The organism is Streptomyces sp. NPDC058240, from assembly GCF_042882135.1.
GTDB lineage: Bacteria > Actinomycetota > Actinomycetes > Streptomycetales > Streptomycetaceae > Streptomyces.
Genome location: NZ_JBHVWT010000001.1, coordinates 592,447 through 707,789, shown reverse-complemented (window position 1 = coordinate 707,789; position 115,343 = coordinate 592,447). Strand labels below are relative to the sequence as shown.

At 70.5% G+C, this 115,343-nt stretch carries 93 protein-coding genes and 4 tRNA genes (1 of these 97 running past the window's edge); 79 read left to right on the top strand and 18 right to left on the bottom strand.

What is annotated here, in order from left to right:
- A protein-coding gene (locus ACFVX4_RS03185; protein ID WP_389971365.1) for an ABC transporter substrate-binding protein crosses the window boundary here: on the bottom strand, positions 1-265 show its 5' end (the start). Its footprint begins 1,163 nt before the window's first position; the window shows 265 of its 1,428 coding nt (coding positions 1-265); the start codon lies at positions 263-265; its stop codon lies off the left edge, out of view.
- A 156-nt stretch (positions 266-421) separates the two neighbouring features.
- Between ACFVX4_RS03185 and ACFVX4_RS03180 the strand changes: the two genes are divergently transcribed.
- Together ACFVX4_RS03180 and ACFVX4_RS03175 are read left to right on the top strand one after the other, a co-directional pair.
- Positions 422-1,849 (top strand): FGGY-family carbohydrate kinase, encoded by a 1,428-nt coding sequence (locus ACFVX4_RS03180; RefSeq protein ID WP_389972091.1) that lies wholly within the window; start codon positions 422-424, stop codon positions 1,847-1,849.
- A gap of 64 nt (positions 1,850-1,913) precedes the next feature.
- Positions 1,914-2,582, top strand: a complete 669-nt coding sequence (locus ACFVX4_RS03175) for a histidine phosphatase family protein (protein ID WP_389971363.1) — start codon at positions 1,914-1,916, stop codon at positions 2,580-2,582.
- Here ACFVX4_RS03175 and ACFVX4_RS03170 read toward each other — a convergent pair.
- Positions 2,572-3,990 carry an amino acid permease gene (locus tag ACFVX4_RS03170; protein WP_389971361.1) on the bottom strand — a complete coding sequence of 473 codons (1,419 nt, stop codon included), beginning with the start codon at positions 3,988-3,990 and terminating at the stop codon, positions 2,572-2,574. The two genes, ACFVX4_RS03175 and ACFVX4_RS03170, sit on opposite strands and share 11 nt — an antisense overlap.
- Positions 3,991-4,430: 440 nt before the next feature.
- Between ACFVX4_RS03170 and ACFVX4_RS03165 the strand changes: the two genes are divergently transcribed.
- Positions 4,431-5,027 carry a biotin transporter BioY gene (locus tag ACFVX4_RS03165; protein ID WP_389971359.1) on the top strand — a complete coding sequence of 199 codons (597 nt, stop codon included), beginning with the start codon at positions 4,431-4,433 and terminating at the stop codon, positions 5,025-5,027.
- Here ACFVX4_RS03165 and ACFVX4_RS03160 read toward each other — a convergent pair.
- Positions 5,008-6,315: an FAD-binding oxidoreductase gene (locus ACFVX4_RS03160; RefSeq protein ID WP_389971357.1), complete on the bottom strand. Its 1,308-nt coding sequence runs from the start codon at positions 6,313-6,315 to the stop codon at positions 5,008-5,010. The two genes, ACFVX4_RS03165 and ACFVX4_RS03160, sit on opposite strands and share 20 nt — an antisense overlap.
- Before the next feature lie 72 nt (positions 6,316-6,387).
- Positions 6,388-7,887 carry an amino acid permease gene (locus tag ACFVX4_RS03155; RefSeq protein WP_389971355.1) on the bottom strand — a complete coding sequence of 500 codons (1,500 nt, stop codon included), beginning with the start codon at positions 7,885-7,887 and terminating at the stop codon, positions 6,388-6,390.
- Between the two features lie 281 nt (positions 7,888-8,168).
- On the opposite strand from ACFVX4_RS03155, the gene ACFVX4_RS03150 reads away from it, so the two are divergent.
- Together ACFVX4_RS03150 and ACFVX4_RS03145 are read left to right on the top strand one after the other, a co-directional pair.
- Positions 8,169-8,657: a ribose-5-phosphate isomerase gene (locus ACFVX4_RS03150; RefSeq protein ID WP_072483643.1), complete on the top strand. Its 489-nt coding sequence runs from the start codon at positions 8,169-8,171 to the stop codon at positions 8,655-8,657.
- Positions 8,658-8,756: 99 nt separating this feature from the next.
- Positions 8,757-9,566 carry an Fpg/Nei family DNA glycosylase gene (locus ACFVX4_RS03145; protein ID WP_389971353.1) on the top strand — a complete coding sequence of 270 codons (810 nt, stop codon included), beginning with the start codon at positions 8,757-8,759 and terminating at the stop codon, positions 9,564-9,566.
- A gap of 30 nt (positions 9,567-9,596) precedes the next feature.
- Here the strand turns inward: ACFVX4_RS03145 and ACFVX4_RS03140 are convergent, their stop codons facing one another.
- Positions 9,597-10,829 carry a GNAT family N-acetyltransferase gene (locus ACFVX4_RS03140; protein ID WP_389971351.1) on the bottom strand — a complete coding sequence of 411 codons (1,233 nt, stop codon included), beginning with the start codon at positions 10,827-10,829 and terminating at the stop codon, positions 9,597-9,599.
- A gap of 105 nt (positions 10,830-10,934) precedes the next feature.
- Between ACFVX4_RS03140 and ACFVX4_RS03135 the strand changes: the two genes are divergently transcribed.
- A complete protein-coding gene (locus ACFVX4_RS03135) occupies positions 10,935-12,080 on the top strand; it encodes a PP2C family protein-serine/threonine phosphatase (protein ID WP_389971349.1) in 1,146 nt (381 codons plus the stop codon).
- A gap of 177 nt (positions 12,081-12,257) precedes the next feature.
- Here the strand turns inward: ACFVX4_RS03135 and ACFVX4_RS03130 are convergent, their stop codons facing one another.
- The gene (locus tag ACFVX4_RS03130) at positions 12,258-13,454 is read right to left on the bottom strand and encodes a cation:proton antiporter (RefSeq protein ID WP_389971347.1); all 1,197 of its coding nucleotides are present in this window, start codon (positions 13,452-13,454) and stop codon (positions 12,258-12,260) included.
- A 328-nt stretch (positions 13,455-13,782) separates the two neighbouring features.
- Here ACFVX4_RS03130 and ACFVX4_RS03125 point away from each other — a divergent pair, with 328 nt between their 5' ends.
- The 3 genes from ACFVX4_RS03125 to ACFVX4_RS03115 are packed head-to-tail and all read left to right on the top strand — an operon-like array spanning position 13,783 to position 17,618.
- Positions 13,783-14,628 (top strand): ABC transporter ATP-binding protein, encoded by an 846-nt coding sequence (locus ACFVX4_RS03125; RefSeq protein ID WP_389972089.1) that lies wholly within the window; start codon positions 13,783-13,785, stop codon positions 14,626-14,628.
- On the top strand, positions 14,628-17,102 hold the full coding sequence (locus ACFVX4_RS03120) for an FtsX-like permease family protein (protein WP_389971345.1): 2,475 nt from the start codon (positions 14,628-14,630) through the stop codon (positions 17,100-17,102). Before ACFVX4_RS03125 ends, ACFVX4_RS03120 begins: the two co-directional genes overlap by 1 nt.
- A 9-nt stretch (positions 17,103-17,111) precedes the next feature.
- Positions 17,112-17,618, top strand: a complete 507-nt coding sequence (locus ACFVX4_RS03115; protein ID WP_389971343.1) for an HD domain-containing protein — start codon at positions 17,112-17,114, stop codon at positions 17,616-17,618.
- Positions 17,619-17,657: 39 nt separating this feature from the next.
- On the opposite strand, the gene ACFVX4_RS03110 is transcribed toward ACFVX4_RS03115, so the two are convergent.
- Entirely contained in the window at positions 17,658-18,809 is a 1,152-nt protein-coding gene (locus tag ACFVX4_RS03110) for an acyltransferase family protein (protein ID WP_389971341.1), read from the bottom strand.
- 478 nt (positions 18,810-19,287) lie between these two features.
- Between ACFVX4_RS03110 and ACFVX4_RS03105 the strand changes: the two genes are divergently transcribed.
- The gene (locus ACFVX4_RS03105; RefSeq protein ID WP_266419258.1) at positions 19,288-19,482 is read left to right on the top strand and encodes a hypothetical protein; all 195 of its coding nucleotides are present in this window, start codon (positions 19,288-19,290) and stop codon (positions 19,480-19,482) included.
- A 125-nt stretch (positions 19,483-19,607) separates the two neighbouring features.
- Here ACFVX4_RS03105 and ACFVX4_RS03100 read toward each other — a convergent pair.
- Positions 19,608-19,681, bottom strand: a tRNA-Gly gene (locus ACFVX4_RS03100).
- A 166-nt stretch (positions 19,682-19,847) separates the two neighbouring features.
- Here ACFVX4_RS03100 and ACFVX4_RS03095 point away from each other — a divergent pair.
- The 5 genes from ACFVX4_RS03095 to clpX all read left to right on the top strand — a co-directional run bounded on the left by ACFVX4_RS03095 (position 19,848) and on the right by clpX (position 24,628).
- Positions 19,848-19,924: transfer RNA gene (locus ACFVX4_RS03095), tRNA-Pro, on the top strand.
- Positions 19,925-20,133: 209 nt separating this feature from the next.
- Complete coding sequence (tig, locus tag ACFVX4_RS03090) at positions 20,134-21,540, top strand: trigger factor (RefSeq protein ID WP_389971339.1); 1,407 nt, start codon at positions 20,134-20,136, stop codon at positions 21,538-21,540.
- Between the two features lie 265 nt (positions 21,541-21,805).
- Positions 21,806-22,411, top strand: coding sequence for an ATP-dependent Clp protease proteolytic subunit (locus ACFVX4_RS03085; protein ID WP_329202714.1), 606 nt, complete (start codon positions 21,806-21,808; stop codon positions 22,409-22,411).
- An 80-nt stretch (positions 22,412-22,491) separates the two neighbouring features.
- Complete coding sequence (locus ACFVX4_RS03080; protein WP_093898221.1) at positions 22,492-23,172, top strand: ATP-dependent Clp protease proteolytic subunit; 681 nt, start codon at positions 22,492-22,494, stop codon at positions 23,170-23,172.
- A 157-nt stretch (positions 23,173-23,329) separates the two neighbouring features.
- Complete coding sequence (gene clpX, locus ACFVX4_RS03075) at positions 23,330-24,628, top strand: ATP-dependent Clp protease ATP-binding subunit ClpX (protein WP_072483632.1); 1,299 nt, start codon at positions 23,330-23,332, stop codon at positions 24,626-24,628.
- A gap of 70 nt (positions 24,629-24,698) precedes the next feature.
- On the opposite strand, the gene ACFVX4_RS03070 is transcribed toward clpX, so the two are convergent.
- The gene (locus ACFVX4_RS03070; RefSeq protein ID WP_389971335.1) at positions 24,699-25,742 is read right to left on the bottom strand and encodes a hypothetical protein; all 1,044 of its coding nucleotides are present in this window, start codon (positions 25,740-25,742) and stop codon (positions 24,699-24,701) included.
- Positions 25,743-25,882: 140 nt separating this feature from the next.
- Between ACFVX4_RS03070 and ACFVX4_RS03065 the strand changes: the two genes are divergently transcribed.
- The 24 genes from ACFVX4_RS03065 to ACFVX4_RS02950 all read left to right on the top strand — a co-directional run bounded on the left by ACFVX4_RS03065 (position 25,883) and on the right by ACFVX4_RS02950 (position 59,334).
- Positions 25,883-28,504 carry a valine--tRNA ligase gene (locus tag ACFVX4_RS03065; RefSeq protein ID WP_389971333.1) on the top strand — a complete coding sequence of 874 codons (2,622 nt, stop codon included), beginning with the start codon at positions 25,883-25,885 and terminating at the stop codon, positions 28,502-28,504.
- Between the two features lie 128 nt (positions 28,505-28,632).
- The gene (locus tag ACFVX4_RS03060; RefSeq protein ID WP_389971331.1) at positions 28,633-30,165 is read left to right on the top strand and encodes a bifunctional folylpolyglutamate synthase/dihydrofolate synthase; all 1,533 of its coding nucleotides are present in this window, start codon (positions 28,633-28,635) and stop codon (positions 30,163-30,165) included.
- A 3-nt stretch (positions 30,166-30,168) separates the two neighbouring features.
- Positions 30,169-30,516 carry a DUF4233 domain-containing protein gene (locus tag ACFVX4_RS03055; RefSeq protein WP_266419278.1) on the top strand — a complete coding sequence of 116 codons (348 nt, stop codon included), beginning with the start codon at positions 30,169-30,171 and terminating at the stop codon, positions 30,514-30,516.
- A gap of 96 nt (positions 30,517-30,612) precedes the next feature.
- Entirely contained in the window at positions 30,613-31,026 is a 414-nt protein-coding gene (ndk, locus tag ACFVX4_RS03050; protein WP_266419280.1) for a nucleoside-diphosphate kinase, read from the top strand.
- A 288-nt stretch (positions 31,027-31,314) separates the two neighbouring features.
- A complete protein-coding gene (locus ACFVX4_RS03045; protein WP_072483626.1) occupies positions 31,315-32,334 on the top strand; it encodes a rod shape-determining protein in 1,020 nt (339 codons plus the stop codon).
- Positions 32,335-32,433: 99 nt separating this feature from the next.
- Positions 32,434-33,486 carry a rod shape-determining protein MreC gene (gene mreC / locus ACFVX4_RS03040; protein WP_389971328.1) on the top strand — a complete coding sequence of 351 codons (1,053 nt, stop codon included), beginning with the start codon at positions 32,434-32,436 and terminating at the stop codon, positions 33,484-33,486.
- Positions 33,487-33,497: 11 nt separating this feature from the next.
- Positions 33,498-34,160 carry a rod shape-determining protein MreD gene (gene mreD, locus ACFVX4_RS03035; protein WP_389971326.1) on the top strand — a complete coding sequence of 221 codons (663 nt, stop codon included), beginning with the start codon at positions 33,498-33,500 and terminating at the stop codon, positions 34,158-34,160.
- 61 nt (positions 34,161-34,221) lie between these two features.
- Positions 34,222-36,387, top strand: a complete 2,166-nt coding sequence (mrdA, locus tag ACFVX4_RS03030; protein ID WP_389971324.1) for a penicillin-binding protein 2 — start codon at positions 34,222-34,224, stop codon at positions 36,385-36,387.
- Complete coding sequence (rodA, locus tag ACFVX4_RS03025) at positions 36,387-37,577, top strand: rod shape-determining protein RodA (protein WP_389971322.1); 1,191 nt, start codon at positions 36,387-36,389, stop codon at positions 37,575-37,577. The genes mrdA and rodA overlap by 1 nt, the downstream gene beginning before the upstream one ends.
- Positions 37,578-37,628: 51 nt before the next feature.
- Complete coding sequence (locus ACFVX4_RS03020; RefSeq protein WP_389971320.1) at positions 37,629-39,149, top strand: CHAD domain-containing protein; 1,521 nt, start codon at positions 37,629-37,631, stop codon at positions 39,147-39,149.
- 50 nt (positions 39,150-39,199) lie between these two features.
- The gene (locus ACFVX4_RS03015; protein WP_389971318.1) at positions 39,200-41,125 is read left to right on the top strand and encodes a TIGR03960 family B12-binding radical SAM protein; all 1,926 of its coding nucleotides are present in this window, start codon (positions 39,200-39,202) and stop codon (positions 41,123-41,125) included.
- Positions 41,126-41,213: 88 nt separating this feature from the next.
- Positions 41,214-42,404, top strand: a complete 1,191-nt coding sequence (locus ACFVX4_RS03010; RefSeq protein WP_389972087.1) for a hypothetical protein — start codon at positions 41,214-41,216, stop codon at positions 42,402-42,404.
- A 122-nt stretch (positions 42,405-42,526) separates the two neighbouring features.
- The gene (locus ACFVX4_RS03005; protein ID WP_389971316.1) at positions 42,527-43,309 is read left to right on the top strand and encodes a TIGR03936 family radical SAM-associated protein; all 783 of its coding nucleotides are present in this window, start codon (positions 42,527-42,529) and stop codon (positions 43,307-43,309) included.
- A 231-nt stretch (positions 43,310-43,540) separates the two neighbouring features.
- Positions 43,541-47,419: a ribonuclease E/G gene (locus ACFVX4_RS03000; protein WP_389971314.1), complete on the top strand. Its 3,879-nt coding sequence runs from the start codon at positions 43,541-43,543 to the stop codon at positions 47,417-47,419.
- Between the two features lie 361 nt (positions 47,420-47,780).
- Positions 47,781-48,101, top strand: coding sequence for a 50S ribosomal protein L21 (gene rplU, locus ACFVX4_RS02995; protein ID WP_030921216.1), 321 nt, complete (start codon positions 47,781-47,783; stop codon positions 48,099-48,101).
- Between the two features lie 14 nt (positions 48,102-48,115).
- Entirely contained in the window at positions 48,116-48,373 is a 258-nt protein-coding gene (gene rpmA / locus ACFVX4_RS02990) for a 50S ribosomal protein L27 (protein WP_018103204.1), read from the top strand.
- A 178-nt stretch (positions 48,374-48,551) separates the two neighbouring features.
- On the top strand, positions 48,552-49,988 hold the full coding sequence (gene obgE, locus ACFVX4_RS02985) for a GTPase ObgE (RefSeq protein ID WP_389971312.1): 1,437 nt from the start codon (positions 48,552-48,554) through the stop codon (positions 49,986-49,988).
- Positions 49,989-50,264: 276 nt separating this feature from the next.
- Positions 50,265-51,764 (top strand): D-ribitol-5-phosphate cytidylyltransferase, encoded by a 1,500-nt coding sequence (locus ACFVX4_RS02980; protein WP_389971310.1) that lies wholly within the window; start codon positions 50,265-50,267, stop codon positions 51,762-51,764.
- Positions 51,765-51,896: 132 nt separating this feature from the next.
- Entirely contained in the window at positions 51,897-53,942 is a 2,046-nt protein-coding gene (locus tag ACFVX4_RS02975; protein ID WP_389971309.1) for a hypothetical protein, read from the top strand.
- A 142-nt stretch (positions 53,943-54,084) separates the two neighbouring features.
- A complete protein-coding gene (locus ACFVX4_RS02970; RefSeq protein WP_389971307.1) occupies positions 54,085-55,311 on the top strand; it encodes a glycosyltransferase family 2 protein in 1,227 nt (408 codons plus the stop codon).
- Positions 55,312-55,448: 137 nt separating this feature from the next.
- On the top strand, positions 55,449-56,519 hold the full coding sequence (locus ACFVX4_RS02965) for a glucose-1-phosphate thymidylyltransferase (protein WP_072483610.1): 1,071 nt from the start codon (positions 55,449-55,451) through the stop codon (positions 56,517-56,519).
- Positions 56,516-57,502 carry a dTDP-glucose 4,6-dehydratase gene (gene rfbB, locus ACFVX4_RS02960; protein ID WP_266419312.1) on the top strand — a complete coding sequence of 329 codons (987 nt, stop codon included), beginning with the start codon at positions 56,516-56,518 and terminating at the stop codon, positions 57,500-57,502. Before ACFVX4_RS02965 ends, rfbB begins: the two co-directional genes overlap by 4 nt.
- Positions 57,499-58,383, top strand: coding sequence for a dTDP-4-dehydrorhamnose reductase (rfbD, locus tag ACFVX4_RS02955; RefSeq protein WP_389971304.1), 885 nt, complete (start codon positions 57,499-57,501; stop codon positions 58,381-58,383). The genes rfbB and rfbD overlap by 4 nt, the downstream gene beginning before the upstream one ends.
- Positions 58,384-58,539: 156 nt before the next feature.
- Positions 58,540-59,334, top strand: a complete 795-nt coding sequence (locus tag ACFVX4_RS02950) for a class I SAM-dependent methyltransferase (RefSeq protein ID WP_389971302.1) — start codon at positions 58,540-58,542, stop codon at positions 59,332-59,334.
- Positions 59,335-59,401: 67 nt separating this feature from the next.
- On the opposite strand, the gene rfbC is transcribed toward ACFVX4_RS02950, so the two are convergent.
- On the bottom strand, positions 59,402-60,001 hold the full coding sequence (gene rfbC, locus ACFVX4_RS02945) for a dTDP-4-dehydrorhamnose 3,5-epimerase (protein ID WP_389971300.1): 600 nt from the start codon (positions 59,999-60,001) through the stop codon (positions 59,402-59,404).
- An 87-nt stretch (positions 60,002-60,088) separates the two neighbouring features.
- The gene (locus ACFVX4_RS02940; RefSeq protein ID WP_389971298.1) at positions 60,089-62,128 is read right to left on the bottom strand and encodes a glycosyltransferase family 2 protein; all 2,040 of its coding nucleotides are present in this window, start codon (positions 62,126-62,128) and stop codon (positions 60,089-60,091) included.
- A 442-nt stretch (positions 62,129-62,570) separates the two neighbouring features.
- Between ACFVX4_RS02940 and proB the strand changes: the two genes are divergently transcribed.
- From proB to ACFVX4_RS02915, 5 genes are all read left to right on the top strand, one after another.
- On the top strand, positions 62,571-63,656 hold the full coding sequence (gene proB, locus ACFVX4_RS02935; RefSeq protein WP_385324782.1) for a glutamate 5-kinase: 1,086 nt from the start codon (positions 62,571-62,573) through the stop codon (positions 63,654-63,656).
- A gap of 143 nt (positions 63,657-63,799) precedes the next feature.
- Positions 63,800-64,300: a hypothetical protein gene (locus ACFVX4_RS02930; RefSeq protein WP_389971296.1), complete on the top strand. Its 501-nt coding sequence runs from the start codon at positions 63,800-63,802 to the stop codon at positions 64,298-64,300.
- A gap of 147 nt (positions 64,301-64,447) precedes the next feature.
- A complete protein-coding gene (locus ACFVX4_RS02925; RefSeq protein ID WP_389971294.1) occupies positions 64,448-65,731 on the top strand; it encodes a glutamate-5-semialdehyde dehydrogenase in 1,284 nt (427 codons plus the stop codon).
- Positions 65,732-65,799: 68 nt separating this feature from the next.
- Positions 65,800-66,405, top strand: a complete 606-nt coding sequence (locus ACFVX4_RS02920; protein WP_389971292.1) for a hypothetical protein — start codon at positions 65,800-65,802, stop codon at positions 66,403-66,405.
- A gap of 399 nt (positions 66,406-66,804) precedes the next feature.
- Entirely contained in the window at positions 66,805-67,947 is a 1,143-nt protein-coding gene (locus ACFVX4_RS02915) for a hypothetical protein (RefSeq protein ID WP_389971290.1), read from the top strand.
- Here ACFVX4_RS02915 and ACFVX4_RS02910 read toward each other — a convergent pair.
- Complete coding sequence (locus tag ACFVX4_RS02910) at positions 67,859-69,004, bottom strand: M48 family metallopeptidase (protein WP_389971288.1); 1,146 nt, start codon at positions 69,002-69,004, stop codon at positions 67,859-67,861. The genes ACFVX4_RS02915 and ACFVX4_RS02910 overlap by 89 nt on opposite strands.
- A 111-nt stretch (positions 69,005-69,115) precedes the next feature.
- Between ACFVX4_RS02910 and ACFVX4_RS02905 the strand changes: the two genes are divergently transcribed.
- The 7 genes from ACFVX4_RS02905 to ACFVX4_RS02875 all read left to right on the top strand — a co-directional run bounded on the left by ACFVX4_RS02905 (position 69,116) and on the right by ACFVX4_RS02875 (position 73,344).
- A complete protein-coding gene (locus ACFVX4_RS02905; RefSeq protein WP_177328010.1) occupies positions 69,116-69,268 on the top strand; it encodes a hypothetical protein in 153 nt (50 codons plus the stop codon).
- An 84-nt stretch (positions 69,269-69,352) separates the two neighbouring features.
- Positions 69,353-69,517: a hypothetical protein gene (locus ACFVX4_RS02900; protein WP_177328009.1), complete on the top strand. Its 165-nt coding sequence runs from the start codon at positions 69,353-69,355 to the stop codon at positions 69,515-69,517.
- A 38-nt stretch (positions 69,518-69,555) separates the two neighbouring features.
- The gene (nadD, locus tag ACFVX4_RS02895; protein ID WP_389971285.1) at positions 69,556-70,173 is read left to right on the top strand and encodes a nicotinate-nucleotide adenylyltransferase; all 618 of its coding nucleotides are present in this window, start codon (positions 69,556-69,558) and stop codon (positions 70,171-70,173) included.
- Between the two features lie 19 nt (positions 70,174-70,192).
- The gene (locus ACFVX4_RS02890) at positions 70,193-71,971 is read left to right on the top strand and encodes an LCP family protein (protein WP_389971283.1); all 1,779 of its coding nucleotides are present in this window, start codon (positions 70,193-70,195) and stop codon (positions 71,969-71,971) included.
- Between the two features lie 114 nt (positions 71,972-72,085).
- On the top strand, positions 72,086-72,517 hold the full coding sequence (gene rsfS / locus ACFVX4_RS02885; RefSeq protein ID WP_093542624.1) for a ribosome silencing factor: 432 nt from the start codon (positions 72,086-72,088) through the stop codon (positions 72,515-72,517).
- Positions 72,514-73,167, top strand: coding sequence for a histidine phosphatase family protein (locus ACFVX4_RS02880; RefSeq protein ID WP_389972084.1), 654 nt, complete (start codon positions 72,514-72,516; stop codon positions 73,165-73,167). The genes rsfS and ACFVX4_RS02880 overlap by 4 nt, the downstream gene beginning before the upstream one ends.
- A gap of 104 nt (positions 73,168-73,271) precedes the next feature.
- Positions 73,272-73,344: transfer RNA gene (locus tag ACFVX4_RS02875), tRNA-Ala, on the top strand.
- A gap of 42 nt (positions 73,345-73,386) precedes the next feature.
- Here ACFVX4_RS02875 and ACFVX4_RS02870 read toward each other — a convergent pair.
- Complete coding sequence (locus ACFVX4_RS02870; protein WP_389971281.1) at positions 73,387-74,262, bottom strand: helix-turn-helix transcriptional regulator; 876 nt, start codon at positions 74,260-74,262, stop codon at positions 73,387-73,389.
- A 102-nt stretch (positions 74,263-74,364) separates the two neighbouring features.
- Between ACFVX4_RS02870 and ACFVX4_RS02865 the strand changes: the two genes are divergently transcribed.
- The 9 genes from ACFVX4_RS02865 (at position 74,365) to ACFVX4_RS02825 (ending at position 86,749) form a co-directional block, all read left to right on the top strand.
- Positions 74,365-75,816, top strand: coding sequence for an MFS transporter (locus ACFVX4_RS02865; RefSeq protein ID WP_389971279.1), 1,452 nt, complete (start codon positions 74,365-74,367; stop codon positions 75,814-75,816).
- A gap of 292 nt (positions 75,817-76,108) precedes the next feature.
- Positions 76,109-76,342 (top strand): hypothetical protein, encoded by a 234-nt coding sequence (locus tag ACFVX4_RS02860; protein ID WP_015608461.1) that lies wholly within the window; start codon positions 76,109-76,111, stop codon positions 76,340-76,342.
- 141 nt (positions 76,343-76,483) lie between these two features.
- Positions 76,484-76,556: transfer RNA gene (locus ACFVX4_RS02855), tRNA-Ala, on the top strand.
- Positions 76,557-76,937: 381 nt separating this feature from the next.
- On the top strand, positions 76,938-79,811 hold the full coding sequence (gene leuS / locus ACFVX4_RS02850) for a leucine--tRNA ligase (RefSeq protein WP_389971277.1): 2,874 nt from the start codon (positions 76,938-76,940) through the stop codon (positions 79,809-79,811).
- 162 nt (positions 79,812-79,973) lie between these two features.
- Positions 79,974-80,699: a hypothetical protein gene (locus tag ACFVX4_RS02845; protein WP_389971275.1), complete on the top strand. Its 726-nt coding sequence runs from the start codon at positions 79,974-79,976 to the stop codon at positions 80,697-80,699.
- A 108-nt stretch (positions 80,700-80,807) separates the two neighbouring features.
- Complete coding sequence (locus tag ACFVX4_RS02840) at positions 80,808-81,653, top strand: DegV family protein (protein ID WP_385324560.1); 846 nt, start codon at positions 80,808-80,810, stop codon at positions 81,651-81,653.
- 845 nt (positions 81,654-82,498) lie between these two features.
- Positions 82,499-82,954, top strand: coding sequence for a helix-hairpin-helix domain-containing protein (locus ACFVX4_RS02835; protein WP_389971272.1), 456 nt, complete (start codon positions 82,499-82,501; stop codon positions 82,952-82,954).
- Positions 82,951-85,569, top strand: coding sequence for a ComEC/Rec2 family competence protein (locus tag ACFVX4_RS02830; RefSeq protein WP_389971270.1), 2,619 nt, complete (start codon positions 82,951-82,953; stop codon positions 85,567-85,569). Before ACFVX4_RS02835 ends, ACFVX4_RS02830 begins: the two co-directional genes overlap by 4 nt.
- A 295-nt stretch (positions 85,570-85,864) precedes the next feature.
- Positions 85,865-86,749: a YceI family protein gene (locus ACFVX4_RS02825; RefSeq protein ID WP_385324569.1), complete on the top strand. Its 885-nt coding sequence runs from the start codon at positions 85,865-85,867 to the stop codon at positions 86,747-86,749.
- Positions 86,750-86,859: 110 nt separating this feature from the next.
- Here the strand turns inward: ACFVX4_RS02825 and ACFVX4_RS02820 are convergent, their stop codons facing one another.
- Positions 86,860-87,105 (bottom strand): hypothetical protein, encoded by a 246-nt coding sequence (locus ACFVX4_RS02820; protein WP_385324572.1) that lies wholly within the window; start codon positions 87,103-87,105, stop codon positions 86,860-86,862.
- Positions 87,106-87,242: 137 nt separating this feature from the next.
- Here ACFVX4_RS02820 and holA point away from each other — a divergent pair, with 137 nt between their 5' ends.
- Entirely contained in the window at positions 87,243-88,229 is a 987-nt protein-coding gene (gene holA / locus ACFVX4_RS02815) for a DNA polymerase III subunit delta (protein ID WP_266419375.1), read from the top strand.
- A 332-nt stretch (positions 88,230-88,561) separates the two neighbouring features.
- Here holA and rpsT read toward each other — a convergent pair whose 3' ends face one another.
- Positions 88,562-88,828 carry a 30S ribosomal protein S20 gene (gene rpsT, locus ACFVX4_RS02810; protein ID WP_389971267.1) on the bottom strand — a complete coding sequence of 89 codons (267 nt, stop codon included), beginning with the start codon at positions 88,826-88,828 and terminating at the stop codon, positions 88,562-88,564.
- A 215-nt stretch (positions 88,829-89,043) separates the two neighbouring features.
- Between rpsT and lepA the strand changes: the two genes are divergently transcribed.
- The 4 genes from lepA to hemW all read left to right on the top strand — a co-directional run bounded on the left by lepA (position 89,044) and on the right by hemW (position 96,597).
- Complete coding sequence (gene lepA / locus ACFVX4_RS02805; RefSeq protein ID WP_389971265.1) at positions 89,044-90,918, top strand: translation elongation factor 4; 1,875 nt, start codon at positions 89,044-89,046, stop codon at positions 90,916-90,918.
- Positions 90,919-91,257: 339 nt separating this feature from the next.
- Positions 91,258-93,147 carry an AMP-dependent synthetase/ligase gene (locus ACFVX4_RS02800; RefSeq protein ID WP_389971263.1) on the top strand — a complete coding sequence of 630 codons (1,890 nt, stop codon included), beginning with the start codon at positions 91,258-91,260 and terminating at the stop codon, positions 93,145-93,147.
- A gap of 210 nt (positions 93,148-93,357) precedes the next feature.
- Positions 93,358-95,283 carry a SpoIIE family protein phosphatase gene (locus tag ACFVX4_RS02795; protein WP_389972082.1) on the top strand — a complete coding sequence of 642 codons (1,926 nt, stop codon included), beginning with the start codon at positions 93,358-93,360 and terminating at the stop codon, positions 95,281-95,283.
- Positions 95,284-95,355: 72 nt separating this feature from the next.
- Positions 95,356-96,597, top strand: a complete 1,242-nt coding sequence (hemW, locus tag ACFVX4_RS02790) for a radical SAM family heme chaperone HemW (protein WP_389971261.1) — start codon at positions 95,356-95,358, stop codon at positions 96,595-96,597.
- A 178-nt stretch (positions 96,598-96,775) separates the two neighbouring features.
- Here the strand turns inward: hemW and ACFVX4_RS02785 are convergent, their stop codons facing one another.
- Positions 96,776-97,594 carry a DUF3097 domain-containing protein gene (locus ACFVX4_RS02785; protein ID WP_389971259.1) on the bottom strand — a complete coding sequence of 273 codons (819 nt, stop codon included), beginning with the start codon at positions 97,592-97,594 and terminating at the stop codon, positions 96,776-96,778.
- 25 nt (positions 97,595-97,619) lie between these two features.
- Entirely contained in the window at positions 97,620-98,342 is a 723-nt protein-coding gene (locus ACFVX4_RS02780) for an MBL fold metallo-hydrolase (RefSeq protein ID WP_389971257.1), read from the bottom strand.
- A 198-nt stretch (positions 98,343-98,540) separates the two neighbouring features.
- Between ACFVX4_RS02780 and hrcA the strand changes: the two genes are divergently transcribed.
- From hrcA to ACFVX4_RS02735, 9 genes are all read left to right on the top strand, one after another.
- Positions 98,541-99,557 carry a heat-inducible transcriptional repressor HrcA gene (hrcA, locus tag ACFVX4_RS02775; protein ID WP_266419393.1) on the top strand — a complete coding sequence of 339 codons (1,017 nt, stop codon included), beginning with the start codon at positions 98,541-98,543 and terminating at the stop codon, positions 99,555-99,557.
- A complete protein-coding gene (dnaJ, locus tag ACFVX4_RS02770) occupies positions 99,558-100,694 on the top strand; it encodes a molecular chaperone DnaJ (protein ID WP_385324592.1) in 1,137 nt (378 codons plus the stop codon).
- A gap of 124 nt (positions 100,695-100,818) precedes the next feature.
- Entirely contained in the window at positions 100,819-101,895 is a 1,077-nt protein-coding gene (locus tag ACFVX4_RS02765; RefSeq protein ID WP_389971254.1) for a nitronate monooxygenase, read from the top strand.
- Positions 101,892-102,638: a 16S rRNA (uracil(1498)-N(3))-methyltransferase gene (locus ACFVX4_RS02760; RefSeq protein ID WP_389971252.1), complete on the top strand. Its 747-nt coding sequence runs from the start codon at positions 101,892-101,894 to the stop codon at positions 102,636-102,638. The genes ACFVX4_RS02765 and ACFVX4_RS02760 overlap by 4 nt, the downstream gene beginning before the upstream one ends.
- 164 nt (positions 102,639-102,802) lie before the next feature.
- Complete coding sequence (locus ACFVX4_RS02755) at positions 102,803-103,288, top strand: hypothetical protein (protein ID WP_389971250.1); 486 nt, start codon at positions 102,803-102,805, stop codon at positions 103,286-103,288.
- Positions 103,289-103,368: 80 nt separating this feature from the next.
- Complete coding sequence (locus tag ACFVX4_RS02750; RefSeq protein ID WP_389971248.1) at positions 103,369-106,605, top strand: S41 family peptidase; 3,237 nt, start codon at positions 103,369-103,371, stop codon at positions 106,603-106,605.
- 222 nt (positions 106,606-106,827) lie between these two features.
- Positions 106,828-107,187, top strand: coding sequence for a histidine triad nucleotide-binding protein (locus tag ACFVX4_RS02745; RefSeq protein ID WP_389971246.1), 360 nt, complete (start codon positions 106,828-106,830; stop codon positions 107,185-107,187).
- Between the two features lie 18 nt (positions 107,188-107,205).
- A complete protein-coding gene (locus tag ACFVX4_RS02740; protein ID WP_389971244.1) occupies positions 107,206-108,114 on the top strand; it encodes a ribonuclease Z in 909 nt (302 codons plus the stop codon).
- 48 nt (positions 108,115-108,162) lie between these two features.
- Positions 108,163-109,155, top strand: a complete 993-nt coding sequence (locus ACFVX4_RS02735) for an adenosine deaminase (RefSeq protein ID WP_389971242.1) — start codon at positions 108,163-108,165, stop codon at positions 109,153-109,155.
- On the opposite strand, the gene ACFVX4_RS02730 is transcribed toward ACFVX4_RS02735, so the two are convergent.
- Positions 109,119-110,474 (bottom strand): MFS transporter, encoded by a 1,356-nt coding sequence (locus ACFVX4_RS02730; protein WP_389971240.1) that lies wholly within the window; start codon positions 110,472-110,474, stop codon positions 109,119-109,121. The two genes, ACFVX4_RS02735 and ACFVX4_RS02730, sit on opposite strands and share 37 nt — an antisense overlap.
- Positions 110,475-110,812: 338 nt before the next feature.
- Between ACFVX4_RS02730 and ACFVX4_RS02725 the strand changes: the two genes are divergently transcribed.
- From ACFVX4_RS02725 to ACFVX4_RS02705, 5 genes are all read left to right on the top strand, one after another.
- Positions 110,813-111,937 (top strand): carbohydrate kinase family protein, encoded by a 1,125-nt coding sequence (locus tag ACFVX4_RS02725; protein ID WP_389971238.1) that lies wholly within the window; start codon positions 110,813-110,815, stop codon positions 111,935-111,937.
- Positions 111,938-112,079: 142 nt separating this feature from the next.
- Positions 112,080-113,111 (top strand): PhoH family protein, encoded by a 1,032-nt coding sequence (locus ACFVX4_RS02720; protein WP_389971236.1) that lies wholly within the window; start codon positions 112,080-112,082, stop codon positions 113,109-113,111.
- A gap of 9 nt (positions 113,112-113,120) precedes the next feature.
- The gene (gene ybeY / locus ACFVX4_RS02715; protein ID WP_072483570.1) at positions 113,121-113,618 is read left to right on the top strand and encodes an rRNA maturation RNase YbeY; all 498 of its coding nucleotides are present in this window, start codon (positions 113,121-113,123) and stop codon (positions 113,616-113,618) included.
- Entirely contained in the window at positions 113,615-114,907 is a 1,293-nt protein-coding gene (locus ACFVX4_RS02710; RefSeq protein ID WP_389971234.1) for a hemolysin family protein, read from the top strand. The genes ybeY and ACFVX4_RS02710 overlap by 4 nt, the downstream gene beginning before the upstream one ends.
- Complete coding sequence (locus ACFVX4_RS02705) at positions 114,904-115,257, top strand: MmcQ/YjbR family DNA-binding protein (RefSeq protein ID WP_389971232.1); 354 nt, start codon at positions 114,904-114,906, stop codon at positions 115,255-115,257. The genes ACFVX4_RS02710 and ACFVX4_RS02705 overlap by 4 nt, the downstream gene beginning before the upstream one ends.
- Positions 115,258-115,343: the final 86 nt, after the last annotated feature.

Below are 115,343 nucleotides of genomic sequence, written 5' to 3'. Positions count from 1 at the left end.
CGATCCCGGTCTTCTCGGTGAACGCCTTCAGATCGGCGATCAGCGCATCGGTGTACGGATGCTTGTTGAGCAGCGCCTTGACGGTCCTGCCCTTGGCCCGCTTCCAGTCGAAGGAGCCGGTGATGTCGTCGGCCGCGGAGCCGTCGCTCCTGGCCCTGCCGTCGCCGAAGCCCGCGCCGCAGGCGGTCAGCAGCGGGGTGGCGGACGCGGCCGTGGCCGCGCCGATGGCGAGGAACCGTCGCCGGTCGTGCGCGTGCATGTCCATCCGTGACCTCCACGGTCCGGCCGGAGATGGGTGGGGGGCCCGTTCACACGTTGAATCGACTGGTTAACAGAGCTTGGAACAACGGAAGTTGGCCGTCAATCCCTCGCGCAACGGAAATTCTCGGTGCAGAGTGAGAAGTTCACAGAGGGGACCGATATGTGGATGGGCATCGATCTCGGCACGCAGAGCGTCCGGGCGGTGGTGGCAGGAGACCGCGGTGAGATCCTCGGCAGCGGCTCGGCCCCGCTCACGGGCAGACGTGACGGCGTACGGCATGAGCAGCGGCCCCTCGACTGGTGGACGGCCGTGTGCGCGGCGGCCCGTCAGGCGCTGCGCGACTGCCCCGCCCCGCGTGCGCTCGCCGTCTGCGCCACCTCCGGCACCGTGCTGCTCGCCGACCGGGAGGGCCGGCCGCTGACCCCCGGGGTGATGTACGACGACGGGCGGGCCACCGCGGAGGCGGCCAGGGCCAAGGCCCCGCCGAGCTGGGCCCTGCCCAAGGTGATGTGGCTGCTGCGGGAGTACGGGGGAGGGGCGGACGGTGCCGTACGGGTCATGCACCAGGCCGATCTGGTCCTGGCGCGGCTCGCCGGAACGCCGCTGCCCACCGACTCCAGCCACGCCCTGAAGACCGGTTACGACCTGGAACGGGACGACTGGCCGCGGCGGAGATTCGGCAAGCTGGGCCTGCCCGACGGGCTGTTCCCGGACGTGGTGCGGCCGGGCACGAGGATCGGTGAAGTGGGGCGGGCGGCGGCCGAGGAGACCGGGATTCCGGCGGGCACGCCCCTCGTGGCCGGGATGACGGACGGGTGCGCGGCGCAGCTCGCCTCCGGTTCGCTCACCGTCGGCTCCTGGAACTCGGTGCTCGGCACGACGCTGGTCCTCAAGGGGGTCACCTCGTCACCGGTCGAGGACCGGGCCGGAGTCGTCTACAACCACCGCGCGCCGGACGGGAGCTGGCTGCCGGGCGGCGCCTCGGGGGTCGGCGGCGGGGTGCTGACGGCCGCCTTCCCGGCCGTGGACCCGATCCGCATGGACGCGCTGGCCCGCGCTCACGAACCGGCGCGGGTGGTGGCGTATCCGCTGGTGGCGACGGGGGAGCGGTTCCCCTTCGTGGCGCCGGAGGCCACCGGGTTCCTGCTCGGCGAGCCCGCCTCCGACGCCGAGCACTGGGCGGCCCTGCTGACCGGGGTGGGCCTGGTCGAACGGCTCTGCCTCGACTACCTCGACCTGCTCGGCGCCCAGCAGTACGGCCGGCTCACGTTCACCGGCGGCGCGGCCCGCAGCGGCTACTGGAGCCGGCTGCGCGCCGACATCCTGGGCCGGCCCGTGTACATCCCGCAGTACAGCGAGCCCGCCCTCGGCATGGCCGTCCTCGCCGCATATGGGGCGGGGGAGGCGGACACCCTGCAACGGGCCGCGGGCCGGATGGTGCGGTTGCGGCACGTGCTGCGCCCGCACCCGGTGCGCACGGCGTGGTACACCGAGCCGTACCTCACGCTGGTGGACGAACTGGAGCGACGCGGCTGGCTCCCCGGCCCGGTCGCTGCCCACGCCCGCACCCGAACAGAGCAGCTGTGACCACCCGCGACCACCGGAACCCGAACGGAGCAGCCATGAGCGCCCGTACCCGAACGGAGAAGGCATGACCAGGAGCCCGGCCACTCTGCTGCTCGCCCGCCACGGTCAGACCGTCTGGCACGCGGAGAACCGCTACGCCGGGGTCAGCGACATCGCCCTGACCGACGAGGGCCGCCGCCAGGCACGGCAGCTGGGCGAGTGGGCCGCCCGGAACCGGGTCGACGCGATCTGGACGTCCACGGTCAGCCGCGCGATCGAGACCGCGCAGCCCGCGTGCGAGGCGCTCGGCCTCGCGCCCCGGCGCGAACCCGAGCTGCGCGAATGCGACTTCGGCGAGGTGGAGGGGCGCACCCTGGCGGAATTCGCGGCCGAGCACCCGGAGCGGGCCCGGGAGTACCGCGCCGACCCGGTGGCCCACCCCTTTCCCGGGGCCGAGGACCCGCGGGCCGCGGCGGCCCGCGGGACGGCGGCGCTGCGCCGGATCGCGGACGGGCACCCGGGGCAGCGGGTGCTCGTCGTCGCGCACAACACCCTGCTGCGGCTGGTGCTGTGCGAACTGCTGTCGATTCCGCTGGGCGCCTACCGCCGGGTCTTCCCGCAGCTGCGGAACACGGCGGTGAGCGAGGTGCGGATCGGGGCGGAGGGCGGTGCACTGCTCTCCCTCAACGTGCCCTGCGCACCGGACGTCCTCGGCGCGCAGGGCGTACCGGACGTACCGGGCGTCAGCCCTTGACGGCCGCCGCCCGCCGCTGCCGTACGAGACCGATGACGCTCAGCACGAGGGTCAGGGCGCCGGACGCCACCAGCTGGTCACGGGTGCCCGGCTGGCGCAGCATCAGGACGAAGATGCCGACCATGGCCAGGAGCGCCAGCACCGTCAGGACCGGGAAGAGCCACATCCGTACGACGAGCTTCTCCGGGGCCTCGCGCTCCAGCCGGTCGCGCAGGATCAGCTGGGAGACGGCGATGAAGATCCAGACGACCAGGATCACCGCGCCGATCATGTTGAGCAGCCACGGGAAGACGTCGTCGGGACGCCAGTAGCTGAGCAGCACGCACAGGAAGCCGAACACGGACGAGACCAGGACCGCGGTGCGCGGAACACCCGAGGAGACCTTGCCGAGCCGCTTGGGGCCCTGGCCCCGGGCGACCAGCGAGCAGGCCATCCGCGAGGCGCCGTAGATGTTGGCGTTCATCGCGGAGAGCAGGGCGACCAGGATGACCACGTTCATGATCTCGGCCGCGCCGCTGATGCCGAGGTGGTCGAGGGCGGCGTAGAACGGACCGACCTTCACGACCTTCGGGTCGTCCCACGGGACGAGCGTGACGACGACCGCCATCGAGCCGACGTAGAAGAGCGCGATCCGCCACATCGCCGTCCGCACGGCCTTGGCGACGCCCCGCACCGGGTCCTCGGACTCCGCTGCGGCGATGGTGACGGTCTCCAGACCGCCGTACGCGAAGACGGAGGCGAGCAGTCCGATCACCAGTCCCTCGGCGCCGTTCGGCATGAAGCCGCCCTCACCGCTGAGGTTGGCGGTGCCGGGGGCGTCCGTACCGGGCAGCACGCCCAGGATCGCGAGCACGCCCAGGACCAGGAAAAGTGTGATCGCCACGACCTTGAGGGTGGCGAACCAGAACTCGAACTCGCCGAACTTCGTCACCGAGGCCAGGTTGGTGCCCAGGAAGACCACCATGAACAGCGCGACCCAGGCCCACTCCGGGGTACCGGGCAGCCAGCCGGTGACGATCTTCGCGGCGCCGATGCCCTCCAGGCCGACGGCGACACAGAGCAGCACCCAGAACGCCCAGCCCGCGGTGAACCCCGCCCACGGCCCGATCGCCCGCTCCGCGTGGACGGAGAAGGAACCGGAGGCCGGGTTCGCGGCCGACATCTCGCCGAGCATCCGCATCACGAGCATCACCAGCAGCCCGGAGACGGCGTACGCGATGATGATCGACGGTCCCGCGGCGGCGATGCCCGCGCCCGAGCCGACGAAGAGTCCGGCGCCGATGACACCGCCGAGGGCGATCATCGACAGGTGGCGCTGCTTGAGCCCGTGGGTGAGAGCCGAATCGGCCCCGGTGTCGGAGACGGCGACCGGGGACCCGGTGGGGGGAGACACGGAATTCCGAGACATGGACAAGCTCTGTTCGGTAGGCGAGACGTGTGGGGACGTGGGGGGACGTGCGCGGACAGTCTGGGCACGCACCCTGCCGACGGGGAACCAGTGTCCGCTATACGGGCACGATGCTCACACAAGGTGCACACCCGGACACAGCGGGACGATGGCCGGGTCGCGGGCGGCTCGGCGCCCGGTCGGCCGCCGGTCGATCCCGGGTGGAATTGGCGGGAACCTACAGTCCCTCCCGGTGGCCGCTTCCGGCTGGAGCCGAGCCACTCCGCCCCCACCTCAGTGACGAGCATCACGCCCCCGTGTGATTGCGTACCGCCCTTTGTGTGAACCCCACCAATGCCTCGGGCATCGCTTTGTGGGCCACTGATGGTGATCGGGCGTTAACCCGTGGGCTAACGTCGGGCTCAGTCTGTCCCCTACTGCCCTCACCCCGCGGAGTCCCGATGAGCACTGCTGCCGCCGCCCCTGCCCGCACCGGAGCGGTCCTCGCCGACCTGCTGCCCGCCGCCAGGCACCGTTACGCCGTCGACACGGCCCTGGTCCTCGGCGGCGCCGCGCTCACCGGCATCGCCGCCCAGATCGCCGTGCCGGTCCCCGGCTCCCCGGTCCCGGTCACCGGCCAGACCTTCGCCGCGCTCCTCGTCGGCACCGCGCTCGGCGCCCGCCGCGGCTTCCTCTCCCTCGCGGTGTACGCGCTGGTGGGCATGGCGGGCATGCCGTGGTTCTCCGAGGGCGCCTCCGGCATGGGCTTCCCCTCGTTCGGCTACGTCCTCGGCATGCTGCTCGCCGCCTCCGTGGTCGGCGGCCTCGCCCGCCGCGGCGGCGACCGCTCCGTGCTGCGCACCGCGGGCACGATGGTGCTGGGCTCCGCGATCATCTACGCGGTCGGCGTCCCGTACCTGGCGCTGGCCACCGGCATGTCGGCGAGCGCCGCGATCGCGGCCGGCCTGGTGCCGTTCCTGCTCGGCGACGCGCTGAAGGCGGCACTGGCCATGGGCGCGCTGCCCGCGGCCTGGAAGCTCATCGGCCGCCGGGGCTGATGCCGTAACTCCCCCCGAAGAGGCTCGCCGGGTCGTGACGCGACACCAGACCGGCGAGCCTCTGCTGTGTCCGCGTGTCGTGGAAGCCCTCGGTCCGGTCCCCGCCGCCGAAGGAGAAGTTCAGCGAACGGCCCAGGGCGACCGGGGCGAGCACCTCGGCCACCTCCGCGTACAGGGCCCGTACCGAGGCCACGTCCGTACCGTCGAGCGGTGAGAGCAGCCGCACCAGGAACCCGGCCTCGCGGTACGGCACCGCGTTGTCGACGGCGGGCCGCGCGGCGAGCGCGCCGCCCAGGTGGTTGATCTGGACCACGGTCATCATCGGGGCCTTCGGCCCGGTCAGCTCCAGCACGCGCCCGGCGCGGTCCTCGTCCAGCCCGCCGAGCACCACGCTGTCGCCGTAGTAGGCATGCGGGAACGGCGGGTCGCTGTGGATGGTGTGGCTGTCGGTGTACGGCATCTCCCGCAGCGAATCCGCGAGCGCGGGCCCGATCGCCCGCAGCGGCGCGACCAGCCGCTCACCCTCGGCCGCACTGCCGGTGTACGCGACCCGTACCGAGACCACGTACCGCCCCCGCAGCGGCTCCGGCAGCTGCGGGACGTCGGGGTACCGGATCGCCGCCAGCGAGGACGTCAGCGTGTCGGGCACGGCCCCGGCCCACTCCAGATAGCGGCCGACCACCTCGGTGGCGCTCGTCCCGGCCGCCTCCCCGTCGAAGGCGACCGAGCCGCCGTACAGCCGCCCGGCCCGGACCAGGCCGATCTCCATGCCGGTCACCACGCCGAGCCGGTGGCCGCCGCCGCGCAGCGCCCAGAAGAGATCGGGCTCGCTGTCCGGGGAGACATGGCGCACCGCCCCGTCGGCCGTCACCACGTCGAGCGCGTACACATGGTCGGCCGCGTAGCCGAACTCCCTGGCCAGCACGCCCAGCCCGCCCCCGAGGGTGTAGGAGACCGCGCCGACCGACGGGGACGAACCGTTCAGCGGGGCGAGCCCGTGCGGTGCGGCGGCCTCGATCACCTGTCCCCAGGTGGCGCCCGCGCCGATCCGCGCGGTGCGGCGGACCGGGTCGATCTCTACGGAGTCCATCCGGCGGGTGCTGATCAGGACCCCGCCCTCGACGGCCCCGGGCAGCCCGTGACCGGTGGCGTGGACGCGGACCGGGAGTCCGCGCGCGGCGGCGCCGGCCACGGCGGTGCGTACGTCGTCGGCGTGGGCGGCCTCGACGACGAGGTCGGGCCGGACCGCGAAACCGGTCTGGAAGCCGGCGGGGGCGGTGGTGGTCATGGAAAGGCTCTCCGATCGCTCGCTCGGTGGCGTTGCGAGGGAGAGCCTTTCCGGTAAACCTGACAAGATCCGTCAGGTATTGGCGGGCGTTTCCACGGCCGTGCGGTTCTTGCGGTTCCTCGCCTCACGGACCAGCGAGATCGCCACCACCAGCGCCGCGACCAGCAGCGAGAGCAGTACCTGCTGACGTCCGTCGTCGTCGGTCAGCATGTAGACCAGGACGAACGAGATCATCGCGATGGTCGCCCAGGTCAGATACGGGAAGAGCCACATCCGTACGACCAGCTTCTCCGGCGACTCGCGCAGGATGATGCCGCGCATCCGCAGCTGGGTGAAGCAGATGACCAGCCAGACGAACAGGGCGACCGCACCGGAGGAGTTCAGCAGGAACTGGAAGACGGTGTCGGGCCACTGGTAGTTGAAGAACACGGCGACGAAGCCGAAGACGACCGAGGACAGGATGGCGGCCTGCGGCACGCCCCGCTTGTTCGTCCGGGCGAACGCCTTCGGCGCGTCCCCGCGCCCGCCGAGCGAGAAGGCCATCCGCGAGGCGGTGTAGAGACCGGAGTTCAGGCAGGACAGCACGGCGGTGAGGACGATGACGTTCATGACCTGGCCGGCGTGCGGGATGCCGATGGAGTTGAGGGCGGCGACATAGCTGCCGTCCTTCACGATCGACTTGTCGTTCCACGGCAGCAGGGTGAGCACGATGAAGATCGAGCCCAGGTAGAAGACTGCGATCCGCCAGATCACGCTGTTGGTGGCCTTCTGGACGGCGCGCTGCGGGTTCTCGGACTCACCGGCGGCGAGGGTGACGATCTCGCTGCCCATGAAGGAGAAGACGACCATCAGCACACCGGTGAGGATCGCGCCCGGCCCCTCGGGGAAGAACCCGCCGGTGTCGGTGAGGTGCGCGAAGCCCGCACCGGGGTTGTCCGAGCCGGGCAGCACCCCGAAGACGGCGAGCAGTCCGACGACCACGAAGGCGCCGATCGCCACGACCTTGATCCCGGCGAACCAGAACTCGAACTCACCGTACGACCCGACCGAGACCAGGTTCGTCGCGGTCAGCACCACCATCACGATCAGCGCCCACGCCCACTGCGGGACGCCCGGCACCCAGCCCTCCAGGATCTTGGCACCCGCCGTGGCCTCGACGGCGAGCACCACGACCCAGAAGAACCAGTACAGCCAGCCGATCGAGAAACCGGCCCAGCGGCCCAGCGCCTGGTCGGCGTAGGCGGAGAAGGAGCCCGAGCTGGGGCGGGCCGCGGCCATCTCGCCGAGCATCCGCATCACGAAGACGACCATCAGGCCGACCAGGGCGTACGACAGCAGGATGGCCGGTCCCGCGGCGGCGATACCGGCGCCGGAGCCCACGAAGAGGCCCGCGCCGATCACCCCTCCGATGGCGATCATCGAGAGATGCCGGTTCTTGAGTCCTGCCTGGAGTCCGTCCGAGGAGCCCGAGGAGCCCGAGGAGCCCGGGGAGTCCGGGGCGTCCGGCCCGTTCGACCGGTCCGGCTCGTGGGGGTGGTGGCCCGGCCCGGCCGTAGTCGTCTGCGACGTCATGGATCGAATCCTTACGTTCTCGGATCACGCGATGCGTGCCCGGCCGCCGCAGTGGGGGCGGCAGCGAGTGATGCATTGAAGCCCGGCGAACCAGAAAAGCGGAACCCTTTCCTCCGAATCGTTGACCAAATCGTTGCCCGGATCGTTGCCCGGGTGGCCTTGCTCACACAGGGCCCGCACATCGCGATCACACGAGGTCCGCCGCAGGCCCCCGGCGGACCGGTCGGAACGTTCCGACCCCGATGGCGGCTACCCGGCGTCGCACGTGCCACACTCGGCACATGCGCGTGTACCTCGGCTCGGACCATGCCGGCTATGAACTCAAGAACCACCTCGTCGAGTGGCTCACGGCCCAGGGCCACGAGGCCGTGGACTGCGGTCCCCACATCTACGACGCCCAGGACGACTACCCGCCGTTCTGCCTGCGTGCCGCCGAGCGGACCGCCGCGGACCCGGACAGCCTCGGCATCGTGATCGGCGGCTCCGGCAACGGCGAGCAGATCGCCGCCAACAAGGTCAAGGGCGTCCGCGCCGCACTGGCCTGGAGCGAGCAGACCGCCGCCCTGGGCCGCGAGCACAACAACGCCAACGTGGTCGCCATCGGCGGCCGGATGCACTCGGTGGAGGAGTCCACCAAGTTCGTCGAGATCTTCCTCGCCACCCCGTACTCCAACGAGGAGCGTCACACCCGTCGCATCGAGATGCTGACGGCGTACGAGACGACCGGCGAGCTCCCCCCGATCCCGGCCCACCACCCGCAGCAGGGCTGACCCGCCCCACCCCTGTGCCGCCGGTGCTCCCGGCGGCACAGCCATTTCTCCGCGTCACCCCGTCGCCGCGTCCCTACGTCACCGAGGAGAGCCGCCGCCGTGCCCGAGGGACACACCATCCACCGCCTCGCGGCGGACCACCGGGACAGGTTCGCCGGGCGGCCGGTGCGGGTGAGCAGCCCGCAGGGCAAGTTCTCCGCCGGCGCCGCGCTGCTCGACGGCCGGCCCCTCACCGGCGTCGACGCCCACGGCAAGCACCTCTTCCTCGGCTTCGGGGGCACCGGCTGGGTCCATATCCACCTGGGCCTGTTCGGCAAGCTCGGATTCGGTACGGTCCCGGCCCCGCCACCCACCAGCACGGTCCGGCTGCGCCTGCTGAACGAGGAGCACCACGCGGATCTGCGCGGTCCGACGGCCTGCGCGCTGATCACCGATCCGGAGAAGCGCGCGATACACGACCGCCTCGGACCGGACCCGCTGCGGACCGACGAGGACGGCGAGCGGGCCTGGCTGCGGATCTCGCGCAGCCGGATCACCGTCGCGGCCCTGCTGATGGACCAGAAGGTCATCGCGGGGGTCGGCAACGTCTACCGCGCGGAGGTGCTGTTCCGGCACGGGATCGACCCGTACCGCCTCGGCAGGGACCTCACCCGCGCGCAGTGGGACGCGATCTGGGCGGACCTGGTGGCGCTGATGCGCGAGGGCGTGCGGAACAACCGGATCGACACGGTCCGCCCCGAGCACCTGCCGGAGGCGATGGGGCGCCCGCCGCGGGTCGACGACCACGGCGGCGAGGTGTACGTGTACCGCCGGGCCCGCCAGTCCTGCCACATCTGCGGCGGCGAGATCCGCACCGCCGACCTCGCCGCCCGCAATCTCTTCTGGTGCCCGGGCTGCCAGAAGCCCTGAAGTCGCCCGCCAGGGGTTACGGGACTGCCCTCAGAACCCCCTGGGCAGCCACGGGGCCGTGTCCGACAAGAACGCCGACGACGTCTCCGCCAGCGCGCCCGCCCGCAGCTCCCGTACCCGCCCGGCCAGACCCAGCGAGCTCAGCGACTCGCCGCCCAGATACGCGGAGCCCAACTCCCGTACCGAGAGCGCGAGATCGGCCGGGTCGTCGGTGCGCCGGCACGACGCGACGCCCTTCTCGTCGGCCGTGAGCCGCCAACGCCCCGCGTTCCAGGGGCAGAACGCGTCCTCCACCTCGAACACCACGTCCAGCGGGCCCCGGTACGTCCGGGCCTCCAACGCCGCCCCCAGCTCCACCAGACGCACATGGAGCGAATCGCGGACCCGGATGTTGCACCGCCGCACGTCCGACACCAGGTGCAGCACCGCGTCGTCGACCGGGCGGTTGCGGGCCACGATCGTCGTCATCAGGTCGATGTCGAAGACGAAGCGCCACAGCGCCGCGTACGCCGCCGGGTCCAGCGCGGCCAGGTCGTTGACCACGACGGTGCCCTTGGGGCCGGCCGGCTCCCACTCCGGCTTGATGTGGTACGTCACATTGCCGACGATCTCCCCGTCCCGCTCCGCCAGCACGCACTGCTGCGCCGAGGAGCCCTGTCGGTGGGCGACCGGGTCGACCATGGGCTTGCGCTCCCAGCCGGGCGCGTGGGCCGGGACGCCGGGACGGCCGGAGACCAGCTGCTCGTACACGCTCTCGCACGCCGCCATCGCCTCGTCCGGCTTCGCGTGGCGCAGCCGCACCTCGTCCGTGCCCGGCGGCACGTCCAGCCGGATCCGGTCCTTCTCGATCGTCAGGGACATCTGCCGCGAGGCGGCGCCGTAGCCGAACCGGCCGTAGATCACCGGTTCCGAGGCCGTCAGTACGGCGAACGGCTCGCCCAGCGCGCGGATGTCGTCCAGCTGCCGGCGCATCATCGAGGTCAGCAGCCCGCGCCTGCGGTGCGTGGAGGCGACGCTCACCATCGTGATCCCGGCGGCGGGCACCAGCGCCCCGCCCGGCACCGCGACCCGGAAGCTGAACGCCCCCGCCGTGCCGACCACGTCGTCACCGTCCCAGATGCCGAGCGACCGCTCGGGCTCGGTCAGCTGCTCGAACAGCTCGCGCTCCTCGGGAGTCTCCGGGTCCCCGCCGAACGCCAGCTCCAGACACTCGAACCATTGGTTCCATTCGGACGGACGCAGTACACGAAGCTCAGTAGTCATGGGCCATGCCTACCAGGGGGCAGGGCGGCGGGGCGACCCGATTTCGAACGCATTGTCACGGGGTCCCCCTGCACCTCGGGCGGCCGGGTAGATAGGGTCCCGGCAATGGCCCGTCGCGCAGGAGCAGACACGTACCCGGCCCGATTGCGGAAATCGGCGCACCGGGCACGCATCGCGCTGCGCAAGTCCGGTGTCGACTACTTCCGCGGCGACGGCTCGGACTGGATCGCGCTGGTCGGCCTGCTGCTGACCATTCCCGCCATCACCTGCGCCACGCTGTTCGATCCGATGTGGTGTTCACCGGCCGCACTCGTCCTGCCGATCGTCGCGGGCGGCCTGCTGCTGCGCCCGGCCAGTCTGCTGGGCCTGTACGCGACCGCCGCCACGGCCCTGATCGTGGAGTCGATCGGACTGGGCCCGTACGACGACGGTCCGGCCCGGGTGACACCGGGAATCGTCCTGGTGGTCGCGGCCTGCGGCTTCTTCGGGCTGGTCCTCGCCCAGTTCCGGGCCAGGGTCGGTGTGCCGTGGCGGCGCGGCGGCACCATGCTCTTCGACCTGCGCGAACGCATCCGGGTGCAGAGCGCCCTGCCCAGGCTGCCGCAGGGCTGGCACCGCGAGATGGCGCTGCGCCCGGCGGGCGGGCAGTCCTTCTCCGGGGACTTCGTCGTCGCCGCCCGCACCAACGGCGGACGGACCCTGGAAGCCGTGCTCACCGATGTCTCCGGCAAGGGCATGGACGCGGGCTCCCGCGCCCTCCTGCTGTCCGGGGCCTTCGGCGGTCTGCTCGGCTCGCTGCCCCCGCACGGCTTCCTGCCGGCGGCCAACGGCTATCTGCTGCGCCAGGACTGGGACGAGGGGTTCGCCACCTCGATCCATCTGGTCCTGGACCTCGAATCGGGCGATTACGAACTCCTGTCGGCCGGGCACCCGCCCGCCCTCCAGCTCCACTCGGGCAGCGGTCAGTGGGAGGAGAAGGCGGCCGAGGGGCCGCTGCTGGGGGTGTACGACGGGGCGCAGTTCGACGCCGTGAAGGGCTCGCTGGCCCCCGGCGACGTGCTGATGCTGTTCACGGACGGCCTGGTCGAGGCATCGGACCGCGATATCGCGGAGGGCATCGACCGGTTGACCGGTGAGGCCGACCGCTATGTCGCCACCGGGTTCGAGGGCGCGGCCTGGCATCTGATCGAGGCGTGCGCCAAGGACGTCAACGACGACCGGGCGCTGCTGCTGTTGTCGCGCAGATCCTGAACCGTACGCAAACGGCCCGAACCGGGCGCGGGTCAACGGCGATCGGTCCATCACCGGAACGTGGACACCGGCATGTCCGGGTACGGGTACGGCGAGGCCCGTCCCCGTACCCGGAACACCGCGGGAAGCGTGCGTGCCAGACCGTGGCTGCCCGATTGGAGGTCACCCGACAGCCTCTCAGGCCGGGACCGCGAGTTTCCCGGCGCCGTCGTCGCTGTCACTGTCCTCACCCCGGCCCCGCCCGCCCGGCAGGATGCGGGCCAGCCAGTGCGAGCGCCCGGCCGCCAGCGGCGCGAGGACCGCGAGGAGGAGCACATAGCCCGCGATGAACGGGGAGAGCCGCTCGTCCAGCCCCGCGGCCGCCGCCATCGTCGCGAGGATCAGGGCGAACTCGCCGCGCGCCACCAGCGTGGTGGAGATGTTCGCCGTGGCCTGCGGGCCGAACGCGTACACCTTCGCGGCGGCGAGCCCGGCGAAGACGTTCATGACCAGGGTCACCGCGACGGCGGCCAGCACCGGCCACAGCACGGTCGGCAGATCGCCCGGGTCGATGGAGAGCCCGAAGGCGAAGAAGAAGATCGCGCCGAAGGCGTCCCGCAGCGGGTGGACCAGCTTGAGGATGCGCTCGCCGGAGGTCGTGCTGCCGAGCATCAGGCCGACCATGAACGCGCCGATCGCGTCCGCGACCCCGAACCACTCCGAGACGCCCGCCACGAAGACCGCGGCGCCGAGGAAGGAGATGACGAGGAGTTCGTCGTCACGGGTGTTGATCAGCTTGCCGATGACCCGGGTGCCGAAGCGGGCGGCCAGCGCGAGCAGCAGCAGGAAGCCGAAGGCCTTGCCGCCGTCGACCGCCGCGGCGGACAGGCTGTCGGCGCCCGACAGGATGGGCTGGAGCGCGGCCAGGTAGAGGGCGAGGAAGACGTCCTCGACCACGATGATGCCGAGGATCGGTTTGGTCTCCGGATTGCCGATACGGCCCAGGTCGACCAGGACCTTGGTGACGATGGCCGACGACGAGATGCCGAGCACACCGGCGAGGACGAGTGCTTCCGACGTGCCCCAGCCGAGCGCGAAGCCGAAGCCGAGCCCGGCGCCGACGTTCAGGGCGAGATAGGTGCCGCCCGCGATGGCCATCTTGCGGCCGCCGGTCTTGAGGTCGTCGAGGTGGAATTCGAGACCGAGGTAGAAGAGCAGCAGCACCAGGCCGAGTGCGGAGAGCATCTCCAGCTCGTGCGGGTCGGCGACGAGCACGATGCCGGGCGTGTGCGGGCCGAGCAGGATTCCGGCCAGGATGAACAGGGGGATGGTCGGCAGTCCGATGCGGCTGCCGACGCGGGCGAGAACGGCGGCGGCGAGGAAGGCGCCGCCCATGGCGATGAGCGTGTCTGCGTGTCCGATGGGCCCGATCCTTCGTTAGGTCAAGAGAGTGTCAAGGAAGCGTCAGTAATTAGTTTACCGAACGATTGACGTTGCAACTGTCCCCTTCGGGAAAACGTCGGGAATGCCTCCGGAACCCCTCGCGAATCCGCCGGGAAGACGTCGGTGTTCCGTCCGCCGCGGTCCGCCATCCCCCCGTTGGGACCTGGGGTTTTCCCCACCCCCGATCCGCCAGCAGCCGCCATGGTCCGGACCCGCCCCCGATCCGTAGGTTCGAGGCGTGGTCGAAGAAGCGGCCGATGAGCGACGGAAGGCGGACATCATGGGGCTGCGAAGCACCAGGCAGCGCGCGCAGGACAGGCAGTACCCGACGGACATCCACCAGGGGTCCGGGCCCTCGGACCTCGCCGTCGAACTGCGCGGCGTCCGCAGGCAGTACGGCCGGGGCGGCTCCGCCGTCCACGCGCTGCGGGGCATCGACCTCGCCCTCCCGCGCTCCAGCTTCACCGCCGTCATGGGACCGTCCGGCTCCGGGAAGTCGACCTTCCTCCAGTGCGCGGCCGGACTCGACCGTCCCACCGAGGGCTCCGTACGCCTCGGCGGTACCGAGATCACCGGCATGAGCGAGAACCGGCTCACCGAACTGCGCCGCACCCGCCTCGGCTTCGTCTTCCAGGCCTTCAACCTGCTGCCGTCCCTGACGGTCGAGCAGAACGTCGTCCTGCCCATGCGCCTGGCCGGACAGCGCACCGGCTCCGCCCGCAGCCGCCGCGAAGCCACCGAGATGCTCACCCGGGTCGGCCTCGGCGACAAGGGCGACCGCCGCCCCGGCCAGCTCTCCGGCGGCCAGCAGCAGCGCGTCGCCGTCGCCCGCGCCCTGGTCACCCGGCCCGATGTGATCTTCGCCGACGAGCCGACCGGCGCCCTCGACACCACCACCGCCGCCGAGATCCTCGCCCTGCTCCGCAACGCGGTGGACAACCTCGGCGCCACCGTCGTCATGGTCACCCACGACCCGGCCGCCGCCGCCTACGCCGACCAGGTGCTCTTCCTCGCCGACGGCGCCATCGCGGACAGCCTGCCGCGCGCCGGCGCCGCACAGATCGCCGCCCGGATGACCGCGCTGACCGCGCGCACCGCCCCCGCCCACGCAGGAGCAGCAGCCTGATGTCCATCCCGCACGCCCCGAACGGCCTCGCCCGCGCGGCCGTCCGCTTCAAACCCTCGTCGTTCATCGGGACCTTCGTCGCGCTCCTGCTGGCCGCGGCCGTCGTCTCCGCCTGCGGCATCCTGACGGAGTCCGGCCTGCGCGCCTCCGTACCCGCGGACCGCTACGCGAAGGCCCCCGTGGTGGTCGCCGCCGACCAGAAGATCCATCTGAAGTCCGGCAGCGGCGACAGCACGGAGGAGACCGACGTACTGATCCCGGACACCGCGCGGCTGCCCGAATCCCTGGTGGCGAAGGCCGCCTCGGCCCCCGGCGCCGCCACCGCGATCGGGGACGTCGGCTACTCGGTACGACAGGACGGCACCCCCCTCACCGCGCACGGCTGGGGCTCCACCGCCCTCACCGGTACGCGGCTGGTCACCGGCGACGCGCCCGGGGCCGGCGAGGTCGTCGTCCCGGCCGGCACCAAGAGCCGGGTCGGCGACACCGTCGCCCTCGACACGCCCGCGGGCGTAAGGGAGTTCCAGGTGTCGGGCACCACCGCCGCCGACGCCACCGTCTGGTTCGCCGACCGGCAGGCCGTACAGCTCTCCGGCCACCCCGGCCGGGTCGACGCCATCGCCGTGCTCGCCGACCGGGGCACCGCCACCGACACCCTCGCCGACCAGGTCCGCACGGCCGTCGGCCGCGCAGCCACCGCCAAGGTCCACACCGGTGACGACCGGGGCGCCGTCGAGACCCCGGCCCTCGCGAGCACCAAGGAACTCCTTCTCGGACTCGGCCTCTCCTTCGGCGGCGTCGCCACTCTGGTCGCCGTCTTCACCGCCGCCGGCACGGTCGCCCTCTCCGTGGGCCAGCGCAGCCGAGAGTTCGCCCTGCTGCGTGCCATCGGGGCCACCCCGCGCCAGCTGCGCCGCACCATCGCCACGGAGTCCCTGCTCGTCGCCCCGCTCGCCGGAGCGCTCGGCTGCCTGCCCGGAACCGCCCTGGCCGAGTGGTGGTTCGGACAGCTCCAGGACCGGGGAGCGGTCCTCGAAAGCGTCACCCTGCACATCTCCTGGCTGCCACTGGCCATCGCGGCGGCCACCACCATGCTCACCGCGCTGGGCGCCGGCTACCTCGCCGCGCGGCGCCCCGCCAAGTTGAAGCCGGGACTCGCCCTGGCCCAGACGGCCGTGGAGCGCGCCCCGTTCGGCGTGATCCGCACCCCGCTCGGCATCGCCGCCCTCGTCGGCGGTGTGGTCCTCGCCGGAGTCGCGGCCTCCACGTCCGGCGGCGATTCGGCGAACGCGGCCCTGGGCGTCGTCATGCTCTTCATGGTCGCGGTCGGGCTGCTCGGCCCGGTGATCGCCCGGATCTGCGCCGCCGTCATCGGCTTCCCGCTGCGCGCCGCCGGTGCGTCGGGCTCGCTGGCCGCCGCCAACTCCCGTACCAACTCCCGTCGGCTGGCCTCCGCGATCACCCCGATCGTGCTCGCCATGGCCTTCTCGTCGACGCTCGTCTTCATGCAGACCAGCCAGGAGCGGGTGACCGCCCACCAGCAGCGCGACGCGATCACCGCCGACCACATCGTCTCCGCCCCGGCGGGACTCGGCTCCGACGCGACCGGACGGGCCGCCGCCACTCCCGGTGTCTCCACCGCGGTCGGACTGCTCCGCGGCTCCGTCCTGGTGCAGGGCGGCGGAGGCCTGGTGCTGCAGAGCGCCTCCGCGCAGGGCGTCATCGGCTCCGGCAAGGAGCTCGCCAGGGTCCAGGACCTCGACGTCAGGACCGGCTCCCTCACCGGCCTGCGGCCCGGAACCGTCGCCGTCGACACCACGCTCGCCGACACGGCGGACGTGCGCACGGGCGACCGGCTCGCCCTGCGGCTGCCGGACGGCACCAAGGCGAACCCGAAGGTCGTCGCGGTCTACGGACGCGGCCTCGGCACCAGCCTCGTCACGTTCCCCGCAGCCGACCTGAAGACCCATATGACCTCGCCGTACGCCACCGACATCCTGGTACGGGCCACCCCCGCCGCCGCACAGAAGCTCACCGCGCTCGGCACCGTCACCGACTCCTCCGGCTACGCCACGGCACAGGACAAGGACCGCGAGCTCAACGCCTGGGCCAACACCGTCATGGCCGCGGTACTCGGCGGATTCGCCGCGATCGCCGCCATCAACACCCTGGTGATGACCGTCCTCGACCGCCGCCGCGAACTGACCATGCTGCGCCTGGTCGGCTCCACCCGCAGTCAGGTCATGGGCATGATCCGCTGGGAGGCGCTGCTGGTCACGGTGGCCGGCGTCGCGCTCGGCACCGGCATCGCGATGGCCACGCTCTTCCCGATGATGAAGGGCCTGACCGGCGAGTCGCCGTACATCCCGCCGGTCCTGTACGGGAGTTTCGTCGCCGCGACCGTCGGCCTCGGCCTCTTCGCCATGGTGGTCCCGGCCCGAGCGGCCCTGCGCGGAACGGCCGCCCGTCCGTAGAGTCGGGTCATGACCGCGTCACACGCACACCTGACCCTGGCCGAAGTAGAGGCGATCGCCCGTGAGGCCCACGCCCAGCAGCGGGACAAGGCGGGACGCCCGTACACCGAACACCTCGCCGCCGTCGCCGAGGGGGTACGGACCAGGGGCGGCAGCGACGAACAGATCGCCGCGGCCTGGCTGCACGACGCGGTCGAGGACGACGCGCTGTCGGCGCGGTGGCTGGCCGACGCCGCGCTGCCGCAGCAGGTGAAGGACATGGTCCTCGCCGTCACCAAACGTGACGGCGAGGACCTCCGTTCGTACACCCGGCGCATCCTGGACACCCCGGGCGCGCTGCTGATCAAGGAGTCCGACCTGGCACACAACGCGGACCCGGCCCGCCTCGCCGTGCTGGAACCGGCGACCCGTACCCGGCTGACCGAGAAGTATGCGCTGGTACGGGGACTGCTGGGTCTCACCCCGGGCGAATCGCCCGCCGAGCAATCGGTTCAAGCCAACACGGCGAAGGACTGATCCACTCGGCCGCCCGATCAGAGGTCACCCGCCAGGCTCTCAGAGCCTGGCCGAGTCCCGCCGGAACGCCCAGTCCATGTCGGGCTCGGTCACCGGGCGCAGCGCCCGCCGCACCGGCGGCGTGCACATCAGTGTCACGGCAACGGCCGCGACCAGGGAGACGAGGACCAGGCCGGCGGGCGCCGAGAGCCAGTCGTAGATGTCGAACACCCCGGCGTATCCGGCTCCCTTGATCAGGAAGCCGTGCAGCAGATAGCCGGAGATCGTCCCGGCGCCGAGCACCGTGAACCACATGTGGCGGCGCGGCACCCAGGACAGGAACCCGATGGTGAGCAGCAGCGCGCAGCCGAACATCGCCAGCGTCATCACGGCACCGGACCACCACGGGGCGCCCATCTCCTGCGCGCTGTTGCTGCGGTAGAACCAGCCCAACTGCATCCGTGGCGCCGCCCAGTACGCGAACACCAGGGCCCCGGCGAACAGCGGGAGCGCGAGCATCCGCACCTCGCGCCGGCGCACCAGCTGGAAGTGCTCGGGCCGCAGCCGGAGCCCCAGCACGAAGAACGGCAGGAACTGCAGAACACGCTGGAGATCGAGATCGTCGCCGATCGCCGGGGAGAAGGAGGCGAGCACTGCGATGACGAGCGCGACCGGCAGCGGATGGCGCAGCGCCTGCCACAGCGGCGTGGTGATCCGCCAGATGAACAGCGCGATCAGGAACCAGGTGAGGTACCAGGGGTCGAGCAGGGTGACCGACAGATCGGCCTGGTCGTCCGCGTACCGCTTGAACAGCGAATACGCCGTCTCGAACACCACATAGGGCACGGCGACGCCGGTGACCAGGCGCCTCACCTTGGCGGCGGACATGTCGAACGAGCGGGAGAAGTAGCCGGAGACGATGATGAACGCCGGCATGTGAAAGGTGTACGCCACCATGTACAGCGCACGGGCGGTCCGGCTGCCGTCCATCACCGGTTCCCACGAGTGCGCCACCGCGACGAGCACGATGGCCAGATATTTGGCGTTGTCGAAGTAGGCGTCACGCCTCTTCGCCGGTGCGGTCGCCGGAGGCTTGTTCGCCACCGGTGCGGGGGGTGCCGCGGTGGCGGTCGTCCCTCGGGGTCTGGGCTCCGACTCCCGGGTCGCCGATGGGAGCGGGGCCCTCTGAAATACGTTCGGAGCGTGGAACATCTCATGCACCTTAGACGCCTCGATTGGAATTCGTAAAACCGCTCAGGGATATCGCGTGTTCCCGACCAATCGAAAGTGAAACCACCGGCAACCGCCCGCTATGCACCGATTCATCCACCTTAAATGGTGCATATCGGAAGGCTGTTGGGGGGCGTGAATTTCATCGCACTTGAACCTTGGAATTGCATGTGAATGAAGTGTGTGGATATGGAAACCGTCACATTCGCACGTCATTGCGATTGATGGATTCACAGTTCGCTCACAGGTGTGCGGGGCATTGACCGGGCCCCGTGCGACCCCTCGTGCGGTTGTGCGCCCCAGGCGCGCGCGGGGCGCAAGGATGGCGCGATCCTGTCAGTTCGATCCGTCACCTGGCAGCGACCACAGGGGAGTTGGTGGCACGATGGACGTGACGGAGGAGTGCTCGGATGCACCCCTCCGGGCCGGCAAGGCGGACCGACCAAGGGTGTGATCAGTCGTGGCCATTTCACTGTCTGTGGTGCTGATGTTGGCGATCATCCTGGTGGTCCTGATCCGGGGCGGCTCCATCAAAGCCGGGCCGGCGATCGTCGCGGTGCTCTTCGGCTTCTTCCTGGCATCGACCGGCATGGCGCCGTCGATCAACAGATTCATGAACTCGATAGCGGAGACCATCAACCAGATCTCCTTCTGATCCGGCGGATCAGGCCGAACCGGCCGAACCGTTCGTCCGTGCTCCGGCGCGGGCGACCCGGCACCACGCGAACAGAACGCAAAAGGCCCGGTCCGGCGAGGAATTCGCCGGACCGGGCCCAAGCATGGAGCGGGCGACGGGAATCGAACCCGCGTAGCTAGTTTGGAAGACTAGGGCTCTACCATTGAGCTACGCCCGCAAAGCCGCACCACAGGTCTGGAGGACCGGCGGCACGTGGAGCATCGTAGCGGTTCACGGGCGCTGCCCGCACACCCGATTGCGGCGACCCGGTGTCGCGTTCGGTGCCGCCAGCGCAAAGCGGCCGATGCACCGCCTGACTGCATGTACCCTACGTGTCGCACCGACGGGGTGTGGCGCAGCTTGGTAGCGCGTCCGCTTTGGGAGCGGAAGGTCGTCGGTTCGAATCCGGCCACCCCGACCACCGGCAAGATCAGGGACCATCGCAAGCAGGAACAGGGACCACCCGCAAGATCGCAGACCACGGGCAAGATCGCATTGTGGGAGTCCGACTCCTTGCCGTTACTATGCAAAATGCGTGCCCGTGTGTCTGATGTACCGGGCTCGGTCCGCGAAGCCGCCTCCGTGCGGCGGAGCAGAACCCCAAGAAGTCAGCCACAAGGAGACCGAACCGTGAAGAGCGCCGTGGAGACCCTGAACCCGACCCGGGTTCGGCTCACTGTCGAGGTGCCCTTCGAGGAGCTCAAGGACAGCCTCGACGCGGCGTACAAGAAGATCAACCAGCAGGTCACGGTGAAGGGCTTCCGCAAGGGCAAGATCCCTGCCCGGGTCATCGACCAGCGCTTCGGCCGCGGTGCGGTGCTGGAGGAGGCCGTCAACGACGCCCTCCCGAAGTTCTACACCGAGGCCGTCAACGAGGGTGAGCTCAATGTCCTCGGTCAGCCCGAGGTCGACATCACCGAGCTGAAGGACGGCGAGCTGCTGGCCTTCACCGCCGAGGTTGACGTACGCCCCGAGATCGAGATTCCGGACTACTCCGGCATCGAGGTCACCGTCGACGCCCTCGAGGTCAGCGACGAGGACGTCGAGAAGGCCGTGGAGCAGCTCCGCGAGCGCTTCGCCTCCACCAACCCGGTCGAGCGCGCCGCCGCCGAGGGCGACGTCGTGACGATCGACCTGCAGGCCAAGGTCGACGGCGAGGTCCTGGAGGACGGCGTGGCCGAGGGTGTCTCGTACACCATCGGTTCCGGAGAGCTCCTCGACGGCATCGACGCCGCCGTCACCGGCCTGGAGGCGGGTGGCGAGACCACCTTCACCTCCGAGCTGAAGGGCGGCTCCGCCGAGGGCAAGGAGGCGGAGGTCACCGTCAAGGTCGCCACCGTCGCCGCCCGTGAGCTCCCCGAGCTGGACGACGAGTTCGCCCAGATGGCGAGCGAGTTCGACACCCTCGACGAGCTCAAGGCGGACAGCCGCAAGCGCCTCGAGAACACCAAGCAGTACGACCAGGCCACCCAGGCCCAGGAGCGCGTCCTGGACGAGCTGCTGAAGCTCGCCGAGGTCCCGATCCCGGAGAAGCTGCTCGCGGACGAGGTCCAGACCCGCAAGCACAACCTGGAGCACCACCAGCTCGGTCAGATGGGTCTGACCCTCGACAAGTACCTGGAGATCCAGGGCAAGACGGCCGAGGAGTTCGACGCCGAGACGTCCGAGCAGGCGATCAAGGGCATCAAGACCCAGTTCATCCTGGACGAGATCGTCAACAAGGAGAAGCTGAACGTCAACCAGGAGGAGCTCACCGAGCACCTCATGCGGCGCGCTGCTTCCTCCGGCATGAGCCCCGACCAGTTCGCCCAGGCCGTCGTCGAGGGCGGCCAGGTGCCGATGCTCGTCGGCGAGGTCGCCCGCGGCAAGGCGCTGGCCGTGGTCGTCGAGGCCGCCAAGGTCGTCGACACCAACGGTGAGCTCGTCGAGCTGGAGGACGACGAGGAGGAGGCCATCGAGGCCGTCGAGGCCGCCGAGGGCACCACCGAGGCAGCCACCGACGTCACCGAGGCCGCCGAGGAGAAGAACGAGGCCTGAGCCTCGCGCTGAACCCGAACGACGGGCTCCGGACGCTTGTGCGTCCGGAGCCCGTCGTCGTATGGCGTACGGTGCCCCACAACCCTTGTGCGGACTGCGGAGCTTGCGCTCCCAGCGAACAGTTGCGGAAGCGGGATGGCGTTGTCCTACCTGCGCGTTAGGGTCCATGAATAGGAAGGGCAGGGGAGTCCCCGCCCACCCGGTACGAAGACGCTGAGACGGCCGGAGCCGTCAGAGACGAGCAGGTGGATACGTGACGAATCTGATGCCCTACGCCGCCGGAGAGCCGTCCCTCGGTGGAGGCCTCGGTGACCAGGTCTACAGCCGACTGCTCGGCGAGCGCATCATCTTCCTCGGTCAGCAGGTCGACGATGAGATCGCCAACAAGATCACGGCGCAGCTGCTTCTCCTTGCCGCCGACCCGGACAAGGACATCTACCTCTACATCAACAGCCCCGGCGGTTCGGTGACGGCGGGCATGGCGGTCTACGACACCATGCAGTACATCCCGAACGACGTGGTTACCATCGGTATGGGCATGGCGGCCTCGATGGGCCAGTTCCTGCTCACCGGCGGCACCGCGGGCAAGCGCTTCGCGCTCCCGAACACCGACATCCTCATGCACCAGGGTTCGGCCGGCATCGGCGGTACGGCCTCGGACATCAAGATCCAGGCCCAGTACCTGCTGCGCACCAAGCAGCGGATGGCGGAGATCACCGCCCGCCACTCCGGCCAGACGGTCGAGACGATCATCCGCGACGGCGACCGCGACCGCTGGTACACCGCGGAGGAGGCCAAGGAGTACGGCCTCATCGACGAGATCATCACGATCGCATCGGGCGTTCCGGGCGGCGGCGGCACCGGCGCCTGATCCGGTACCCACCGGATCCGGCTCCACCGCCCCGCGCACCTCTCGTACGCCGAGACACCCAGCCACAGAACGCCACCAGGATGGTGAACACCCACATGAACAACTTCCCCGGCGCCTCCGCGAGCGGCCTCTACACCGGCCCGCAGGTGGACAACCGCTACATCGTGCCGCGCTTCGTGGAGCGCACCTCGCAGGGCGTGCGTGAGTACGACCCGTACGCGAAGCTCTTCGAGGAGCGCGTGATCTTCCTCGGCGTGCAGATCGACGACGCCTCCGCCAACGACGTCATGGCGCAGCTGCTGTGCCTGGAGTCGATGGACCCGGACCGGGACATCTCGATCTACATCAACAGCCCCGGCGGCTCGTTCACCGCGCTCACCGCGATCTACGACACGATGCAGTTCGTGAAGCCGGACATCCAGACGGTCTGCATGGGCCAGGCGGCCTCCGCCGCGGCCGTGCTGCTCGCCGCGGGTACGCCCGGCAAGCGGATGGCGCTGCCCAACGCCCGTGTGCTGATCCACCAGCCGTCCTCGCAGACCGGCCGTGAGCAGCTCTCCGACCTGGAGATCGCGGCCAACGAGATCCTGCGGATGCGCACCCAGCTGGAGGAGATGCTGGCCAAGCACTCCACCACGCCGATCGACAAGATCCGCGACGACATCGAGCGCGACAAGATCCTGACCGCCGAGGACGCCCTCGCCTACGGTCTCGTCGACCAGATCGTATCGACCCGCAAGCAGGCGGCCACGGCCGTCTGACGTCGGCCTTCACCCCTTGGCACGCCACGTTCGCCCGGTCTTGGCCGTGTGAACCGTGCCAAGGGGGGCCCGAACGGGGGCCAAGGCAAGGTACCGTCGGATAGAGGCACCAGGAGCCGCTGAACCAAGCTGCTCCCAGGCGAAGGGGAAGCACCTCGTGGCACGCATCGGTGATGGCGGCGACCTGCTCAAGTGCTCGTTCTGCGGAAAGAGCCAGAAGCAGGTGAAGAAGCTCATCGCGGGACCCGGTGTGTACATCTGCGACGAGTGCATCGATCTCTGCAACGAGATCATCGAGGAGGAGCTCGCCGAGACCTCCGAGGTGCGGTGGGAGGAACTCCCCAAGCCGCGCGAGATCTACGAGTTCCTCGAGGGGTACGTCGTCGGGCAGGAGCCCGCGAAGAAGGCCCTCTCGGTCGCTGTGTACAACCACTACAAGCGGGTCCAGGCGGGTGAGAACGGCGGCGCCCAGGGCCGGGACGACGCCATCGAGCTGGCCAAGTCCAACATCCTGCTGCTCGGGCCCACGGGCTCGGGCAAGACGCTGCTCGCTCAGACGCTGGCCCGCATGCTCAATGTCCCGTTCGCCATCGCCGACGCGACGGCGCTGACGGAGGCCGGCTATGTCGGCGAGGACGTCGAGAACATCCTGCTGAAGCTGATCCAGGCCGCGGACTACGACGTCAAGAAGGCCGAGACCGGGATCATCTACATCGACGAGATCGACAAGGTCGCCCGCAAGAGCGAGAACCCGTCGATCACCCGCGATGTCTCCGGCGAGGGCGTGCAGCAGGCCCTGTTGAAGATCCTGGAGGGCACCACCGCCTCCGTACCGCCGCAGGGCGGCCGGAAGCACCCGCACCAGGAGTTCATCCAGATCGACACGACGAACGTGCTGTTCATCGTGGGCGGCGCCTTCTCCGGTCTGGAGCGGATCATCGAGTCCCGGGCGGGTGCCAAGGGCATCGGCTTCGGCGCCACGATCCGTTCCAAGCGGGAGATCGAGGCGAGCGACCAGTTCCAGGAGGTCATGCCGGAGGACCTGGTGAAGTTCGGGATGATCCCGGAGTTCATCGGCCGGCTGCCCGTCCTCACCTCGGTCCACAACCTGGACCGTGAGGCGCTGCTGCAGATCCTCGTCGAGCCGCGCAACGCGCTGGTGAAGCAGTACCAGCGGCTCTTCGAACTCGACGGTGTCGAGCTGGACTTCGACCGCCCGGCCCTGGAGGCCATCGCCGACCAGGCGATCCTGCGCGGCACCGGCGCGCGTGGCCTGCGGGCCATCATGGAGGAGGTCCTCCAGTCCGTGATGTACGAGGTGCCGTCCCGCAAGGACGTCGCCCGGGTCGTCATCACGGCGGACGTCGTCCGCAACAACGTGAACCCGACGCTGGTCCCGCGCGAGCCGCGGACGATCGGCAAGGGTGACGGCGGGCGGCACGAGAAGTCCGCGTAGCGGTAGGCATACGGAAAAGGGGCGCCCGGCCAGGTGAACTGGCGGGCGCCCCTTCCGTGTTGCGGTGCGATCAGATCTTGGTGCGGGACGTGTTGTAGAGCTTGGCGGCCAGGGTGGCCATGTCGTCCAGGGAGATGCCCTTCCCGGCCAGGGCGAGCGATGTGTCGATGGCGTTGACCACGCCGACCGTGCTGTAGTCGGCCCAGACGCAGACCGGGACCGTGAATTCCTTCGGGCCCTTTGCGGCGGTGCCGTCGCCGCCCTTGTTGGTTATCTTCATTTCCTGGCACTTCATCAGCGCGCCTTCGAATCCGGACGGCGTGACGGACTCGGGGCTGCCGACGAGTTGGACAGTCATGCCCGACTTGCCTTGCTTCATCGCCGCCTCGGCGTTGGCGAAGGAAACCTCGATGGCCTTGGCCGGGTCGGCGACCTCGCCCCAGGCACCCTGCAAGTTGAGCGCCTTGGTGGTGAGCGGATTGTCCTCGGTGCCGACCTGGTAGTCGGCCCCCGCCTGCTGGGGGTTCTTGACTCCCATGGCCTCGGCCTTGGACTTGCGCTCACCGGTCGCCGGTCCCGAGATCTCGCCGGTCGGCTTCTTCTTGTACTCGTCGACCGAGGCCGCAGGCGTCAGCTTGTACCCCTTGGTGGAGTCCGCGACGGAGCCGCTGCCCCCGCCCGACGTCAGGAAGTACACCCCGCCCGCGATGACCGCCAGCGCCACGACGACGCCGCCGATGATCAGGCCGGTCTTCTTCTTCGGCTCGGCCGGGGGGAACGGGGGCTGGCCGCCGTAGGCCGGCTGGCCGCCGTACGGGGGAGTGGGGGGCTGCTGGCCGTACGGGCCGGGCTGCTGGGCCTGCGGGTAGCCGTAGCCCGGCTGGGGCTGCTGCTGGGGCGGGACACCTTGGGGGGCCTGCTGGGGGTAGCCGTAGCCGGGCTGGCCCTGTGGGGGCTGGCCGCCGTACGGGCCCGGCTGCTGGCCGTACGGTCCGGGCTGGCCCTGCGGCTGCTGCCCGTACGGTCCGGGCTGGCCCTGGGGCGGGCCACCGTAGGGTCCGGGCTGGCCCTGGGGCGGCTGGCCGCCGTACGGGCCCGGCTGGTTGTAGCTCATCTGCGGTGTCCCCTGTTCGTCATGCTTATGCGTTCCGAACATCCTGGCGGAAGGGTCGCCCGTATGGAGCACCGGGCGTCACACCGTTACTGAACAAACCGGTTTCAGCGCATGACTGTGACGGCCCTAAACTGTCCCCCGTGACCGAGAACACTCAGCAGACGCCAGCCAGCAACCCCGAACTGCCGACCCAGTACGCACCGGCCGAGGTAGAGGGGAAGCTGTATGAGCGCTGGGTAGAGCGGGGTTACTTCACCGCCGACGCGAAGAGCGACAAGCCCCCGTACACGATCGTCATTCCGCCGCCGAACGTCACCGGTGCGCTCCACCTGGGCCATGCCTTCCAGGTCACGCTCATGGATGCCCTCACGCGGCGTAAGCGCATGCAGGGCTTCGAGACGCTGTGGCTGCCGGGCATGGACCACGCGGGCATCGCCACCCAGAACAAGGTCGAACAGCAGCTCGCCGAGGAAGGCAAGTCGCGGCAGGATCTCGGCCGCGAGGCGTTCACCGAGCGCGTCTGGCAGTGGAAGGACGAGTACGGCGGCCGGATCCTGGGCCAGCTGAAGCGCCTCGGTGCAGGGCTCGACTGGTCGCGTGAGCGGTTCACCATGGACGAGGGGCTCTCCAAGGCCGTCCAGACGATCTTCAAGAAGCTCTATGACGACGAGCTGATCTACCGCGCCGAGCGCATCATCAACTGGTGCCCGCGCTGTCTGACCGCGATCTCCGACATCGAGGTCGACTACCAGGACGACGACGGCGAGCTCGTCTCGCTGAAGTACGGCGAGGGCGACAAGACCGTCGTCGTGGCCACCACCCGGGTCGAGACCATGCTCGGTGACACGGCTGTTGCCGTTCACCCCGACGACGAGCGGTACGCGCACCTCGTCGGCAAGCGGATCAAGCTGCCACTGACCGACCGGACGATCCCGGTCGTCGCCGACACTCACGTCGACCCCGAGTTCGGAACGGGTGCCGTCAAGGTGACGCCCGCTCACGACCCGAACGACTTCGCGATCGGTCAGCGCCACGACCTCGAGCTCATGACGATCATGGACGAGCGCGGTGTCATCACCGTGCATGGCCCCTTCCAGGGACTCGACCGCTTCGAGGCGCGCTCCGCGATCGTCGCCGCCATGCGCGAGCAGGGCCGCGTCGTCGCCGAGAAGCGCCCGTACGTCCACTCCGTCGGGCACTGCTCGCGCTGTAAGACGACCGTCGAGCCCCGCCTCTCCCTCCAGTGGTGGGTCAAGGTCGAGACGCTCGCCAAGGCCGCGGGCGACGCGGTCCGCGACGACCGGGTCGCACTTCACCCGAAGGACATGGAGAAGCGGTACTTCGACTGGGTCGACAACCTCAACGACTGGTGCATCTCACGGCAGTTGTGGTGGGGCCACCGGATTCCCGTCTGGTACGGGCCGAACGGCGAAATGGTCTGCGTCGGCCCCGACGACGAGGCGCCCACCGGCGAGGGCTGGGTCCAGGACGAGGACGTCCTCGACACCTGGTTCTCGTCCGGTCTTTGGCCGTTCTCGACGCTCGGCTGGCCGGAGGAGACCCCGGACCTCGAGAAGTTCTACTCGACCGACGTCCTGGTCACCGGGCACGACATCATCTTCTTCTGGGTCGTCCGGATGATGATGTTCGGTCTGTACGCGATGGACGGTGAGGTCCCCTTCAAGACCGTCGCGCTTACCGGTCTGGTCCGGGACGAGTTCGGCAAGAAGATGTCGAAGTCCAACCCGAACGCGGTGGACCCGATCGACTGGATGGACGCGTACGGCTCGGACGCCGTGAGGTTCACGCTCGCCACGGGTGCCAACCCGGGCGCGGACGTGCCGATCGGAGAGGACTGGGTCAAGGCCTCCCGTAACTTCGCCAACAAGATCTGGAACGCCACCCGCTTCGCGCTGATGAACGGCGCGACCGTGGAGGGCGAGCTGCCGCCCGTCGAGCAGCTGTCGGCGACCGACCGGTGGATCCTGTCGCGGCTGAACAAGACGGTCGCCGAAGTCGACGCGTTCTACGACGACTTCCAGTTCGCGAAGCTCTCCGACGCCCTCTACCACTTCGCGTGGGACGAGGTCTTCGACTGGTACGTCGAGCTGTCGAAGACGACCTTCTTCGCGGGCGGCGAGGGCGCCAAGGTCTCAGGCCGGGTCCTCGGCGAGGTCCTGGACGTGATGCTGCGTGTGCTGCACCCGATCGTCCCGTTCGTCACCGAGACGCTGTGGACCACGCTCACCGGCAAGGAGACCCTGGTCACCGCCGACTGGCCGAAGGACTCCGGATTCCGCGACGACGCGGCCGAGCAGGAGATCGCGCTCGTCCAGCAGGTCGTCACCGAGGTCCGCCGGTTCCGCTCCGACCAGGGCCTGCAGCCCGGCCAGAAGGTTCCGGCCGAGCTCACCCTGACCGGCACGCCGCTCGCCCCGCACGAGGCGGCCATCCGCCAGCTGCTGCGGCTGCAGCCCGCCGAGGAGGGCTTCCACGCCACCGCCTCGCTGCCGGTCGCGGGCGCCACGGTCGCCCTCGACCTGTCCGGCACCATCGACGTCGAGGCCGAGCGCAAGCGCCTGACGAAGGACCTGGGCGCCGCCGAGAAGGAGAAGGCCCAGGCGGTCGGCAAGCTCTCCAACGAGGCGTTCCTCGGCAAGGCCCCGGACAACGTGGTCGACAAGATCCGCGGCCGGCTCGCCAAGGCCGAGGCCGACATCGAGCGGATCTCCGGTCAGCTGGCGAACCTGCCGCAGAGCTGATGACCTGAGCACGGAGCCCCCGTCCCCCTGACCGACCAGGGGGACGGGGGCTTCGCCCGTACCACCGACATCCGTGTCCGCCACCGGGTGCCGCGCGCGATGTCCGTGCCCATCCGTAGACTGGCCCTGTGAGTGAGCCCCGCCCTTCCGACCGGCACGACAACTCCGATTCCGACGACACCTTCGCGGAGATCGTCGACGAAGAGACCCAGCGCGACCCCGACCTGGCGGTGATCGAGGCCGGGAGCCGTACGCTGCGCACCCGCTCCGGACCGCCGCAGGGCGACGAGGTCCCGGCCCGGCCCGCCGACCCCGAGGTGGACAAGGCGCTGCGCGCCGTGGAGCAGGAGCTCGCCGGACGCTGGGGCGAGACCAAGCTGGAGCCTTCCGTCACGCGCATCGCCGCGCTGATGGACGTGCTCGGCGAGCCGCAGCGCGCGTACCCCTCGATCCACATCACCGGGACCAACGGCAAGACGAGCACGGCCCGCATGATCGAGGCGCTGCTCGGCGCCTTCGACCTGCGTACCGGCCGCTACACCTCGCCGCACGTCCAGTCGATCACCGAGCGGATCAGCCTGGACGGCTCCCCGATCGCCCCCGAGCGGTTCATCGAGGCGTACCAGGACATCGAGCCGTACGTGGAGATGGTCGACGCCCAGCAGCCGTACCGGCTCTCCTTCTTCGAGGTGCTGACGGGCATGGCCTACGCGGCCTTCGCCGACGCGCCGGTCGACGTCGCGGTCGTCGAGGTCGGCATGGGCGGCAGCTGGGACGCGACGAACGTCATCGACGGCTCGGTCGCCGTCGTCACCCCCATCTCGCTGGACCACACCGACCGGCTCGGCAACACGCCCGCCGAGATCGCCGGCGAGAAGGCCGGGATCATCAAGCAGGGCGCCACGGTCATCCTGGCCCAGCAGCCGGTGGACGCCGCGCAGGTCATGCTGAAGAAGGCCGTCGAGGTCGACGCCACGGTCGCCCGCGAGGGCATGGAGTTCGGCGTCGTCTCGCGCGAGATCGCTGTCGGCGGCCAGCTGCTGACGCTGCGCGGCCTCGGTGGTGCGGCCACCGAGTACACAGAGGTCTTCCTCCCGCTGTACGGCGCCCACCAGGCGCACAACGCCGCGGTGGCGCTCTCCGCGGTGGAGGCGTTCTTCGGGATCGGCGCCGAGCAGCCCGGCTCGCTCGACGTCGACACGGTCCGCCGGGCCTTCGCCTCGGTGATCTCCCCGGGCCGCCTCGAAGTGGTCCGCAGCAGCCCCACCGTCGTCCTGGACGCGGCACACAACCCGGCGGGCGCCCGCGCCACCGCCGACGGGCTCTCCGAGGCCTTCGGCTTCTCCCGGCTGATCGGTGTCGTCGGCACCAGCGCGGACAAGGACGTCAAGGGACTCCTCGACGCCTTCGAGCCGATCTTCGCCGAGGTCGTCATCACGCAGAACTCCAGCGGCCGCGCGATGGACGTCGACGAGCTGGCCGCCATCGCGGTCGAGGTCTTCGGCGAGGACCGCGTCCAGGTGGAGCCCCGCCTGGACGACGCCCTGGAGGCGGCGATCACCCTCGCCGAGGAGGAGGACGAGTACGCGGGCGCCGGTGTCCTGGTGACCGGTTCCGTGATCACGGTCGGCGAGGCCCGGCTGCTTCTGGGAAGGCGCTGACCCATGCGTACGCTCTGTGCATCCACGCTGATCGGCGAGTTCTTCGTGATCGGCTTCGCCGGACTCGTCGCGATGAAGTCCGACGACCTGACCGGTGCCACGGTCTGGACGGTCTGCGGCATCGGCATGCTGCTCTCCGTGCTGCTCTGCGGGATGATCACCCGCCCCGGCGGGATACAGCTCGGCTGGGCGCTGCAGATCGCCCTGGTGCTGAGCGGCTTCGTCGTCCCGATGATGTTCATCCTCGGCGTGGTCTTCGCCGGCCTGTGGTGGGCCTCGGTGCACTACGGCCGCAAGATCGACGAGGCGAAGGCCCGCTGGGCGGCGGCCGAGGCCCCGGCCGGTGGCTGACCCGGTACCCGGTGGCCAAACCCGGCCGCCGGCCCGGCTCCGTACCCCTGTAGCCTCGGTTCACCGCACCCGCTTGCCTGCAAGGAGCCGCACACCATGACCCAGCGCACCCTCGTTCTCCTCAAGCCCGACGCTGTCCGGCGCGGACTGGTCGGCGAGATCGTCGGGCGGATCGAGCGCAAGGCCGGCTGGCGGATCACCGCACTGGAGCTGCGCACCCTCGACCGTGCCACGCTGGAGCAGCACTACGCCGAGCACGTCGGCCGCCCGTTCTACGAGCCGCTCGTCGAGTTCATGCAGTCCGGTCCGATCGTGGCGTTGGTCGCCGAGGGCGAGCGGGTCATCGAGGGCATCCGTACGCTGGCCGGACCCACCGACCCGATCGCCGCCGCGCCCGGTTCCATCCGCGGCGACTTCGGCACCATCACCCGGGAGAACCTCATCCACGCCTCGGACTCCGAGGAGTCCGCGGAGCGGGAACTGAAGCTCTTCTTCCCCGGACTCGCCTGATCGCCGATCAGCCGAACAGCGCTCAGACCTGGGGCGACCGAATTAATTCGGTCGCCCTTCGGTATAGGGTCCGGGATCGCGGGAACGCATCCCTCCGACGTAACGTCACCATGAGTGGAACGGCCACCCGTTCCGCCCACAATGGCGAAGGACCCTCGCGCGGTGTCCGCCATTACGGCACTACGATGGAATCTTCCACGCCCGCCGCGCTCACCTCGCCGACCAGAACAAGCCACATCGCTTTCTTGGAAGGCCCGACGCATCCTCATGGGGAACAAGGGGAACTCAATGTCGTTCATCGGCCGTGACATGGCTATCGACCTCGGGACTGCCAACACGCTGGTGTACGTCAGGGGGCGCGGCATCGTTCTGAACGAGCCGTCCGTCGTGGCCATCAACACCAACACCGGCGGCATCCTGGCGGTCGGCTCCGAGGCCAAGAAGATGATCGGGCGTACACCGGGCAACATCGTTGCCGTACGGCCCCTGAAGGACGGCGTGATCGCCGACTTCGAGATCACCGAGCGGATGCTCCGCTACTTCATCCTGAAGATCCACAAGCGCCGCTACCTGGCCCGCCCGCGGGTCGTCGTCTGCGTGCCCTCCGGCATCACCGGGGTCGAGCGACGCGCCGTCATCGAGGCGTCGACGCAGGCCGGCGCGCGCCAGGTGCACATCATCGAGGAGCCCATGGCGGCGGCCATCGGCTCCGGGCTGCCGGTCCACGAGGCCACCGGCAACATGGTCGTCGACATCGGTGGCGGCACCACCGAGGTCGCGGTCATCTCGCTCGGCGGAATCGTCACTGCCCAGTCGATCCGGACCGCCGGCGACGAACTGGACAACGCGATCATCCAGCACATCAAGAAGGAGTACTCGCTCCTCCTCGGCGAGCGCTCCGCCGAACAGATCAAGATCACGATCGGTTCGGCGTACGACATGGACGAGGACGAGCACACCGAGATCCGCGGCCGCGACCTGGTCTCCGGACTGCCCAAGACCGTGGTCGTCTCGGCCGCCGAGGTCCGCAAGGCCATCGAGGAGCCGGTCAACGCGATCGTCGACGCCGTGAAGACCACGCTCGACAAGTGCCCGCCGGAGCTCTCCGGCGACGTCATGGACCGCGGCATCGTCCTCACCGGCGGCGGCGCGCTGCTGCGCGGACTGGACGAGCGGCTGCGCCGCGAGACCGGCATGCCGATCCACATCGCGGAGGACCCGCTGGACTCGGTGGCCCTCGGATCCGGCAAGTGCGTCGAGGAGTTCGAGGCGCTCCAGCAGGTACTGGACGCCCAGCCCCGCAGGTGAACAACCCATCGGTCTGCCGTACGGACGCTGCCGCTCCGTACGGCCGATCGTTGATATACAGGCACGAATATTCCGACGAGGAAGGCACGGCCGCCGCACGTGAGGGACACACGAGAGAGCCGGCTGCTCCTGGTGCTGCTGATCGCCATCGCGTTCGCATTGATCACGGTGGACATCCGCGGTGGTGAGGAGTCGCCGGTGGACGGCGCCCGGCGGGCCGCCGCAGCGGCCTTCGGGCCGGTGGAGAACGGCGTCGCGGCAGCCGTCGACCCGGTGGGCAACGCCATAGGGGCAGTTCGCGACTCCGGGACACGGCACAACCGGATCGCCGAGCTGGAACAGCAGAACGCCGCGCTCAAGACGAAGCTCGGCAGCGACGACCGCAACCGCAACAGGGTCCGTGAGCTCGACCGGATGCTGAAGAAGTCGGCCGCAGGACAATACGGCATCAAGGGCGCCGAGGTCATCGCCATAGGAGCGGCCCAGGGCTTCTCCTGGACGGTCACCATCGACGCGGGTTCCAACGACGGAATCAAGCGCGACATGACCGTCATCAACGGCGACGGCCTGGTCGGCCGGGTCACCACCGTCGGTCCGGACGCCTCCACGGTGCTCCTCGCCAACGACCCCGACTTCACCGTCGGCACCCGGATGGAGAAGACCGACGAACTCGGCTTCGCCACCGGCCAGGGCTCCCGGCCGCTGTCCGTCCAGTTCCTCAACGGCAAGGCCAAGGTGAAGAAGGGTGACCGGCTCGTCACCTTCGGCTCCAGCAAGGACAAGCCCTTCGTGCCCGGCGTCCCGGTCGGCGAGGTCGTCCGGGTCGACCCGTCCGGCGGCGGCCTGACCCGTACGGTCTACGTCCGCCCGTACGTCGGCTTCACCAAGCTCGACATCGTCGGCGTCGTGGTCCAGGCCCCGCGCGAGGACCCCCGTGACATGGTCCTGCCGAAGCAGCCGGCCAAGCCCGCCAAGCCGAAGCCCACGCCCACCGTCACCGTCACGATCTCGCCCAACGGCGACATCGTCGACACCGAAGGAAACGTCGTCGGGAACATCCACGAGAGCCCGGACCCCAGCAACAGCCCGGACCCGAACGGCACTGCGAACGCCGCACCGGACGCCGGCACCGCGGTCAACGAGCAGAGGTAGAGCTGATTCCCATGCGTTTGAACCGGATTCTGCTCTCCGTCGTCCTGGTCGTCGTCGCCCTCGTCGTCCAGGTCTCCGTGCTCGCCCGCCTCCAGCTCCCCGGCGCGGTGCCCGACCTGCTGCTCCTGGTCGTCCTCGGCCTCGCCTTCGTGTACGGGCATGTCAGCGGCGCCCTCATCGGCTTCGGCGCGGGACTCCTCGCCGACCTGGCACCGCCCGCCGACCACGCCGCCGGACGCTACGCGCTGGTCCTCTGCGTCATCGGCTACCTCGCGGGGCTGGCGAAGCCCGAGAACGGGCAGCTGAAGTCGGCGATGGTCCCGATGCTCGGGGTCGTCGCCGCGGCGATCGGCTCGACCCTGCTCTACGCACTGGTCGGCGCGCTCGTCGGGGACACGGCGGCCCGTCACGTCGGCCTCGGTAGCCTGCTGTTCACCGCGGCCGTCTACGACCTGCTCCTCGCGCCCTTCGTCGTACCGCTGATCATGGCCGTCGCCAGACGCACGGTGAACGATCCGCTCGCCGACACCTCCGGCGGCGGGGACGTGGCCGCGGGCTGGCTCGCCTCCGGCACCGGACTGCGGATCGGCAGCCAGCGCGGCGGACTGCGCGCCAAGGCCGCCCGCAACCGCGCGGCCCGCGCCGGACGCATCAAGGGGGTCAAGCGACTGTGAGGCCGCACCGCAGCCAGGCCACCTCGCGTACCTCCGGCCCGACCACCACCGGGGGCGCCCCGTGACCAACATCCCCGAGACCGGCCGGACCCCACGGGTCCAGATCCGTCTCATCGTCATCCAGGTCCTCGTCTTCTCCCTGCTGCTCACCCTCGGCGGGCGCCTCTGGTACCTCCAGATCCGCAACGGCCAGGAGTACAGCGACGAGGCGAAGAACAACCACGTCCAGCAGGTCGTCCAGCCCGCCGTCCGCGGCTCCATCCTCGACGCGCGCGGCGTGGCCCTCGCCGACAACGAGACCCGGCTGGTCGTCTCCGCCAGCCGCACCGAGCTGATGAAGATGAAGGACGACGGCAAGAGCGTCCTGACCCGGCTCGCGGGCGTCCTCGGCATGAAGCCCAAGGAGGTCCTCGACAAGGTACGGCTCTGCGACTCGAAGACGCCGCAGCCCTGCTGGAACGGCTCGCCGTACCAGCCGATCCCGGTCACCGACGAGGCCACCACCCAGCAGGCCCTCACGATCCGTGAACGCGCCGAGGACTTCCCCGGAATCACCGCCGAGCCCACCGCCGTACGCCGGTACGGGGCGCCCGGCAAGGCCAACACCGCGCAGGTCCTCGGCTACCTCTCGCCGGTCACCGACGAGGAGATCACCAAGGCCCAGGACACCGACTCGCCGTACCTCCGCTCCGACCAGGTCGGCCGCTCCGGCCTGGAGCGCACCTACGACAAGGAGCTGCGCGGCAAGGCCGGCGTCACCCGCTACGAGGTCGACAACCTCGGCCGGGTCATCGGCCAGGCGAAGAACGACAAGGCGGAGCCCGGCTCCAGCGTCGTCACCTCCATCGACGCCCGGGTCCAGGCCGTCGCCGAGTACGAGCTCAACGAGGCCATGAAGACGGCCCGTCAGTCGTTCGACAAGAACACCGGGGAGAACTACAAGGCCGACTCCGGCGCCGTCGTCGTCATGGAGGCCAAGACCGGCCGCGTCGTCTCGATGGCCTCCCTGCCGAACTACGACCCCAACTCCTGGGTCGGCGGCATCTCCGCCAAGGACTACGCCAAGCTCACCGGCAAGAATTCCAACTTCCCGCTGCTGAACCGGGCCATCCAGGGCCAGGCCGCCCCCGGCTCGATCTTCAAGGTCATCTCCTCGACCGCCGCGGTCAACGCCGGTTACCCCTTCAACGGCAACTACCCCTGCCCCAGCTCGTACAACGTCGGCGGGCAGACCTTCAAGAACTTCGAGTCCCAGGGCTACGGCTCCATCACCATCGGCCGGGCCCTCGAAGTCTCCTGCGACACCGTGTACTACGGCATCGCGCACAAGGAGTGGTTGAAGGACGGCGGCATGAACCCCAAGAAGAATGCCAAGGACTGGTTCTACAAGACCGCCCACCAGTTCGGCCTCGGCAAGGAGACCGGCATCGACCTCCCCAACGAGGTCAGCGGCCGGGTCCCCGACCGCAAGTGGAAGCAGGACTTCTACAAGGCGAACAAGGACGCCTGGTGCAAGCAGGGCAAGAAGGACGGCTCGTACGTCGAGAAGATCGCGTACGAGAACTGCCTCGAAGGCGACAAGATGCGCGCCGGTGACTCCGTCAACTACTCGATCGGCCAGGGCGACACCCTCGTCACGCCGATACAGATGGCCACCATCTACGCAGCCATCTCCAACGGCGGCACGCTCTACGACCCCACCGTCGGCAAGGCGGTCGTCAGCGGCGACGGCAAGACCGTCGAGGAGATCAAGCCCAAGTCGCACGGCAAGCTGCCCTTCACGCGCAAGACCCGCAACGAGATAGACCAAGCCCTCGCGGGAGTCGCGACCCGTGGTTCGGCCGCCTGGCGATTCGGCGGCTGGCCGCAGGACAAGATCCCGATGCACGCCAAGACGGGTACGGCCGAGGTCTACGGCAAGCAGACGACCTCCTGGTTCGCCACGTACACCAAGGACTACTCGATCGTCATGACGATCTCCCAGGGCGGTACGGGCTCCGGTGCGTCCGGGCCCGCCGTGCGCAACATCTACGACGCCCTCTACGGTCTCGACGACTCCGGCAAGCAGGACCTGAAGAAGGCGCTGCTGCCCACCCCGCAGAAGTCCCTGCCGAAGATCCAGCAGGACGGCTCGATCGACGCCCCGGAGATCAAGCCCTACGACCCGGACTCGCAGAAGACCCCGGAGGAACAGACCCTCGCCGCGACGCTGGGGAGGCGCGACTGATGGCCGGCTTCTCCGTCCAGCGGTACGCCCCGGAGCGCTCCGCCTGGGGCAAACTCACCGCCCGCGACTCCCTCGTACGCAAACTCGACTGGCCGCTGCTCGGGTCCGCGCTCGCGCTCTCCTTCATCGGCTCGCTGCTGGTCTACTCGGCGACCCGGGGACGTGACTCGCTCACCCACGGCGACCCGTACTACTTCCTCTTCCGGCACGCCCTCAACACCGGCATCGGCTTCGCCCTGATGGTCGGCACGATCTGGCTCGGCCACCGCACCCTGCGCGGCGCCGTCCCGGTCCTCTACGGCCTCTCGGTGCTCCTGGTGCTGGCGGTGCTCACCCCGCTCGGCGCCACCGTCAACGGCGCCCACGCCTGGATCATCATCGGCGGCGGCTTCTCGCTCCAGCCGTCCGAGTTCACCAAGATCACCATCATCCTGATCATGGCGATGCTGCTGGCCGAGCGCGTCGACGCGGGCGACCAGCTCCATCCCGACCACCGGACCGTCGCCAAGGCCCTCGGTCTGGCGGCCGTCCCGATGGCCGTCGTCATGGGAATGCCGGACCTCGGCTCCGTGATGGTCATGGTCGTCATCGTGCTCGGCGTGCTCCTCGCCTCCGGCGCGTCGAACCGCTGGATCGCCGGTCTGCTCGGCGCGGGCGTGACCGGCGCCATCGCGATCTGGCAGCTCGGCCTGCTCGACGAGTACCAGATCGCCCGCTTCGCCGCCTTCGCCAATCCCGCGCTCGACCCGGCGGGCGTCGGCTACAACACCAACCAGGCCCGCATCGCGATCGGCTCCGGCGGCCTCTCCGGGACGGGCCTCTTCCACGGCACCCAGACCACCGGCCAGTTCGTCCCCGAGCAGCAGACCGACTTCGTCTTCACCGTCGCGGGCGAGGAGCTCGGCTTCCTCGGCGCCGGGCTGATCCTCGTCCTGCTCGGCGTCGTCCTGTGGCGCGCCTGCCGGATCGCCCGCGAGACGACCGAGCTGTACGGCACGATCGTCGCCGCCGGAATCATCGCCTGGTTCGCCTTCCAGGCCTTCGAGAACATCGGGATGACGCTCGGCATCATGCCGGTCGCCGGGCTCCCGCTGCCGTTCGTGTCGTACGGAGGGTCCTCGATGTTCGCCGTCTGGGTGGCCGTCGGCCTGCTCCAGTCGATCAGGCTGCAGCGGCCGATAAGCGCCTGAGCCGGTGCGGGAGCACTGCCCATTCGCGTACAACACGTCTAGATTCGGTTCATGGCGGACTCGAAGCGTGAGATCGAGCGGAAGTACGAAGCCACCGCGGAAACCCGGCTCCCGGACCTGAGCCGGGTGGCCGGGGTCTCGGCCGTCGCCCACCGGGGCGTCAGCGAACTGGACGCCATCTACTACGACACCGAGGACCTCCGGCTCGCGGCGGACTCCCTCACCCTGCGCCGCCGCACCGGCGGGAGCGACGCCGGCTGGCACCTCAAGTTCCCGGTGGCCTCCGGCATCCGGGACGAGCTGCGGGAACCGCTCTCCGACACCCTGCCGCGCTCCTTCGCGGGGCTGCTGCGCTCCCGGGTCCGCGACCGCGCACTCGTTCCCGTCGTCCGGCTGGTCTCCGCCCGCGACGTCCACCACCTCCTCGACTCCGACGGCGCCCTGCTCGCCGAGGTCAGCGTCGACCGGGTGCGGGCCGAGCGGCTGACGGGCGGCGACGGCACGGCCGCCTGGACCGAGATCGAGGCCGAACTCGCCGACGACGGCGACCCCGACTTCCTGAATGCCGTGGAGCGCCGGCTGCGCAAGGCCGGGATCCGCCCGTCCGCGTCCCCGTCCAAGCTGGCCAGGGCGCTCGCCGAGACCGCGCCGAAGCGGAAGAAGGACCCCGACGGCAGGGCCCGGCGGCCCACCGCGGGCGACCACGTCCTCGCGTACATCCGGCACCAGAGCGAGGCGATCGTCGCCCTCGACCCCGCCGTACGCCGCGACCTCCCCGACTCCGTGCACCAGATGCGGGTCGCCACCCGCAGGCTGCGCAGCGCACTGCGGACGTACCGGAAGATCCTCGACCGCGGCGTCACCGACCCGGTCGGCGACGAACTGAAGTGGCTGGCCGCCGAACTGGGCATCGACCGCGACCAGGAGGTGCTCGACGCCCGGCTGCGCGCCCGCCTCGACGGCCTGCCCCGCACCCTGGTCCTCGGCCCGGTCCGCGGGCGGCTCCGGATCTGGTCGGTGGCCCGGCGGAACGGCTCCCGCCGCCGCACCGTCGCCGTGCTCGACGGGAAGCGGTATCTGGCACTCCTGGAGAGCCTCGACACCCTGCTCGCCGCCCCGCCCCTGCTGCCCGCCGCGTCCCGTGCGCCGGGGCGGGCGCTGCCCCGCGCCGTGCTGAAGGAGTACGGGCGCCTCGCGGCCCGCGTCGGCCATGCCCTGGAGCTCCCGCCCGGCCACGACCGGGACCTGGCCATGCACGAGGCCCGCAAGGCCGCCAAACGCGCCCGGTACGCGGCGGAGGCGGCCCGCCCCGCGCTCGGCAGGCCCGCCAAGCGCTTCGCCAAACGGATGAAGGCCGTACAGAGCCTCCTCGGCGACCACCAGGACAGCGTGGTGGCCCGCGAGGCCCTGCGCACCCTGGCCGTCCAGGCGCACGCGGCGGGGGAGTCGGCCTTCACCTGGGGACTGATCCACGGACGGGAGGAGGCGACGGCCGCCGCCCGGGAACGGGAGCTGCCGGAGGTGTGGGAGCGGGCGTCGCGGGCGGAGCTCCGGGCGGCGCTGGGAGGCTGAGGGCCGGGGTACGCTTGATGGTCACCCTTGCCGGCTCTCGAAAGTTCGCGATGTCTGTCGATTCGGTCTTCCCACAGCTCGAAGCTCTGCTCCCGCATGTGCAGAAGCCCATCCAGTACGTCGGCGGTGAACTGAACTCCACCGTCAAGCCGTGGGACGAATGCGACGTCCGCTGGGCACTGATGTACCCGGACGCGTACGAGGTCGGGCTCCCCAACCAGGGCGTCATGATCCTCTACGAGGTACTCAACGAGCGCCAGGGCGTCCTCGCCGAGCGCACCTACAGCGTGTGGCCGGACCTCGAAGAGCTGATGCGCGAGCACAAGGTCCCGCAGTTCACCGTGGACAGCCACCGCCCGGTCAAGGCGTTCGACGTCTTCGGGCTGAGCTTCTCCACCGAGCTCGGCTACACCAACATGCTCACCGCCCTGGATCTCGCGGGCATTCCGCTGGAGGCCCGGGACCGCACCGTCGACGACCCGATCGTGCTGGCCGGCGGCCACGCCGCGTTCAACCCCGAGCCGATCGCCGGGTTCATCGACTGCGCGGTCATCGGCGACGGCGAGCAGGCCGTCCTGGAGATCACCGAGATCGTCCGCGCCTGGAAGGCCGAGGGCCGCCCCGGTGGCCGCGAGGAGGTGCTCTTCCGCCTCGCCAGGACCGGCAACGTCTACGTCCCGGGCTTCTACGACGTCGAGTACCTCCCGGACGGGCGCATCGGCCGCGTCGTGCCCAACAAGTCGGGCGTGCCGTGGCGGGTGTCCAAGCACACCGTGATGGACCTCGACGAGTGGCCGTACCCGAAGCAGCCCCTCGTGCCGCTCGCCGAGACCGTCCACGAGCGGATGTCCGTCGAGATCTTCCGCGGCTGCACCCGCGGCTGCCGTTTCTGCCAGGCCGGCATGATCACGCGCCCCGTGCGGGAGCGAAGCATCACCGGCATCGGCGCGATGGTCGAGAAGGGCCTCAAGGCGACCGGCTTCGAGGAGGTCGGCCTGCTCTCGCTCTCCTCCGCGGACCACACCGAGATCGGTGAGATCGCCAAGGGCCTCGCCGACCGGTACACCGAGGACAAGATCGGCCTCTCGCTGCCGTCCACCCGCGTCGACGCGTTCAACGTGGACCTGGCCAACGAGCTGACCCGCAACGGCCGCCGCTCCGGTCTCACCTTCGCCCCCGAGGGCGGCTCCGAGCGCATGCGCAAGGTCATCAACAAGATGGTCTCGGAAGAGGACCTCATCCGTACCGTCGCCACCGCGTACGGCAACGGCTGGCGCCAGGTGAAGCTGTACTTCATGTGCGGCCTGCCCACCGAGACCGACGAGGACGTCCTCCAGATCGGCGACATGGCGGTCAACGTGATCGCCAAGGGCCGCGAGGTCTCCGGGCAGAACGACATCCGCTGCACCGTCTCCATCGGCGGCTTCGTGCCCAAGCCGCACACCCCGTTCCAGTGGGCCCCGCAGCTGAGTGCCGAGGAGACCGACGCCCGGCTGACCAAGCTCCGCGACAAGATCCGCGGCGACAAGAAGTACGGCCGCTCCATCGGCTTCCGCTACCACGACGGCAAGCCCGGCATCGTCGAGGGCCTGCTCTCGCGCGGCGACCGGCGCGTCGGCTCCGTCATCCGCGCGGTCTACGAATCCGGCGGCCGCTTCGACGGCTGGCGCGAGCACTTCAGCTACGACCGCTGGATGACCGCCGCCGAGAAGACGCTGCCCGAGTACGGCGTGGACGTCGACTGGTACACCACCCGCGAGCGGACCTACGAGGAGGTCCTGCCCTGGGACCACCTGGACTCCGGCCTCGACAAGGACTGGCTCTGGGAGGACTGGCAGGACTCGCTCGACGAGACCGAGGTCGAGGACTGCCGCTGGACCCCGTGCTTCGACTGCGGCGTCTGCCCGCAGATGGACACCAGCATCCAGATCGGCCCGACCGGCAAGAAGCTGCTGCCGCTGTCGGTCGTCAAGTAGCCGCCCGCGACCGTCCCGCCAGGTGACGGCCAGGTGACGAAGGCCCGGTCCGGGAAACTCCGGACCGGGCCCTCGCGTCATGTACGGCATGGACTACGGCAAGCACCAGGCCCCCGCGCGGTACGAAGCCGGCGAGGGCTGTCTGACCACGCTGATCCGGATCCCGGTACGGATCAGCGTGCTGGTCGTCGTGCTGCCCGTACGGATGATCTGGGACGCCCTGGTGGTGACGGGGCGCGCCGTCGACCGGACGCTGCTGCGCCCGCTGGGCCGGGCCCTGTCCTGGCTGTTCGCGACGCTGGTGGTGATCCCCGCCGGCTGGCTGTACGAGTCGCTGCTCACCCCGCTCGGCCATGCGCTGCGGTGGCTGGCCGCGGCGGTGTTCGTGTGGCCGTGGGTCGCGCTCTGGCGGTATGTGCTGGTGCCGGGGGTGCGGTACGGGCTGGTGGTGCCGGTGGTGTGGCTGTACGAGTCGGTGCTCACTCCGCTCGGGCACGGGCTGCGGTGGCTGTACCGGGCGTTGCTCGCACCTGCCGGGCGCGGGATCCGTACGGCCGTCGGCTGGGTTCTCACCGCTCTCCTCGTCTGGCCGGTGAGCGGCCTGTGGCGGTACGTCCTGGTGCCCCTCGCGCTCGCTGCCGCCTGGCTGGCCGAGCACCTGGTCGTACGGCCGCTGGGCTGGGTGTACCGGGAAGCGCTCACCCCGCTCGGCCATGGCATCACCTGGCTGCTCGACCTGCTGGCGCGCGGGTTCGGGGCCGTCGTGACCGGTCTGTGGACGGCGGTGGGGTGGCTGGTCACGACCCTGCTGGTCGCACCGCTCCGCTGGCTGTACCGGCGGGTCCTGGCGCCGGTCGGCCGGGAGATCGCCGCCGCCTTCGGCGTCGCCTGGCGCGTCGCGGGGTACATCTCGCGGGCCGTCGGCCGGGCCATCGCCTGGCTGGCATGGCATCTGGTCGGGGCGCCGGTGACCTGGGTCTACCGCACGGTCTGCACACCGGTGGGGCATTTCGTGCGCGACCAGGTCTGGGCCCCGGCCAGGCGCGCCGCCGCCGAGGCCGGACGCGCGGCCCGGTCGGCGCTGCGCTCGGCGCGCGAGACCGTACGCCAGGCACGCCGCGACGCATGGCGGGCCCTGGTCGGCGGGCCTGGGGTGGCCGAGCCCCGGGAACTGGGGAGGCCTGTTACGCGTACTCTGGGTAGTACAACGACTGTGCCCAGCGTGGCGCCCGAACCAGAGATCTCCTCGCTCGGAGAGAAGAACGCCGAGCGGGGGTGAGCCGGACCGGACACCCCGGGCCACCCGCATTTCGAGGGCGGTGCGCCACCGCGTCCGCCCCGCACCGAGGAGAAGAACCACTGGGCAAGCGACAGCCCGAAGGCCCGCCGCCCGCACCGGCAGTGCAGCGCATCCGACTGCGCTACACCAAGCGCGGCCGCCTCCGGTTCACCAGTCACCGTGACTTCCAGCGTGCCTTCGAGCGGGCACTGCGCCGCTCCGAGGTGCCCATGGCGTACTCGGCCGGCTTCACCCCGCACCCGAAGGTGTCGTACGCCAACGCCGCCCCGACCGGCACGGGCAGCGAGGCCGAATTCCTGGAGATGGCCCTCACCGAGGCCCGCGATCCGGCCGTCCTGCGGGATCTGCTCAACGACTCGCTGCCGGACGGCCTCGACATCACCGATGCCGTGGAGGCCCGTACCTCGGGTCTCGCCGACCGGCTGACCGCCTCCGTCTGGGAGCTGCGTCTCGACGGTGTCGCCGTGGCGGACGCGGCCGAGGCCGTGGCCGTCTTCAACAAGGCGGAGACCGTCGAGGTCCAGCGCCGCGCGAAGAACGGCATGCGCACCTTCGACGCCCGCGCCGCCGTGGTCGACCTGCGGGCCCTTGATCCACAGGCTGATAGGCCCGAGGACAGGCCCTGTGCGATACTGCGGCTGGTTGTTCGGCACGTGACACCTGCCGTGCGACCTGACGACGTCCTGTCCGGTCTCCGCGTTGTGGCCGACCTGGCGCCGCCGGTCCCCGCAGCGGTGACCAGGCTGGCGCAGGGGCTCTTCGACGAGGAGTCCGGCACGGTGACCGACCCGCTCGCGCCCGACCGCGAGGCAGCCCCGGCCGCTCCATCCACGGCCGCCGGGACCGCCGTCGCGACGGCGCCGGAAGGTGCAGGTTCCGCGTAAGGCGGTCGTTGCAGCGCAGCCTTCGACTCGGGAACCATCCGGTTCGGGCCGCGCGATGACCCATAAGACTTTCGCCAGGCCGTACGCACCTCGCGTACGGAACCGGCGAGCCAGACATTGAGCTCCCGTGCGGCGCCCGCGCCCCGGACGGCGGAGCCGCGTACATCACGCGGACCGTGCCGGACCGGAACCAGGCGCGGCGCCCGGGAGCCTGACGGGAGAACCGCCCGCATGCCCCAGTCCAACGAACCCGGCACGACCGGGAACGCCGAAGAGAACAACGCACCCGGCGACAAGCTGCCGCCGCGCCGCAGGCGCCGCGCTGCGTCCCGCCCGGCCGGTCCGCCGGTCGCGGAGGCACAGGGCGCAGCCGCGGAAGCGGCCGCGCCGGCCATACCGGCCGTTGACGCCGCAGTGTCCGACAGCAACGCCGACGCCGCGTCGGCAGAGGCCGCGCCGCCCGCGCGTCCGCGTCGTCGTGCGGTCCGCAAGGCAACCGCTCCGGCGGGTGCGCCGCAGGCCGCCGAGGTGACCGAGGCCGCTGAACCTGTCGTGGAGGCCGAGCCCGTGGCCGAGGTCCCGGCGGAGGCGGCGCCCGCGCGTCCGCGTCGTCGTGCGGTCCGCAAGGCGACCGCTCCGGCGGGTGCGCCGCAGGCCGCCGAAGCCGTGGAGATCGTCGAGGAGGCACCGGCCGTGGCCGAGCCCGAGTCGGCCGCCGAGGCCGCCGAGCCCGAACCCGCCGCGCCGCGCGGTCGCACCCGGCGCCGGGCATCCGCGCCGGCCGGTGCGCCGCAGGCCGCCGAAGCGCCTGCCGCGACCGCCGAAACCGTCGTGGCCGCGGAGGAGGAGGTCACCGAGCCCGCCGAGGTCGTCGAGGCCCCGCGCGGCCGTCGCCGTGCGGTCCGCAAGGCGACCGCTGCCGCCGGTGCGCCGAAGGCCGCCGAAGGCACCGAGGACGCCGGCGAGAGCCTGTCAGAGGCCGCCGTCGAGGAGCCCGCCGCCGAGCCCGCCGAGGTCGAGGACGCCGCACCGCGCGGCCGTCAGCGCCGCCGGGCCACCGCCGCCGCAGGCCGGCCGGAGTTCACCGGCAAGGCCGAGGAGCCCGTACGCAAGAGCCGCCGCGCCGCGCGTCCCGCCGTGGCCGTGTTCCAGGCGCCGGTCTTCGCCGAGCCGATGTTCCAGACCCCGGAGACCGCGGCCGCGGCTGCCGCGGCGTCGCGTTACGACGAGGTCGAGGTCGAGGCCGAGGAAGAGGCCGAGACGGTCGAGGAGCCGACGGCCGTCGTCGAGGCCCCGGCCGCCGAAGCCGCGCCGCAGGGCGGTTCGCGCCGCCGTCGTCGGCGTCGCGGTGAGGCCGCCGAGCCCGAGCAGGCCGCCGCCCCCGCCGCCCCCGCCGCTCCCGCGGTGGAGGAGCAGGCCGAGGAGGAGCACGAGCCGGAGCACGAGGGCGACGCCGAGCACGAGGGCGACGAGACGGACGAGTACGGGGACCGGCCCTCGCGCCGTCGCCGTCGCGGAGGCCGTCGCCGCCGTCGTGGCGAGGCCAACGAGGGTGACGAGGCCGCGGAGCACGGCGACGAGGCCGCCGACCACACCGAGGACGAGCAGGAGCGCGCTCAGGAGTCCGAGGAGGAGGACGAGGAGCACGAGGCGTCCGCCTCCGGATCGAGCAGCAGCCGTCGTCGGCGCCGCCGTCGGCGTCGCAGCGGGGATGTCTCCGCCGACGCCGACAACGGCACGGACGACCCGGAGCGTACGGTCGTCAAGGTCCGCGAGCCCCGCCGGAAGGAAGCCGAGCGCGAGCCCGGCACCGGCTTCGACGAGGTCCAGTCCATCAAGGGCTCGACCCGTATGGAGGCCAAGAAGCAGCGCCGCCGCGAGGGCCGTGAGCAGGGCCGCCGTCGCGTCCCGATCATCACCGAGGCCGAGTTCCTGGCCCGCCGCGAGGCCGTGGAGCGGGTCATGGTCGTCCGCCAGAACGGCGAGCGCACCCAGATCGGCGTTCTCGAGGACAACGTGCTCGTCGAGCACTACGTCAACAAGGAGCAGGCCACCAGCTACGTCGGCAACGTCTACCTGGGCAAGGTGCAGAACGTACTGCCGTCCATGGAGGCCGCCTTCGTCGACATCGGCAAGGGCCGCAACGCCGTGCTCTACGCCGGTGAGGTGAACTTCGAGGCGCTCGGCATGGCCCACGGGCCGCGCCGTATCGAGACCGCGCTCAAGTCCGGCCAGTCCGTCCTCGTCCAGGTGACCAAGGACCCGATCGGCCACAAGGGCGCCCGCCTGACCAGCCAGGTCTCGCTGCCCGGCCGCTACCTGGTCTACGTGCCCGAGGGCTCGATGACCGGCATCAGCCGCAAGCTGCCCGACACCGAGCGGGCCCGGCTGAAGACCATCCTCAAGAAGATCGTCCCCGAGGACGCGGGCGTCATCGTCCGTACCGCCGCGGAGGGCGCGAGCGAGGACGAGCTGCGCCGCGACGTCGAGCGGCTGCAGCAGCAGTGGGAGGACATCCAGAAGAAGTCGAAGAGCATCGGCAGCTCCAACGCGCCGACCCTGCTCTACGGCGAGCCGGACATGACCGTCCGGGTCGTCCGCGACATCTTCAACGAGGACTTCTCCAAGGTCATCGTCAGCGGCGACGAGGCGTGGGAGACCATCCACGGCTACGTCTCGCAGGTGGCGCCCGATCTGGCGGACCGCCTGTCGCGGTGGACCTCCGAGGTCGACATCTTCGCGACGTACCGGATCGACGAGCAGCTGATGAAGGCGCTGGACCGGAAGGTCTATCTGCCGAGCGGCGGCTCGCTGGTGATCGACAAGACCGAGGCGATGGTCGTCGTCGACGTCAACACCGGCAAGTTCACCGGTCAGGGCGGCAACCTCGAGGAGACCGTCACCAAGAACAACCTGGAGGCGGCCGAGGAGATCGTGCGTCAGCTGCGGCTGCGCGACCTCGGTGGCATCGTCGTCGTCGACTTCATCGACATGGTGCTGGAGTCCAACCGGGACCTGGTGCTGCGGCGCCTGCTGGAGTGCCTGGGACGCGACCGTACGAAGCACCAGGTCGCCGAGGTCACGTCGCTGGGCCTGGTCCAGATGACCCGCAAGCGGGTGGGCCAGGGTCTGCTGGAGTCCTTCTCCGAGACGTGTGTCCACTGCAACGGGCGCGGCGTGATCGTGCACATGGAGCAGCCGACCTCGGTCGGTGGCGGCGGCAAGCGTTCCAAGAAGCGCGGCCGGGGCGGCGCGGACCACGAGCACGTGGCCGAGACCGAGGCCGTGGCAGAGGTCGAGACCGAGGCCGAGCTGGCTGCCGAGGTGGCCGCCCCCGTGGCGCTGCCCGAGCCGGAGTTCGTCCCGGACGAGGAGCTGTACAGCAGCCCGGCCGAGGCCGAGGCGGCCGCCACGCGCGGTCGCGGCCGACGCCGCGCGACCCGTAAGGCGACGGCCCCGGCCGGCGCCCCGAAGGCCGCTGCCGCCCCGGCCGTCGAGCCGGAGCCGGTCGTGGTCGCGGAGCCCGAGCCGGTCGTGGAGCCGGAGCCGGCCGCCGAGGCACCGGCCCCGGTGGTCGAGGAGGCCCCCGCGGCCGAGGCGCCCCAGGGCCGTACGCGCCGTCGGGCGACCCGGAAGGCGACCGCCCCGGCGGGCTCGCCGGCCCCGGCCGAGCCGGTCGCCCCGGTGCAGGCCGCCGAGCCGGCCGAGCAGCCGGAGCCCGTCGCAGAGGCCGCGCAGCCCGAGGCCGCACCCGAGGAGCCGGCCCCCGAGGCCGCCCCGCCGCGTGCGCGCCGCCGGGTGACCCGCAAGGTCACCGCCCCCGCGGGCTCGCCCGCCGGTGCGGACGGGGCGGAGGTCGTCGTGGTGACCGGCTCGGCCGAGCCGAAGCCCGACGCCGAGGCGGCCGAGTCCGCCGAGGCGGAGGCCCCGGTCAAGAAGGCGGCCCGCAAGACCGCCAAGAAGGCCACCGCGAAGAAGGCGGCCACCAAGAAGACGGCTGCCAAGAAGACCGCCGCGAAGAAGACGACGGCCAAGAAGGCGGCGACGAAGAAGACGGTCGCCGCGGAGCAGTCGTCGAAGCCCGCCGTCACGGCCGACGCCGAGGCGTAGGCGACAGGGCGGCCCCCCGGTCACGGAGGCCTCCTCCGCGGCCGTACGGCGCAGCACGAAGGCCCGGTGGGCCACACTCCGACAGGGGTGTGGCCCACCGGCCGTTCCGGCCCGCCGCGGAACCGTCGGCCACGTCGGCAGGAATGAATGGGGGAGCGACGGGGAAGGACACAGGGCCCGGTTTGACCCTCCGGACGGCGGCCCGTAACCTTGCCCTTCGGCGTGTTTCCATGCGCCTGTCCCTGAGCAACCCCCTCCCTTCACAGGTGAGAGGCCGCTCGTCCATTCGGATCACTTCGGGCCCCGGCCCGTGTGAGCGGCTGGCATCAGGGGCTTCGTTCCGAGCGAGAGTGAGATCCGCGTGTACGCCATCGTGCGCAGCGGTGGCCGCCAGCACAAGGTTGCTGTCGGTGACATCGTTGAGGTTGACAAGATTTCCACTGCCCAGGTTGGCGACACGGTCGAGCTCTCGACCCTGCTCGTGGTCGACGGCGACGCCGTGACCAGCGACCCGTGGGTGCTGGCCGGGATCAAGGTCCAGGCCGAGGTCGTGGACCACCACAAGGGCGCGAAGATCGACATCCTTCGCTACAAGAACAAGACCGGCTACCGCCGTCGCCAGGGTCACCGTCAGCAGTACACGGCGATCAAGGTCACCGGTATCCCCGCGGCTGCGAAGTAAGGGACTGAGGAGACATGGCACACAAGAAGGGCGCATCGTCCACCCGGAACGGGCGCGATTCCAATGCTCAGCGGCTCGGCGTGAAGCGCTTCGGCGGTCAGGCCGTCAACGCCGGTGAGATCCTGGTCCGCCAGCGCGGCACCCACTTCCACCCGGGCACGGGCGTCGGCCGTGGCGGCGACGACACGCTGTTCGCTCTCGCCGCCGGTGCGGTCGAGTTCGGCACGCACCGTGGCCGCAAGGTCGTGAACATCGTTCCGATCGCCGGCTGATTTTCGGCGCTCGTCGAGCGGTTTCTGCGGAGGCGGACCTCACTTCCCGTACGGGAAGCGGGTCCGCCTTTCGCGTGTTTCTCCCATGAGAGACGGCTGTCTCCCAGCGGTACGGCAAGAGCCGGCGGGACAGTACGAGTGAGATATTTCTGCATGTATGTAACTGGAGGTTTCAACCATGACCACCTTCGTGGACCGCGTCGAGCTGCATGTCGCCGCGGGTAACGGGGGCCACGGCTGTGCCTCCGTACACCGTGAGAAGTTCAAGCCGCTCGGCGGTCCGGACGGCGGCAACGGCGGCCGCGGCGGCGATGTGACCCTGGTCGTCGACCAGGCGATCACCACGCTCCTCGACTACCACCACCACCCCCACCGGAAGGCCACCAACGGCCAGCCCGGCGCGGGCGACAACCGTTCCGGCAAGGACGGCCAGGACCTGGTCCTGCCGGTGCCCGACGGCACGGTCGTCCTCGACGGGAACGGCAATGTGCTCGCCGACCTGATCGGCCAGGGCACCACGTTCGTCGCCGGACAGGGCGGCCGAGGCGGCCTCGGCAACGCCGCGCTGGCCTCCGCCCGGCGCAAGGCCCCCGGCTTCGCGCTGCTCGGCGAGCCCGGCGAGGCCCGGGACATCGTCCTGGAGCTCAAGACCGTCGCCGACGTCGCGCTGGTCGGCTACCCGAGCGCCGGCAAGTCCTCGCTGATCTCCGTTCTGTCGGCGGCCAAGCCGAAGATCGCCGACTACCCCTTCACGACCCTCGTCCCGAACCTCGGCGTGGTCACCGCGGGCAGCACCGTCTACACCGTCGCCGATGTCCCGGGTCTGATCCCGGGCGCCAGCCAGGGCCGCGGCCTCGGCCTGGAGTTCCTGCGGCACGTGGAGCGCTGCTCGGTACTGGTGCACGTGCTGGACACCGCGACGCTGGAGTCCGACCGCGACCCGGTCTCCGACCTCGACGTGATCGAGGAGGAGCTGAAGCAGTACGGGGGCCTGGAGGACCGGCCCCGCATCGTCGTTCTCAACAAGGTCGACATCCCGGACGGCCAGGACCTCGCCGACATGATCCGTCCGGACCTGGAGAAGCGCGGCTACCGCGTCTTCGAGGTGTCCGCCGTTGCCCGTACCGGTCTGAAGGAGCTCTCCTTCGCGCTCGCGGGCATCATCGCCGAGGCGCGTGCGGCCAAGCCGGTGGAGGTGGCGACCCGGATCGTCATCCGCCCGAAGGCCGTCGACGACGCGGGCTTCACCGTCACGCTGGAGGAGGACGGCATCTACCGGGTGCGCGGCGAGAAGCCGGAGCGCTGGGTGCGCCAGACCGACTTCAACAACGACGAGGCCGTCGGTTACCTGGCCGACCGGCTCAACCGTCTCGGTGTCGAGGACGCACTGGTGAAGGCCGGCGCCCGTGCGGGTGACGGCGTCGCCATCGGCGCCGAGGACAACGCGGTCGTCTTCGACTGGGAGCCGACCCTGGCGGCGGGCGCGGAGATGCTCGGCCGTCGTGGCGAGGACCACCGGCTCGAAGCACCGCGTCCGGCGGCGCAGCGCCGCCGCGACCGCGATTCGGAACGCGACGAGGCGCAGCGCGAGTTCGACGATTTCAACCCGTTCTAGACGGGCAACGGCCGCCGGAGGAGCCTCTTCCGGCGGCCGTGCACGCTCTCCGCGTCATTCGTCCGGGGGAACCGAACCCGCTCAAGGGTGATTCATGCCGCTCACTCGTGTGGCGTCGGTCACCTGGCAGGGAAGCGGCAATTCCGGTATTCGCCCTGATCGCAAGGCAACAAAAGGTTTCGATACGGCATGCGGTGGCCGACGTCCACCTTGCGAGACGGTAACGGAGAGTGCAACCATCGCTCTATCTCCCAGCCCTCGCAAGGTAGGTCGTCTGTGTCTGCTCAGCACATAGCCAAAGCCCGAACCACAGCAGTCGTGCTCGCCGGCGGTACCGGCCAGCGCGTGGGTCTGTCCATTCCCAAGCAGCTGCTGAAGATCGCAGGCAAGGCTGTCATCGAGCACACGCTGTCGATCTTCCAGCAGGCCGACTCCATCGACGACGTCATCGTGCTGATGGCTCCGGGCTACGTGCCCGACGTGGAGAAGATCGTCGCCAAGGCCGGGCTCACCAAGGTCACCAAGGTGATCGAGGGCGGTTCCACGCGCAACGAGACCACCGAGCGTGCCATCGCGGCCCTCGGCGAGGGCCTGGCCGAGGGCGAGGACCGCAACGTCCTCTTCCACGACGCCGTGCGCCCGCTGCTCTCGCAGCGCGTCATCAAGGACTGCGTCGACGCGCTGGACCGCTACCAGGCGGTCGACGTCGCCATCCCGTCCGCGGACACGATCATCGTGACCCGCACCCACGGCGGCGACGGCGAGTTCATCACCGATGTGCCCGACCGCTCCCGGCTGCGCCGCGGTCAGACGCCGCAGGCCTTCAAGCTCTCCACGATCCGCCGGGCGTACGAGGTCGCCGCGAGCGACCCGAACTTCCAGGCGACCGACGACTGCTCGGTCGTGCTGAAGTACCTCCCCGACGTACCGATCTACGTCGTGGCGGGCGACGAGTACAACATGAAGGTCACCCAGCCGGTCGACGTCTTCATCGCGGACAAGCTCTTCCAGCTGGCCTCCACGGCCGTCCCGCAGCCGACCGACGACGCCGCCTACCGCGAACTGCTCACCGGCAAGACCCTCGTCGTCTTCGGTGGCTCGTACGGCATCGGCGCGGACATCGCGACGCTCGCCGAGTCCTACGGCGCCACCGTCTACGCCCTGGGCCGCTCCACCACCGGTACGCACGTGGAGAACCCGGAGCACGTCGACGAGGCGCTCTCCAAGGCGTACGCCGACACCGGCCGCGTCGACTACGTGATCAACACCGCGGGAGTGCTCCGCATCGGCAAGCTGGCCGAGACGGACAGCGCGACCATCCAGGAGGCGCTCAACGTCAACTACCTGGCACCCGTGCAGATCGCCCGCGCCTCGTACAAGTACCTCGCCGAGACCAAGGGCCAGCTGCTGCTCTACACCTCCAGCAGCTACACCCGGGGCCGCGCGGAGTACAGCCTCTACTCGTCGACCAAGGCCGCCATGGTGAACCTCACCCAGGCGCTCTCGGACGAGTGGGCGGCCGACGGCGTGCGGGTGAACTGCGTGAACCCCGAGCGCACCGCCACCCCGATGCGCACCAAGGCGTTCGGCGACGAGCCCGCGGGCACGCTGCTCTCCTCCGAGGCGGTCGCCAGGACCTCGCTCGACGTCCTGCTCTCCGAGATGACCGGCCATGTCATCGACGTACGCCAGCAGGACCCGACGCGTGGCGCCTCCGAGGCGTCCGGCTTCGAGCAGGCGCTCGCCGCTGTCCTGGACCGACAGGCCGATGTGTAATACTGCTTGACAATCGACTATTCGGACCCCTGCAGTCGCCATGTGCGAACTGCAGGGGTCCGAATTCGTGAAGCTCTGTCTTCACATTCCCCTCGTAAGGTAAAAAGTCGGCACCCTCGGGAGCGGTACTTCGTGATTTCGAAAGCCATGCGCTTGGCTCGGGTGGGCAGCGGTTCGGAGCTGGCCGCCGCGCTCCTGGTGGCTCTGGGGTTCCCGTGCATAATGCTCGCGGCAATAATCCCCAATCTCTGGTTCTTCGCCGCGGCCACCGCGGCCACCTATCTCGCGGACCGGTATCTGCACCACTGCGGCAGCTATCTGATCAACCGGCTCGCCGCCGTCCGGGCGGGGCTTTCGATCCGCTTCCTGGTCCGGCAACTGCTGCTCATCCTGCTGCTGTCCCGCATGGGATACGGCGAGGAGACGCTCTTCTACGTCACGGTCGCCTGTCTGCTGGCGTTCTACGGACTCCAGGCGCCGCAGAGCGCGATGGTCACCCTGATCCGGCTGCGTCGCAAGCTTCCGGTGGTCACCCGCAACATCGACCTGGCGTCGGTGCGGATCGCCGATGCCCCGCCGCAGCGCCTGATGAGCCGGCCCGCGGAGAAGATGCTGCACCTGGACGTCCTCTCGATGGTGGGCGTGCTGGTCGCGATCGAGACCGGCAGGGAGGCCATCGCGTACGCCGGCCTCGGCCTCACGCTCGTGCTCGCGGTCTGCTACCTGGCGGCGCTGTTGCCGTACGTCCGGCCGAGCCGGCTCGTACCGCCGGAGACCAAGGTCCTCAACGCGGTGGGCGACTGGCTCGCCGAGTACCGGCCGACGGTGATGCTGTACTTCTCCGGCTCCAAGGACTCCGCCTACCAGGTCAACATGTGGCTGGAGACGATGGCCCAGCTCGGCGGGCGGCCGATGATCCTGCTGCGTGAGCGCAACATAGTGCCGCAGCTCGCCACGACCTCGGTGCCGGTGCTCTGCGTGCCCGGCGGCGTGCACCTGATGAACCTGGACCTCTCGTCGGTACGCGTCGCGCTCTACGCGGCCAACGTCGGCAAGAACATCCACCTGCTCCGGGTGCCGACGATGCAGCATGTCTTCATCGGCCACGGCGACAGCGACAAGATCGCCAGCGTCAACCCGTACAGCAAGGTCTACGACGAGGTGTGGACCGCGGGCCGGGCCGGCCGCGACCGTTACGCGCTGGCCGACGTCGGCGTGCGCGACGAGGACATCGTGGAGGTGGGCCGCCCGCAGCTGGCCGCCATCCAGTCGTGGTCCGGCACGGGGAAGAACCCGATCCCGACCGTGCTGTACGCCCCCACCTGGGAGGGCTGGGACGACAACCCGGGCAACACCTCCCTGCTGCTGGCCGGCGAGAACATCGTCAGGCGGCTGCTGGAGGCCGAGCAGCCGGTCCGGCTCCTGTACAAGCCGCACCCCTTCACCGGCACCCGCAGCGCCAAGGCCAAGGCGGTGCACCTGCGCATCACTGCGATGATCGAGCAGGCCGCCGCCCAGCGCGCCACCGACCCCCGCTGGGCGGAGCAGTCGGCCGCGCTGCAGGGCGAGCAGGCCGAGGCGCGGGCCGAGCTGGCCCGTATCGAGGCACGGCTGGCCGAGCTGGCCGGCGGCGGGCGCACCGCGCGGGACGAGGCTGAGCTGTCCCGGGATTCGCTGGCCGACCCGGCGCGCGAGGCCGAGACGGCGAAGCTCAAGGACGAGTGGAACGCCGCGTCCTGGCGTGCGCAGGGCTGGTGGGAGCACCGGGTCATCACCGGCGCCCAGATGCGGCTGTACGACTGCTTCAACGAGTCGGACGCCATGGTCTCGGACATCTCCAGCGTGGTGTCCGACTTCATCGCGAGCGGCAAGCCGTACGCGGTCACGGACTCGGCCGAACTGGGCGAGGAAGAGTTCCGCCGGCAGAACACCGCGGTGCGTGCCGCGGTGATCCTGTCCAACTCGGCGGCCGAGCTGGACGCCCTGCTCGCCGCGGTGACGGATCCGGCCGCGGACACCCTGGCGGATGCCAGGAGCGAGCTCAAGCAGTACCTCCTCGGCCCGGACGAGCCCACCTCGATCGTGCAGTTCGACATGGCCGTGAAGGAGCTCGCGGCCAAGTCCGACGCGCGGAACGCCGGAGTGGCGACGAGCTTGGGCGAGCCCGTGGGCGGCTGAAAGTCGACCATCGGCATTACATGATCAGGCAAGGCCCGGCATACCCCTCCAAAGGGTTGTGCCGGGCCTTTGTGATGAGTGTCACCATTTGGTCGTGTGGCGTTGGACAACCAACGGACCGGGCCGACTGTCTTCTGTTTGTGTGAACGAGACGCAAATTCCTGACGTGACCGTGGTTGTCGGTGCATATGAGGCGATGCCCTACCTCATACGCTGTCTCGAATCGGTGGAGGCGCAGACCATCGGTGCAGATCGGATCGAAATCGTCGCAGTCGACGACGGTTCCACCGACGGCACCGGTGAGTATCTGGAGGAATTCGCTGCGAGGTCGAAGGTTCCGACCAGAGTGGTCAGACAGAAGAACTCCGGCGGTCCCAGCGGTCCGCGTAATGTGGGGATCGGTCTGGCCCGCGGCCGCTATGTGTTCTTCCTGGACGCGGACGACTACTTCGGTGACGAGGCCCTGGAGCGGATGGTGGCCATGGCCGACCGGGCGGGCACCGATGTCGTGCTCGGCAAGGTGGTCGGCGTGAACAGGGGGGCGCCGCAGTCGATGTGGCGGGCCACCAAGGAACGTGTCGACGTCTACAACTCCAAGGTCATTTACACCCTGAGCGCACAGAAGCTCTTCCGGCGTGAACTCCTGGAGCGTCTCTCCCTGAGGTTCGACGAGAATCTCAGAACCGGTGAGGACGCCCTCTTCACGATGGAGGCATATCTGCGCGGTGCCGGGGTCTCGGTGATCTCCAATTACGTCTGCTATTACCTGGTGGGGCGTGACGACGGGAAGCACGTCACTAAGAGCGGCACCTATGAATGGCGCTTCGACTCGATGCGAGCCATGATGGCGCTCATTCACCGGATCGAGCCCGCGGGTCCGAAACGGGATTTCCTGATGGTCCGGCCCTTCACAGTCGGGATGCTCCAGCAGTTCGGCCCCGTCGTGCTGAAGGATTCCGAGGAAGTCCGGCGGCGCAAGATAGAACTCGCGGCTCCGCTGATGGACATGTACTGGCACGACGGCGTGGCCCGGCTGATCAAGGTGCCGGAGCGGCTGCGTCTCGCCTGTGTGGCACGGGGCAGGATGGATCTGCTCATCGAGATGGTGCGGTACATCCGGGCGAAGACGGTCCCGGACGTGGTCCGCTCGCGCAACGGTGACACGCTCTACCTCGCGTACCCGCACTTCCGCGACGGGTCGGCCGGTCTGGCCGACTCGAACTACGAGGTCACCGTGCCGGACTGGCACGATGGCAAGCGCATCGAACAGCCGAAGGCCGCCGCCCGCCGGGCCTCGCTGTCCCGGCGGGTGGCCCGCAGGATGCGCCGCGACTTGAGGCGATGGAAGGAGCGGCTGAGCGTGGAGTGACGGCCGCTCGACCGTCGGGCGGCCGCCGAGTGCGCCCGCACGACGGATTCACCGAAGATCACGAAGAGAAGCTCAGTAAAATCGTTCGGACGTCGCGCCCGCGACAGGACCGACAGATCACCATGGGGACTGGTCACGTGAAGGCTCTCGTACTATCCGGAGGGGCCGGCACCCGCCTGCGTCCCATCACACACACCTCGGCCAAGCAACTGGTGCCGGTGGCGAACAAGCCCGTGCTGTTCTACGGCCTGGAAGCCATCGCGGAAGCGGGCATCACCGAGGTCGGCATCATCGTGGGCGACACCGCGCCCGAGATCCGCGAGGCGGTCGGCGACGGTTCCGCGCTCGGCATCGAGGTCACGTACATCCCGCAGGACGAGCCGCTCGGCCTCGCCCACGCGGTGCTGATCGCGCGCGACTTCCTGGGGGACGACGACTTCGTCATGTACCTCGGGGACAACTTCATCGTCGGTGGGATCACCGGTCTGGTGGAGGAGTTCCGCGCGGACAAGCCCGACGCGCAGATCCTGCTGACGCAGGTGCCCAACCCGACCTCCTTCGGTGTCGCGGAGCTCGACGCCGACGGCCGGGTGGCGGCGCTGGAGGAGAAGCCGAAGGAGCCCAAGAGCGATCTGGCGCTCGTCGGCGTCTACCTCTTCACCCCCGCCATCCACGAGGCCGTCCGCTCGATCGAGCCGTCCTGGCGCGGCGAGCTGGAGATCACGCACGCCATCCAGTGGCTGATCGACCAGAAGCGCGACGTGCGCTCCACCACGATCCACGGCTACTGGAAGGACACCGGCAACGTCACCGACATGCTGGAGGTCAACCGGACCGTCCTGGAGGCCGTCGAGCCGTTCCACGAGGACGCCGAGGTCGACGAGGACAGCGAGATCATCGGCCGGGTGCGGATCGAGGCGGGTGCCAAGGTCAGCGGCAGCCGCATCGTCGGGCCCGTGATCATCGGCGCCCGTTCGGTGATCAGCGGCGCGTACGTGGGCCCGTTCACCTCGGTCTCGGAGGACGTCCGCATCGAGGACAGCGAGATCGAGTACTCCATCGTTCTGCGGGGCGCCTCCATCGCCGGTGTCCGCCGCGTCGAGGCGTCGCTCATCGGCCGTGACGTCGAAGTGACCCCCGCGCCCCGATCCCCGTCCGCCCACCGACTCGTACTCGGCGACCACAGCAAGGTGCAGATCTCTTCATGACCACCAACATCCTGGTGACCGGCGGTGCCGGCTTCATCGGCTCGCACTACGTCCGTACGGTGCTCGGCCCCGAGGGTCCCGGCGACATCGCCGTCACCGTGCTCGACAAGCTCACCTACGCGGGCAACCCGGCCAACCTCGACGAGGTGCGCGACCACCCCGGTTTCCGGTTCGTGCAGGGCGACATCTGCGATCCGGAGCTGGTCGCCAAGCTGATGGCCGAGCACGACCAGGTGGTGCACTTCGCCGCCGAGTCCCACGTGGACCGTTCCATCGACGGCGGCGCCGAGTTCGTCCGTACCAATGTCGTGGGCACCCACACCCTGATCCACGCCGCGCACCTGGCGGGCATCAAGACCTTCGTGCACATCTCCACCGACGAGGTCTACGGCTCGATCGACGAGGGCTCCTGGCCCGAGACCGACCCGCTCGCGCCCAACTCGCCGTACTCCGCGGCCAAGGCGTCCAGCGACCTGATCGCGCTCTCGTACCACCGCACCCACGGCCTCGACGTGCGGGTGACCCGCTGCTCCAACAACTACGGGCACCACCACTTCCCCGAGAAGGTCATCCCGCTCTTCGTCACCAACCTGCTGGACGGCAAGACGGTCCCGCTCTACGGCGACGGCGCCAACGTCCGCGACTGGCTGCACATCGACGACCACGTCCAGGGCATCGAGCTGGTCCGCACCAAGGGCCGGGCCGGCGAGGTCTACAACATCGGCGGCGGCACCGAGCTCTCCAACAAGGAGCTCACCGGCCTGCTGCTGGACGCCTGCGGCGCCGACTGGGACACCAGCGTCACGTACGTCGAGGACCGCAAGGGCCACGACCGCCGCTACTCGGTCGACTGCACCAAGATCCGCGAGGAGCTCGGCTACGAGGCCCGCAAGGACTTCCGCACCGGCCTCGCCGAGACCGTGCAGTGGTACCGCGACAACCGCGCCTGGTGGGAGCCGCTGAAGGACCGGGCCGCGCTGTGAGCGCCGTCTGGCTGGTCACCGGAGCCGCCGGGATGCTGGGCCAGGACGTCCTGGCCCGGCTCGCCGGTGAGGACGTCACCGCGGTCGCCGCGGACCGGGCGGCCGTGGACATCGCCGACCCCGCGTCGGTGCGGGCGGCCTTCGAGAAGCACCGCCCCGCCGTGGTGGTGAACTGCGCCGCCTGGACCGCGGTCGACGACGCCGAGTCCCAGGAGGACGCCGCGCTGCGGGTCAACGGCACGGGCCCCGCGGTCCTCGCCGAGGCCTGCCGCGAACACGGTGCCGTGCTCCTCCAGGTCTCCACCGACTACGTCTTCGCCGGTGACGGCGAGAAGCCGTACGCCGAGGACGACCCGACCGGACCGCGCAGCGCCTACGGCCGCACCAAGCTGGCCGGCGAGCAGGCCGTGCTGAGCACCCTGCCGGAGACCGGTTACGTGGTCCGCACCGCTTGGTTGTACGGCGCGGGCGGCGGCAACTTCGTCCGTACGATGATCAAGCTGGAGGGCATCAAGGACACCCTCGACGTGGTGGACGACCAGCGCGGTCAGCCCACCTGGACCGTCGATCTGGCCGACCGGCTGGTCCGGCTCGGGCAGGCCGCCCTCGCGGGCACCGCGCCCGCCGGCGTCTACCACGGCACCAGCGGCGGCGAGACGACCTGGTTCGGCTTCACCCGGGAGATCTTCCGGCTCCTCGGCACCGACCCGGAGCGTGTCCGTCCCACGACCAGCGAGGCCTTCGTACGGCCGGCTCCCCGGCCCGCGTTCAGCGTGCTGGGCCACGACCGCTGGGCCGCGGCCGGGATCGAACCGGTCCGGGACTGGCGGGCGGCGTTGGAGGAATCATTTCCGGCGCTTCTAGCAGCAGAGCGGCCATGATCATCAATTGATCGTACAGACGGTCAAATCTCGTCGAATTTCAAAGATGTTCACGACGAAGGTTTACATAGGGGAGAACGCTTACATCACAGTGCGGTCATGAGGTAACTTCGCCGGGAACCAGACCAGTTGGTTTCCTGCGAAGGGCTGCTCCACGTGAACCGCCACGACTTCCTGCGTCATCTGCACCGCGTCTACCGTCCCCGGAACTATCTGGAGATCGGGGTCAACGACGGCAGAAGCCTGGCCCTCTCACGGGTCCCTTCCGTCGCCGTCGACCCCGCCTTCCGGGTCGTGACGGACATCAGCTGTGACGTCCATCTGGTCAAGGCGACGAGCGACGACTTCTTCGCCCGCAAGGACCCTCTGCTGCACCTGCGCAACGGCCGCAACCCGTTCCGCGCCCTCGCCCGCCGCGATCCGCTCAACGTTCTCGGCGGGGATCCGAAGCTGGAGCTCGCCTTCATCGACGGCATGCACCTCTTCGAGTACGCCCTGCGCGACTTCATGAACGTGGAGAAGCACGCCCGCTGGTCGAGCGTGATCGTGCTGGACGACATGCTGCCGCGCGACGTCGACGAGGCGGCCCGCGACCGGCACACCAAGTTCTGGACCGGTGATGTGTACAAGGTGGTGCAGGTGCTGCGCCGCTACCGCCCCGACCTGGTGGTCGTCGAGGTGGACACGGAACCGACCGGCGTGGTCGCCGTGTTCGGCGCCAACCCGGAGAGCGATGTCCTGAAGAACGCGTACGACAAGATCATCGAGGAGTTCGTCGTACCCGATCCGCAGGATGTGCCCGAAGAGGTACTGGTCCGCAAGAACGCCGTCCGGCCCGAGACGCTGCTCCGCGCCGACTTCTGGCCGGCCCTGGCCCGCGCCCGCAACCTGCGCCGCCCGCGCTCCGCGTTCGCGCCGCTGCGCTCGCGCATCGAGGCAGTGACGGGCTGACCCCACCCGGACGACGCGAAGCCCCCGTGATCCGTACGGACCACGGGGGCTTCGGCGTACCGGTGGCTCAGCCTCGGGCCCGCAGCTGCGTGTAGTACTCCTGGCACGCCTCGTACGTGGGCAGCAGGCCCTGCTCCTCGGCCTCGGCCAGCGAGGGCGCCGCGGCATCCTTGTCGGACAGCAGCGGGGTGATCCCCTGCGGCCACTCGATGCCCAGCTCGGGGTCGAGCGGGTTGATGCCGTGCTCGCGGCCGGGCGCGTAGCCCTCGGAGCACAGATAGGCGACCGAGGCGTCGTCCGTCAGCGCCATGAAGGCGTGGCCGAGGCCCTCGGCGAGGTAGACGGAGTGGTGGTCGACGTCGTCGAGCCGGACGGCTTCCCACTGCTTGTACGTGGGGGAGCCGACCCGGATGTCCACGATGACGTCGAGCACCGCGCCGCGTACGCACTTGACGTACTTCGCCTGGCTCGGCGGCACGTCGGCGAAGTGCACGCCGCGCAGCGTTCCCCGGCTGGAAATGGAGAAGTTGGCCTGTGCCAGCCGCAGCGTGTGCCCGACGGCCTCGCTGAGCTCCGACGCCTTGAACCACTCGTGGAAGCTGCCGCGGCTGTCCGGGAAGACCTTGGGCTCATGCACCCAGGCCCCTGCGATGGAGAGCTGCCGCATGCGATCACGTCCTTGTTCTGTTGCTCGTGGCCGATGCACTCGGCCGGTGTGTGCTGGTGGGAAACGTACGGAGGTACGGGGCGCGGGTCAGCCGGTGAACCGGGCGGCGAGGCGACGCGCCCGCTTGCGGCTCTTGGCGGGGAGCCTGCGCACGATGGGGCCGCCGACGGTGCGCAGTGCGCGGCGGAGCTTCGCCTTCCTGCGCCTGCCGACGATCCCCCGCATGATCTCGGCGTCGATCGCGGGCAGGCCCTGGGAGACGGTGATCCGGCCGCCCTTGCCGACAGTGACGTCGCAGAGGTGGAACGGGGGGTTCTTGTCGCCGTCCAGCCGGACCGCGAGCTTCCAGGTGCCGGGTGCGACGCCCGGCGCGCGGTCGGGCACGGTGAGGTGGGCCCGGCCGTCGGTGGGGCGCAGGGTGGTGCGGAGCTGGTGGGACGGCCCGTCCGAACCGTCCGCCGGGCTCAGGACCAGCGTGGTCGCGGAGGACGCGGTGGCGGACGTGGTGAACAGATCAAGCCGCAGTTCGGTACGCCCGCCGGGGGAGCGCCGGACCGGACGCCCTTCGAGGTATTCGGCCAGCCGCTTGGCGCGGCGGGCCACATCGAGGGTGATGTTGCCGTGCGGGTCGGTGAAGTACGGGATGACGGCACGGGCCGGCGAACCCAGCGAGGCGGGCAGGCAGGCGGCGTCCACCTCCGGGGCGCGGTCGGCGCCGAGCCGGGCCTTGCGGACCAGACCGAGACCGCGCAGCGGCACCCAGACGTCCCAGAAGCCGCGCGACACCCGGCCGCGGCCCTTGACCGCCTCCGAGCCGATCTGGCCGGTGCCGTGCAGGACGACCTCGCAGACGTCGTCGCCGAGCTCCTCGACCCGGGCGGTGAAGCTCGCGGGGCAGGACCACTCCACGGCGGTCTCGCGGTTGCGCAGCGACAGCTCGGCGGAGAATCCGGACATGTCGTCGGTGACGTCCAGGAGCTCGCCGTCCGGCAGCAGACCCTCGGTGAGGTCGGGGTGCAGGAAGTAGCGCCCGTCGCGGCGCAGCAGCGTCAGCGGGGTCTGGTCCTCGCCGTGGACGAGGCGGCCGCTGATGGTGAGGTCGATCCTGCCGTCCGGCCGCCAGGCGAACTTGTCCAGACGGGCCGTCGCCTTGACCGACGCGGCGAAGCGGGAGATCCGGACGAGGCCCTGGCGGTCGTCGTTGCGCAGCAGCGTGGACCGCAGCCGGAGCACCGGGCCGAGCCCGTCGTGCACCCCGTCGTCCATGAAGTCCGCGGCCAGGCCCTGGACGGCGTCGCACATCTCGTCCAGGTACGCGGGGTCGTACTTGAGGACGGCGGGCTCGCTGAGCCGGCCGAGCATCTCGACGCGGTAGAAGCGGCGCAGCAGCATGTCCCGGAACTCGCCGGGCTCGGTGTTGTCCACGACGACGTCGAGGACCTCACGGAGGTTGCCGTAGTAGCCGGACGGGACGATCTTCGCGGATCCGGCGTTCTGGCCGTCGTCCCGCCGGGAGTAGTAGTAGCAGGTGTAGTTGCCGAGGATCGAGACGACCTTGGCGGGGAAGTACGCCTGCATCATGTAGAGCTGGTCCTCGAGCCGGCGCTTGCCCTCGGGGTAGGCGATGCCGTTCTCGCGGAGGAACTCCGTACGGAACATCTTGTGCGGCGTGAGGCTGTCGTACAGGGGTGCGTCCTGCAGGGTGCACTTCTCGCGGTTCTTCTTGAACACACCGTGCGGGACGCCGCGGAAGTTGCTCGCCACCTTGCCGATGACGATGTCCGAACCGTTGCGGTGGCCCATGTCGTACAGCCGCTGCAGGGCGCCGGAGGCGAGGTAGTCGTCCTGGTCGACGAACTGGACGTACTCGCCCTTCGCCTCGTCCACACCGATGTTGCGGGGCTTTCCGGGCCAGCCGGAATTCGGGATGGTGATGACACGGAAATGCGGGTGCTCCCCGGCCAGCTTCTCGAGCCGCTCACGAGTGTCGTCCGTCGAGCCATCGTTGACGAAGAGAACTTCGAATTCCCCTGCGGGGAGGGTCTGTCGCAGCAGCGAGTCGATGCAGGGGTCGATGTACTTGCCCGGGTTGTATACAGGAATGACGACACTTACTTTGACTGGCATTGCTGCTGTCCCATGTCTGCTAGAAGTCCCTCTGGCCGGCGGCGGATGCGGGCCTGTGGTGCTGAAAATGGGCATAGGAAGCCACCCGCCGTGCACCCTATCGGCTGTTAGATGATCGAGACGCCCCGATGGTTGCCTGCTCCGGCGCAGCGTGATTCTGCCGACAGTGCGCCGATTCTGCCCGAGGAGCCGATAGTCATTCGGTATGTGCGCGCGGTCGCGCGGACGAAAAAATGCCGGTGCGGTGGAACCGCGGAGCAGCACTTCCGGGGTGCCACGGCCCGCCCGGCCGTGATCACGGGTGCGGCGGACGCAGTCCAGAGGGCGGAACACGCAGGCGCCGTTCTCGCCGCTCGCGTAGATTGCGGGGGCTGGCGAGGCCGAATCATTGGGGATGGACGTGTCAGGGGCAAGGCAGGGCGTCACAGAGGCCCGCAGGATCGTGGTCAAGGTCGGTTCCTCATCCCTCACCACCGCGGCGGGCGGCCTCGACGCGGACCGTGTCGACGCGCTCGTCGACGTGCTGGCCAAGGTGAGAAGCGGCGGGGAGCGCGAGATCGTGCTCGTCTCCAGCGGCGCCATCGCGGCCGGGCTCGCCCCGCTCGGACTGCTGCGCCGGCCCAAGGACCTGGCCAGACAGCAGGCCGCCGCCAGTGTCGGCCAGGGACTGCTCGTCGCCCGCTACACCGCCTCCTTCGCACGGTACGGCGTACGCGTCGGCCAGGTGCTGCTCACCAGCAACGACACCAGCCGCCGCGCCCACTACCGCAACGCCTACCGCACCCTCGACCAGCTCCTGGACATGGGCGCGCTCCCCGTCGTCAACGAGAACGACACCGTCGCCACCGACGAGATCCGGTTCGGCGACAACGACCGGCTCGCCGCGCTCGTCGCCCATCTCGTCCGCGCGGACCTGCTGGTCCTCCTCTCGGACGTGGACGGCCTCTACGACGGCGACCCCAGCACCCCGGGCACCTCGCGGGTCGCCGAAGTGGCCGGCCCCGAGGATCTCGCGGGCGTCACCATCGGCAGCGCCGGGAAGGCGGGCGTCGGCACCGGCGGCATGGTCACCAAGGTCGAGGCCGCCCGGATCGCCACGGCCGCCGGGGTCCCCGTCGTCCTCACCTCGGCGAGCCGGGCCGCCGACGCCCTGGCCGGACGCGACACCGGCACGTACTTCCACCGCACCGGACGCCGCTCGGCGGACCGGCTGCTCTGGCTCGCGCACGCCTCCACCCCGCAGGGTTCACTGACCCTCGACGACGGGGCCGTGCAGGCGGTCGTCGAACGCCACAGCTCGCTGCTGCCCGCCGGAATCGCCTCGGTCGAGGGCGAGTTCACCGCCGGTGACCCGGTGGAGCTGCGCGACCTCGAAGGCCGGCCCGTGGCCCGCGGACTCGTCAACTTCGATGCCAAGGAGATCCCGCAGCTGCTCGGCCGCTCCACCCGCGACCTGGCGCGGGAGCTCGGTCCGGCCTACGAGCGCGAGGTCGTACACAGGGACGATCTGGTCGTACTTCACACCTGACAAACCCCTGAAACGGCTGAAAGTCCAGTCTTGGGGCAGAGACCTTCACGAAAACCGCCCCATCCCCGGCCGCGGACTGGTCAACTTTGTAGCGGGGAAACAGCGGAGTACAGCACAGCAAACGCATTCACAGGAGGCCGCCGGTGAGACGAGCGCGCCCGGGGGCGCCGCCCCGAGGAACGGGTGGCCGGGCCCTGACCAGCGTCGGAGCAGGTTCCGGCTTCGACAGGAGCCGGACCACGGAGCGAGGGGACGACCGGACCACCCGGCCCGAGCAGACGGTGGTGAAGGAGGAACGCACCCCGTCGAAGCTGTGGCACATCACGCTCAGCGTCTCGGGAGCCGCCACTCCGCTGAGTGAGATCAGACGCGGACTCGAACAGCTCGCGCACGACCATCCCTTCCTGCTGACCAGCAGGTACGCCAACGACCACGCGGAGATCCGTTACTGGGAAGAGGCCCGCGACCTGCACGACGCGGCGGCCGTCGCGCTGCGGCTGTGGGGCGAACACCGCTCCACGGCCAAGCTTCCGCCCTGGGAGATCGTCGGCCTGGAGGTCATCGACCGCGAGACGTACCACCAGCGCGTCGCCGAGGGGTACGGGCCGCCCCCGGCCGCTCCGGTCGGAGTGCATCCGTACTGACGGGACACCCGCTGCCGGGGCGGCCGTCCCGCAGCACGGCCGTCCCGGCAGCACGGGCGTCCCGCAGCACGGCCGTCGCGCACCACGGCTGTCTCGCATCACGGGATAAGTGACGGATGCCCGCAGTGTGCGCACTACCCTGCGGGCATGACCACGCTCTCGCCGTACGACAACATGTCCCCGGTCGCCCAGGCGGCCTACCGGGCACGCTCCGCCGCCGCCGACATCGCGCCGCTGCCGCGCGCGGCGAAGGACGACGCGCTGCTGGCGATCGCGGACGCGCTGGAGGTGCGGACGGGCGAGATCGTCACGGCCAACGCCGAGGACATCGCCCGCGCCCGCGAGGCCGGGACCAGCGAGTCGATCATCGACCGGCTCACCCTCACCCCGGAACGGATCCGCGCCATCGCCGCCGATGTTCGGGACGTGGCTGCGCTGCCCGACCCGGTCGGCGAGGTCGTCCGCGGCTCGACCCTGCCCAACGGCATCGACCTGCGACAGGTCCGGGTGCCGCTCGGCGTGGTCGGGATCATCTACGAGGCCCGGCCCAATGTGACGGTCGATGCCGCGGCCCTCTGCCTGAAGTCGGGCAACGCCGTCCTGCTGCGCGGCTCGTCCTCGGCGTACTCCTCCAACGTCGCACTCGTACGGGTGCTGCGCGACGCGGTCGGCGGCTCCGGGCTCCCGGCCGACGCGGTGCAGCTGGTCCCGGGCGAGAACCGTGACTCGGTACGCGAACTGATGCGGGCCCGCGGCCTCGTCGACGTCCTCATCCCGCGCGGCGGCGCCTCACTGATCCGTACCGTGGTCGAGGAGTCCACCGTGCCGGTGATCGAGACCGGCACCGGCAACTGCCATGTGTACGTGGACGCGCAGACCGACCTCGACATGGCCGTGGACATCCTGATCAACTCCAAGGCGCAGCGCCCGAGCGTCTGCAACGCCGCCGAGACGCTCCTGGTCCACAAGGACGTCGCCGCGCAGTTCCTGCCGCGCGCCCTGGACGCGCTGGCCGACGCGGGCGTGACCGTGCACGGCGACGAGCGGGTGCTCGAATACGCCGAGGGCTCCAAGGCCACCGTGGTGGAGGCGACGCCGGAGGACTGGGAGACCGAGTACCTCTCCTACGACATCGCCGCGGCCGTCGTGGAGTCGCTGGACGCGGCCGTCGCGCACATCCGCCTCTGGTCCTCCGGCCACACCGAGGCGATCGTGACCACCTCCCAGGCCGCGGCCCGCCGCTTCACCCAACTGGTGGACTCCGCGACGGTGGCCGTGAACGCGTCCACCCGCTTCACCGACGGCGGTCAGTTCGGCTTCGGCGCCGAGATCGGCATCTCCACGCAGAAGCTGCACGCCAGGGGCCCGATGGGCCTGCCGGAGCTCACCTCGACGAAGTACATCGTCACGGGCGACGGCCACGTGCGGTGACCTTCCGGGTTCGGTGAATGTTTGCGGGCTCCCTGCCCAGAACGACCCGGCGGGGCTAGTCTGGAGCCGTGCCGGACGACGTGGGGGGCAGGCCGTTCCCGGACGGCTGGGAGCCCGACGACGACCGCGGGGGCGCGGACGAGGACTTCGCCTCCGTGGTGTTCGACGAGGACTTCGTACGGGCCGCCGAGATCCATGAGCCGACCGCCGTCGAGCGGCTGCTGGCAGCCGCCCAGGCGCGTGCCGAGGCCGAGGCCTCCCGGGCGCTGGCGGGCGGCGGCCCCATGGACGACGACCTCTACGACGAGGGGTACGGCCCCGGCGCGTACGGCCGCCAGAGCGCCTACGGCGATCCGCTGGACCCCGATGACGATGCGTACGGCACCGACCCCTACGGGCGCCACGGCGGCGCTCTGCGGCCCTACCGGGGTGCGGCGCGCTGGCACCGGCCGGTGGCCTGGCTGCTCGCCGTGCTGATGGGCATCGGCATGGTCGCACTGGCCTTCAGCGCCGTCTACCGCAACTCGTCAGGCAGCCGTCAGGACCCCGCCCCGCCGCCCGCCACGACCGGCGTGGACAGCGCTCCCGGCTCCGCCCCCGGCCCCGGCCCCGCTCAATCGGCCTCCACGGGCTATCTGCGCCCCACGGTGTCCGCGTTCCCCCGTACGGACTGAGGCGCGCGCCGGCAGCGGGCCGGGCTCTCGTGTGCCGGCGCGTGCCCGTGCGTAGTGCGTACCCGATGCGCCCGTGTATCCGCGAATACCCTTGTTTGCCCCACTCTCTTCGCATTCCACGCACGCCCTGAAGGCGTGCCCACGGGCTCTGGCGGGACTCCTGGCCGGTTCTCCCGCGGTTCTCCCCGGTTCTCTCGCGGCTGGGCGTTTACCCCGGTCGTAATCGACCTACCCTGAAGGTGTGACCCCTCTCTTCGAGGGGGCTTCTCACTCGTCCGTACATGCGCAGTCGTGCGACGTCATACGAACTCATGACGGGCAGGCCCTGTCCGAAGCCGATCGGCCGAAGCAGAGCGAAGCGTTTCGGCCCCGGTCGGTGACGTGGAGTCGGGAGAAGTCATGGCAGGCCGCGGAGAACCACCAGAAGGTCCGCCCGAGAGTCCGGCGGGCGGCGGTGAGGACGAGTACCGGTCACTCGTCTTCGACGAGTCGTTCGTGCGCGCTGCCCGGCTGCAGGAATTCTCCGCCCAGGAGCGCATGGAGGACCACGCCCCTGCCGTACGCAGCCTGCCGGCCCGGCACCTGCGCACCGGATCCAGAGCCGCCATCGCCCTGGTCCTGCTGATCGCCCTGGCCTTCGGAATGGCCGTGTACATGGGCCTTCGCCACCCCTACGAGGCGCCCGACGGCAGACGGGCCGAGCCGCTGAGGTCGACCGTCGTACCCCTGGCGCCGCAGGGCGCCGTACCGGGCGGAACCGCCGCCGCCCTCCTCGCGAAGAGCCCCGCCGCACACTTCGGAACAGGTGCCGCAGGCATCAATCTGCCGGCGGTCAGGCGGACGGACAACTTCTCGGACAGCCAGGTGGAGACCGCCCTGAACACGGTCAAGGACTATCTGGTGGCCTCCTCGCTCGACCCCGACGTTCTCACCGGCGCTGCTGTACGCCCGGTGGAAATGCTGCTCGATCCGGATCAGACGGCCCAGTTCGAGCGCAGCATGAACCGGCCGCAGGACGACGGGCAGCATGCCGCGACCGGGTGGCTGGTGCAGTTCGACCCGGCGAAGGTGGCACTGGCCGGTCCGGACATCCGGGTCCGCGGCACCCTGAGCTACACCGAGGAGGGGGCCGACACGCTGGAGGTGGTGTCGGACCACACCTTCACCTACACGCTCCGCCCGGCCGTCGCGGGACCGCAACAGGCGGGCGGCGCCTCGCTCTTCACCGTACGGCGCGAGCTGCACTTCCGCTTCGACCGGGAGGACCTGCGGCTGCACCGGGCGGAGCTGCGCGCCAGCTACGTCCAGGCCGGACCGGAGGCGTGCCCGGCGGACACCACCGGTGCGCTGCGACCGCTGCTCGCCGGACAGCACGCCGCCTCCCGCGGCCCCGCGGGCACCGACCCGTACGCCACGGGCCGGCCCACCGCGGCGCTCTGCGGAACCCTGGCGGTCAGCTCCCCGCAGGCCCCGACCCGGTCCCCGGTCCATCAGGGTTCCCCGGCTCCTCCGGCCTCGCAGAGTCCGCGGAGCCGTCCGTAGCGCCGCCCTTGCCGGCCGAGCTCCCGCCCTGGCCGGTGAACTTGTCGCGGAGCTTGCCGCCCAGGTCCCCGGCGCCCCCGGCGATGTCGCCGACCAGCTTCATCAGCGGATCCTTGCTGGAGCGCACCGTGTCCGCGTAGTGGGCCGCGGACTCCCGGAAGGAGTCGGTCACCGAGGTGTCCTTGTCCTCGTCGCGCCGCGGGTAGTGGCCGTCCATGATCCGCTGGTAGTCGCGGGTCTCGGACCACTTCTTCAGCTCGGCCGCGCGCACCGTGGTGAACGGGTGCGAGCGCGGCAGCAGGTTGAGGATCTTGAGCACCGAGTCGCGCAGATCGCCGCCCTTCTCGTACTCGTCGGCCTGGGCGAGGAAGGCGTCCACGTTCATCTCGTGCAGATGATTGCCGCCCGCGATCTTCATCAGACCGCGCATCGACGCCTGCAGATCCTGGCCGACGAGCAGCCCGGCCCGGTCGGCCGACAGCTCGGACTTGCGGAACCATTCGCGCAACGCCGTCACGATCGCCATGATCGCGACATTGCCGAGCGGTATCCAGGCGACCTTCAGCGCGATACTGGTGAGGAACAGAAGGATCGTGCGGTACACCGCGTGGCCGGAGAGCGCGTGTCCCACCTCGTGGCCGATGACGGCCCGCATCTCCTCCTCGTCGAGCAGCTCCACCAGCCCCGTCGTCACCACGATGATCGGCTCGTCGAGGCCGATGCACATGGCGTTGGGCTGCGGGTCCTGGTTGACATACATCGGAGGGACCTTCTCCAGGTCCAGGATGTAACAGGCGTCCCGAAGCATGTCGTTGAGGTGGGCGAACTGCGCGTCGCTCACCCGGACGGAGTCGGAGAGGAAGAGCAGTCGGAGACTGCGCTCGGGCAGCAGGCCGCTCAGTGTCTTGAACACGGTGTCGAAACCGCTCAGCTTGCGCAGGGCCACCAGGGCCGAGCGGTCCGCCGGGTGTTCGTAGGCCCGGGACGAGATCCCTGCGAAACGCCTGCGCTGCCTGCTCGGCACGTTCTCGTGGCTCTCGTGGCTGCGTTCGGTCATGAATGGGCCCCCTGTTCGTACGAGATGTCGCTCGCCCCCCTGACAAATCCCAGCGTAGGTGCTGGGGCTACGGTGTGCGGGGGGCTGTGGATAACTGAGGAGACGCCCGACATGCCGCATACCGTTGCTCTGCTCGCTGCCGCGTCCGGGGAGCAGGGGCCCGGCAACACGCTTCGCATCGTGCTGCTCGCCTCGCTCGTCGGAGCCGTACTGCTCGGCTGGTTCCTGCTCCGCGGATACCGCAACGACGACAACAACGACTGAGTCGGCGTGAGCGTGCCCGGGGCTCCCGCATACGATGTGCGCGACGTCTTCCTTCCGACTCCCGATCGATAGGTCCTGCCGAAGATGAGCCTCACGAGCACCGCGCACCAGCTGGTCACTCTCGCCTCCGAGGGCGGCGAGCACGGTGGCAACCATGAAAGCCTCAGCCCGTATCTCACCGGGGGCGGTGCGTTCGTCGCGCTGCTGCTCCTGCTCTGGATCACCACGCGCTTCAACCGCGACCGCTGAGGCGAAGGCGTACAGCTGTGCCAGTAGGCTCTGCACGCATGGGAGAGCAGGAAGTGCCTACCGGCCGCGGAAAGCGCCGACTCGGCGTGATGGGCGGGACGTTTGACCCGATTCATCATGGACACCTGGTGGCGGCCAGCGAAGTGGCCGCCCAGTTCCACCTCGACGAGGTGATCTTCGTTCCGACCGGGCAGCCGTGGCAGAAGAGCCACAAGCGCGTCTCCCCGGCCGAGGACCGATATCTGATGACGGTCATCGCGACGGCGTCCAACCCCCAGTTCTCGGTCAGCCGGAGCGACATCGACCGCAGCGGACCCACGTACACCATCGATACTCTGCGGGACCTGCGCGCGATCCACGGCGACGCGGACCTCTTCTTCATCACCGGTGCCGACGCGCTCTCCCAGATCCTCACCTGGCGGGACGCCGACGAACTGTTCTCGCTCTCCCATTTCATCGGTGTGACGCGGCCGGGGCATGTGCTCACGGACGCCGGGCTGCCGGAGGGCGGGGTCTCCCTCGTGGAGGTTCCCGCGCTCGCGATCTCGTCCACGGACTGCCGTGAGAGGGTCGCGCAGGGGGATCCGGTCTGGTACCTGGTGCCGGACGGTGTGGTCCGCTACATCGACAAGCGCCAGCTGTACCGCGGCGAATGAGCGACGCAGAGGGGCACCGGTGAACGACCGACAGAACCCGTACGACCCGTACTACCAGCAGCCGCAGATCATCGGCTACGACGAGTACGGGCAGCCGGTGTACCAGCAGCCGCAGCAGGTCCAGCCGCAGGCGTACGACCCGTATGCGCCCCAGCAGCCGCAGCAGACCCAGCAGCCTCATCAGCAGCCGCAACAGGCGGACCAGGGGTACGGCTACGACCCGTACGCCCAGCCCCAGCAGCCGCAGCAGGTCCAGCCGCAGGCGTACGACCCGTATGCGCCGCAGCAGACCCAACAGCCCCAGCAGCCGCAACAGCAGGCGTACGGCGGCTACGAGGGCTATGGCTACGACACCGGCCGGCAGCCCACCGCGGTCGACACCACCCAGCAGTGGAACATGCCGCAGCAGGCGGCCGCACAGCCGTCCCCGCCCGCACCCGCACCGGCCTCGCCGGAATCCGTGCCCGTGCCCGAGCCCGCGCCCGGGTCCGGCGCCGGCGCGGAGCCGGACGCGGCCGTCCCCGGGCAGCGCCGCGCCGACCGCGACTACCGCACCGAGCAGTTCTCCTTCATCGAGGAGCCCGACGAGGACTCCGAAGACGTCATCGACTGGCTGAAGTTCACCGAGAGCCGCAGTGAGCGGCGCGAGGAGGCACGGCGTCGCGGCCGCAACCGCATGGTCGCGCTCATAGTCGTGGTGGCCCTGGTCGTGGTCGGCGGTGTCGGCTACCTCTGGTCCGCCGGAAAGATTCCGGGCCTGTCCGGCTCGGACAAGGACAACACGGCGACGACGGGCCCGCAGCAGCGGGACGTCATCGTGGTCCATCTGCACAATACGAAGAAGGGCGGCACCTCCACGGCGCTGCTCGTCGACAATGTGACGACCAAACAGGGCACCACGGTCCTGCTTCCCAACTCGCTCGCTGTCGCCGACGACGACGGCGCCACGACCACCCTCGGCAAATCCGTCGAGGACGACGGCGCCACCGGCACCCGCGACTCCATCGGCACGCTGCTCGGCACCGATATCAGCGGCACGTGGCGGCTCGACACCCCGTACCTGGAGACCCTCGTCGATCTGGTCGGCAACATCGAGGTCGACACCGACACCGAGGTGCCCGATACGAAGAAGGACGCTTCCCCCCTGGTGAAGAAGGGCGAGGCGCAGACCCTGAGCGGCCGGATGGCCGTCGCGTACGCCACCTACCGGGGGCCGGGCGAGGCCGAGACGAAGCAGCTCATGCGGTTCGGGGAGGTCATGCGGGGCGTGTTGCGGAAGGTCTCGGACGACCCGAAGACCGCCACGGTCACCGTGCAGACGCTGGCACAGATCCTCGACCCGTCGCTTCCCGAGAAGGACCTGGGCGCCTCCCTGGCGAAGCTCGCCCAGCACGCCAAGGTCGGCGACTACAAGACGGCACTGCTGCCGGTGCAGGCCGACGGATCACTCACCGACGCGGCCACCGAGAGCGTCGTCAAGGACATCCTGGGCGGCACGGTCAAGGCTCCGGACGCGGACGCGGCGGTGCGGGTCGGCGTCAAGAACGCCACCGGGAACAAGGACGGCACGGAGTCCGCTCAGATCAAGCTGGTCAACGGCGGCTACTCCTTCGTCGGCGGTGGAACGGCCGAAACCGTGGCACTGTCCGAGGTCGTCTACAAGACCGCGGCGGACAAGGAGAAGGCGACGCAGGTCGCCAAGACCCTGGGCCTGCCGACGGACGCGGTGAAACAGGGCAAGCCCGCCGCGAACGCCGATGTGTCCGTCCTGCTCGGCCAGAACTACAAGATCAAATGACCCGCATCCGGCCGCCCGGATGATGTCGATTCGATCTTCGAACATTCACTGCGTGGGCTGTCGGCGGTCCGTGAGACCCTAGAGGTCTATCTGACCGCCGACGAAAGCCTGCATGTGACCGCCACGGACCGCTCCATCGAGCTCATCAACGCCGCCGCCCAGGCGGCCGCCGACCGGCTCGCGCACGACATCATCGCGTACGACGTCAGCGACGTGCTGTCGATCACGGACGCCTTCCTCCTGGCCTCGGCCCCCAACGACCGCCAGGTCAAGTCGATCGTCGACGAGATCGAGGAGCGGCTCCAGAAGGAGCTCGGCGCCAAGCCGGTACGCCGCGAGGGCGACCGCGACGCGCGCTGGATCCTCCTCGACTACGTCGACATCGTCATCCACGTCCAGCACAGCGAGGAGCGTGTCTTCTACGCGCTGGAGCGCCTCTGGAAGGACTGCCCCGAGATCCCGCTTCCCGAGGACGCCGTCAAGACCCGCGGAAAGGCCGAGGAGCACGCCCGGCTCACCGGCAGCACGGAAGGTGAGCAGAGCTGAACGGCAGCGGAAGCGGCAGGGGCCGCAGGATCGTTCTCTGGCGCCACGGCCAGACGGCATGGAATCTGGAGCGCAGGTTCCAGGGCTCCACGGACATCGCGCTCACCGAGGCCGGAGTCGGACAGGCCCAGCGGGCCGCCCGGCTGCTGGCCTCGCTGAAGCCGGACGCGATCGTCGCCTCCGATCTGCAGCGTGCGGCGGCCACCGCCGCCGAGCTCGCCGCGATCACCGGCCTCGAAGTCGCGCACGACGCGGGACTGCGCGAGACCTACGCGGGCGCCTGGCAAGGCCTCACCCATGAGGAGATCGTCGGGCAGTACGGCGACCAGTACGCCGCGTGGAAGCGCGGCGAGGCCGTGCGCCGCGGTGGCGGTGAGCTGGAGACCGAGGTCGCCGACCGGGCTGCCCCGGTCGTGCTCGGACACGCCGACAAGCTGCCCGAGAACGGCACGCTCGTCGTGGTCAGCCACGGCGGCACCATCCGCACCACCATCGGCCGACTGCTGGGCCTGGAGGCGCACCACTGGGAAGGCCTCGGAGGGCTCTCCAACTGCTGCTGGTCGGTGCTGGGAGAGGGCGCGCGAGGCTGGCGCCTGCTGGAGCACAACGCCGGCACGCTGCCCGAGCCGGTGCTCGGCGACGACACCTAGGGTCTTTCGTTCGGGCCTCTCGGCCGGATTTCACTTCTGGCAGGTCACGGGCTAAAGTTCTTCTTGTTCGCAGCGCGGAAACGCAGAGAAACACAGTGAACAGCGGGGCTATAGCTCAGTTGGTAGAGCGCCTGCATGGCATGCAGGAGGTCAGGAGTTCAATTCTCCTTAGCTCCACAATCAAGATCCCGTCTCCGGCAGGGGGCGGGATCTTTGCGTTCACCCCTCCCGGCGCCGCCGCAACGCGGCCACCCGCTCCTTGCTCTCCTCGTCGGCCGGGGTGTACGCCACGATCCGGCACTCCGGCAGCCCATTGACGGACAGCGACACCGAGGTCATCCGTATCTCCCCGGTCGACGCCCAGTGCCGGAAGGTCTTCACCCGCGGTCCGGGCAGGGCGACGTTCCCACTGCGCCACAGCTCGGCGAAGTACGGGCTGGCGGCCGAGAGCTGTTCGACGAACGACTCCCAGGCGGGCTCGCCCGTATGGCGCCCGTACGCGCCCCGCAGCGTGGCCACCATGATCGGCAGTTCCTGCGTCCGGTGGACGACGGGACAGGACTCCTCGGACATCGTGAACAGCGTCCACAGCACGTTGCGTATCCCCGTTCCCATGATTTCGGGGACGGCGAAAAGGTCGCGATAGGCGGGGTTGGTGGCCAGGACGTCGTATCTCGTGTTGTAGACCACGGCGGGGTGCGGATCGAGCGCGTCGATGATGCCCTGGATCTCCGGCCCCACCTCGACGGCGTCGTCCTGCCTGCCGGGTGCGCAGGCCACCTCCGCCAGGTGGTAGAGGTGTTCGCGCTCCGACGCGTCCAGCCGGAGCGTGCGCGCCACGGCGTCCAGCACCTGCGGTGACGCGTTGATCGGACGGCCCTGTTCCAGCCAGGTGTACCAGGTGACACCGACGCCGGAGAGCTGCGCGACTTCCTCGCGGCGCAGGCCCGGGGTGCGGCGGCGCAGTCCGGGTGCCATGCCCACATCGGCGGGGGTCACTCGCGCCCGGCGATTGCGCAGAAAGGCCGCGAGCTCCGGACGCCGCCGGTGCCGGCCCGCCCGATGCGTCGACTGATGAGCCGTCACCGTAGTCACACCCCCATGATCGGTGCCCCGCAAGGGAGTTGCCAGGTGCTGTCGGTACCAGCATCAGCGGGCTCTCGTTACCCGTATGCGGCCGGGGCCAGGCTCGATGTCATGACGACGGCCTCCGAGGCAACTCCACGTTCCGCAACCAGTAAAGACCCCACCACTGACAACCGCTCCGGGAGAGTGCTCGCCCTGGTCCTCGCGGCTCAGTTCATGGCACTGCTCGACATCTTCATCGTCAATGTCGCCGCCCCGACGATCCAGAGCGAACTCGGGGCTTCCGGCGCCGGGTTGCAGCTCATCGTGGCCGGCTACACCATCACGTACGCGGTGCTGCTCATCACCGGTGCCAGGCTCGGTGACCTGTTCGGGCACGGCCGGGCCCATCTGGCCGGGCTCGGGGTCTTCACCGCGGCCTCGCTGGCCTGCGGACTCGCCGCGGGATCCGGGCAGTTGATCGCCTTCCGGCTGGTGCAGGGCGGAGCCGCGGCGGTGATGATTCCGCAGGTGCTCAGCCTCATCCAGCGCCACTTCACCGGTGAGGCACGGATGCGGGCGCTCGGTGCCTACAGCGCGGTGCTCGCCACCGGGGCGGCCGCCGGGCAGGTGGTCGGCGGAGTGCTGGTCAGCGCCGACCTGTTCGGCGCCGGCTGGCGGCCGGTCTTCCTGGTGAACGTGCCGATCGGGCTCGTTCTGCTGGTGCTCGGCATCCGTGTGCTGCCGCGCGAACCGCGCACCGCACCCGGCAGGGTCCAGGCGCGGGCCCGCGGGTTCGATCTGCCGGGGCTGGTGCTGCTCGCCGCCGCCGTCACACTGCTCACCGTCCCCCTGGTGCTCGGGCAGGAACTGGGCTGGCCGGTCTGGTCCCGGGTCTGCCTGGCGGCCTCCGCAGGGTTCGTCGCAGGTTTTGTCGGATACGAGTCACGGCTGGCCGCGCGCGGTGGTGCGCCCCTGATCGCACCCAGGGTGCTGCGCGTTCCCGGCATCGCCCGAGCGGCGCTGCGCATTCTTCTGGTGATGGCGATCAACGCGGGCTTCCTTTTCGCGATGACGCTGCACGTCCAGGGAGGGTTGGGTTACTCGCCGTTGCGTGCGGGGCTGATGTTCGCACCGACCGCGCTGGTATTCGGCGCGACCGGACTGACCTGGCGACGGTGGTCCGCAGGGCTCCAAAGGGCCCTGGTACCGGGCGGGTTCGTGCTCGTGGCCGTCGCCTCCGTGGCGGTCGGACTGTTGATGCGTGGCGGCGGCGACGGCGGGCCCGCACTGTATGCGGCCTTTGCGGTGATGGGCGCCGGTCTGGCGCTGGGTTTCAGTCCCACCCTCACGAGGGCGCTGGCGGACGTACGTCCTGACGACGCGGCCGACGCGAGCGGCGTATTGGTGACGGTCACCCAACTCGGTCAGCTGACCGGGGTCGCCGCGTTCGGCACGCTCTATCTCAACCGCCTTGATACGCAAGGGGCGCAGGGGTCGGGGCATGCGTTGTGGGTATGCGCCCTCGCGCTCTCCGTGGCCGCGACCGCAGGCGCGGCGGCGGGTCTCGTGCGGCGTCGGTGAGCGGCCGGAACTTCGGCGGGCTGCCCCCCTTGCGGGGTCATGGCAGAATCGGAGCGCCGGAGGGGGCGACGGACCGAACGGGAGGGAGCGCGCGATGCCTGCGAGCCGCCACGAGGTCCCGGACCTGCTCCTTGTCCGCGAGTTCCCCGTTCCAGGATTTCCCGCAACGCCCAGAAGCCGCGCCCGCGCCGGCCGCCGTGCCTCCGGTCCGTCCGATGGCGCCCGGATGCCCGGCGGGAGCGGTGGAGCTCTCCGTGTGTGCACCGCCCGCGGCCAAAGCCGGAGCTGACCCATGGGTGCACACAGGCGGAAATGCGACTGGTGCGGCAGCGGTACGCCCATCGTCAGGGACATGGATCCGATCAATCCGGAGTACCAGTACTGGTGCGAGGAGTGCGCGCGGGCGCTGATCATAAAGGGCGACCCGATCGAGACCTATCGGGAGCTGGAGGGGGAGCCGATCTACGGTCGGCTGCTGGAGGAGCACTGCACACTCAAGCGCTTCTACTCCTTCGCCACGGCCTGACCCCTTCAGCGCCGTCGCCGATTGTGAACCAAATGCGGCAAAATCGGTCAAATTGGCGCGGGTGGGAATCGATTTGGTGGACCGGCGGGGTCACCGGTAATGTTCTCGATGTCGCCAGGGAAACCGGGCGGCACAGAGCACGGGGCTATAGCTCAGTTGGTAGAGCGCCTGCATGGCATGCAGGAGGTCAGGAGTTCAATTCTCCTTAGCTCCACAGTGAAGAACGAGAAGCGGGTCACTCATACAGAGTGACCCGCTTCTCGTATGTGACGCGTATGCCGACGCCTCCCGGTGCCCTGCGCCCCCGCCGCTCGGCCTGCCGGAGAGCCGGGATTTCCGCCGTACGGTCGCTCCCGTCCCCCTGTCCATGGTTCGGCCGTGCCCGGCCCGATTCCGGGCCTGTGCGGTACCCTGACGCCATGCGTGCCGTACGCCTTCTGCTTAGCGAGCCGCGCTGATCAGTCCCGACCGGTGAGAATGCCTGGTCGGAATCAGCGCGGCGTCCCCTCCTGTGCGAGGGGATTTTTCGTTTCCGTAGACGCGTGTCCGTAGACATGGGCGCCGGCAGATGACGATCGATGGAGCTTTGAGGATCATGAGCGAGACGAATTCCGCAGCCGAGACGGCTGCGCCGCACCGCTACACGGCGGCGATGGCCGCCGACATCGAGGCACGCTGGCAGGACTTCTGGGACGCCGAGGGCACGTACGAGGCGCCGAATCCGACCGGTGACCTGGCGGGCGATCCGGAGCTGGCCGCCAGGCCGAAGAAGTTCATCATGGACATGTTCCCGTACCCCTCGGGTGCGGGCCTGCACGTCGGTCACCCGCTGGGCTACATCGCCACCGATGTCTTCGCCCGCCACCAGCGGATGACCGGGCACAACGTGCTGCACACCCTGGGCTTCGACGCCTTCGGCCTGCCCGCCGAGCAGTACGCGGTGCAGACCGGCACGCACCCGCGGGTCTCCACCGAGGCCAACATCGAGAACATGACCGCTCAGCTGCGCCGGCTGGGCCTGGGCCACGACAAGCGCCGCTCGTTCGCCACGATCGAGTCGGAGTACTACAAATGGACCCAGTGGATCTTCCTGCAGATCTTCAACTCCTGGTACGACACCGAGGCCGACCGGGCCCGCCCGATCACCGAGCTGGTCGCGCAGTTCGAGAGCGGTGCACGCCCCACCCCGGACGGCCGTGACTGGAGCGCGCTGAGCGCCGCCGAGCGCGCGGACATCCTGGGCGAGTACCGCCTGGCGTACGCCTCCGACGCGCCCGTCAACTGGTCGCCCGGCCTGGGCACCGTGCTGGCCAATGAAGAGGTGACGGCCGACGGCCGCTCCGAGCGTGGCAACTTCCCCGTCTTCAAGGCCAAGCTGCGCCAGTGGAACATGCGCATCACCGCCTACGCCGACCGGCTGCTGAACGACCTGGACGGGCTGGACTGGCCCGAGGCCATCAAGCTGCAGCAGCGCAACTGGATCGGGCGCTCCGAAGGCGCCCGCGTCGACTTCCCGGTCGACGGCGCCGGCAGCATCACCGTCTTCACCACCCGCCAGGACACCCTGTTCGGCGCCACCTACATGGTGCTGGCGCCCGAGCACGAGCTGGTCGAGCGGATCATTCCGGCCGCCTGGCCCGAAGGCACCCATGCGGTGTGGACCGGCGGACACGCGACCCCGGCCGAGGCCGTCACCGCCTACCGCAAGCTGGCCGCAGCCAAGTCCGACGTGGAGCGGCAGGCAGAGGCCAAGGACAAGACCGGCGTCTTCACCGGTGCGTACGCGACCAACCCGGTCAGCGGTGAGAAGGTTCCCGTCTTCATCGCCGACTACGTCCTGATGGGTTACGGCACCGGCGCGATCATGGCCGTACCGGCGCACGATGCACGCGACTTCGCCTTCGCGCGCGCCTTCGAGCTGCCGATGCGCTGTGTCGTCGAGCCGTCGGACGACCGCGGCACGGACCCCTCGACGTGGGACGATGCCTTCGGCTCGTACGAAGCGAAGCTGGTCAACTCCGCCAATGACGAGATCTCGCTGGACGGCCTGGGCGTCGTCGACGCCAAGGCGAGGATCACCGAATGGCTGACGGCGCACGGCGTCGGTGCGGGCACCGTCAACTTCCGGCTGCGTGACTGGCTGTTCAGCCGCCAGCGCTACTGGGGCGAGCCCTTCCCGATCGTCTACGACGAGGACGGCATCGCCCACCCGCTGCCCGAGTCGATGCTGCCCCTGGAGCTGCCGGAGGTCGACGACTACTCGCCGCGCACCTTCGACCCCGACGACGCCGACACCCAGCCCGAGACCCCGCTGTCCCGGAACGCCGACTGGGTCAACGTGACCCTGGACCTGGGCGACGGTAACGGTCCGAAGAAGTACCGCCGCGAGACCAACACCATGCCCAACTGGGCGGGCTCCTGCTGGTACGAGCTGCGCTATCTGGACCCGAACAACGACCAGAAGCTGGTCGACCCGGCGATCGAGCAGTACTGGATGGGCCCGCGCGAGGGACAGCCGACCGGCGGTGTCGACCTGTACGTCGGCGGTGCCGAGCATGCCGTGCTGCACCTGCTGTACGCCCGCTTCTGGTCCAAGGTGCTGCACGACCTGGGGCACATCTCGTCCGCGGAGCCGTTCCACAAGCTGTACAACCAGGGCATGATCCAGGCGTTCGTCTACCGGGACAGCCGCGGCATCGCGGTCCCGGCGGCCGAGGTCGAGGAGCGCGACGGAAAGTTCTACCACCAGGGCGAGAAGGTCAGCCGCGTCCTGGGGAAGATGGGCAAGTCCCTGAAGAACGCCGTCACGCCGGACGAGATCTGCGCCGAGTACGGGGCGGACACGCTGCGCCTGTACGAGATGGCGATGGGCCCGCTGGACGTGTCGCGGCCGTGGGACACGCGCGCCGTCGTCGGCCAGTACCGGCTGCTGCAGCGGCTGTGGCGCAATGTCGTCGACGAGGAGACCGGCGAGGTCACCGTCGTCGACACGGAGCCGGGCGAGGACACGCTGCGTGCGCTGCACAAGGCGATCGACGGAGTCGGCCAGGATATGGCCGGGATGCGCTTCAACACGGCGATCGCCAAGGTCACCGAGCTGAACAACCACCTGACCAAGTCGGGCGGCCCGCTGTCCCGGTCCGTCGCCGAGTCGCTGGTGCTGCTGGTGGCGCCGCTGGCACCGCACATCGCCGAGGAGCTGTGGCGCCGGCTGGGCCACACCGAGTCGGTCGTGCACCAGGACTTCCCGGTCGCCGATCCGGCGTACGTCGTGGACGAGACCGTGACCTGCGTCGTGCAGGTCAAGGGCAAGGTCAAGGCGCGACTGGAGATCTCCCCGTCGATCACGGACCAGGAACTGGAGGCGCTGGCCCTGGCCGACCCGGCCGTGGTGGCGGCGCTGGACGGTGCGGGCATCCGCAAGGTCATCGTGCGGGCGCCGAAGCTGGTCAATATCGTCCCGGCGTGACGGCGCGGCGCCCTGGGTGAGGCGCCGATCGCGCCGGCGCGGCGGTGTGGGGGCATTCCCCTACGGGCAGGTTGGGGGTTCCGAAGGAACCCTCGGCCTGCCCTTTCCGTTTACGGTGGAGGGGCCGGCACCGGCAACCGAAACGACATCCGAGGGGCGCTCATGGAAGCCGTGATCCTGATTCTGGGGTTGCTCTTTTTCGCGTTCGTGGCCCTGGGCGTGTACGCGGGCGTCAAAGCCATCGGCGCGGCGAAGCGCGGTGTGGACCGTACGATCACCCAGGCGCGCCGCACCGTCGAGGAAACCGCGCTGCGCGCGAAGAGCTACGGCCAGGCGGGTGTCGGAGGAGAGCTGGCACAGCTGCGGCTGGCACTGCGCACATCCATGCGGGCCACCCAGGAGGCGTTGCGGGCGGGAGCCGCCGAGGATGCCTCCCTCTCGGAGTCGCTGGGCCTGTTCCAGCGGCTGAGTGTGCACGGGCGGGAGCTGGACGACGAGCTGAAGAAGCTGGAGCGCGAGCCCGACCGGGCGACCGTCGCTTCGCTGCTGCCGAGCCTGAAGCAGCGTACGGAGCGGATCACGCACTCCGCGGATTCGCTGCGGTGGGCCGCCCGTGACAGGGCGCGGCAGTTCATCGACGACGATCTGGACGCGCTGAACGCGCAGATCGATGTGGAGGCGGGGGCGCTTCGGCACTGGACGGTGGAGACGGACGAGCCGGTCCGGGGACAGAGCCGGCCGCAGGACGATGCGAGCGAGCAGGGGCAGGGGCGGAAGCAGGGGAACGGGCCGGCCGATGGCGTGGCCCAGGCGATCACGGCCCCGGACCCGCGACTGCAGACCGGATACCCGTGGCAGAAGGCGGCCCGGCCCGAAACGACGAACTGAGACGTTCGACGACCGCCGGTGACCGGACGCGGTCCGAAGACATCGGAAGAGGTCATTCGGTCGGGGTCGGACTGCCGAGACACGGACTCGCCAGGTAACCTCCCGCTCATGTCCCGCCATGTCGCGATCGTCACCGATTCCACGGCCTACCTGCCGCCCGAGACGATGGAGCGGCACGGCATCACCGCGGTGCCGCTGACCGTCGTCCTCGGTGATCAGGCTCTGGAGGACGGCACCGAGATCTCGGCCCGTTCCCTTGCGGTGGCGCTCCAGAAGCGTCGTCCCGTGACCACGTCCCGGCCGAGTCCGGAGGTGTTCGCCGCCGCGTACCGTGCGGCGGCCGAGGCCGGTGCCACCGGCGTCGTCTCGCTGCACCTCTCGGCCGAGATCTCGGGTACGTACGACGCCGCTCTGCTCGCGGCGAAGGACGCGCCGGTTCCGGTTCGGGTGGTGGATACCGGGATGGTTGCCATGGCCCTCGGATTCTGCGCCCTGGCGGCGGCGGAGACGGCGGAGGCGGGCGGAAGCCTGGACGAGGCGGTCGCCGCCGCGGAGAAGCGGGCCGCGGGCACCTCCGCGTACTTCTACGTCGACACACTGGACTATCTGCGCCGTGGCGGTCGCATCGGTGCCGCGCAGGCGCTGCTGGGATCGGCACTCGCCGTGAAGCCGCTGCTCCAGCTCGAAGGCGGCCGTATCGAACTGCTGGAGAAGGTACGGACGGCCTCGAAGGCGATCGCGCGCCTGGAGGAGATCGTCGCGGAACGGGCGGGCAGCGGATGCGTGGACATCGCTGTTCACCACCTGGCGGCACCCGAGCGGGCCGAGCGGCTTGCCGAGCGGCTGCGTGAACGGGTGCCGGGCCTGGTCGATCTGCATGTGAGCGAGGTGGGTGCGGTGATCGGTGCGCACACCGGGCCCGGTCTGCTCGGCGCAGTGGTCTCGCCACGCTGATCTCGGCCGGTCGGCCTGCTTGCCCCCTGCCGTTGGTGCGTCACTCCTCGGGGTGGCCGAGTTATCCACAACTGGTTGGTTGTCCACCGGAATTGGGCCTGTTCAGCGGATTCGGGCAGATGTGCCTACCGTCGTGAGGCATGGCTCCCCGATCACATCGTGCAACCAGCGGAAGCGGCAGTGGCCCCGGCCGTGCCCCGGCCTCGGACGGCCGTGTTCGCAGCGGCCCCGGTAATGGACCAGACGTCGGCGTCGGCATCGGACCGGGCTTGGGGCCGGGCCTCGGGCCCGGTCGGCGATGGTCGTCGCACGGGCGTGCGAACGCCTTGGCCACGGCTTCGCGCCGTCGGGCGGACGCCCTCATGACAGGCGCGTACGACGGACGGGTCGCGCGGCCCGTGCTGGGGATCGCCCCGGCTTCGGGCCCGACTCCGACTCCGAGCCCGGCTTCGGGCCCGGCCCCGACTCCGGTCCCGAGCCCGAGCCCGAGGCCGACTGCGGCCGCGACCGCAGCTGCCGTTCCCGCTTCTGCGCGGGCCTCGGCCACGGTTTCCGGTGGTGTGTCAGAGCGGCGGTGGGAGCGGCTGGTTCTCGCGTTGCGGGAGCGGATTCCGGTGTGGCTGCAGCTCAGATGCGGGCTGGAGCCAAAGACCCTTGCCGCGTTGGCGGTTGTCCTGGTCGCGGCCGGAGCCTTTGCCGCGGTGCATTTCTGGTCCGCGCGCCCTCACTCGGTGCGCGCGCCCGATCCGGTCAACGAAGCCGCGAGCGCACCGACATCGCCCCTGACATCGCCCCCGGCGCCGGACGACGCCGAAGTGCCGGAGCCGTCAGCGGGATCGCCGCCCATGACAGGGCCGGGCGGGCACATCGTCGTCGACGTGAGCGGAAAGGTGCGAAGGCCCGGTGTCCATCAACTGTCGTCCGGAGCAAGGGTCGCCGATGCGTTACGTGCGGCGGGCGGAGTCCGGGCCGGAGCGGACCTCACCGGGCTCAACCGGGCGCGGGTGCTCATGGACGGGGAGCAGATCGTGGTGGGCGCTCCATCCGGCCCCTCAGTCGTCGGCGGGACGGGAGGAGCGGCGGTGGGCGGCAGCGGGAGCTCTTCGGCCGGCCCGGTGAGCCTCAACACCGCGACCGTCGAGCAACTGGACACGCTGCCCGGGGTCGGCCCGGTTCTCGCCCAGCACATCATCGACTACCGCGCACAGCACGGCGGCTTCCGGTCCGTCGATGAACTGCGTGAGGTCAACGGAATCGGTGACCGACGGTTTGCCGACCTCCAACCACTGGTGGGGCCATGAGTCATCTGGACGTCCATGCGGCGTCGGGCCGTCGGCTCGGCGCCTCCGAGCCGCGGCAGGAGGGTCCGGTCGATCTTCGTCTGGTCCCGCCGGCCATGGCGGCCTGGGCCGGAGCGGCGCTGGCGCTGAGCGCGCCGGGGCGGTGGACCACCACGAGCGTGGTGCTCTGTGTGGGGGCGGCCATGGTGCTCCTGGCCATGTCGGGAGCCTCGGCAACCCATGCGCTGCGCAGGGGACCCGCCGACACCACGCCACACAGGCCGTCCCCCGGCACCGGGGGAGCGGCGGCGGAGGGAGTGGACGAGGGGGAGAGCGGAGCTGCGGTACGTGGTCGGCGGCGGCCGCGGGCCACGGCGACCGCCACCGCTGCGGCGTTGCTCTGCGCGGCGGCCGGGGCCGCATCGGCCGGGTTGCACAGCGCGGACGTACGGCAGGGGCCGGTCCACGTGCTGGCCCAGCGGTTCGCGAGGGTCGAAGCGGAGGTGACGGTGACGTCCGACGTCCGGCGGACCCTGCCCCGGGTGCGCGGCGACCACAGCACGCCCGCGTCCCTCCTCGTGGACGCCGAGATCACCCGGCTGACCGGTCCCGACGGCGCGGTCACCAGGTTGAGTACGCCAGTTCTGCTGATCGTCTCGCCCGGCGGATCGATGGGGGAGTGGCAGCAGTTGCTGCCCTCCATGCACCTGCGTGTCGGCGGCCGATTGGCGCCACCACTCCACGACGGGGAGCGCAATGCCGCCGTACTGCGACCCGAGGGCAAGGGTCCGCCTCACATCCTCGGGCCTCCTTCCTTCCTCCAGCGCACGGCAGGCGCGCTGCGGGGCGGTCTGCGGCAGGCGACCGCGCGGCTCGAACCCGATGCGCGGGCCCTTCTGCCGGGCCTGGTGGTCGGCGACACCTCACGGATCACTCCCGAACTGCACGAGGCGTTCAAGGCCGCCGATCTCACCCATCTGATGGCGGTCTCCGGTGCCAACCTGGCGATCCTGCTCGTCCTCCTCATCGGACCGCCTGGTACAGCGCTTCGCGCCGAACGCCGCGGGCTGGCGCCCCGGTTGGGGATTCCGCTGCGACTCACGGCGCTGCTCGGCGGCGGGCTCACACTGGCCTTCGTCATCGTCTGCCGACCCGAGCCGAGCGTTCTGCGGGCAGCGGCCTGCGGGCTGATCACCCTGCTCGCCATCGGCACGGGACGGCGCAGATCGCTGATTCCCGCGCTGGCAGCCGCCGTTCTGCTGCTGGTGCTCTACGACCCGTGGATGGCGCGCAGTTACGGTTTCGTCCTCTCCGTGCTGGCCACCGGCGCTCTGTTGACCATCGCGCCGAAATGGAGCGACGCGCTGCAACGGCGCAGAGTTCCGCCCCGGCTCGCCGAGGCGCTGGCCGCGGCGGCCGCCGCGCAGGCGGCGTGCGCGCCGGTCGTCGTGCTGCTCGCCTCCCGGGTCAGTCTGGTGGCGATCCCGTGCAATCTGCTGGCCGAGTTCGCGGTGGCACCGGCCACGATCCTCGGGTTCGCCGCGCTCGCCCTGGCACCGGTCGCCATGCCGGTGGCGGAGCTGCTCGCCCGGATCGCAGGGTGGCCGGCCGGCTGGATCGCCACGGTGGCCCACACCGGGGCTGCCCTGCCGGGAGCGGGGATCGACTGGCCCGACGGTGGGAAGGGGGCGGTGCTGCTCACCGCGCTGACCGCTCTGGTGGTGCTCTTCGCCCGTCGAATCGTGCGCCATCCCTGGGTCTGTTCGGCCGCCGCGCTGCTGTTGATCCTGGCGGTGTTGCGCCCGGTGCCGCTCACCCGCGTGCTGACCGGATGGCCGCCGCCGGACTGGGCGTTCGCAATGTGCGACGTGGGGCAGGGGGACGCCCTGGTGCTGGCCGCGGGGGACGGTGCGGGGGTGGTCGTCGACGCCGGACCCGATCCTTCTCTCGTCGACCGGTGCCTTCACGACCTCGGCATCACGGAGGTGCCGTTCCTGGTCCTCACACACTTCCACGCCGACCACGTGCGGGGCCTGCCCGGTGTGCTGCGGGGCAGGGCGGTGGGCGCGATCGAGACGACGAGCCTGGACGAACCCCCGGACCAGGTCGCGTTCGTACGGAGGACAGCGGCCAGGTCGCACGTCCCCCTGGTTCGGGCCGCCCCCGGGGAACGCCGCCGGATCGGGGCGCTCGACTGGCGGGTTCTCTGGCCGGCGAACGCCACGGGGCCCGGTGGAATACCGGCGGACCGGGGCGCCGGGCCCGTACCGCTGGAGCCGAACGATGCCAGCGTCACCCTGTACGTCCGGGCCGGCGGGTTGACCCTGTTGCTCCTGGGAGACCTCGAACCACCGGCACAGCAGGGGCTGTTGCGCAGGTATCCCGCGCTGCCGCGGGTGGATGTGCTCAAGGTCGCCCATCACGGCTCGGCCTATCAGGACCCGGCTCTGCTGCGCAGTGCGCACCCGCGGTTCGCCCTGGTGAGCGTGGGCAAGGACAATCCGTACGGTCACCCGGCCGCCCGTACCGTCGACGCGCTCGGAGCGAGCGGCGCCGTGGTGCTGCGTACGGACACCGACGGCGCGATCGCCGTGACGGGTGCCGGGCCTGGGCTGCGAGCGGTGGGCCGGTCATGACCGCGCCCTCCGAGAACTGCGGCGCGTACGGAAACGGAACAAGGGGGCGGGTACGGAGCAAGACGACGTGTACGGAACAAGGTAGTGCGCGCGGAATGAAGAGCCTTGGGTCTGGTTGGCAGAGTGATCAATTCGGACCTTCGGTAACACCTCCACCCAAGCCCCTGCGAGCTACTCTGTTTGCCTCGAACGCCACAATGGTGATCGAATGAATGCTCGTCGGTGGGCCGCTGCTCCGACAGAGACGTCCAGCCGCCGGGCCCCAAGGTGAATCGTCCCCGGGGGAAGGTGGAAGATGTTCGGTCGTTGGCTGAATAGCAGGCGAGCGGCGGGGGCCGCGCAGGGCAACGCCCTTGCCGGACTTGAGGTGCCGCGCACCGCCGGACTGCTCAGTTGCCGCGTGCTCGACCCCGTCAACGAGGTCGTGCCGCTGGCCGAGTTCGCGGTCACGGACGGCGCGGGCCGCAAGGTCTTCGGCGGTGAGACGGACCCGTTCGGCAATGTGCTGGCCACCGTCCCGGCCGGTGAGTACCGGTTGGCCGTCACTGCCGAGGGCTTCACCCCGTTCCATGGCTCGGCCACAGTGGTCGAGGGCGGTCACGCGAGCCTCGGCGATGTGACCCTTCAGCTGTCCGCGCCTCCGCAGTTGCCCGCTCCGGGTGAGTGGGAGGTCGAGCCGACGCACTCGCAGATCGGCTTCACGGCCCGGCACATCGGCCTCGCGCGCATTCACGGTCGGTTCAACACCTTCGCGGGTGCGGTGCGGATCGCCGACCGCATGGAGGACTCGGCCATGCACGTGATCATCGACGCCGCGTCGATCGACACGAACGTCCAGATGCGGGACGACCACCTGCGCTCCAGCGACTTCCTCGACGTCGGGCGCTACCCGACGATGGAGTTCTACAGCGACCGCTTCGTCCACCGGGGCGGCACCCGCTGGGGCGTGACCGGTGCGCTCACGCTGCACGGTGTCAGCCGCACGGTCACGCTGGACACCCAGTACCTCGGCCTGGGCAACGGCCTGGAGGGCGAGACCCGCGCCGCCTGCAGGGCCACCACGGAACTGCACCGTGAGGACTTCACCCTGACCTGGCAGACCATGCTGGCCCGTGGCATCGCGGCCGTCGGCTCCAGCATCTCCATCGACATGGACATCCAGATCGTCCCCAAGAGCTGAGCCCGCCGCCGGACACCGAGGGACGTCAGGAGCCGGGCGACCTCGTGCCCGGCGCTGATCCGCCGGACAGGCTCTGACCCGCCGGACAGCTCCGATCCGCCGGACAGGTTCTAAGGTGCTTCGAGCCAGCCCTCGTACTCCGCGGCGAAGGCGTCGAGTGCCGAGGCGTCCAGTCGTGCCGACGGGTCCTCCACGACCACCAGCCACTGGGCGTCCTCGGCGTCGTCCTCGCCGGCCAGTGCGTCGCGTACGAGCTGGGGCTCCTCGGCGACCCCGAACCGGTCGGTCAGCTCTCCGGCCACCTCCTCCGCGGCATCGCGGTCGGGCAGCACCAGCACATGTCTCACATCGCTCACCGGCCCATTCTCCCGTACGGCGTGGACCGCCCCGCCGGCGACGGGAGCCGGACCGCCCGGCGAGCAAGGGGAGTGCGGCGAGTGCGGGGAGTCCGCGGAGTCCGGGCTGTCAGTGGTGCGTGGGATGCTGGAGGGCGATGGCCACCAGAAGGAATTCCACCGACGATCCGCTCGCACCCCTCACGCTCGCCGTGGGTCAGGAGGATTTGCTCCTCGACCGCGCCGTGCAGCAGGTGGTGGCGGCGGCCCGTGCCTCCGACCCCGACACGGATGTCCGCGACCTCACCTCCGACCAGCTCCAGCCCGGCACCCTTGCCGAGCTGACGAGCCCTTCGCTCTTCGCCGAGCGCAAGGTGGTGATCGTGCGCAACGCGCAGGACCTCTCCGCCGACACGGTCAAGGACGTCAAGGCGTATCTCGGAGATCCGGTCGAGGAGATCACCCTCGTGCTGCTGCACGCGGGCGGCGCCAAGGGCAAGGGCCTGCTGGACGCGGCGCGCAAGGCAGGGGCGCGGGAGGTCGCGTGCCCGAAGACGACCAAGCCGGCCGAGCGGCTGTCGTTCGTACGGTCGGAGTTCCGGGCGCTGGGGCGTTCGGCCACGCCCGAGGCGTGCCAGGCGCTGGTCGATTCCATCGGCAGCGATCTGCGGGAGCTGGCGAGCGCAGCCTCGCAGCTCGTCGCGGATGTCGAAGGCACCATCGACGAGGCGGTCGTCGCCCGTTACTACACGGGCCGTGCCGAGGCGTCGAGCTTCACGGTCGCCGACCGCGCGGTGGAGGGGCGGGCGGCGGAGGCGCTGGAGGCGCTGCGCTGGTCGCTGTCGACCGGAGTGGCGCCGGTGCTGATCACGAGTGCGCTGGCGCAGGGCGTACGGGCGATCGGCAAGCTGTCCTCGGCCCGTGGGGGGCGGCCCGCCGACCTCGCCCGTGAGCTGGGCATGCCGCCGTGGAAGATCGACCGGGTGCGGCAGCAGATGCGTGGCTGGACGCCCGACGGGGTGGCCCTGGCCCTGCGGGCGGTCGCGGACGCGGACGCGGGCGTCAAGGGCGGTGGCGACGACCCGGAGTACGCCTTGGAGAAGGCCGTGGTCGCGGTGGCGCGGGCGGCGCGGTCGGGCCGGTAGCCCCGGGGCGGGGCCGTCCGTCCGGCAGGTGCACGTACGCCGAAGGGCCGAAGCCCCTGGCAGGAGCATGTACCCCGAACGCCCCGGCAGGTGCACGTATGCCGAAGGGCCGGAGCCCCTGGTAGGAGTACGTGCCCTGAAGGCCCCGGCAGGTGCGCGTACGCCGAAGGCCCCGGTTCTCGCTCTGGGGAGAGCGGAGGCCGGGGCCTTCGGTTCAAGCTTGGTGCGCCGCACCCGCGTGGCGAACGCAGGTTCGGTGTGCGGCGCGGGGTGCCGGTCAGGAGCGGGAGAGAGGGCCCGCTGGGTCCGTCCCGGCGATCACATCAGAATGCTCAGCCCTGGAGGGAGGCAACCTTGGAGGCCAGCGCCGACTTCTTGTTGGCGGCGGCGTTCTTGTGGATGACACCCTTCGAGACGGCCTTGTCGAGCGCGCGGGAGGCGTCGCGAGCGGCCGTGGTGGCCTTCTCGACGTCACCGGCGGCGGTAGCCTCACGGGCCTTGCGGATAGCGGTCTTGAGCGAGGACTTGACGGCCTTGTTGCGCAGGCGCGCCTTCTCGTTCGTCTTGTTCCGCTTGATCTGGGACTTGATGTTCGCCACGAAAGAGCCTTTTCAGGTTCGTTGGATCTTCGATGTGCGCCCCACGGCCTGAGAGAGTCGCGAGGCACAGCTGTCAACGGTACCAGCCCCGCTCCGACCGGCCCAAACCGGTCTCCGCCCCGCAACCATGGGACGATGGAGGCTACGTATCGATCCGACCGAACCGACATCGACCCGAGACACGGCGTTCGGCGTCTCAAGAATCAGGACCCTGCGTGCCCGCGACTCCTACCAACGTGCCCGAGCCGAGCCGTACCGACCCGGCGCTGATCCGCAACTTCTGCATCATCGCGCACATCGACCACGGCAAGTCGACCCTTGCCGACCGGATGCTCCAGCTGACCGGCGTGGTCGACCAGCGGCAGATGCGCGCTCAGTACCTCGACCGTATGGACATCGAGCGCGAGCGCGGCATCACCATCAAGTCCCAGGCCGTGCGTCTGCCCTGGGCGCCCACCACGGGCGAGGGCCAGGGTCGCACCCATGTCCTCAACATGATCGACACCCCGGGCCACGTGGACTTCACCTACGAGGTCTCCCGCTCGCTCGCCGCCTGCGAGGGCACGGTCCTGCTGGTCGACGCCGCGCAGGGCATCGAGGCCCAGACGCTCGCCAACCTCTACCTGGCGATGGAGAACGACCTCACCATCGTCCCGGTGCTCAACAAGATCGACCTGCCGGCCGCGCAGCCCGAGAAGTTCTCCGAGGAGCTGGCCAACCTCATCGGCTGCCAGCCGGAGGATGTGCTCAAGGTCTCCGCGAAGACCGGCATCGGCGTGGACGCGCTGCTCGACCGGGTGGTCAGGGACGTCCCGGCCCCGGTCGGCCGGGCGGACGCCCCGGCCCGCGCGATGATCTTCGACTCGGTCTACGACTCGTACCGCGGCGTCGTCACGTACGTCCGTGTCGTCGACGGCCAGCTCAACAAGCGCGAGCGCATCAGGATGATGTCCACCGGCGCCACCCACGAGCTGCTGGAGATCGGGGTCTCCTCCCCGGAGATGACCCCGGCCGACGGCCTCGGCGTGGGTGAGGTCGGCTACATCATCACCGGTGTGAAGGACGTCCGGCAGTCCAAGGTCGGTGACACCATCACCTCCCTGAACAAGGGCGCGACCGAGGCGCTGGGCGGCTACAAGGACCCCAAGCCGATGGTGTTCTCGGGTCTGTACCCGCTGGACGGATCGGACTACCCGGACCTGCGCGAGGCGCTGGACAAGCTCCAGCTCAACGACGCCGCCCTGGTGTACGAGCCGGAGACCTCCGCGGCGCTCGGCTTCGGCTTCCGTGTCGGCTTCCTCGGACTGCTCCACCTCGACGTGATCCGGGAGCGGCTGGAGCGCGAGTTCGGCCTCGAACTCATCGCCACCGCCCCCAACGTGGTCTACCGCGTCGAGATGGAGGACGGCACCGAGCACACCGTCACCAACCCGAGCGAGTTCCCCGAGGGCAAGATCGACAAGGTGCACGAGCCCGTCGTGCGCGCCACGGTCCTGGCCCCCAGTGAGTTCATCGGCGCGATCATGGAGCTCTGCCAGAACCGGCGCGGCACCCTGCTCGGCATGGACTACCTCTCCGAGGACCGGGTCGAGATCCGCTACACCCTGCCGCTCGCCGAGATCGTCTTCGACTTCTTCGACCAGCTGAAGTCCAAGACGCGGGGTTACGCCTCGCTCGACTACGAGCCCACCGGCGAGCAGTCCGCCCACCTCGTCAAGGTCGACATCCTGCTGCACGGCGACAAGGTCGACGCGTTCTCCGCGGTCACGCACAAGGACAAGGCGTACGCGTACGGTGTCCGGCTCGTCGCCAAGCTGCGCGAGCTGATCCCGCGGCAGAACTTCGAGGTGCCGATCCAGGCCGCCATCGGCTCCCGGGTCATCGCCCGCGAGACCGTCCGCGCCATCCGCAAGGACGTCCTCGCCAAGTGCTACGGCGGTGACATCTCCCGTAAGCGGAAGCTGCTGGAGAAGCAGAAGGAAGGCAAGAAGCGGATGAAGATGGTCGGCAACGTGGAGGTGCCGCAGGAGGCCTTCATCGCCGTGCTGTCCACGGACGAGTCGGGCGGCGAAAGCAAGGGCAAGAAGTAGCCCGCCCCGGTCGGAGACGTGACCCGAGGTCCGGATCCGTCCGCCGCTACCCGTTGGTAGCCCGAACGGGCCCCTGTGTCGCAGCATCCCGCGACACGGGGGCCCGTTTGTTATGAAGCGACGGCCCGTTGCCTCTTACGCGGTGGACGCGGGCGCTCTACCCTGATCACGGCTTCGTAGTTACTCGCCAGTTAAACAAGCCTCGCGCGGAACAGGCCCCGCAGAACAGCGGAACAGGCCCCGCAGAACAAGCGCCGCAGGATCAAGCACGCAGACACCCGTAGGAACAAGCAGCAATCAGCAGCCGGTCGTGAAGCACCCGCAGGCCCGGAGGACGTCGTGAGCGACACACTGACCTTGATCGAGAACCGACCGCCCTCCGTGGCGAACCTCTTCATCGACCGCGTGGCGGCCACCCCGGACGGGGAGGCCTACCGCTACCCCGTCCCCTCGGCCACCGGTGCGGGACCCGATGAGTGGAAGTCGCTGAGCTGGGCGCAGGCCGCCGAGCGGGTCTACGCCATCGCGGCAGGGCTCATCGGTCTGGGCGTGCGGCCGGAGGAACGGATCGCGCTCGCCGCCAGTACGCGAGTGGAATGGATCCTCGTCGACCTCGGTGTGATGTGCGCGGGCGCCGCCACGACCACGATCTACCCGTCGACCAACGCGGAGGAGTCGGCGTTCATCCTCTCCGACTCCGAGAGCCGGGTGCTGATCGCCGAGAACGCCGCCCAGCTGGCCAAGGCCCGCGAGCGCCGCGCCGAGCTGCCGGACCTCGCCCATGTCGTCGTCATCGACCCCGAGGACGCCGGGCCCGCCGAGGGCGACCCGGAGGGCTGGGTGCTCACCCTCGCCGATCTGGAGGCCCGCGGCACCGAGTACCTGGCGGAGCACCCCGAGGCGATCAAGGAGCGGGTCGCCGCCATCACGGCCGACCAGCTGGCCACCCTCATCTACACCTCGGGCACCACCGGCCGCCCCAAGGGCGTGCGCCTGCCGCACGACAACTGGTCGTACATGGCCAAGGCCACCGTGGCGACCGGCCTCATCACCAAGGACGACGTCCAGTACCTCTGGCTGCCGCTCGCGCACGTCTTCGGCAAGGTCCTCACCTCCGGCCAGATCGAGGTCGGCCACGTCACCGCCGTCGACGGCCGGGTCGACAAGATCATCGAGAATCTGCCGGTGGTCCAGCCGACGTACATGGCCGCCGTGCCCCGTATCTTCGAGAAGGTCTACAACGGTGTCGCCGCCAAGGCGCGGGCCGGCGGCGGAGCCAAGTACAAGATCTTCCAGTGGGCGGCCGGGGTCGCCCGTGAGTATGCGACGGTCTCGCAGGACAACTTCCGGCACACCGGCACGGCCTCCGTCCCGTTCGCGCTCGGCGCCAAGCACAAGGTCGCCGACATCCTCGTCTTCGCCAAGATCCGCGAGGCCTTCGGCGGCCGGCTGCGCGCCTGCGTCTCCGGCTCGGCCGCGCTCGCCCCCGACATCGGCCTCTTCTTCGCGGGCGCCGGCATCCACATCCTGGAGGGCTACGGCCTCACCGAGACCAGCGCCGCCTCCTTCGTCAACCCGGGCGAGGCCTACCGCACCGGCACCGTCGGCAAGCCGCTCCCCGGCACCGAGGTGCGGATCGCGGACGACGGCGAGATCCTGCTGCGCGGCCCAGGTCTGATGGAGGGATACCACGGGCAGCCGGAGAAGACCGCCGAGGTACTGGAGTCGGACGGCTGGTTCCACACCGGCGACATCGGCGAGCTGTCCGTGGACGGCTATCTCCGGATCACCGACCGCAAGAAGGACCTGATCAAGACGTCCGGCGGCAAGTACATCGCCCCGGCGGAGGTCGAGGGACAGTTCAAGGCGGTCTGCCCGTTCGTCTCCAACATCCTGGTGCACGGCGCGGACCGTAACTTCTGCACCGCCCTGATCGCCCTCGACGAGCCGACCATCCTCGGCTGGGCCGCCGAGAACGGCCTGGGCGGGAAGCCGTACGCCGAGGTGGTGGCCTCCCCGCAGGCCGTCGCGCTCATCGAGGGCTATGTGAAGCGGCTCAACGAGGGGCTGCAGCGCTGGCAGACCATCAAGAAGTTCCGCCTGCTGCCCCGCGACCTCGACATCGAGCACGGCGAGCTGACGCCCAGTCTGAAGCTGAAGCGGCCGGTTGTCGAGCGCGAGTACAAGGGCCTCATCGACGACATGTACGCGGGGACCCGCGAGGCCTGAGCAAGGTCCTCGCGGACCGGCCGCACGGTGCGGCTGCTTCTGTTCCTCCCCGCTCATTTTCTCCGCTCACTTCGGCAACTCGCTGCTTATGGGCATGGTCCATCTGTCACTCTGTCGGTGTCGTCAGCGCCGTCCAACGAGAACAGACAGACAGCAACGAGAACAGACAGAGCGAGAACAGGCAGGAGCTGCACCGTGGGGCCCATTCCCTTGCAGCGGGACATCGTTCAGCGTCCCGGTATTCCCGCAGGCCGTGCGGACGCGCGGCCGGTCGCCCATACGTCCCTGCCCGGAAACCTCCTCGCACCCTCCGCCGCCCGCCGGTTCGTCCGGGCCGCGCTCGGCGAGTGGACCGGGCTCGGGCTGCCGGCGGCCGTGGGCTTCAGCGAGCGCGTGGCCGAGGACGCGGAGGTGGTCGTCAGCGAGCTGGTCACCAACGCGGTCGTGCACGCCGGGACCAACGTGGAAGTGCTCGCCCGGCTGGAGGAGGCCACCGAGGACGAGGTCGCGGCCCTGGTGCTGGAGGTCTCGGACCACCATCCGGCCCGTGCCGTGCGCAGCGACCGCCCGGAGACCGGAAGCGCTGCCGAAGCGGCGGAGGGCGTCGGCCTCGTCGGCCCCGACGAGCCCGCAGAGTACGGTCGCGGGCTCCAGCTCGTCGGCACCCTCTCCGAGCGCTGGGGCATCACCTATCGCACCGGCCTCAAGACCGTCTGGGCCCGGCTCCCCGTGGACGACTGGAACCCGTTCCCGGAACCGGCGGCCGAGCCCGAATTCCAGCAGGGGCTGCGCGCCGCCGAGCTGCTCGCCCCCACCGCCCGGCGCGCGCTGCGCGACGACGCGGACTGGGCCGGCCGCGGCGCGCTCTCGTTCCTCGCCGAGGCCTCCGACCTGCTCGCCGGCCAGCTCGACGAGGACATCGTCGCGGCGCTCTCCGGGCAGTTACTGGTGCCCAGACTCGCCGACTGGTGCGCGATCTGGCTGGAGCCCGAGAACGGCGGCCCCTCGGCCGTCCCCCGGCTCGCCAGCGTCTGGCACCGGGACGAGGCCGAGACCGGGCAGCTGCGCACCGTGCTGGAGCAGGCCCCGATCCGGCTCCCCGAGCGGGTCGGCACCGGGCCCGTCTCCATGCCGTGGCCCGGCGGCGAGGAGGAGGGCGCGGAGGCCGAGGAGCGTGCCGCGTCCGCCCTCGCCTACCGGATCACCTCGGGCGGCCGGACACTCGGCGCCGTACTCCTCGGCCGGGAGGGCCTCGCCCGTGTCCCCGACGAAGTGACCGCGCTCATCGAGGACTTCGTGCGCCGGGTCGGCCTCGCCGTCGGCGCGGCCCGCGCCTACACCCGGCAGGCCACCATCAGCCGCATCCTGCAGCGCGCGCTGCTGCCCGGCAAGGTCGCCGACATACCCGGGGTCTCCAGCTCGCTGGTGTACGAACCCAGCGACGACGGAGTCGTCGGCGGCGACTTCTACGACATCTTCCCGTGCCCCGGCGACCGCTGGTGCTTCGTGCTCGGCGATGTGCAGGGCAGCGGCCCCGAGGCCGCCGTCGTCACCGGCCTCGCCCGGCCCTGGCTGCGGCTGCTGGCCCGCGAGGGCTTCGGTGTCGGCGAGGTCCTGGACCGGCTCAACCGGCTGCTCCTCGACGACGCGATGGAGGCCGCCGAGGCGGCGGCGCTCATGGTGGCCGCCGCCGGTGGCCAGCAGACGGCGGACACCGGACAGTCCCGCTTCCTGTCCCTGCTGTACGGAGAGCTCGTACCGCTGCCCGGCGGCGGTGTGCGCTGCACCCTGGCCAGCGCCGGCCACCCGCTGCCGCTGCTGCTGCGGCCCGACGGAGAGGTGCGCCCGGCCGCCGAGCCGCAGATTCTGCTCGGGATCTTCGACGACGTCGCGTACGAGAGCGAGAGCTTCGAGCTGGCGCCCGGCGACAGCCTGCTGTGCGTCACGGACGGAGTGACGGAGCGGCGCTGCGGGCCGCTGATGTTCGACGACGGGGACGGACTGGCCCAGGCGCTGGCCGGCTGCACCGGGCTGTCGGCGGACGGGATCGCGGACCGGATCAAGCGGGCGGTGCACGAATTCGCCGAGCGTCCGCCCGACGACGACCTGGCGCTGCTGGTGCTCCAGGCCGGGTGAGGACCCGCGTCCGGGGACGGGCGGCCTCCGTGATCACGGCCGTGGCCGGGGGTTCCCCGGCGGCGAGCGACAATGGGCGGTATGCCTTCCGTACTGCCCGATGGTGAACCCGTACCCGACGACGGGGCGCTGCCCCGCCATGCCCTGGAAGGCGCCGCCGACCGGCCGCTCGGCTTCTACCTGCACGTGCCGTACTGCGCGACCCGCTGCGGCTACTGCGACTTCAACACCTACACCGCGACCGAGCTGCGCGGCTCCGGCGGCGCGCTGGCCTCCCGGGACAACTACGCCGAGCATCTGATCGGCGAGGTCCGCCAGGCCCGCAAGGTCCTCGGCGACGATCCGCGTCCGGTCCGCACCGTCTTCGTCGGCGGCGGTACGCCGACGCTGCTGGCCGCCGCGGACCTGGTCCGGATGCTGGGGGCGATCCGTGAGGAGTTCGGGCTCGCGGACGACGCCGAGATCACCACCGAGGCCAACCCGGAGTCCGTCGGTCCGGCGTATCTCGCCGAGCTGCGGGAGGGCGGCTTCAACCGGATCTCGTTCGGGATGCAGAGCGCCCGGCAGCACGTGCTGAAGATCCTGGACCGTACGCATACGCCGGGCCGGCCCGAGGCATGTGTCGCCGAGGCCCGCGAGGCGGGCTTCGAGCACGTCAACCTCGACCTGATCTACGGCACGCCGGGGGAGTCCGACGACGACTGGCGGGCCTCGCTGGACGCGGCGATCGGCGCCGGGCCGGACCATGTGTCGGCGTACGCGCTGATCGTCGAGGAGGGCACCCAGCTGGCCCGGCGGATCCGGCGCGGCGAGATCCCGATGACCGACGACGACGCGCACGCGGACCGGTATCTGATTGCGGACGAGGCGATGGCCGCGGCGGGCTTCTCCTGGTACGAGGTGTCGAACTGGGCCCGTACGCCCGAGGGCCGGTGCCTGCACAACGAGCTGTACTGGCGCGGGGCCGACTGGTGGGGCGCCGGGCCCGGGGCGCACAGCCATGTCGGCGGGGTGCGCTGGTGGAACGTGAAGCACCCGGGCGCGTACGCCCAGGCACTGGCCGAGGGGCGGTCGCCGGGGGCCGGACGCGAGATCCTCTCCGAGGAGGACCGGCGGGTCGAGCGGATCCTGCTGGAGCTCCGGCTCGCGGACGGCTGTCCCCTCGGCATCCTGGCCCCGGCCGGGCTGGCCGCTTCCCGCCGCGCCCTGGCGGACGGCCTCCTGGAGCCCGGCCCGTACGAGCAGGGGCGGGCGGTGCTGACGTTGCGGGGGCGGTTGCTGGCGGACGCGGTGGTGCGGGACCTGGTGGACTGAGGGCCGGGGGCGCGGGGCGGGGGTGCCTGCGGCGGCTTTTTCCCCTGCCCGCCCCTTCCCGTAACCGGGGGCGCTGCCCCCGGACCCCCGCTCCTCAAGCGCCGGAGGGGCTGGGGACGCGCCCGGGATGGGGCTGAGGGGTGCGCCCGGGCCGGGGCCGGGGTGTGCCTGCGGGGCTTTATTCCGGCGCCGTCACGAAGTCGATCAGGTGCTCCACCGAACCCAGCAGGGCCGGCTCCAGGTCCCGGTACGAGTGGACCGTGGCCAGGATCCGCTGCCAGGCCGCGCCGGTGTTCTCCGGCCAGCCGAGCGCGCGGCACACGCCCGTCTTCCAGTCCTGGCCGCGCGGGACCACCGGCCAGGCCGTGATGCCCGCGGAGGACGGCTTCACCGCCTCCCACACGTCGATGTAGGGGTGGCCGACCACCAGCACGTTCGCGTCCGAGACCTGAGCGGCGATCCGGGACTCCTTGGAGCCGGGCACCAGGTGGTCGACCAGGACGCCCAGCCTGGCGTCCGGGCCGGGGGAGAACTCGCGCACGATGGCGGGGAGGTCGTCGATGCCCTCCAGGTATTCGACGACCACGCCCTCGATCCGCAGGTCGTCGCCCCAGACCCGCTCGACCAGCTCCGCGTCGTGCCGGCCCTCCACATAGATCCGTCCCGCCCGCGCGACCCGGGCGCGCGCGCCGGGGACCGCGACCGAACCCGAGGCCGTACGGGCGGGGCGCACCGGAGCGGCGGCCGAGGGGCGTACGAGGGTGACCACCCGGCCCTCCAGCAGGAAGCCCCGCGGTTCCATCGGGAACACCCGGTGCTTGCCGAAGCGGTCCTCCAGGGTCACCGTCGGACCCTGGGCCGTCTTCTCGCAGCGGATCACCGCACCGCAGAATCCGGTGGAGACCTCCTCCACGACCAGATCGGGTTCGGCGGGGACCTCGGGAACGGGGGCGGACCTCTTCCACGGCGGGGTCAGGTCCGGCTGGTAGCTGCGCATCGGACGACGATAGGACGACAACGGGTCACGACACGCCGAAGCGTACGGCCAGTTGTTCGCGCTGTTCCCGTACGAACGCCGCGTCCACCACCGCCCCGTGCCCCGGCACGTACACCGCGTCCTCGCCGCCCAGCGCCAGCAGCCGGTCCAGCGAGGCCGGCCAGCGGGACGGGAACGCGTCCCGGCCCGCCTGCGGCTCGCCGGACTCCTCGACCAGGTCGCCGCAGAGCACGATCGCGGGGGAGCCGGGGACGACCGCCACGAGGTCGTGGCCGCTGTGTGCGGGGCCCACGTCGGCCAGCAGCACCTCGCGCCCGCCGCCCAGATCGAGCGTCCACTCGCCGCACACCTGGTGCCGCGGCACCACCAGCGCGTCGACGGCCTCCGCCGCGTCGTGCTCGCCGACTCCGTGACGCACCGCCGAGCTGTGCAGATCGTCCGCCCCCCGCTCCAGCAGCTCCGCCATGCCGACCGCCCCGTACACCTCGGCGCCGGAGAACGCGGCAGTGCCCAGGACGTGGTCGAAATGGGGATGGCTGAGTGCGATATGCGTCACCCTCCGGCCGAGCAGAGCCTGGGCCTGGGACCGCACCTCGGCACCCTCGCGGAGCGTCGATCCGGTGTCGTAGAGGAGCACTCCGTCCGTTCCGACCACCAGTGCGACGGTCGCGTCCCACCCGGGAAGGCGCCGTCGGCCCACTCCGTGACCGAGTCGCTCCCATCCGAACTCTTCCCAAGAGGCATCCATACCGGGACGCTATCGGCAAACGACCTGCACGGTCTCGCGGTAGCGTGACCGGTCGCCCTTGCTAGGCCCCCACTCGGCCGCCGTACACTGGCGGGGGGATTGCTGGCACTCGCGTTGACCGAGTGCCAAGCGGATTCCTGGGCACAGGAACAGGAACGACCCGAGAACCACGAGGAAACACAGCTGGAGGTGTGCGCGATGCTCAGCGAACGCAGACTCGAAGTGCTTCGCGCCATCGTCCAGGACTATGTCGGCACGGAGGAGCCCGTCGGCTCCAAGGCGCTCACCGAGCGGCACAAGCTGGGGGTCTCCCCGGCGACCGTCCGCAACGACATGGCGGTGCTGGAGGACGAGGGCTTCATCGCCCAGCCCCACACCAGTGCCGGACGCATCCCGACGGACAAGGGCTACCGGCTCTTCGTCGACAGGCTCGCGGGGGTCAAGCCCCTCTCGTCGCCGGAGCGCCGCGCCATTCACAATTTCCTCGACGGCGCGGTCGACCTCGACGACGTCGTGGGCCGCACCGTACGGCTGCTCGCGCAGCTGACCCGGCAGGTCGCCATCGTGCAGTACCCCTCGCTGACCCGGTCGACGGTGCGGCATGTGGAGCTGCTGTCACTGGCAGCCGCCCGGCTGATGCTCGTGCTGATCACGGACACCGGCCGGGTCGAACAGCGCATGATCGACTGCCCCGCCCCGTTCGGCGAGACCTCTCTCGCCGATCTGCGGGCCCGGCTCAACAGCCGGGTCGTCGGACGCCGTTTCGCGGACGTCCCACAACTGGTGCAGGATCTGCCGGAATCCTTCGAGAGCGAGGACCGGGGAACCGTGTCCACCGTGCTCTCCACCCTGCTCGAAACCCTCGTCGAGGAGACGGAGGAGCGGCTGATGATCGGCGGCACCTCCAACCTCACCCGCTTCGGGCACGACTTCCCTGTGATGATCCGGCCGGTGCTGGAGGCACTGGAGGAGCAGGTCGTGCTGCTGAAGCTGCTCGGCGAGGCCAAGGACTCGGGCATGACCGTACGTATCGGGCACGAGAACGCCCACGAGGGGCTCAACTCCACGTCCGTCGTCGCGGTCGGCTACGGTTCGGGCGACGAGGCAGTCGCCAAACTCGGCGTGGTCGGACCGACCCGCATGGACTACCCCGGAACGATGGGAGCGGTACGCGCAGTGGCACGTTACGTCGGACAGATCCTGGCGGAGTCGTAAGTGGCCACGGACTACTACGCCGTACTCGGCGTACGCCGCGACGCATCCCAGGACGAGATCAAGAAGGCATTCCGTCGGCTCGCCCGCGAGCTGCACCCGGATGTCAACCCCGATCCGAAGACCCAGGAGCGGTTCAAGGAGATCAACGCCGCCTACGAGGTGTTGTCGGACCCGCAGAAGAAGCAGGTCTACGACCTCGGCGGCGACCCGCTGTCCGCCTCCGGCGGCGCCGGCGCGGGCGGATTCGGACAGGGCGGCTTCGGCAACTTCTCCGACATCATGGACGCGTTCTTCGGTACGTCGTCGCAGCGCGGACCCCGTTCGCGCACCCGGCGCGGCCAGGACGCGATGATCCGGCTGGAGATCGATCTCGCCGAGGCCGCGTTCGGCACCACCAAGGACATCCAGGTCGACACGGCCGTCGTCTGTACGACCTGCAGTGGCGAGGGTGCCGCACCCGGCACCTCCGCCCAGACCTGTGACATGTGCCGCGGCCGCGGCGAGGTCTCCCAGGTCACCCGGTCCTTCCTCGGCCAGGTCATGACCTCGCGGCCCTGCCCGCAGTGCCAGGGCTTCGGCACGGTCGTGCCGACCCCGTGCCCGGAGTGCGCCGGCGACGGCCGCATCCGGTCGCGCCGCACGCTCACCGTGAAGATCCCCGCCGGTGTCGACAACGGCACCCGCATCCAGCTCGCGGGCGAGGGCGAGGTCGGCCCCGGCGGCGGCCCGGCCGGCGACCTGTACGTGGAGATCCACGAGCTCTCGCACGCGGTGTTCCAGCGCCGCGGCGACGATCTGCACTGCACGGTCACCATCCCCATGACGGCGGGCGCGCTCGGCACCAAGGTGCCGCTGGAGACGCTCGACGGCCTGGAGGAGGTCGACATCCGGCCGGGCACCCAGTCCGGCCAGTCGGTCCCGCTGCACGGACGCGGCATCACGCACCTGCGGGGCGGCGGGCGCGGCGATCTGATCGTGCACGTCGAGGTGATGACCCCGACGAAGCTGGACCCGGACCAGGAGCGACTGCTGCGGGACCTGGCGAAGCTGCGCGGCGAGGAGCGGCCCACCGGCCAGTTCCAGCCCGGCCAGCAGGGGCTGTTCTCCCGGCTGAAGGACGCCTTCAACGGCCGCTGACCGACTCGGCACACCGTTCCCGGACGCCGGACGGGCCCGCACGGCGGGCCCGTCCGGCGTTTGAGTACAAAGCGGACTGAGTCCCGCACACACCGGGCCGCGCGGGACGTGACACGATGCGGTCATGTCATCCGCGTTGACCGATCTCTGCCGGTATCCGATCGTGCAGGCCCCGATGGCGGGGGGCACGTCCTCCCCGCAGCTCGTCGCGGCCGTCTCCGAGGCGGGCGGGCTCGGTTTTCTCGCCGCCGGGTACAAGACGGCGGACGGCATGTACAACGAGATCAAACAGCTGCGAGGGCTGACCGGTCAGCCCTTCGGCGTCAATCTCTTCATGCCGCAGCCGGCGCTCGCCGACCCGAGCGCCGTCGAGGTGTACCGGCACCAGCTCGCGGGCGAGGCCGCCTGGTACGAGACCCCGCTCGGCGACCCGGACTCCAGCGGCGGCGACGACAACTACGACGCCAAACTGGCCATCCTCCTGGAGGACCCGGTCCCGGCCGTCTCGTTCACCTTCGGCTGCCCGACCCGCGACACCCTCGACGCGTTCGCCGGCGTGGGTACGTACACCGTCGTGACGGTCACCACGCCCGAGGAGGCCCAGACCGCCCAGTGGGCGGGCGCCGACGCGGTCTGCGTCCAGGGCATCGAGGCGGGCGGCCACCAGTCCACCCACCGCGACGACCCGCAGGCCGACGGCGCCGGGATCGGGCTGCTCTCGCTGGTGTCCCAGGTCCGCGATACCGTCCAGATACCGATCGTCGCCACGGGCGGGCTGATGCGCGGGTCCCAGATCGCTGCGGTGCTCGCCGCGGGCGCGGAGGCGGCGCAGCTCGGTACGGCGTTCCTCGTCTGCCCCGAGTCCGGGGCGAGTCCGCTGCACAAGCAGGCGCTGACCAACCCGCTGTTCGTACGGACCGCCCTGACCCGGGCGTTCTCCGGCCGCCCGGCCCGCGGTCTGGTCAACCGGTTCATGCGCGAGCACGGCCCGTACGCTCCCGCGGCCTACCCGCAGGTCCACTATCTGACCGCCGGACTGCGCAAGGCGGCGGCGAAGGCCGGGGACGCGCAGGGCATGGCCCTGTGGGCGGGCCAGGGACACCGGATGGCACGCGAGCTGCCCGCGGGCCGGCTGGTCCGGCTGCTCGCCGAAGAACTGGACGCCGCACGGACGGCTGTGAGTACAGGGAGTACGCAGTGACCGCACCGGTCTTCGTCGTCGAACAGGTCCCCGGCGGGCCCGAGTTCGTCCTGGAGGGGCCCGAGGGCCGGCACGCCGTGTCGGTGAAGCGGCTGCGCGCCGGCGAGGACGTCGTGCTCACCGACGGGCGCGGCCACTGGACGGAAGGCATCGTCCTGGCCGCCGAGGGCAAGGACCGGCTCGTCGTCACCGATCTGACCGAGATCCGGGAGGAGCCCCGGCCCGCTCCCCGCATCACCGTCGTCCAGGCCCTGCCCAAGGGTGACCGCGGCGAGGTCGCCGTGGAGACGATGACGGAGACCGGTGTCGACGCGGTCGTGCCCTGGCAGGCAGCGCGCTGCATCACGCAGTGGAAGGGCGACCGCGGCCTCAAGTCCCTGGCGAAGTGGCGCAACACCGCCCGGGAGGCGGGCAAGCAGTCCCGTCGGGTGCGCTTCCCCGAGGTGGCCGACGTGATGACGACCAAACAGGTCGCCGCGCTCGTCGCCACGGCGGACTTCGCCGCCGTCCTGCACGAGGACCGGGGGCACAGCAGCGAGCCGCTGGCCACCGTCCGGCTCCCCGCCCAGGGCGAGATCGTGCTGGTCGTCGGCCCCGAGGGCGGTGTGTCGCCGGACGAGCTGGCGGTCTTCGCCGCGGCGGGCGCCCGGACCTGCCGGCTCGGGGCGAGCGTCCTGCGCACCTCGACGGCGGGCACGGCGGCGACGGCACTGCTGCTGGGGCGCACCGGCCGCTGGTCGTGAGACCGGCCGGTAACTGCCGGTCGGCCGGAGCCCCTTCGCGCGCCCCGGCGGCGCCCCTCAGTACGACCGCACGCCGTCTACCGTCCGGTGGGTAACGGTGGGAAGCTGCCCGTATGGGGACATCAAGGGCATGGGGTCAGGGAAGAGGACGGCGCTTTCCGGCCGTGTCCGCACTCGTGGTCGCGGCGGTCGCGAGTGCCGCCGCCTGTGAGCCCGCGGACGGGCTGAATTCCGCATCCATCGCCGTGACCACCGACCGGGTCGGCACCGGCGCACTGGAGCGCAACGGGGTCGACGTGCAATGGCTGAACTGCACCGCCGGAGTCGAAGGGGACCGGACCGTGGGCGCGTCGCCCGCCGCGTCCGCACGCCGGATCGCGGACGTCGACTGCACCGGCAAGTCCGTGAAGGGCGAGGCCATCACCCTCACCGGCAAGGTCACCCAGGAGCTCGGCGGGCGGTGCGTACGGGGGGACCTGACCGCGGAGACGGGCGGGAAGGCCGTCTTCCGGGCGGATGTGCTCGGCAACTGCGACGCCTTCCCCTCGACCGCCGTGGTGAATCCGCCGCCGCCGGCCGGCGGCGGCTCCGGCGTCCGGCCGACGGTCACCGTCACGGTGACCGTGACCGAAACGCCCATGGGCAAGTGAGTCGGTCCGGCGCGCGGCGGTCCGTCGGACTCCGGTCAACCCGGTTACGCACAGCATGGCCGCGGCCTAGGGTGATCGATGTGACGCAGCCTGCCTACCTCCGATACCCCCATGTCCAGGGCGATTCGATCGCCTTCACCGCCGAGGACGATGTCTGGCTGGCGCCGCTGGACGGCGGCCGAGCCTGGCGCGTCAGTGCCGACAACCGGCCTGTCACCCATCCACGGATATCGCCCGACGGAACCCGGGTCGCCTGGACGTCCACCCGGGACGGGGCACCCGAGGTACACATCGCGCCTGCCGACGGCGGCCCCTCCCAGCGGCTCACCTACTGGGGCGACGCGCGGACCGCCGTCCACGGCTGGACGCCCGGGGGCGAGGTGCTGGCCATCAGCGCCCAGGGGCAGGCGTCGCTCCGGCGCACCTGGGCCAGGGCCGTCCCGGTCGACGGCGGACCCGCACGGACCCTGCCGTACGGGCCGGTCGGTTCCGTCGCTTACGGGCCCGGCGGCCGGGTCCTGCTGCTCGCGGTCACCATGGGACGCGAGGCCGCCCGCTGGAAGCGCTACCGGGGCGGCACCGCAGGCAAGTTGTGGATCGAGCAGGAGTCCCCGGCGGACGGCCCGGCGGAGTTCGTACGGCTCCACGCGGAGCTCGACGGGAACATCGAGTGCCCGATGTGGGTGGGGGAGCGCGTCGCCTTCCTCTCCGACCACGAAGGCGTCGGCGCGGTCTACTCCTCGCTCCCCGACGGCTCCGACCTGCGCCGCCACACCGGCATCGAGGGCTTCTACGCCCGCCACGCGACCACCGACGGCAGCCGCGTCGCCTACGCGTCGGCCGGTGAACTCTGGCTGCTGGACGACCTCGAAGGCGACGGACCCCGCCGCCTCGACATCCGGCTCGGGGGTCAGCGCACCGACCTCCAGCCGCACTCCGTGCACGCCGGCAGCCACCTCGACTGCGCGTCCCCGGACCGTACGGGCCGCGGCAGCGCCGTCGGGACGCGCGGCGCCGTCCACTGGGTCACCCACCGCGAGGGCCCGGCCCGTGCGCTCGCCGTCGAACCGGGCGTACGGGCCAGACTGCCCCGCACCTTCCAGGCCGACGGCGACCAGCACGTCGTCTGGGTCACCGACGCCGAGGGCGACGACGCCCTGGAGTGCGCACCCGCCACCGGCACCGCCCCCGGCGCCGTACCGCGCCGCCTCGCCGCGGGCCGGATCGGCAGGGTCCTCGACCTCGCCCCGGCGCCCGACGGCAGCCGGTTCGCCGTCGCCGCGCACGACGGGCGGGTCCTGATCGTCGAGCGGGAGAGCGGTGAGGTCCACGAGGTGGACCGCAGCGAGCACGGCGACGCCTCCGGCCTCGTCTTCTCGCCCGACTCCTCCTGGCTCGCCTGGTCCCACCCCGGGCCCGAGCCGCTCAGCCAGCTCAAGCTCGCGCACCTCGCCGATCTGTCGGTCGCCGAGGCCACCCCGCTGCGCTTCCGGGACTTCGCCCCCGCGTTCACCGGCGACGGCAAGCACCTCGCGTTCCTCTCCGAGCGGTCCTTCGACCCGGTCTACGACGCCCATGTCTTCGACCTGGCGTTCATCGGCACCTGCCGCCCGCATCTGCTGACGCTCGCCGCCGCCACGCCCTCCCCGTTCGGGCCGCAGCGCCACGGCCGCCCGACCGAGAAGGAGAAGAGCGGCGGCGAGGGCGATCAGGACAACCCGACCGCGCTGCCCGTCACCCGGATCGACCTCGAAGGGCTCGCCGACCGGATCCTTCCGCTGCCCGTCGAGGCCGCCAGCTACTCCACGCTGCGCGCCGCGAAGGACGGGCTGCTGTGGCTGAGCCACCCGGTGACCGGGGTGCTCGGGACGAGCGGCGCCACGCCCGACTCCGGGCGGCCCGAGACCGTCCTGGAGCGGTACGACCTGGAGAAGCTGCACTGCGAGGAACTCGCCTCGGACGTCAGGGGCTTCGCGGTCAGCGGGGACGGCAAGCGGGTCGTCCTGCACACCCGGGGCAAGCTGCGCGTCGTACCGTCCGACAGCCGGGCCCCGGCCGACGACGATCACGACGGCGACAGCGTCACCGTCGACCTCTCCCGGATCCGGCGGACCCTCGAACCGGCCGCCGAATGGCGCCAGATGTACGACGAGGCCGGGCGCATCATGCGGGACAACTTCTGGCGCCCCGACATGGGCGGCCTCGACTGGGACGGGGTCCTGGACCGCTACCGCCCGGTGCTGGACCGGGTCGCCACCCACGACGACCTGATGGACCTGCTGTGGGAGGTGCAGGGGGAGCTCGGCACCTCGCACGCCTATGTGAACCCGCCCGGCGGATGGCGGGACGACTCGGCCCGGCAGGGACTGCTCGGTGCGGACATCTCCCGTACGGACGAGGGCAGTTGGCGCATCGACCGGATCCTGCCGTCCGAGACCTCCGACCCGGAGGCCCGCTCGCCGCTCGCCGCGCCCGGGGTGGCGGTACGCGCCGGGGACGCGATCCTCGCCGTCGACGGCAGCCCGGTCGACCCGGTGACCGGGCCCGGACTGCTGCTCACCGGCTCGGCGGGCAAACCGGTCGAGCTGACCATCTCACCGGTGGACGGCGGCGACCCCCGCCATGTCGTCGTCGTACCGGTCGCCGACGAGGAGGCGCTGCGCTACCACGCGTGGGTCGCCGACCGGCGGGCCCATGTGCACGAGCAGTCCGGCGGACGCCTCGGCTACCTCCACGTCCCCGACATGGTCGGCTCGGGCTGGGCGCAGCTCCACCGCGATCTGCGGATCGAAGTGGCCCGCGAGGGGCTGGTCGTGGACGTCCGGGAGAACCGCGGCGGCCACACCTCGCAGCTGATCGTGGAGAAGCTCGCCCGCCGCGTCGTCGGCTGGGACATGCCGCGCGGCATGCAGCCGTTCAGCTACCCGCAGGACGCGCCGCGCGGCCCCGTGGTCGCCGTGGCCAACGAGTTCTCCGGCTCGGACGGCGACGTCGTGAACGCCGCGATCAAGGCGCTGCGCATCGGGCCGGTCGTCGGTACCCGCACCTGGGGCGGCGTGGTCGGCATCGACAGCCGGTACCGGCTGGTGGACGGGACGTCGGTCACCCAGCCCAAGTACGCGTTCTGGTTCGAGGGTTACGGCTGGGGCGTGGAGAACCACGGGGTCGATCCCGATGTCGAGGTCGTGATGACACCGCAGGACCATGTGGCGGGGCGGGATCCGCAGTTGGACGAGGCGATCCGGATCGCGCTGGCGTCGTTGGCGCAGACGCCGGCCATGCGGGCGCCGGAGCTGCCGGAGCTGCCGGGGGCGTAGGGGGAGTGGAGGCGGGGTGCGGGTCGGGAGTGCGGCGCGCCTGCGGCGGGCTCGTTCCCCTGCCCGCCCCTTCCCGTAACCGGGGGCTCCGCCCCCGGACCCCCGCTCCTCGATCGCCGGAGGGGCCGAATGGTGCTCCGGGTAGGGGACAACGCCCGCCGCAGGCGGCCCGATAGCATGCCGTACAGCGATCACCGTCACCACCTACCGAGGAGTCGCCCCATGGCAGGAGAACCGCAGCCCGACTGCCTGTTCTGCAAGATCGTCTCGGGCGAGATCCCGGCAACCATCGTCCGCGAGAGCGAAACCACCGTCGCCTTCCGGGATATCAACCCGCAGGCCCCCACCCACGTACTCGTCATCCCCCGCGTCCACCACCCGGACGCCGCCGCGCTCGCCGCCGCCGAGCCGGCGATCGCAGCCGACATACTGCGTGAGGCCGGGCAGATCGCCGCCGACGAGAAGATCGTGGACACCGGTTACCGGGTCGTCTTCAACACCGGCGCCGGCGCCGGCCAGACCGTCTTCCACGCGCACGCCCACGTCCTGGGCGGCCGCGGACTGCAGTGGCCCCCCGGCTAGAGCGGCCGATCGCACACCGTGTCCGTACGCGAACTCGTGGTCCTCGGCACCGCCAGCCAGGTCCCGACCAGGCACCGCAACCACAACGGCTATCTGCTGCGCTGGGACGGCGAGGGCATCCTCTTCGACCCCGGTGAGGGCACCCAGCGCCAGATGCTGCGGGCCGGCGTCGCCGCGCACGACATCGACCGGATCTGCGTGACGCACTTCCACGGCGACCACTCGCTGGGCCTGGCCGGGGTGATCCAGCGGATCAACCTCGACCAGGTCCCGCACCCGGTCACCGCGCACTACCCGGCGAGCGGGCAGCACTTCTTCGAGCGGCTGCGGTACGCCACCGCCTACCGCGAGTCCGTCGAGCTGACCGAGGCCCCGGTCGCCGCCGACGGGGTGCTCGCCACCACCGACGCGTACACGCTCAGCGCCCACCGCCTCTCGCACCCCGTCGAGTCGTACGGCTACCGGCTCGTCGAACCCGACGGGCGCCGGATGCTGCCCGCGAAGCTCGCCGAGCACGGCATCGAGGGGCCGGACGTCGGCCGGATCCAGCGCGAGGGCGCCCTCGGCGGCGTCACGCTCGACGACGTCTCCGAGCGCAGGCGCGGCCAGCGGTTCGCGTTCATCATGGACACGAGGCTCTGCGACGGCGTGCACGTGCTTGCCGAGGGCTGCGATCTGCTGGTCATCGAGTCGACCTTCCTCGACGAGGACGAACGGCTCGCCACCGACCACGGCCATCTGACCGCCGGACAGGCGTCCCGGGTGGCCCGGGACGCGGGCGTACGGCACCTGGTGCTGACGCACTTCTCGCAGCGGTACGACGACCCGGCCGCCTTCGAGACCCAGGCCCGCGCAGCGGGGTTCGAGGGCGAACTGACCGTCGCCCAGGACCTCGGCAGGGTTCCCGTGCCCAACCGGCACCTCTGAACACATCAGCACCACATCAGCACCACCGTCTGTGAGCGTGAAAAACCCGTGCACCTCCCCAAGGCCGAACTCCACCTCCACATCGAAGGCACCCTCGAACCCGAGCTGGCCTTCGCGCTCGCCGAGCGCAACGGCGTGCGGCTGCCGTACGCGGACACCGAGGAGCTCCGCACCGCCTACCTCTTCGACGACCTGCAGAGCTTCCTGGACCTGTACTACGCGCTGATGGCGGTGCTGCGGACCGAGGAGGACTTCGAGGAGCTCGCCGACGCGTATCTCGCCCGCGCCGCCGCGCAGGGCGTCCGGCACGCGGAGATCTTCTTCGACCCGCAGGCGCACACCGCCCGGGGCGTCCCGATCGGTACCGTCGTCGAAGGGCTCGGCCGGGCGCTGGACCGCAGCGAGGAGAAGCACGGCATCTCCACCCAGCTGATCATGTGCTTCCTGCGCGACCAGTCGGCCGGGTCGGCGCTGGAGACCCTGGAGGCGGCGAAGCCGTATCTGCACCGGATCAGCGCGGTCGGCCTCGACTCGGCGGAGGTCGGCCACCCGCCCGTCAAGTTCCGCGACGTGTACGAGGCGGCCGGGGCGCTCGGGCTGCGCAAGGTCGCCCACGCCGGCGAGGAGGGCCCGCCCGAGTACATCCGGGAGGCCCTGGACGTCCTCGGGGTCGAGCGCATCGACCACGGGCTGCGCTGCATGGAGGACCCGGACCTGGTGCAGCGGCTGGTCGCGGACCGGGTGCCGCTCACCCTCTGCCCGCTGTCCAACGTACGGCTGCGCGCCATCGACACCCTGGAGGAGCACCCGCTGCGGGCCATGATGGCCGCCGGGCTGCTCTGCACGGTGAACTCCGACGACCCCGCCTACTTCGGCGGGTACGTCGGGGACACCTTCCACGCCGTCCACGAGGCGCTCGGCCTGGACCACGAGCAGCTGCGCACGCTGGCCCGCAACTCCTTCGAGGCGGCCTTCCTCGACCACGACGAGGAGCGCAGGGCGCGCTATCTGTCCGAGGTCGAGGCGTACGAGTTCGACTGACCGGCCCCGCCCGCCGGGCCGGCCGTCCGGAACGCGTTCCGGACCGGGCGCCTGCGGCGCACCGGCAGGCTGATCTCCGTGACGGCCTGCTCGGGCGCGCCCAGCTTGGGCACGGCGCCGGGCACCGCTCCGGTGGTGACGGCGAGCAGCGCGGCCGGGGCGCCACCCCTGCGGCGCACCGATCCCGGCACCAGCGGGCGGCCACCGGTGTGCAGGGCGACGGCCGTGACCGGGGCCGCGACCAGGAGTGTGACGGCGCCCAGGATCAGGCCCATGACCGGGTAGCCGGCCTGTTCGGACAGCACACTGCCGAGGAGGGGACCGCAGGCCACCCCGACGGACGACGCGGAGCCCGCGAGGACCGCCCAGCGGCCGCGTACGTCCAGGGAGGCGGCCAGGCCGATCAGATACGAGAGGACCACCGGGTAGACGGTGTTCCACAGGATCTCACCGGTCGCGAATCGACCGAGGTTCCCCGCCGACGAGCTGAGCACGATGCTCGCCGCGATGATCACGGTGCCCAGACCGATCGGCACCGCCCGGCCGAGCCTCGCGCCCAGCATCCCGGCGCCCATCACCCCGAGCAGACCCGCGCCGAGCGCGGCGGCGAACACCGCTCCGATGGTGACCTCGGAGAGTCCGACCTGGACCACCCCGATCCGGCTGCTGACGCCCCACAGCGCGTTCTGCGCCATGGACCAGACGAGCATGCCGCCCGCGAGCACCAGACCGGAACGGCGGTGCGGCAGCCGGCCGGCGACCTGGGTGGTGGGGCCGGTGGGCGTGACGCCGCCGAGCCGTGCGGTGGCGGGCCAGACGAGCAGGGCGACCAGGGCGATCGAGGCGAACGGCAGCCGGTGGCCGCCGCCGAGGTGCGGGATCGTCAGATAGAGGGCGCCCGCCGTGGCGGAGACGCTGAGCAGCCCGAGCGACGAGGTCCGGTGCGGATCGCGCTGGGCGGCGATGCCCGAGGCGGCCACCGCGGTCGCCGTACCGGAGCCGAAGCCGCCGATCACCACCCCCATGACCACCAGCGGTACCGACCCGGCCAGGGCGGCGCAGCCGTACCCCGCCATGGCCAGTGCCAGGCCGATCCGGGCCGGCCGCCGCGGCCCGTAGGTCTCGACCCGGCCCGCCAGCGTGAACCCGGCGGTCGCCGAACTGAGCAGGAGGGCACTGCCGACCAGGCCGGCCTGCGCCGTACTGAGGCCGAGACAGACGGAGAGCCGCCCGACGATGGTGGGGAGCAGATAGGCGGCGAGGTAGCCGGCGGTGAACACGGCGACCAGGGGCCACGCGGCGCGAGGGCGCGAGGACATGGGCGTTCCTGAAGACATGCCGGAGACGGCAGAGAAGGCAGGGGAGGGCAATGCGGGAAATACGGGGAAGTCGGGCCACTCGTCGGCAACCGTCACCGAAGGGGCTCGCGGGCCAATTTGTATCAACCACGGCCAGTCGCCCGAAAGGCACCCCACTGTGATCTGGGCCACATGCGCGTTTGTGCTTCGGGAGTGGGGGTAGCAGCGCATGTTTGCGCAGGTCGGTGTCTCCGTGCGGGACGCCGGAACGAGTCCGCCGGGACCGGCGGCGCGCACTCTCCGGTTACGGCGGTGAATCGGGCACACTGGCCAGATCTGCCACGACCGGGGAGTGCAAGGTGAGCACGGACATTCCAGGCATCGATCCTCTGGACGGGCTGCGCGCCCCGCAGGACCCGGACTGCGACGTCTTCCTCACCGGCACCGTCTTCCTCGACATCATCTTCACCGGCCTGGACAGCGCCCCGGTGCGCGGCACCGAGTCCTGGGCGCGCGGCATGGGATCCAGCCCCGGCGGCGTCGCCAACATGGCGACCGCCCTGGCGAGGCTGGGGCTGCACACCTCGCTGGCCGCGGCGTTCGGCGACGACCACTACGGGGAGTACTGCTGGGACGCCCTGGAGCAGGGCGAGGGCATCGACCTGTCCATGTCGCACACCGTCCCCGGCTGGCACTCGCCGGTGACCGTGTCCATGGCGTACGAGGGCGAGCGGACGATGGTCTCGCACGGCCACGAGGCCCCCGGCCCCGAAGGCACCCACGGCACCGCCGTCCCGACCGGGGAGCCGCCGTTCCCGCGCTGCCCGCCCCGCGCCCGCGCCGCCATCGCCTCGCTCGCCCCCGGCCGCACCGAACCCTGGGTCGCCACCGCATCCCGGAACGGCGCCCGGATCTTCGCCGACGTCGGCTGGGACGAGACCGGCCGCTGGGACCTGGACGCCCTCGCCGACCTGGAGCACTGCCAGGCCTTCCTCCCCAACGCCGAGGAGGCCATGCGCTACACCCGCACCGACTGCCCGCGCGCCGCCGCCCACGCCCTGGCCGAACGCGTGCCGCTCGCCGTGGTCACCCTGGGCGCGGAGGGCGCGTACGCGGTGGACTCGGCGACCGGGGCGAGCGCCGAGGTGCCCGCGATCGAGGTCGAGGCGCTCGACCCCACCGGCGCGGGCGACGTCTTCGTCGCCGGTTTCGTCACCGGCACCCTGGCGGACTGGCCGCTGGCCGACCGGCTGGCCTTCGCCGGACTGACCGCGGCCCTCTCGGTCCAGGAGTTCGGCGGATCGCTGTCGGCGCCGGGCTGGGCGGAGATCGCCGCCTGGTGGCAGCAGGTCCGCACCTTCGCCGACCAGGACCCGGCCGCGCTCCAGCGGTACGCCTTCCTGGAGGAGCTGCTGCCCGCCGTCGCCCGGCCCTGGCCGCTGCGCCGGGCGGTCCCGACGATCGGCTTCCGGCACCCCGCCTGACGACCGTGCACACCTGTTCGTGAGCGTGTGCGAAAAAGCCCTCGGTGTTGTCGGTGCGGAGTCGTAGGCTTGGTAATCCGAGAGGTTGTCGATCGGCGAGAACCTTGCAACGGGAGGTATGTGCAGGCCACAGAGCCGGCCCATGACTCAGACACCCACAGCCCAGACCCCTGCGCCGAGGCAGGCGCGAGCCCACTTCACCGTCCCTGCCAGCCATCCGATGGTGACCGTTCTGGGCTCGGGCGACGCCTTGCTGCGCGTGATCGAGAAGGCCTTCCCGGCGGCCGACATCCACGTCCGGGGAAACGAGATCAGCGCCGCCGGAGACGCGACGGAAGTCGCCCTGATCCAGCGCCTGTTCGACGAGATGATGCTGGTGCTCCGCACCGGTCAGCCGATGACGGAGGACGCAGTGGAACGCTCGATCGCCATGCTCAGGGCGACGGAGAGCGGCGAGGGGGACGGCGAGGAGACACCGGCCGAGGTGCTCACCCAGAACATCCTCTCCAGCCGCGGTCGCACGATCCGCCCCAAGACGCTCAACCAGAAGCGGTACGTCGACGCGATCGACAAGCACACGATCGTCTTCGGCATCGGCCCCGCCGGTACCGGCAAGACCTATCTCGCCATGGCGAAGGCGGTCCAGGCCCTGCAGTCCAAGCAGGTCAACCGGATCATCCTGACCCGGCCCGCGGTCGAGGCGGGCGAGCGGCTCGGCTTCCTGCCCGGCACGCTCTACGAGAAGATCGACCCGTATCTGCGCCCGCTCTACGACGCGCTGCACGACATGCTCGACCCCGACTCGATCCCGCGGCTGATGGCGGCGGGGACTATTGAGGTGGCGCCGCTGGCTTATATGCGTGGCCGTACCCTCAATGACGCGTTCATCATTCTCGACGAGGCGCAGAACACCAGCGCCGAGCAGATGAAGATGTTCCTGACCCGGCTCGGCTTCGACTCGAAGATCGTCATCACCGGCGACGTCACCCAGGTCGACCTGCCGAACGGCACCAAGAGCGGTCTGCGCCAGGTCCAGGACATCCTGGACGGCGTCGAGGACGTCCACTTCTCCCGGCTCACCTCCCAGGATGTCGTCCGGCACAAGCTCGTCGGCCGTATCGTCGACGCGTACGAGAAGTACGACAGCCGAGACAGCCACAACGGGAAGCAGTAGCAGCGCACCATGTCGATCGACGTCAACAACGAGTCCGGAACCGAGGTCGACGAGCAGGCGATCCTCGACATCGCCCGCTACGCGCTCGCGCGGATGCGGATCCACCCGCTCTCCGAACTCTCGGTGATCGTGGTGGACACCGACGCCATGGAACAGCTCCACATCCAGTGGATGGACCTCCCGGGCCCGACCGATGTCATGTCCTTCCCGATGGACGAGCTGCGTCCGCCGGCCAAGGACGACGAGGAGCCCCCGCAGGGGCTCCTCGGTGACATCGTGCTCTGCCCGGAGGTCGCCAAGAAGCAGGGCGAGGACGCGGAGACCCGGCACTCCATGGACGAGGAGCTCCAGCTCCTCACGGTCCACGGAGTGCTGCACCTCCTCGGGTACGACCACGAGGAGCCGGACGAGAAGGCCGAGATGTTCGGTCTCCAGGCCGCGATCGTCGACGGCTGGCGCGCCGAGCACGGCCTGACCGGCCCGTCGCCCGCGCCCACCGTGTCGTGAGCGTTCCTCTCGTCCTGGGTGCCGTTCTGCTGGTCGTCGTCGGCTGGCTGGCGGCCTGCGCGGAGGCGGGCATCGCCCGGGTCTCCAGCTTCCGGGCCGCCGAGGCGGTCCGCTCCGGGCGGCGCGGCAGCCAGAAGCTGGAGCAGGTCGCGGCGGATCCGACCCGCTATCTCAACGTCGCCCTGCTGGTGCGGGTCGCCTGCGAGATGTCGGCCGGGGTGCTCGTCACGTACGCCTGTCTGAAGGAGTTCCCTCAGACCTGGGAGGCGCTGGCCGTCGCCATGGGCGTGATGGTCCTCGTCTCCTACGTCGCCATCGGCGTGTCGCCGCGCACCATCGGCCGCCAGCACCCGCTGAACACGGCCACCGCCGCGGCGTACGTCCTGCTGCCGCTGGCCAGGGTGATGGGCCCGATCCCGCAGCTGCTGATCCTCATCGGCAACGCGCTGACCCCGGGCAAGGGGTTCCGCAAGGGGCCGTTCGCCAGCGAGGCCGAACTGCGCGCGATGGTCGACCTCGCCGAGGCGGAGTCGCTGATCGAGGACGAGGAGCGCCGCATGGTGCACTCCGTCTTCGAGCTCGGCGACACGCTCGTGCGCGAGGTCATGGTGCCGCGGACGGACCTGGTCTGCATCGAGCGCTACAAGACGATCCGGCAGGCGCTGACCCTGGCCCTGCGCTCCGGTTTCTCGCGGATCCCGGTCACAGGGGAGAACGAGGACGACATCGTCGGCATCGTGTATCTCAAGGACCTGGTCCGCAAGACCCACATCAACCGCGAGTCGGAGGCCGATCTGGTCTCCACCGCGATGCGGCCGGCGGCCTTCGTGCCCGACACCAAGAACGCCGGTGACCTGCTGCGCGAGATGCAGCAGGAGCGCAGCCACGTCGCCGTCGTGATCGACGAGTACGGCGGCACGGCGGGCATCGTCACCATCGAGGACATCCTTGAGGAGATCGTCGGCGAGATCACCGACGAGTACGACCGCGAGCTCCCGCCCGTCCAGGAGCTGGGGAACGACTGCTTCCGGGTGACCGCGCGCCTCGACATCGGCGACCTCGGGGAGCTGTTCGGCCTCGACGAGTACGACGACGAGGACGTGGAGACCGTCGGCGGACTGCTGGCCAAGGCGCTGGGGCGGGTCCCGATCGCCGGGGCGTCGGCCGTCGTCGACCTGCCGGACCGCCGTCGGCTGCGGCTGACCGCGGAGTCCCCGGCGGGCCGCCGCAACAAGATCGTCACGGTGCTGGTGGAGCCCGTGGCTTCCCGGGGGGAGGACGAGGGATGACTCCGCAGCAGCTGAGGGCGTTCTGCCTGGAGTTCAACGCGAGTGCCGAGGAGTTCCCGTTCGGCCCCGGGGCCTCCGTCTTCAAGGTGCTCGGCAAGATGTTCGCGCTCAGCACGCTGGACGCCCGGCCGCTGACGGTGAACCTGAAGTGCGATCCGGACGAGGCGGTGCGGCTGCGGGAGAAGTACGACGCGGTGGTGCCGGGCTGGCACATGAACAAACGGCACTGGAACACGGTGACGGTGTCCGGGGTGCCGGACCGGGTGCTCCGCGAACTGGTCGAGGACTCCTACGACCTGGTGGTGGCGGGGCTGCCGAAGGCGGACCGGCTGCGGCTCGACCGGCCGTAGGACCTGTCCGGGGGATCAGGGCCGGGGTCGCGCCCTGATCCGCCGGACAAGCCCTTGGCAATGCGCGGGCGGGTGTGCCCCGTTCG

Bases quoted from the DNA above. Each gene is read 5' to 3' on its own strand.
- ACFVX4_RS03180 (WP_389972091.1), top strand. From the start codon at position 422: ATGTGGATGGGCATCGATCTCGGCACGCAGAGCGTCCGGGCGGTGGTG.
- ACFVX4_RS03175 (WP_389971363.1), top strand. From the start codon at position 1,914: ATGACCAGGAGCCCGGCCACTCTGCTGCTCGCCCGCCACGGTCAGACC.
- ACFVX4_RS03170 (WP_389971361.1), bottom strand. From the start codon at position 3,990: ATGTCTCGGAATTCCGTGTCTCCCCCCACCGGGTCCCCGGTCGCCGTC.
- ACFVX4_RS03165 (WP_389971359.1), top strand. From the start codon at position 4,431: ATGAGCACTGCTGCCGCCGCCCCTGCCCGCACCGGAGCGGTCCTCGCC.
- ACFVX4_RS03160 (WP_389971357.1), bottom strand. From the start codon at position 6,315: ATGACCACCACCGCCCCCGCCGGCTTCCAGACCGGTTTCGCGGTCCGG.
- ACFVX4_RS03155 (WP_389971355.1), bottom strand. From the start codon at position 7,887: ATGACGTCGCAGACGACTACGGCCGGGCCGGGCCACCACCCCCACGAG.
- ACFVX4_RS03150 (WP_072483643.1), top strand. From the start codon at position 8,169: ATGCGCGTGTACCTCGGCTCGGACCATGCCGGCTATGAACTCAAGAAC.
- ACFVX4_RS03140 (WP_389971351.1), bottom strand. From the start codon at position 10,829: ATGACTACTGAGCTTCGTGTACTGCGTCCGTCCGAATGGAACCAATGG.
- ACFVX4_RS03135 (WP_389971349.1), top strand. From the start codon at position 10,935: ATGGCCCGTCGCGCAGGAGCAGACACGTACCCGGCCCGATTGCGGAAA.
- ACFVX4_RS03130 (WP_389971347.1), bottom strand. From the start codon at position 13,454: ATGGGCGGCGCCTTCCTCGCCGCCGCCGTTCTCGCCCGCGTCGGCAGC.
- ACFVX4_RS03125 (WP_389972089.1), top strand. From the start codon at position 13,783: ATGGGGCTGCGAAGCACCAGGCAGCGCGCGCAGGACAGGCAGTACCCG.
- ACFVX4_RS03120 (WP_389971345.1), top strand. From the start codon at position 14,628: ATGTCCATCCCGCACGCCCCGAACGGCCTCGCCCGCGCGGCCGTCCGC.
- ACFVX4_RS03115 (WP_389971343.1), top strand. From the start codon at position 17,112: ATGACCGCGTCACACGCACACCTGACCCTGGCCGAAGTAGAGGCGATC.
- ACFVX4_RS03110 (WP_389971341.1), bottom strand. From the start codon at position 18,809: ATGTTCCACGCTCCGAACGTATTTCAGAGGGCCCCGCTCCCATCGGCG.
- ACFVX4_RS03085 (WP_329202714.1), top strand. From the start codon at position 21,806: ATGCCCTACGCCGCCGGAGAGCCGTCCCTCGGTGGAGGCCTCGGTGAC.
- ACFVX4_RS03080 (WP_093898221.1), top strand. From the start codon at position 22,492: ATGGTGAACACCCACATGAACAACTTCCCCGGCGCCTCCGCGAGCGGC.
- ACFVX4_RS03070 (WP_389971335.1), bottom strand. From the start codon at position 25,742: ATGAGCTACAACCAGCCGGGCCCGTACGGCGGCCAGCCGCCCCAGGGC.
- ACFVX4_RS03055 (WP_266419278.1), top strand. From the start codon at position 30,169: ATGCGTACGCTCTGTGCATCCACGCTGATCGGCGAGTTCTTCGTGATC.
- ndk (WP_266419280.1), top strand. From the start codon at position 30,613: ATGACCCAGCGCACCCTCGTTCTCCTCAAGCCCGACGCTGTCCGGCGC.
- ACFVX4_RS03045 (WP_072483626.1), top strand. From the start codon at position 31,315: ATGTCGTTCATCGGCCGTGACATGGCTATCGACCTCGGGACTGCCAAC.
- mreD (WP_389971326.1), top strand. From the start codon at position 33,498: ATGCGTTTGAACCGGATTCTGCTCTCCGTCGTCCTGGTCGTCGTCGCC.
- rodA (WP_389971322.1), top strand. From the start codon at position 36,387: ATGGCCGGCTTCTCCGTCCAGCGGTACGCCCCGGAGCGCTCCGCCTGG.
- ACFVX4_RS03020 (WP_389971320.1), top strand. From the start codon at position 37,629: ATGGCGGACTCGAAGCGTGAGATCGAGCGGAAGTACGAAGCCACCGCG.
- ACFVX4_RS03015 (WP_389971318.1), top strand. From the start codon at position 39,200: ATGTCTGTCGATTCGGTCTTCCCACAGCTCGAAGCTCTGCTCCCGCAT.
- ACFVX4_RS03010 (WP_389972087.1), top strand. From the start codon at position 41,214: ATGGACTACGGCAAGCACCAGGCCCCCGCGCGGTACGAAGCCGGCGAG.
- ACFVX4_RS03000 (WP_389971314.1), top strand. From the start codon at position 43,541: ATGCCCCAGTCCAACGAACCCGGCACGACCGGGAACGCCGAAGAGAAC.
- rpmA (WP_018103204.1), top strand. From the start codon at position 48,116: ATGGCACACAAGAAGGGCGCATCGTCCACCCGGAACGGGCGCGATTCC.
- obgE (WP_389971312.1), top strand. From the start codon at position 48,552: ATGACCACCTTCGTGGACCGCGTCGAGCTGCATGTCGCCGCGGGTAAC.
- rfbB (WP_266419312.1), top strand. From the start codon at position 56,516: ATGACCACCAACATCCTGGTGACCGGCGGTGCCGGCTTCATCGGCTCG.
- rfbC (WP_389971300.1), bottom strand. From the start codon at position 60,001: ATGCGGCAGCTCTCCATCGCAGGGGCCTGGGTGCATGAGCCCAAGGTC.
- ACFVX4_RS02940 (WP_389971298.1), bottom strand. From the start codon at position 62,128: ATGCCAGTCAAAGTAAGTGTCGTCATTCCTGTATACAACCCGGGCAAG.
- ACFVX4_RS02925 (WP_389971294.1), top strand. From the start codon at position 64,448: ATGACCACGCTCTCGCCGTACGACAACATGTCCCCGGTCGCCCAGGCG.
- ACFVX4_RS02915 (WP_389971290.1), top strand. From the start codon at position 66,805: ATGGCAGGCCGCGGAGAACCACCAGAAGGTCCGCCCGAGAGTCCGGCG.
- ACFVX4_RS02910 (WP_389971288.1), bottom strand. From the start codon at position 69,004: ATGACCGAACGCAGCCACGAGAGCCACGAGAACGTGCCGAGCAGGCAG.
- ACFVX4_RS02905 (WP_177328010.1), top strand. From the start codon at position 69,116: ATGCCGCATACCGTTGCTCTGCTCGCTGCCGCGTCCGGGGAGCAGGGG.
- ACFVX4_RS02900 (WP_177328009.1), top strand. From the start codon at position 69,353: ATGAGCCTCACGAGCACCGCGCACCAGCTGGTCACTCTCGCCTCCGAG.
- nadD (WP_389971285.1), top strand. From the start codon at position 69,556: ATGGGAGAGCAGGAAGTGCCTACCGGCCGCGGAAAGCGCCGACTCGGC.
- ACFVX4_RS02865 (WP_389971279.1), top strand. From the start codon at position 74,365: ATGACGACGGCCTCCGAGGCAACTCCACGTTCCGCAACCAGTAAAGAC.
- ACFVX4_RS02860 (WP_015608461.1), top strand. From the start codon at position 76,109: ATGGGTGCACACAGGCGGAAATGCGACTGGTGCGGCAGCGGTACGCCC.
- leuS (WP_389971277.1), top strand. From the start codon at position 76,938: ATGAGCGAGACGAATTCCGCAGCCGAGACGGCTGCGCCGCACCGCTAC.
- ACFVX4_RS02845 (WP_389971275.1), top strand. From the start codon at position 79,974: ATGGAAGCCGTGATCCTGATTCTGGGGTTGCTCTTTTTCGCGTTCGTG.
- ACFVX4_RS02840 (WP_385324560.1), top strand. From the start codon at position 80,808: ATGTCCCGCCATGTCGCGATCGTCACCGATTCCACGGCCTACCTGCCG.
- ACFVX4_RS02835 (WP_389971272.1), top strand. From the start codon at position 82,499: ATGACAGGGCCGGGCGGGCACATCGTCGTCGACGTGAGCGGAAAGGTG.
- ACFVX4_RS02830 (WP_389971270.1), top strand. From the start codon at position 82,951: ATGAGTCATCTGGACGTCCATGCGGCGTCGGGCCGTCGGCTCGGCGCC.
- ACFVX4_RS02825 (WP_385324569.1), top strand. From the start codon at position 85,865: ATGTTCGGTCGTTGGCTGAATAGCAGGCGAGCGGCGGGGGCCGCGCAG.
- holA (WP_266419375.1), top strand. From the start codon at position 87,243: ATGGCCACCAGAAGGAATTCCACCGACGATCCGCTCGCACCCCTCACG.
- hemW (WP_389971261.1), top strand. From the start codon at position 95,356: ATGGGCGGTATGCCTTCCGTACTGCCCGATGGTGAACCCGTACCCGAC.
- ACFVX4_RS02785 (WP_389971259.1), bottom strand. From the start codon at position 97,594: ATGCGCAGCTACCAGCCGGACCTGACCCCGCCGTGGAAGAGGTCCGCC.
- ACFVX4_RS02780 (WP_389971257.1), bottom strand. From the start codon at position 98,342: ATGGATGCCTCTTGGGAAGAGTTCGGATGGGAGCGACTCGGTCACGGA.
- hrcA (WP_266419393.1), top strand. From the start codon at position 98,541: ATGCTCAGCGAACGCAGACTCGAAGTGCTTCGCGCCATCGTCCAGGAC.
- ACFVX4_RS02765 (WP_389971254.1), top strand. From the start codon at position 100,819: ATGTCATCCGCGTTGACCGATCTCTGCCGGTATCCGATCGTGCAGGCC.
- ACFVX4_RS02745 (WP_389971246.1), top strand. From the start codon at position 106,828: ATGGCAGGAGAACCGCAGCCCGACTGCCTGTTCTGCAAGATCGTCTCG.
- ACFVX4_RS02730 (WP_389971240.1), bottom strand. From the start codon at position 110,474: ATGTCCTCGCGCCCTCGCGCCGCGTGGCCCCTGGTCGCCGTGTTCACC.
- ACFVX4_RS02720 (WP_389971236.1), top strand. From the start codon at position 112,080: ATGACTCAGACACCCACAGCCCAGACCCCTGCGCCGAGGCAGGCGCGA.
- ybeY (WP_072483570.1), top strand. From the start codon at position 113,121: ATGTCGATCGACGTCAACAACGAGTCCGGAACCGAGGTCGACGAGCAG.
- ACFVX4_RS02705 (WP_389971232.1), top strand. From the start codon at position 114,904: ATGACTCCGCAGCAGCTGAGGGCGTTCTGCCTGGAGTTCAACGCGAGT.